Annotated in this window: 92 protein-coding genes, 1 tRNA gene and 2 rRNA genes; 28 read left to right on the plus strand and 67 right to left on the minus strand. The window is 66.1% G+C overall.

Annotated elements, in window-relative coordinates; translation table 11 throughout:
• Window positions 1–294: 294 nt before the first annotated feature.
• The 22 genes from pyk to QM618_RS00130 form a co-directional block, all read right to left on the minus strand.
• A complete protein-coding gene (gene pyk, locus QM618_RS00025) occupies window positions 295–1,713 on the minus strand; it encodes a pyruvate kinase (protein ID WP_428092978.1) in 1,419 nt (472 codons plus the stop codon).
• A 41-nt stretch (window positions 1,714–1,754) separates the two neighbouring features.
• Window positions 1,755–3,224, minus strand: a complete 1,470-nt coding sequence (locus QM618_RS00030; protein WP_428092981.1) for a glutamate synthase subunit beta — start codon at window positions 3,222–3,224, stop codon at window positions 1,755–1,757.
• Entirely contained in the window at window positions 3,217–7,752 is a 4,536-nt protein-coding gene (gene gltB / locus QM618_RS00035; RefSeq protein WP_428092984.1) for a glutamate synthase large subunit, read from the minus strand. The genes QM618_RS00030 and gltB overlap by 8 nt, the downstream gene beginning before the upstream one ends.
• Window positions 7,753–7,893: 141 nt before the next feature.
• Entirely contained in the window at window positions 7,894–8,832 is a 939-nt protein-coding gene (lgt, locus tag QM618_RS00040; protein WP_428092987.1) for a prolipoprotein diacylglyceryl transferase, read from the minus strand.
• Window positions 8,829–9,620 carry a tryptophan synthase subunit alpha gene (gene trpA / locus QM618_RS00045; protein WP_428093266.1) on the minus strand — a complete coding sequence of 264 codons (792 nt, stop codon included), beginning with the start codon at window positions 9,618–9,620 and terminating at the stop codon, window positions 8,829–8,831. Before trpA ends, lgt begins: the two co-directional genes overlap by 4 nt.
• Before the next feature lie 5 nt (window positions 9,621–9,625).
• Window positions 9,626–10,831: a tryptophan synthase subunit beta gene (gene trpB / locus QM618_RS00050; RefSeq protein WP_428092990.1), complete on the minus strand. Its 1,206-nt coding sequence runs from the start codon at window positions 10,829–10,831 to the stop codon at window positions 9,626–9,628.
• On the minus strand, window positions 10,828–11,637 hold the full coding sequence (gene trpC, locus QM618_RS00055) for an indole-3-glycerol phosphate synthase TrpC (RefSeq protein WP_428093269.1): 810 nt from the start codon (window positions 11,635–11,637) through the stop codon (window positions 10,828–10,830). The genes trpB and trpC overlap by 4 nt, the downstream gene beginning before the upstream one ends.
• Window positions 11,638–11,703: 66 nt before the next feature.
• Window positions 11,704–12,132: a DUF2752 domain-containing protein gene (locus tag QM618_RS00060; RefSeq protein ID WP_428092994.1), complete on the minus strand. Its 429-nt coding sequence runs from the start codon at window positions 12,130–12,132 to the stop codon at window positions 11,704–11,706.
• Between the two features lies 1 nt (window position 12,133).
• A complete protein-coding gene (locus QM618_RS00065; protein WP_428092998.1) occupies window positions 12,134–12,478 on the minus strand; it encodes a hypothetical protein in 345 nt (114 codons plus the stop codon).
• 47 nt (window positions 12,479–12,525) lie between these two features.
• Window positions 12,526–12,762 carry an HGxxPAAW family protein gene (locus QM618_RS00070; RefSeq protein WP_428093001.1) on the minus strand — a complete coding sequence of 79 codons (237 nt, stop codon included), beginning with the start codon at window positions 12,760–12,762 and terminating at the stop codon, window positions 12,526–12,528.
• 43 nt (window positions 12,763–12,805) lie between these two features.
• The gene (locus QM618_RS00075; protein ID WP_428093004.1) at window positions 12,806–14,347 is read right to left on the minus strand and encodes an anthranilate synthase component I; all 1,542 of its coding nucleotides are present in this window, start codon (window positions 14,345–14,347) and stop codon (window positions 12,806–12,808) included.
• Window positions 14,344–14,700: a phosphoribosyl-AMP cyclohydrolase gene (gene hisI, locus QM618_RS00080; RefSeq protein ID WP_428093007.1), complete on the minus strand. Its 357-nt coding sequence runs from the start codon at window positions 14,698–14,700 to the stop codon at window positions 14,344–14,346. Before hisI ends, QM618_RS00075 begins: the two co-directional genes overlap by 4 nt.
• A gap of 45 nt (window positions 14,701–14,745) precedes the next feature.
• Window positions 14,746–16,521 (minus strand): ABC transporter ATP-binding protein, encoded by a 1,776-nt coding sequence (locus QM618_RS00085; RefSeq protein WP_428093010.1) that lies wholly within the window; start codon window positions 16,519–16,521, stop codon window positions 14,746–14,748.
• Window positions 16,518–18,374 carry an ABC transporter ATP-binding protein gene (locus QM618_RS00090; RefSeq protein ID WP_428093014.1) on the minus strand — a complete coding sequence of 619 codons (1,857 nt, stop codon included), beginning with the start codon at window positions 18,372–18,374 and terminating at the stop codon, window positions 16,518–16,520. Before QM618_RS00090 ends, QM618_RS00085 begins: the two co-directional genes overlap by 4 nt.
• Window positions 18,371–19,141: an imidazole glycerol phosphate synthase subunit HisF gene (gene hisF, locus QM618_RS00095; protein ID WP_428093018.1), complete on the minus strand. Its 771-nt coding sequence runs from the start codon at window positions 19,139–19,141 to the stop codon at window positions 18,371–18,373. Before hisF ends, QM618_RS00090 begins: the two co-directional genes overlap by 4 nt.
• Window positions 19,141–20,067, minus strand: a complete 927-nt coding sequence (locus QM618_RS00100) for an FKBP-type peptidyl-prolyl cis-trans isomerase (RefSeq protein ID WP_428093022.1) — start codon at window positions 20,065–20,067, stop codon at window positions 19,141–19,143. Before QM618_RS00100 ends, hisF begins: the two co-directional genes overlap by 1 nt.
• A gap of 48 nt (window positions 20,068–20,115) precedes the next feature.
• Window positions 20,116–21,525: a Pup--protein ligase gene (gene pafA, locus QM618_RS00105; protein ID WP_428093025.1), complete on the minus strand. Its 1,410-nt coding sequence runs from the start codon at window positions 21,523–21,525 to the stop codon at window positions 20,116–20,118.
• A gap of 17 nt (window positions 21,526–21,542) precedes the next feature.
• A complete protein-coding gene (locus tag QM618_RS00110; RefSeq protein WP_428093028.1) occupies window positions 21,543–21,725 on the minus strand; it encodes a ubiquitin-like protein Pup in 183 nt (60 codons plus the stop codon).
• A gap of 9 nt (window positions 21,726–21,734) precedes the next feature.
• Window positions 21,735–23,243: a depupylase/deamidase Dop gene (dop, locus tag QM618_RS00115; RefSeq protein ID WP_428093032.1), complete on the minus strand. Its 1,509-nt coding sequence runs from the start codon at window positions 23,241–23,243 to the stop codon at window positions 21,735–21,737.
• Window positions 23,243–24,652 carry a proteasome ATPase gene (gene arc / locus QM618_RS00120; RefSeq protein ID WP_428093035.1) on the minus strand — a complete coding sequence of 470 codons (1,410 nt, stop codon included), beginning with the start codon at window positions 24,650–24,652 and terminating at the stop codon, window positions 23,243–23,245. Before arc ends, dop begins: the two co-directional genes overlap by 1 nt.
• The gene (locus tag QM618_RS00125) at window positions 24,649–25,644 is read right to left on the minus strand and encodes a tRNA (adenine-N1)-methyltransferase (protein ID WP_428093038.1); all 996 of its coding nucleotides are present in this window, start codon (window positions 25,642–25,644) and stop codon (window positions 24,649–24,651) included. Before QM618_RS00125 ends, arc begins: the two co-directional genes overlap by 4 nt.
• Before the next feature lie 41 nt (window positions 25,645–25,685).
• Window positions 25,686–26,798 (minus strand): site-2 protease family protein, encoded by a 1,113-nt coding sequence (locus QM618_RS00130; protein WP_428093041.1) that lies wholly within the window; start codon window positions 26,796–26,798, stop codon window positions 25,686–25,688.
• A gap of 57 nt (window positions 26,799–26,855) precedes the next feature.
• On the opposite strand from QM618_RS00130, the gene QM618_RS00135 reads away from it, so the two are divergent.
• Genes QM618_RS00135 through QM618_RS00155 form a run of 5 tightly spaced genes read left to right on the plus strand, consistent with a single transcriptional unit; the run spans window position 26,856 to window position 30,449 of the window.
• Window positions 26,856–27,689 carry a RecB family exonuclease gene (locus QM618_RS00135; RefSeq protein WP_428093044.1) on the plus strand — a complete coding sequence of 278 codons (834 nt, stop codon included), beginning with the start codon at window positions 26,856–26,858 and terminating at the stop codon, window positions 27,687–27,689.
• 32 nt (window positions 27,690–27,721) lie between these two features.
• Window positions 27,722–27,976, plus strand: a complete 255-nt coding sequence (locus QM618_RS00140) for a type II toxin-antitoxin system Phd/YefM family antitoxin (RefSeq protein WP_428093047.1) — start codon at window positions 27,722–27,724, stop codon at window positions 27,974–27,976.
• The gene (locus QM618_RS00145) at window positions 27,973–28,365 is read left to right on the plus strand and encodes a type II toxin-antitoxin system VapC family toxin (RefSeq protein ID WP_428093050.1); all 393 of its coding nucleotides are present in this window, start codon (window positions 27,973–27,975) and stop codon (window positions 28,363–28,365) included. Before QM618_RS00140 ends, QM618_RS00145 begins: the two co-directional genes overlap by 4 nt.
• 39 nt (window positions 28,366–28,404) lie before the next feature.
• Window positions 28,405–29,496, plus strand: coding sequence for a Gfo/Idh/MocA family protein (locus QM618_RS00150; protein WP_428093055.1), 1,092 nt, complete (start codon window positions 28,405–28,407; stop codon window positions 29,494–29,496).
• On the plus strand, window positions 29,493–30,449 hold the full coding sequence (locus QM618_RS00155; RefSeq protein ID WP_428093058.1) for an aldo/keto reductase: 957 nt from the start codon (window positions 29,493–29,495) through the stop codon (window positions 30,447–30,449). The genes QM618_RS00150 and QM618_RS00155 overlap by 4 nt, the downstream gene beginning before the upstream one ends.
• An 18-nt stretch (window positions 30,450–30,467) precedes the next feature.
• On the opposite strand, the gene QM618_RS00160 is transcribed toward QM618_RS00155, so the two are convergent.
• Entirely contained in the window at window positions 30,468–31,142 is a 675-nt protein-coding gene (locus tag QM618_RS00160) for an HAD family hydrolase (protein WP_428093061.1), read from the minus strand.
• Between the two features lie 24 nt (window positions 31,143–31,166).
• On the opposite strand from QM618_RS00160, the gene QM618_RS00165 reads away from it, so the two are divergent.
• Entirely contained in the window at window positions 31,167–31,946 is a 780-nt protein-coding gene (locus tag QM618_RS00165) for an alpha/beta fold hydrolase (protein WP_428093065.1), read from the plus strand.
• A gap of 24 nt (window positions 31,947–31,970) precedes the next feature.
• Complete coding sequence (locus tag QM618_RS00170) at window positions 31,971–32,828, plus strand: proteasome assembly chaperone family protein (RefSeq protein ID WP_428093068.1); 858 nt, start codon at window positions 31,971–31,973, stop codon at window positions 32,826–32,828.
• A gap of 199 nt (window positions 32,829–33,027) precedes the next feature.
• Here the strand turns inward: QM618_RS00170 and QM618_RS00175 are convergent, their stop codons facing one another.
• Window positions 33,028–33,888, minus strand: a complete 861-nt coding sequence (locus tag QM618_RS00175) for an undecaprenyl-diphosphate phosphatase (protein WP_428093071.1) — start codon at window positions 33,886–33,888, stop codon at window positions 33,028–33,030.
• Window positions 33,889–33,954: 66 nt separating this feature from the next.
• On the opposite strand from QM618_RS00175, the gene QM618_RS00180 reads away from it, so the two are divergent.
• Window positions 33,955–34,917 carry an aldo/keto reductase gene (locus QM618_RS00180; RefSeq protein ID WP_428093074.1) on the plus strand — a complete coding sequence of 321 codons (963 nt, stop codon included), beginning with the start codon at window positions 33,955–33,957 and terminating at the stop codon, window positions 34,915–34,917.
• Window positions 34,918–34,969: 52 nt separating this feature from the next.
• Here QM618_RS00180 and QM618_RS00185 read toward each other — a convergent pair whose 3' ends face one another.
• Window positions 34,970–35,284: a primosomal protein gene (locus QM618_RS00185; RefSeq protein ID WP_428093077.1), complete on the minus strand. Its 315-nt coding sequence runs from the start codon at window positions 35,282–35,284 to the stop codon at window positions 34,970–34,972.
• Window positions 35,285–35,326: 42 nt separating this feature from the next.
• Here QM618_RS00185 and QM618_RS00190 point away from each other — a divergent pair, with 42 nt between their 5' ends.
• Window positions 35,327–35,581, plus strand: coding sequence for a DUF5703 family protein (locus QM618_RS00190; protein ID WP_428093080.1), 255 nt, complete (start codon window positions 35,327–35,329; stop codon window positions 35,579–35,581).
• 13 nt (window positions 35,582–35,594) lie between these two features.
• Here the strand turns inward: QM618_RS00190 and QM618_RS00195 are convergent, their stop codons facing one another.
• From QM618_RS00195 to QM618_RS00205, 3 genes are all read right to left on the minus strand, one after another.
• Window positions 35,595–36,893 carry a M20/M25/M40 family metallo-hydrolase gene (locus tag QM618_RS00195; RefSeq protein WP_428093084.1) on the minus strand — a complete coding sequence of 433 codons (1,299 nt, stop codon included), beginning with the start codon at window positions 36,891–36,893 and terminating at the stop codon, window positions 35,595–35,597.
• A 22-nt stretch (window positions 36,894–36,915) separates the two neighbouring features.
• The gene (locus tag QM618_RS00200; RefSeq protein WP_428093088.1) at window positions 36,916–38,319 is read right to left on the minus strand and encodes an ArnT family glycosyltransferase; all 1,404 of its coding nucleotides are present in this window, start codon (window positions 38,317–38,319) and stop codon (window positions 36,916–36,918) included.
• 82 nt (window positions 38,320–38,401) lie between these two features.
• Window positions 38,402–38,485, minus strand: a tRNA-Leu gene (locus tag QM618_RS00205).
• Between the two features lie 380 nt (window positions 38,486–38,865).
• Between QM618_RS00205 and QM618_RS00210 the strand changes: the two genes are divergently transcribed.
• Complete coding sequence (locus QM618_RS00210; protein ID WP_428093091.1) at window positions 38,866–39,642, plus strand: hypothetical protein; 777 nt, start codon at window positions 38,866–38,868, stop codon at window positions 39,640–39,642.
• Window positions 39,643–39,658: 16 nt separating this feature from the next.
• Entirely contained in the window at window positions 39,659–41,878 is a 2,220-nt protein-coding gene (locus tag QM618_RS00215; protein WP_428093094.1) for a sodium-translocating pyrophosphatase, read from the plus strand.
• A 167-nt stretch (window positions 41,879–42,045) separates the two neighbouring features.
• On the opposite strand, the gene QM618_RS00220 is transcribed toward QM618_RS00215, so the two are convergent.
• From QM618_RS00220 to QM618_RS00230, 3 genes are all read right to left on the minus strand, one after another.
• Complete coding sequence (locus QM618_RS00220) at window positions 42,046–42,192, minus strand: GPGG-motif small membrane protein (RefSeq protein ID WP_428093097.1); 147 nt, start codon at window positions 42,190–42,192, stop codon at window positions 42,046–42,048.
• Window positions 42,193–42,256: 64 nt separating this feature from the next.
• Window positions 42,257–43,144: a non-homologous end-joining DNA ligase gene (gene ligD / locus QM618_RS00225; RefSeq protein ID WP_428093100.1), complete on the minus strand. Its 888-nt coding sequence runs from the start codon at window positions 43,142–43,144 to the stop codon at window positions 42,257–42,259.
• Window positions 43,145–43,170: 26 nt separating this feature from the next.
• Entirely contained in the window at window positions 43,171–46,485 is a 3,315-nt protein-coding gene (locus tag QM618_RS00230) for an error-prone DNA polymerase (protein ID WP_428093103.1), read from the minus strand.
• Window positions 46,486–46,627: 142 nt separating this feature from the next.
• Between QM618_RS00230 and QM618_RS00235 the strand changes: the two genes are divergently transcribed.
• On the plus strand, window positions 46,628–46,783 hold the full coding sequence (locus QM618_RS00235; RefSeq protein WP_428093106.1) for a hypothetical protein: 156 nt from the start codon (window positions 46,628–46,630) through the stop codon (window positions 46,781–46,783).
• A gap of 94 nt (window positions 46,784–46,877) precedes the next feature.
• A complete protein-coding gene (locus QM618_RS00240) occupies window positions 46,878–47,264 on the plus strand; it encodes a hypothetical protein (RefSeq protein ID WP_428093109.1) in 387 nt (128 codons plus the stop codon).
• A 183-nt stretch (window positions 47,265–47,447) separates the two neighbouring features.
• Here the strand turns inward: QM618_RS00240 and QM618_RS00245 are convergent, their stop codons facing one another.
• The 5 genes from QM618_RS00245 to QM618_RS00265 are packed head-to-tail and all read right to left on the minus strand — an operon-like array spanning window position 47,448 to window position 50,737.
• Entirely contained in the window at window positions 47,448–47,690 is a 243-nt protein-coding gene (locus QM618_RS00245; protein WP_428093112.1) for a FitA-like ribbon-helix-helix domain-containing protein, read from the minus strand.
• Window positions 47,691–47,696: 6 nt separating this feature from the next.
• Window positions 47,697–48,104, minus strand: coding sequence for a PIN domain-containing protein (locus tag QM618_RS00250; RefSeq protein ID WP_428093115.1), 408 nt, complete (start codon window positions 48,102–48,104; stop codon window positions 47,697–47,699).
• The gene (locus QM618_RS00255) at window positions 48,076–48,354 is read right to left on the minus strand and encodes an AbrB/MazE/SpoVT family DNA-binding domain-containing protein (RefSeq protein ID WP_428093118.1); all 279 of its coding nucleotides are present in this window, start codon (window positions 48,352–48,354) and stop codon (window positions 48,076–48,078) included. Before QM618_RS00255 ends, QM618_RS00250 begins: the two co-directional genes overlap by 29 nt.
• Window positions 48,355–48,386: 32 nt before the next feature.
• Window positions 48,387–50,054 (minus strand): DNA polymerase Y family protein, encoded by a 1,668-nt coding sequence (locus tag QM618_RS00260; RefSeq protein WP_428093121.1) that lies wholly within the window; start codon window positions 50,052–50,054, stop codon window positions 48,387–48,389.
• On the minus strand, window positions 50,051–50,737 hold the full coding sequence (locus QM618_RS00265) for a hypothetical protein (RefSeq protein WP_428093124.1): 687 nt from the start codon (window positions 50,735–50,737) through the stop codon (window positions 50,051–50,053). The genes QM618_RS00260 and QM618_RS00265 overlap by 4 nt, the downstream gene beginning before the upstream one ends.
• Before the next feature lie 333 nt (window positions 50,738–51,070).
• Between QM618_RS00265 and QM618_RS00270 the strand changes: the two genes are divergently transcribed.
• Both QM618_RS00270 and QM618_RS00275 read left to right on the plus strand, forming a co-directional pair.
• Window positions 51,071–53,761 (plus strand): alpha-amylase family glycosyl hydrolase, encoded by a 2,691-nt coding sequence (locus QM618_RS00270; protein WP_428093127.1) that lies wholly within the window; start codon window positions 51,071–51,073, stop codon window positions 53,759–53,761.
• Between the two features lie 22 nt (window positions 53,762–53,783).
• Window positions 53,784–54,575: a class I SAM-dependent methyltransferase gene (locus QM618_RS00275; protein ID WP_428093130.1), complete on the plus strand. Its 792-nt coding sequence runs from the start codon at window positions 53,784–53,786 to the stop codon at window positions 54,573–54,575.
• Between the two features lie 12 nt (window positions 54,576–54,587).
• Here the strand turns inward: QM618_RS00275 and QM618_RS00280 are convergent, their stop codons facing one another.
• From QM618_RS00280 to glgA, 5 genes are read right to left on the minus strand one after another with little or no spacing between them, the layout of a single operon-like run.
• The gene (locus QM618_RS00280) at window positions 54,588–55,373 is read right to left on the minus strand and encodes a TrmH family RNA methyltransferase (RefSeq protein WP_428093133.1); all 786 of its coding nucleotides are present in this window, start codon (window positions 55,371–55,373) and stop codon (window positions 54,588–54,590) included.
• Window positions 55,370–56,452: an SPFH domain-containing protein gene (locus tag QM618_RS00285; protein ID WP_428093137.1), complete on the minus strand. Its 1,083-nt coding sequence runs from the start codon at window positions 56,450–56,452 to the stop codon at window positions 55,370–55,372. Before QM618_RS00285 ends, QM618_RS00280 begins: the two co-directional genes overlap by 4 nt.
• 3 nt (window positions 56,453–56,455) lie before the next feature.
• Complete coding sequence (locus QM618_RS00290) at window positions 56,456–56,908, minus strand: NfeD family protein (protein WP_428093140.1); 453 nt, start codon at window positions 56,906–56,908, stop codon at window positions 56,456–56,458.
• A 21-nt stretch (window positions 56,909–56,929) separates the two neighbouring features.
• Entirely contained in the window at window positions 56,930–57,715 is a 786-nt protein-coding gene (locus QM618_RS00295) for an ABC transporter ATP-binding protein (protein ID WP_428093144.1), read from the minus strand.
• Window positions 57,716–57,724: 9 nt separating this feature from the next.
• Window positions 57,725–58,927, minus strand: a complete 1,203-nt coding sequence (gene glgA, locus QM618_RS00300) for a glycogen synthase (RefSeq protein ID WP_428093147.1) — start codon at window positions 58,925–58,927, stop codon at window positions 57,725–57,727.
• Between the two features lie 72 nt (window positions 58,928–58,999).
• Here glgA and QM618_RS00305 point away from each other — a divergent pair, with 72 nt between their 5' ends.
• A complete protein-coding gene (locus QM618_RS00305; RefSeq protein WP_428093150.1) occupies window positions 59,000–60,241 on the plus strand; it encodes a glucose-1-phosphate adenylyltransferase in 1,242 nt (413 codons plus the stop codon).
• Window positions 60,238–60,867 (plus strand): phosphoserine phosphatase SerB, encoded by a 630-nt coding sequence (gene serB, locus QM618_RS00310; protein ID WP_428093153.1) that lies wholly within the window; start codon window positions 60,238–60,240, stop codon window positions 60,865–60,867. The genes QM618_RS00305 and serB overlap by 4 nt, the downstream gene beginning before the upstream one ends.
• On the opposite strand, the gene QM618_RS00315 is transcribed toward serB, so the two are convergent.
• The 4 genes from QM618_RS00315 to fabG all read right to left on the minus strand — a co-directional run bounded on the left by QM618_RS00315 (window position 60,856) and on the right by fabG (window position 63,384).
• Window positions 60,856–61,344, minus strand: coding sequence for a hypothetical protein (locus QM618_RS00315; RefSeq protein WP_428093156.1), 489 nt, complete (start codon window positions 61,342–61,344; stop codon window positions 60,856–60,858). The genes serB and QM618_RS00315 overlap by 12 nt on opposite strands.
• Window positions 61,331–61,840: a SixA phosphatase family protein gene (locus QM618_RS00320; RefSeq protein WP_428093159.1), complete on the minus strand. Its 510-nt coding sequence runs from the start codon at window positions 61,838–61,840 to the stop codon at window positions 61,331–61,333. The genes QM618_RS00315 and QM618_RS00320 overlap by 14 nt, the downstream gene beginning before the upstream one ends.
• Window positions 61,841–61,845: 5 nt before the next feature.
• Window positions 61,846–62,613 carry an enoyl-ACP reductase FabI gene (gene fabI, locus QM618_RS00325; RefSeq protein WP_428093163.1) on the minus strand — a complete coding sequence of 256 codons (768 nt, stop codon included), beginning with the start codon at window positions 62,611–62,613 and terminating at the stop codon, window positions 61,846–61,848.
• A gap of 66 nt (window positions 62,614–62,679) precedes the next feature.
• On the minus strand, window positions 62,680–63,384 hold the full coding sequence (gene fabG / locus QM618_RS00330; protein ID WP_428093166.1) for a 3-oxoacyl-ACP reductase FabG: 705 nt from the start codon (window positions 63,382–63,384) through the stop codon (window positions 62,680–62,682).
• A 170-nt stretch (window positions 63,385–63,554) separates the two neighbouring features.
• Here fabG and QM618_RS00335 point away from each other — a divergent pair, with 170 nt between their 5' ends.
• Window positions 63,555–64,493: a hypothetical protein gene (locus QM618_RS00335; RefSeq protein ID WP_428093169.1), complete on the plus strand. Its 939-nt coding sequence runs from the start codon at window positions 63,555–63,557 to the stop codon at window positions 64,491–64,493.
• Window positions 64,494–64,521: 28 nt separating this feature from the next.
• Window positions 64,522–65,304: an SURF1 family protein gene (locus QM618_RS00340; protein ID WP_428093172.1), complete on the plus strand. Its 783-nt coding sequence runs from the start codon at window positions 64,522–64,524 to the stop codon at window positions 65,302–65,304.
• A gap of 17 nt (window positions 65,305–65,321) precedes the next feature.
• Here QM618_RS00340 and QM618_RS00345 read toward each other — a convergent pair whose 3' ends face one another.
• Window positions 65,322–66,920 carry an ABC-F family ATP-binding cassette domain-containing protein gene (locus QM618_RS00345; protein WP_428093176.1) on the minus strand — a complete coding sequence of 533 codons (1,599 nt, stop codon included), beginning with the start codon at window positions 66,918–66,920 and terminating at the stop codon, window positions 65,322–65,324.
• 130 nt (window positions 66,921–67,050) lie between these two features.
• Here QM618_RS00345 and QM618_RS00350 point away from each other — a divergent pair, with 130 nt between their 5' ends.
• Genes QM618_RS00350 through ypfJ form a run of 4 tightly spaced genes read left to right on the plus strand, consistent with a single transcriptional unit; the run spans window position 67,051 to window position 70,006 of the window.
• Window positions 67,051–67,698 (plus strand): biotin transporter BioY, encoded by a 648-nt coding sequence (locus QM618_RS00350; RefSeq protein WP_428093180.1) that lies wholly within the window; start codon window positions 67,051–67,053, stop codon window positions 67,696–67,698.
• 9 nt (window positions 67,699–67,707) lie between these two features.
• A complete protein-coding gene (locus QM618_RS00355) occupies window positions 67,708–68,412 on the plus strand; it encodes an energy-coupling factor ABC transporter ATP-binding protein (protein ID WP_428093183.1) in 705 nt (234 codons plus the stop codon).
• The gene (locus QM618_RS00360) at window positions 68,409–69,110 is read left to right on the plus strand and encodes an energy-coupling factor transporter transmembrane component T family protein (protein WP_428093186.1); all 702 of its coding nucleotides are present in this window, start codon (window positions 68,409–68,411) and stop codon (window positions 69,108–69,110) included. The genes QM618_RS00355 and QM618_RS00360 overlap by 4 nt, the downstream gene beginning before the upstream one ends.
• Entirely contained in the window at window positions 69,107–70,006 is a 900-nt protein-coding gene (gene ypfJ, locus QM618_RS00365) for a KPN_02809 family neutral zinc metallopeptidase (RefSeq protein ID WP_428093189.1), read from the plus strand. The genes QM618_RS00360 and ypfJ overlap by 4 nt, the downstream gene beginning before the upstream one ends.
• A 189-nt stretch (window positions 70,007–70,195) precedes the next feature.
• Here ypfJ and QM618_RS00370 read toward each other — a convergent pair whose 3' ends face one another.
• The gene (locus QM618_RS00370) at window positions 70,196–70,594 is read right to left on the minus strand and encodes an arsenate reductase ArsC (RefSeq protein WP_428093192.1); all 399 of its coding nucleotides are present in this window, start codon (window positions 70,592–70,594) and stop codon (window positions 70,196–70,198) included.
• A 227-nt stretch (window positions 70,595–70,821) separates the two neighbouring features.
• Between QM618_RS00370 and QM618_RS00375 the strand changes: the two genes are divergently transcribed.
• The gene (locus QM618_RS00375) at window positions 70,822–71,169 is read left to right on the plus strand and encodes an ArsR/SmtB family transcription factor (RefSeq protein ID WP_428093195.1); all 348 of its coding nucleotides are present in this window, start codon (window positions 70,822–70,824) and stop codon (window positions 71,167–71,169) included.
• Here the strand turns inward: QM618_RS00375 and QM618_RS00380 are convergent.
• From QM618_RS00380 to QM618_RS00415, 8 genes are read right to left on the minus strand one after another with little or no spacing between them, the layout of a single operon-like run.
• Complete coding sequence (locus tag QM618_RS00380) at window positions 71,159–71,488, minus strand: metal-sulfur cluster assembly factor (protein ID WP_428093198.1); 330 nt, start codon at window positions 71,486–71,488, stop codon at window positions 71,159–71,161. The genes QM618_RS00375 and QM618_RS00380 overlap by 11 nt on opposite strands.
• The gene (gene sufU / locus QM618_RS00385; RefSeq protein WP_428093201.1) at window positions 71,481–71,957 is read right to left on the minus strand and encodes a Fe-S cluster assembly sulfur transfer protein SufU; all 477 of its coding nucleotides are present in this window, start codon (window positions 71,955–71,957) and stop codon (window positions 71,481–71,483) included. The genes QM618_RS00380 and sufU overlap by 8 nt, the downstream gene beginning before the upstream one ends.
• Window positions 71,954–73,219, minus strand: coding sequence for a SufS family cysteine desulfurase (locus QM618_RS00390; RefSeq protein WP_428093204.1), 1,266 nt, complete (start codon window positions 73,217–73,219; stop codon window positions 71,954–71,956). Before QM618_RS00390 ends, sufU begins: the two co-directional genes overlap by 4 nt.
• 9 nt (window positions 73,220–73,228) lie before the next feature.
• Complete coding sequence (gene sufC, locus QM618_RS00395; RefSeq protein WP_428093207.1) at window positions 73,229–73,987, minus strand: Fe-S cluster assembly ATPase SufC; 759 nt, start codon at window positions 73,985–73,987, stop codon at window positions 73,229–73,231.
• Window positions 73,984–74,340, minus strand: coding sequence for a Rieske (2Fe-2S) protein (locus QM618_RS00400; protein WP_428093210.1), 357 nt, complete (start codon window positions 74,338–74,340; stop codon window positions 73,984–73,986). The genes sufC and QM618_RS00400 overlap by 4 nt, the downstream gene beginning before the upstream one ends.
• Window positions 74,333–75,523: a Fe-S cluster assembly protein SufD gene (gene sufD / locus QM618_RS00405; protein ID WP_428093213.1), complete on the minus strand. Its 1,191-nt coding sequence runs from the start codon at window positions 75,521–75,523 to the stop codon at window positions 74,333–74,335. Before sufD ends, QM618_RS00400 begins: the two co-directional genes overlap by 8 nt.
• Entirely contained in the window at window positions 75,520–76,953 is a 1,434-nt protein-coding gene (sufB, locus tag QM618_RS00410; protein ID WP_428093216.1) for a Fe-S cluster assembly protein SufB, read from the minus strand. Before sufB ends, sufD begins: the two co-directional genes overlap by 4 nt.
• A gap of 2 nt (window positions 76,954–76,955) precedes the next feature.
• Window positions 76,956–77,624 carry a helix-turn-helix transcriptional regulator gene (locus QM618_RS00415; protein WP_428093219.1) on the minus strand — a complete coding sequence of 223 codons (669 nt, stop codon included), beginning with the start codon at window positions 77,622–77,624 and terminating at the stop codon, window positions 76,956–76,958.
• 250 nt (window positions 77,625–77,874) lie between these two features.
• Here QM618_RS00415 and QM618_RS00420 point away from each other — a divergent pair, with 250 nt between their 5' ends.
• From QM618_RS00420 to QM618_RS00435, 4 genes are read left to right on the plus strand one after another with little or no spacing between them, the layout of a single operon-like run.
• Window positions 77,875–78,123 carry a type II toxin-antitoxin system Phd/YefM family antitoxin gene (locus QM618_RS00420; protein WP_428093222.1) on the plus strand — a complete coding sequence of 83 codons (249 nt, stop codon included), beginning with the start codon at window positions 77,875–77,877 and terminating at the stop codon, window positions 78,121–78,123.
• Window positions 78,120–78,509 (plus strand): type II toxin-antitoxin system VapC family toxin, encoded by a 390-nt coding sequence (locus tag QM618_RS00425; protein WP_428093225.1) that lies wholly within the window; start codon window positions 78,120–78,122, stop codon window positions 78,507–78,509. The genes QM618_RS00420 and QM618_RS00425 overlap by 4 nt, the downstream gene beginning before the upstream one ends.
• Window positions 78,510–78,535: 26 nt before the next feature.
• Window positions 78,536–79,456, plus strand: a complete 921-nt coding sequence (locus QM618_RS00430; protein ID WP_428093228.1) for a COX15/CtaA family protein — start codon at window positions 78,536–78,538, stop codon at window positions 79,454–79,456.
• A 52-nt stretch (window positions 79,457–79,508) separates the two neighbouring features.
• Window positions 79,509–80,120, plus strand: a complete 612-nt coding sequence (locus tag QM618_RS00435; protein ID WP_428093231.1) for a YbhB/YbcL family Raf kinase inhibitor-like protein — start codon at window positions 79,509–79,511, stop codon at window positions 80,118–80,120.
• A 3-nt stretch (window positions 80,121–80,123) separates the two neighbouring features.
• Here QM618_RS00435 and QM618_RS00440 read toward each other — a convergent pair whose 3' ends face one another.
• The 12 genes from QM618_RS00440 to QM618_RS00495 form a co-directional block, all read right to left on the minus strand.
• Window positions 80,124–80,969, minus strand: coding sequence for an NUDIX domain-containing protein (locus QM618_RS00440; protein ID WP_428093234.1), 846 nt, complete (start codon window positions 80,967–80,969; stop codon window positions 80,124–80,126).
• A 2-nt stretch (window positions 80,970–80,971) separates the two neighbouring features.
• Window positions 80,972–82,675, minus strand: coding sequence for a CTP synthase (locus QM618_RS00445; protein ID WP_428093237.1), 1,704 nt, complete (start codon window positions 82,673–82,675; stop codon window positions 80,972–80,974).
• Between the two features lie 80 nt (window positions 82,676–82,755).
• Window positions 82,756–83,589 (minus strand): copper transporter, encoded by an 834-nt coding sequence (locus QM618_RS00450; protein WP_428093240.1) that lies wholly within the window; start codon window positions 83,587–83,589, stop codon window positions 82,756–82,758.
• Entirely contained in the window at window positions 83,586–84,794 is a 1,209-nt protein-coding gene (gene steA, locus QM618_RS00455; RefSeq protein WP_428093243.1) for a putative cytokinetic ring protein SteA, read from the minus strand. The genes QM618_RS00450 and steA overlap by 4 nt, the downstream gene beginning before the upstream one ends.
• A gap of 5 nt (window positions 84,795–84,799) precedes the next feature.
• Window positions 84,800–86,482, minus strand: a complete 1,683-nt coding sequence (gene recN / locus QM618_RS00460; RefSeq protein ID WP_428093246.1) for a DNA repair protein RecN — start codon at window positions 86,480–86,482, stop codon at window positions 84,800–84,802.
• A 2-nt stretch (window positions 86,483–86,484) separates the two neighbouring features.
• Window positions 86,485–87,333, minus strand: a complete 849-nt coding sequence (locus tag QM618_RS00465; protein WP_428093249.1) for an NAD kinase — start codon at window positions 87,331–87,333, stop codon at window positions 86,485–86,487.
• Window positions 87,330–88,148 (minus strand): TlyA family RNA methyltransferase, encoded by an 819-nt coding sequence (locus QM618_RS00470; protein WP_428093252.1) that lies wholly within the window; start codon window positions 88,146–88,148, stop codon window positions 87,330–87,332. Before QM618_RS00470 ends, QM618_RS00465 begins: the two co-directional genes overlap by 4 nt.
• 13 nt (window positions 88,149–88,161) lie before the next feature.
• A complete protein-coding gene (locus tag QM618_RS00475) occupies window positions 88,162–88,332 on the minus strand; it encodes a hypothetical protein (RefSeq protein WP_428093256.1) in 171 nt (56 codons plus the stop codon).
• 1 nt (window position 88,333) lies between these two features.
• Window positions 88,334–89,338, minus strand: a complete 1,005-nt coding sequence (locus QM618_RS00480; RefSeq protein ID WP_428093260.1) for an HAD-IIA family hydrolase — start codon at window positions 89,336–89,338, stop codon at window positions 88,334–88,336.
• Window positions 89,335–90,087: a hypothetical protein gene (locus QM618_RS00485; protein WP_428093263.1), complete on the minus strand. Its 753-nt coding sequence runs from the start codon at window positions 90,085–90,087 to the stop codon at window positions 89,335–89,337. The genes QM618_RS00480 and QM618_RS00485 overlap by 4 nt, the downstream gene beginning before the upstream one ends.
• Window positions 90,088–90,336: 249 nt before the next feature.
• Window positions 90,337–90,453 (minus strand): 5S ribosomal RNA (gene rrf / locus QM618_RS00490).
• Between the two features lie 81 nt (window positions 90,454–90,534).
• Window positions 90,535–91,482, minus strand: a 23S ribosomal RNA gene (locus tag QM618_RS00495); the annotation flags it as partial.

Below are 91,482 nucleotides of genomic sequence, written 5' to 3' on the forward strand. Positions count from 1 at the left end.
GTCAGACCGCCCTCGACGACCGCGAGCACCATGACCTCGTTCTTGACCCGTTGACCCATGCGACACAGTCAAGGGGTGAACGATGTCTTGAGACATGGGTGAACGATGTCCTGAAATCAGACACCACTCGGGGCACTGTCGCGGCCCTGCGACTTCGCGCAGGGTGACCATTGCTTCGCGCAGGGTGACCGTTGCTTCGCGCAGGGTGACCATTGCTACGCGCACGGTGAGATGGCCGCACAAGCCAAGGGAGCGTCGGGCATGCCCGACGCTCCCTCACCTTGAGTGCGAAAACTAGCCGCGAACTTGGCCCACCTTGTGCACAAAGAACGAGTTGGTGGTGCCGGGAACGCCAACGGGGGTACCGGAGACGACAACGACGTAGTCGCCGTCCACCGCACGGCCGGAATCCTTGAGGTACGAGTCGACGAGGTTCACCATGTCGTCCGTCGAGTCAACGTGGTCCACGAGCTCTGCCGTGACGCCCCACGACAGCGCGAGGCGCTTCTGGGTGTGGGGGTCAGGCGTGAACGCGAGCATCGGGGTCTCGGGGCGCAAGCGCGCCATGCGCAGCGCGGAGTCACCGGACTGCGTGAACGTCACGATGTACTTGACATCCAGAACGTCTGCGACGTCTGCGGCCGCGTGCGTGATGGCGCCTCCGCGCGTCTTGGGAGTGGTGAGGAACGGCGCGATGCGCGTGAACCCCTTCTCCTCAGTGTTCTTGATGATGCGAGCCATCGTCTCCACCGTGACGAACGGGAAGTCGCCAACACTCGTCTCACCGGAGAGCATGACCGCGTCGGTGCCATCGAGGATCGCGTTGGCGCAGTCGGAGGTCTCGGCGCGCGTAGGCACCGGCGAGTGAGTCATCGACTCGAGTACCTGGGTGGCGACGATCACGGGCTTCGCGTTGGCACGGCACAGCTCGATGGCGCGCTTCTGAACGAGCGGCACCTCCTCAAGCGGCAGCTCCACACCGAGGTCGCCGCGGGCCACCATGACGCCATCGAATGCGTCGACAATCTCCTCGAGGTTGTCAACGGCCTGCGGCTTCTCCACCTTGGCGATGACGGGGACCGTGCGGCCCTCCTCGGTCATGATGCGAGCGACATCCTCGTAGTCCTGCGCGGAACGCACGAACGAGAGCGCAATGAAGTCGGCACCGATGCCAAGGCCCCAGCGCAGGTCATCCTGATCCTTCTCGGACAGTGCGGGCACCGACACAGCAACGCCGGGCAGGTTGATGCCTTTGTTGTTGGAGACAGGCCCAGGAACGACAACCTTGGTGACAACGTCGGTCTCCGTGACCTCGGTGACCTCGAGGCGCACCTTGCCGTCGTCAATGAGGAGGGTGTCGCCGGGCTTGCAGTCACCGGGAAGGCCCTTGAAGGTGGTGCCACAGATGTCCTTGGTGCCAACGACGTCACGCGTGGTGATCGTGAAGACATCGCCGATGGCAAGCTCGTGCGGCCCGTTCTCGAAGCGCTCCAGGCGGATCTTGGGGCCTTGCAGGTCCACGAGTACCGCAACATTGCGGCCAGCCTCTTCGGCTGCCTGGCGCACGTTCGCGTACACCTGCGCGTGCTCCTCAGCGCTGCCGTGGCTGCGGTTGATACGGGCCACATCCATGCCCGCCGCGACAAGCTTGCGCATGTTCTCCAGCGAAGCGGTGGCAGGTCCAATGGTGCAGACAATCTTTGCGTTACGCATGTTCTCCAACTTAGTCGTTGTATGGCACGGAGGTGTAGGACTTATGCGCGCAGTGCCACTGTTCGCGCGGTGATAGGGGCCGGCAGCTCGGTGCCGCCGGTCAAGTACTCGTCGATAGCGGCTGCGGCCGCACGTCCCTCCGCGATTGCCCACACCACGAGCGACTGGCCGCGGCCGGCGTCACCCGCGACGAACACGCCGTCCTGGGCGGTGGCGAAGCGGGCGTCGCGCGCGAAGGACTGCCGTTCGGTCACCGTGACGCCTAGCTGCTGGGCGATGAGTTCGCCCTCGGGGCCGGTGAATCCCATGGACAGCAGCACGAGATCCGCGGGGATCTCGCGCTCGGTGCCCGGAGCGGGACCACGCATGCCGTTGGGCATCACCTCTGTGGTCGCGATGCGCAACGCGGTGACGTGGTGGTCTTCGTTGCCGACGAACTCCACGGTGGAGGCAAGGAACTGGCGCTCTCCGCCCTCCTCGTGCGAGGAGGAGACTTCAAACAACAGGGGGTGCGTAGGCCACGGCTGGTTCTTTCCGTCACGTGACTCCGGCGGCTTCACGCCGATCGCCAAAGTGGTCACTGACTTCGCTCCCTGGCGAAGCGCGGTGCCAAGGCAGTCAGAGCCCGTGTCGCCGCCGCCGATGATGATGACGCGCTTGCCTTCCGCGGTGATTTGGTTGGGAACCGCGGTGCCCTCGGCCTCGTAGTTGCCCTGGGTGAGGTACGGCATCGCAAAGTGGATGCCCTTCAGGTACCGGCCGGGGATGGGAAGGTCACGCGGAACGGCAGCTCCAGTGGCAACCAGCACGGCGTCGTAGCGCGCACGCAAGTGATCCCATGGGATGTCGCGGCCGATGTCCACACCGGTGCGGAACACCGTGCCCTCGGCCTCCATCTGGCGCACGCGACGGTCGATGTGGTGCTTCTCCATCTTGAAGCTGGGCACGCCGTACCGCAGCAGGCCACCCACCTTGTCCGAGCGCTCGTATACGGCGACGGTGTGCCCGGCCCTTGTCAGCTGCTGTGCGGCCGCGAGCCCCGCGGGGCCGGAGCCAACAACCGCGATGGTCTTTCCCGTGTGGCGTTGCGCGATCTTGGGGGTGACAAGGCCCTTCTCAAACGCCTTGTCGATGATCGACACCTCGACGTTCTTGATGGTGACAGCCGGCTGGTTGATGCCGAGCACACACGACGTCTCGCACGGCGCCGGGCAGATGCGGCCGGTGAATTCAGGGAAGTTGTTTGTGGCGTGCAGGCGGTCGATCGCGTCTTCCCACTGATCACGCCACGTGAGGTCGTTCCACTCGGGGATGAGGTTGCCAAGAGGGCAGCCCTGGTGGCAGAACGGGATGCCGCAGTCCATGCAGCGACCAGCCTGACGCTTGAGCACCGTCTCGTCCTTCGACAAGTGGTCCTTGACGTCCTGCCAGTCCATGAGGCGCACGGGAACGGGGCGGTTCGTGGGCAGTTCACGCTCACGAGTCGTCAGGAAGCCGCGGGGATCAGCCACCAGTCACCTCCAAGAATTCGGCCCAGGCACCTGGGGCAGAGAGGTCGCCACCGGTCTCTTCAAGCTCGGCGAGCGCCTCGCGCACACGCGCATATTGAGCGGGAAGCAGCCTCGTGAAACGGGCCGACGCTGCGGGCCAGTCCGCGAGCAGGTCCCGTGCCATCGGGGACGCGGTTTCGGCATGGTGGCGCTCTATGAGCGAGCGCACGATGACGTCGTCCTCGGGGTCGAGCGGTCCAAGAGTGAGTTCACCGCTCGCGACAGCATCGGCGTTTACCCTCGTTTCGCGAAGGTCAAGCACGTACGCCGTGCCACCTGACATGCCCGCGCCGATGTTGCGGCCGGTACGGCCCAGGATCACGGCCGTGCCACCTGTCATGTATTCGAGCGCGTGGTCACCGACTCCCTCGACCACTGCGGTGGCGCCGGAGTTGCGGACGCAGAACCGCTCTCCCACTTGGCCGCGCAAGAACAGTTCGCCGCTCGTGGCGCCGTACGCAATGACGTTGCCCGCGATGACGTCTTGCGAGTCGTCGAGCATTGCCGCACGGTCCGGACGAACGATCACACGACCGCCGCTGAGGCCCTTGCCCGCGTAGTCGTTGACGTCGCCATAGAGACGCAGCGTGACGCCCTTGGGCAGGAACGCACCGAACGATTGGCCGGCCGTTCCGGTGAGGTTCACCGTGATCGTGTCATCGGCGAGGCCAGCGCCTTGATAGCGCTTGGTGACCTCGTAGCCGAGCATGGTTCCGACGGTGCGGTTCACGTTGCGTACCGCGGTCTCGATCACGACAGGGTTGCCATCCTCGAGCGCTTCCGCCGCGGCGGCGATCAGCTCGTTGTCGAGCGCGTCGTCGAGGCCGTGGTCTTGCGTGGTGGCGTTGCGAAGTGCGGAGCCCGGTGCGGGGGTCGCGAGCACGGGCGCGAGGTCAAGGCCTTGTGCCTTCCAGTGCGCGATCGCCTTGCGCGTGCGCAGCACCTCAACATGCCCAACAGCCTCTTCGATGGAGCGGAAGCCAAGCTGGGCCAGCAGCTCGCGAACCTGTTGTGCGAGGAAAAGGAAGAACGTCTCCACAAACTCGGGCTTGCCGCTGAAACGGCTGCGCAACTCTGGGTTCTGAGTAGCGACACCGACAGGGCACGTGTCCAAGTGGCACACGCGCATCATGATGCACCCGCTGACGACGAGCGGAGCCGTGGCGAAGCCAAACTCCTCCGCGCCGAGCAGCGCCGCAATCACCACGTCGCGGCCCGTCTTGAGCTGGCCGTCAACCTGCACCACCACACGATCGCGAAGTCCGTTCGCGATCAGCGTCTGCTGGGTGTCGGCGAGGCCGATCTCCCACGGGGCGCCCGCGTGCTTGAGCGAGTTCAGCGGCGAGGCGCCCGTGCCGCCATCGTGGCCGGAGACCAGCACAACGTCGGACTTGCACTTGACCACGCCCGCGGCGATGGTGCCAATGCCCACCTCGGAGACGAGCTTGGTGTGGATGCGTGCCTCGGGGTTGGCGTTCTTGAGGTCGTGGATGAGCTGCTTGAGGTCCTCGATCGAGTAGATGTCGTGGTGAGGAGGCGGTGAGATCAGCCCAACGCCGGGCGTGGAGTGACGCGTGGCGGCCACCCACGGGTAGACCTTGGCGCCAGGGAGCTGTCCACCTTCGCCTGGCTTAGCGCCCTGTGCAAGCTTGATCTGCAGATCGTCGGCGTTCACCAGGTACTCGCTCGTCACGCCAAAGCGACCGGAAGCGACCTGCTTGATGGCGCTGCGACGCTCGGGGTCGTGGAGGCGCTCTGGCGCCTCACCGCCCTCGCCCGTGTTGGACTTGGCCCCAAGCCGGTTCATCGCAATCGCGAGGGTTTCGTGCGCCTCCTGAGAGATGGAGCCGTATGACATCGCACCCGTGGAGAACCGCTTGACGATATCGCGGACGTGCTCCACTTCCTCGATGGGTACGGGCCTGCGCTCGGAGTTGAACTCGAGGAGTCCGCGTAGCGTCATGAGGCTGCGGGCCTGGTCGTCGATGAGGTCGGTGTACTCCTTGAAGACCTCGAACTGCCGGGTTCGCGTTGCGTGCTGCAGTTTGAAGACCGTCTCGGGGTTGAACAGGTGAAGTTCGCCGTCGCGGCGCCACTGGTACTCACCACCGGTGGCGAGGCGCTGGTGTGGCGGACGCTCTCCGCTCAGCGGGTACGCCTCGCGGTGGCGCGCGGCCACCTCCTCGGCAATGACGTCGAGCCCAACGCCGTCCACCTGGCTCGGTGTGCCAGCGAAGTGCTTGTCGACCATCTTGCGGTTGAGGCCGATCGCCTCGAACACCTGCGCCCCACGGTACGAGGCGATCGTGGAGATGCCCATCTTGGACATGACCTTGAGCATGCCCTTGCCGAGCGCCTTGATGAGGTTCTTGACGGCCTTCTCAGGCGAAGTGTCCCCCAAGTAGCCCGTCTTCGCGAGCACCTCAACGGTCTCCATCGCGAGATACGGGTTCACCGCAGCCGCGCCGTAGCCAATCAGCAGCGAGATGTGGTGCACCTCGCGCACGTCGCCTGCCTCAACCACCAAGGAGACCTTGGTGCGAGAGTGGTTGCGCACCAGGTGGTGGTGCACGGAACTCAGCATGAGCAGCGACGGAATGGGAGCGTGCTCTTGATCCGAGTCGCGGTCGGAAAGGATGAGGAAGCTGACGCCCTCCTCGATCGCGGCGTCCACCTCGCGGAAAATCTCGGTGAGCCTGCGCTCGAGCCCCGCACCGCCCTCGTGGACGCGGTAGCGGCCCTTGATGGTGCGCGAGGAGAAGATGCCCTTGAGTCGCGGGTCCGCGTCAACGTGGATGATCTTCGCGAGTTCGTCGTTGTCGATAACCGGAAAGTCGAGCACGAGCTTGCGCGCGTGGGTGGGGTCAGATTCCAGCAGATTAGGCTCCGGGCCAATCGCGCCCGCGATGGACGTGACAAGCTCTTCGCGGATGGCGTCGAGCGGCGGGTTGGTCACTTGCGCGAACATCTGGGTGAAGTAGTCAAAAAGCAGCCGTGGCCGTGCCGACAGCACCGCAACGGGAGTGTCGGATCCCATCGCGCCAAGCGGTTCCGCACCCGTCTTGGCCATGGGGGCGAGCAGCACCTTGAGCTCTTCCTCCGTGTATCCGAAGGTGCGCTGGCGGCGGTTGACGGAGTGCGAGGAGTGCACGATGTGCTCGCGGTCCGGGAGTTCGGCGAGGCGAACGGTGTGCTCCGCCACCCACTGCGCGTACGGGTTCTCCGCGGCGAGGCGCGTCTTGATCTCTTCGTCCTCGATGATGCGGCCTGCCGCGGTGTCCACGAGCAGCATGCGTCCGGGCTGGAGCCGCCCCTTGCGCACCACGGTGGCCGGGTCGATGTCGAGCACGCCGGCCTCGGAACCGAGCACTACAAGGCCGTCCTGGGTCACCCAGAAGCGGCCAGGGCGCAGGCCATTGCGGTCGAGCACGGAACCGATGACGGTGCCGTCGGTGAAGGTCAGCGACGCGGGACCGTCCCACGGCTCCATGAGGCTGCCGTGGTACTCGTAGAACGCTCGCCGTGCCGGGTCCATCTCGTCGTTCTTCTGCCACGCCTCAGGAATCATCATGAGGATCGCGTGCGGAAGAGAGCGGCCACCCAAGTGCAGCAACTCGAGTACCTCGTCGAACGACGCGGTGTCGGATGCGGAGGGCGTGCACACGGGCATGAGTTCCGGCAGGGCGCCAAGCAACTCGGAGCGCAGCGTGCCCTCGCGAGCGGCCATCCAGTTGCGGTTGCCGCGCACGGTGTTGATCTCGCCGTTGTGCGCGATGAGGCGCAAGGGCTGCGCGAGCGGCCACGACGGGAACGTGTTCGTGGAGAAGCGCGAGTGCACAAGGGCCAGCTCGGACGCAAAGAGCTCGTCCTGGAGGTCGAGGAACACCTCGTCCAACTGGTACGTGGTGAGCATGCCCTTGTAGCTCAGGGTACGCGCAGACAAGGAGGCAAAGAACGGGCCACCTGCGTTCTCGGAGCGCTTGCGCACGCGATACACGCGGCGGTCTAGCGCGATTCCCGTGGCGTCGCCTGCGGAGACGAATACCTGGCGGAACGTTGGCATGGCGGCACGGGCCGACGGCCCAAGCGGCTCCGGATTCACCGGAACATCGCGCCACCCAAGGACCGTGACGCCCTCCGACGCGGCCGCTCCTTCAAAGATCGCCACCTGCTCCGCCTCGCGGCCTACTTCGAGGAACGCGATACCAACGGCGTAAGCGCCCGCTGCGGGAAGCTCGAAGTCGACGACGGATCGCAAGAACGCGTCGGGAACCTGGGTCAGGATGCCAGCGCCGTCGCCGGTCTCCGTCTCGGCGCCAACCGCGCCGCGGTGTTCGAGGTTCTTGAGCGCCGTCAGGCCAGCGTCGACGATGTCGCGCCCCGCGGAACCGCGCAAGGTAGCCACAAACGCCACGCCGCACGAGTCATGCTCGTACGCGGGGTTATAGAGGCCACCTGCGTTGAGGTGATCGCGAAGCTCCGCGGCCATTACACCGTCCTTCTTCGCCGCGGGCGCGCGCCAACGGCAGTTCGAGGTTTCGGGGCGCCGTCGACCCGTCGTTCACACGGGTACCCAGCGTACCGCCTGGCGTTCCGGGACAAGAATCCCCAAAGGTCCTGGCGACAGGAATTACCCGTCTGCGCCGTCCCGTGCGGGGGCGTCTGCGCTGGACTCGGAGGGATCACCACCGGCGTCGTCTGTGGAGGGGTCACCTCCGTTGGCCGGGGCCGCCGCAAGTTCGTTGCGTGGCACATGCACGGACAGCCGCCGCTGCCGTGCCCCCAGCCAGAAGAAGATGATAGTCGACGCCACCAGTACCACCAACGACACAAGCGTGTTCACGCGGAAGATGCCAATGTGGTTGGCGTCGTCGATGCGCACCATCTCGATCCATAGGCGTCCGGACGTGTAGACCATGACGTACAGCCAGAACACCCTCCCGCCGCGAAGATCGAGTCGCTTGTCGAGGTAGACGATGAGCGCGGCGCCCACGAGGTTCCACACCAGTTCGTAGAGGAACGTGGGGTGGAACGTGGTGTACGCCTCGTACCCATCGGGGCGGTACTGCGGGTCAACGACAAGTCCCCACGGCAGCTCAGTTGGCCCACCGAAGAGCTCTTGGTTGAAGTAGTTGCCCAACCGCCCAATCGCCTGCGCCACGAGCACAGCAGGCGCGGCCGCGTCCATGAAGGTCACGAAGCTCACGCCGTGGCGCTTACACCCAATCCACGCACCAAGAGCTCCCAGCGCTACGGCTCCCCAAATGCCGAGGCCACCGTTCCAGATAGCGAACGCCGCCCATGGATCTCCGCCCTCGCCAAAATACGCTTGCGGAGAGGTGATGAGGTGGTAGATCCGCCCGCCGACGATGCCAAACGGCACGGCCCAGAACGCCACCGATCCCACGACGTCGGCATTGCCGCCCCGCTCCACCCAGCGCTTGGTGGTGTACCAAATGGCGAAGAAGATGCCCGCGAGGATGCACAGGGCGTACATGTGGATGGTGAGCGGCCCAAGCGAAAAGCTCTGCAGGCCCGACGGCGGGGCCGGGATGAACGTGTGGGTCACCTTGCGCTCCTCACGCCTTGGGCGAGTTCGCTCACCTTCGCGCGCAGGGCGGCGAGAGCGACGTCTTCGTTCTCGTGGTCGAGCAACGTCCGCACAAGTGCGGAGCCAACGATGACGCCGTCGGCGTAGGCACCAACCGTTGCCGCGTGCTCGCCGGTGGTCACACCGATGCCAACGCAGACATGGGTAGCGCCACTGGCCCGCGAGTCGCGCACCAGCCGCTCCGCTTGGGTGCCGATCTGCGCGCGCTCCCCCGTGACACCCATGACGGCCGTGGCGTACAAGAATCCCGTTGTGGCGGCCACCGTGTAGTGGATGCGCTCTTGAGTGGAGCTAGGGGCCACGAGGAAGGTGGTCTCGAGCCCATGCGCCGTCGCGGCCGCGAGCCACTCATCGGCATTGTCTGGGGTGAGGTCGGGGAGGATCACTCCCGCTCCCCCAGCCTCTGCGAGCTCCGCGGCGAAACGGTCGATTCCGTACTGCAGGATTGGGTTGTAGTAGGACATCACTACCGCAGGTGCCCCGGCCTCGACCGCCGCACGGACACCCGCGAACACATCCTTCACGCGCACACCACGCTGCAGCGCGGCCTCCGCGGCGGCCTGCACGGTGGGCCCGTCCATGCTCGGGTCCGAGTACGGGAGCCCCACCTCCACGCCATCCACGCCCGCCTCGACCATCGCGGCGATCGCGCGGCACGAGGCGTCCACCGACGGGTAGCCAACGGGTAGGTACCCAATGAGTGCGGCACGATTCTGGGCCGTGGCGGCGTCGATCGCCTCGATCATGCTCTTCACGCGTCACCGTCCAAGAGCCCAAACCAGCGCGCGGCCTGCTCCACGTCCTTGTCTCCGCGACCGGAGAGGCTCACCAGGATGGTCGCGTCCGGGCCCAACTCCTTGCCCAGCTTGATGGCGCCAGCGAGCGCGTGCGCGGACTCGATAGCAGGCAGGATGCCTTCCGTACGGCTCAGCACCGAGAACGCCTCCATCGCCTCGGCGTCCGTCACCGGCCAGTACTCGGCGCGGCCGATCGCCGCGAGCCACGAGTGTTCCGGGCCAACGCCAGGGTAGTCAAGGCCCGCGCTGATCGAGTGGGACTCGGTGATCTGTCCGTCCTCGTTCTGCAGGATGTAGGACCGCGAGCCGTGCAGCACGCCCGGGCGCCCGCCCGTGATCGTCGCCGCGTGCCTGCCAGTCTCCACGCCGTCGCCAGCGGCCTCACAGCCGATGAGCCGCACGCCGTCGTCGTCAAGGAAGGCGTCGAAGATGCCAATCGCATTGGAGCCGCCACCGACGCACGCAACCACAGCGTCGGGCAGGCCGCCCAGAGCGAGCGTCTGCTCGCGAGCCTCGACCCCAATGACGCGCTGAAAATCGCGCACCATCGCGGGGAAAGGGTGCGGGCCGGCAGCGGTACCGAAGATGTAGTTGGTGGTGTCGACGTTGGCCACCCAGTCGCGGAATGCCTCGTTGATCGCGTCTTTGAGGGTGCGCGATCCGGACGTCACGGGAATGACCTCGGCGCCCAGCAGGCGCATCCGCGCCACGTTGAGGGCTTGGCGCTGCGTGTCCTCTTCACCCATGTAGATCACGCACTCGAGATCCATCAGGGCGGCGGCGGTGGCGGTAGCGACACCGTGCTGTCCCGCTCCCGTCTCCGCGATGACCCGCTGCTTGCCCACCCGCTTGGTGAGAAGCGCTTGGCCAAGGACGTTGTTGATCTTGTGGGAACCGGTGTGATTCAAGTCCTCACGCTTGAGCAGGATGCGCGCCCCGCCAGCGTGGCGAGCGAATCGCGGCACCTCGGTGACGATCGACGGGCGGCCGGTGTAGTCACGAGCGAGGCGATCGAGCTCCGCCTGGAAACTGGGGTCGATGCGGGCCTTCTCGTAGGCATCCGTCAGTTCATCGAGGGCCGCGATGAGCGCCTCAGGGACAAATCGGCCGCCAAAATCTCCGAAGAACGGCCCTGGGGCCGCCTGGAGCGAGTCCGTCACGGACGCACCGAACGCAACGCGGGGTGGGCGCCGGCGGCGACCATCTCGGCAACGGCCTGTCGCGGGTTGTCATCCTTGACGAGCGCCTCACCAACGAGCACGGCGTCGGCGCCCATGCGGGCGTACTCGACGACGTCGTGACTGTCGCGAATGCCTGACTCTGCCACGCGGAGGATGCCGTCCGGAATGGTGGGCGCCACGCGCTGGAACGTGTGACGGTCCACCTCAAGCGTCTTGAGGTTGCGCGCGTTCACGCCGATGACGCGGGCGCCAGCGTCGGCCGCGCGCAGCGCCTCTTCGGTGTCGTGAACCTCCACGAGGGCGCACATTCCAAGGGAATGCACCCTCTCGACGAGGCTCTCGAGAGCCATCTGCTTGAGTGCCGCGACGATGAGCAGCACCATGTCAGCACCGTGCGCCCGCGCCTCCCACACCTGATACGGCGTGACGATGAAGTCCTTGCGGAGGATTGGGATATCCACCTTGGCGCGCACGGCATCGAGGTCGCTCAGTGAGCCCTCAAAGCGGCGCTCCTCGGTAAGCACAGAAATGACCGATGCTCCACCGGCTTCGTACTCGGTGGCCAGCGAGGCGGGGTCGGCAATCTCGGCGAGCTCGCCCTTCGACGGGCTGGAGCGCTTCACCTCTGCGATGACGGCAACTTCGTCGCGAGCAAGGATCTGGCGAGCGTCAATGGCGCTGGGCAGGCGAGACGCGCGCTCCTTGAGCGCTTCCATAGATGTCAACTGCTCGCGACGCGCCAAGTCCTCGCGGACTCCCGCAACGATCGTGTCGAGCACGCTGATCCCCACCTCTGCCATGGCCCCATCGTAGCGCCGCCTGGCGACCCTCCCGACCGCAGGTAACCGCGCTCAGGGGGCGAGGTAAGTGGCGAAGGGCCCAATATTGCGCAGAAGCCAAAAGCCAGCCACAAGGCCAACGAGCGCCCAGTACACAGCTGGGTGAAAGCGCGGGGCCCGCCAATTGAGGCCCACGGTGTTGCCGCCCCACCACACGAGCGCTACGAGCGTCACGGGGATGATCACCACAATGGCGAGGGCGTTGAGCGAGAGAGCCCCTGCCACGTCGCCGTGGAGGAGTTGGTGCACGGCGCGAAGGCCGCCGCACCCGGGGCAATAGATGCCGGTGCCGGCGTAGAGCAGGCAGACGGGGAAGGCCCCCGTCTCAAAAGGGTTGCGCACATACGTGTACGCGGTAGCTGACGCGAGCGCGACCGCCGAAGCGACCGGCCCCACCCAGCGGGTGGAGGTGGTCGCGGAAGCGGTCGCGCTCGCGGTCAACTCAGCTGCTGAACGACGCCGTGTACGCGCCACTCGAGAAGCCCCAGATCATGCCGATCGTGCCGAGCACGGTACCGATGATGCCGAGGATGAAGCCGACGTTGCCGAGGTTGCCGTTGGTGGCAAGGCCAGCGGCGGCAGCCTTCTTGGAGTTGTTGCCGAGGATGATGGCCGGGATACCGGCGAGCAGGCCACAGCACAGGATCGAGACGATTCCCAGCACAAGAGCCCACACACCGAGGCTGTTCTTGCTGGTGTTTCCCTGCGGCCCGTACGCACCTGGCGGCGGCGGCGGAACCGGCGGCACACCTGGCGGCGGGGGCGGCGGAGGAGTTACTTCTGACATTGAGGAGTCCCCTTTCGAAGCCGACACCCGGGACGGTGCCGGTGGGGTTACCTTAGCGGCTGGCCGTGGCCAAGCGCGCGCAGTGTGGCCCCTGCGGCCAAAGAAAGCACCGCAATGGCGATGCCAACCCAGATGGCCCACATGGCGCCAACCATCATGCCGATGCCGCCCACGAGGAACGCGATCACGATTCCGGAGTTCAGCACCCACGCAGCAAGCGTCATGCCGTGGTTGGGCGCGGCCGCGTCTGGGAGGTCCTGCGGCTCCAGGTGAACGCTTGACATGGGGACTCCTTGGGCGTGGTTGGGGTAAGTGCCTGCGGCGATTCTAGCGTGCGGCGACGCGCTCGAGGCGGGAGGCAACACGCACCGCGCGCACCATTGCGGCCGCCTTGTCGCGCGTCTCTTGAGCCTCGCGCTCGGCAACGCTGTCGGCGACGATGCCCGCGCCGGACTGGATGTGGGCAACTCCCTCGCGAATGAGCGCCGTGCGAATCGTGATCGCAAAGTCCATGTTGCCCGCGAAGTCGAAGTATCCGGCCGCACCGCCGTAGAACGCGCGCCGCACCGGCTCGATCTCGTCGATGAGGGCAATCGCGCGGGCCTTAGGCGCGCCAGAGAGCGTTCCCGCGGGGAACGTCGCCGTGAACGCGTCGACGGCCGTGAACTGCGGCTCGATGCGCCCCACGACCGTGGAGCAGATGTGCATGATGTGGCTATAACGGTTGACCGCCATGAACTCCGTGACCTCGACGGACGTGGGCTCGCACACCTTGACGAGGTCATTGCGGGCGAGGTCCACGAGCATGATGTGCTCGGCGATCTCTTTGGGATCTTCGATGAGTTCCGCAGCAAGAGCTTTGTCCTCTTCAGCGGACGCGCCTCGTGGCCTCGAGCCAGCAATCGGATACGTGCGCATCTGGCCTTGCTGAAGCGCGACGAGAGACTCTGGGCTGGCCCCAACAATCGCAAACTCGCGGCCCTCGCGATCTTCAATCTGGAAGTAATACATGTACGGGCTCGGGTTGATCGTGCGAGCCACCCGGTAGACGTCGAGAGGGTCGCCCTGGAACGGAACATCGAAGCGCTGTGAAGGCACCATCTGGAAGACCTCGCCGTCGCGAATTGCCTCCTTGGCAAACGCGACGGCCTCCTCGAACTCCCCCTCCGCACTGCGTGGGTGAACGGGAACGTCCTCGCCCTCTGTGAGAACGGAGACGGCTCCCGCGTCCGCGGACGCGAGCGCAAGTTCCATCGCGTCGACGCGCGCCACCGCATCGTCATACGCGGCGTCGATTCCCGTCGCCTGTGCGTCGGCGTTCACCGCGTTCGCGATGAGCCACACGCTGCCGTCGTGATGATCGATGGCCGCAACGTCCGTTGCCAAGGCGAGCACAGCGTCGGGCACATCGATGTCTTTGGGAGCCTTCTTGGGAAGCGTGGGCTCCCATTGGCGAATGATGTCCCAGCCGATGACGCCGACCATGCCGCCCGTGAGCGGCGGGAGGCCCTCGATGGGCTCGGAGCGGAGCTCCGCGAGTACACGCCGGATCGCGTCGAGCGGGGCGCCGTCGGCGAGCCCAACGGGAACCTCTCCCGCCCACTGCGCATCGTCCCCGTCAACGGTCAACGTGGCGCTCGATCGCACGCCAACAAAGGACCACCGCGATCGCGAGCCGTCGGGCTCTGCGGACTCCAGAATGAATGTCCCTGGCCTACCTCCCGCGAGGGCGCGATAGACGGCAACAGGGGTGAGAGAGTCGGCGAGCACGCGCCGCACAACGGGCACCACGCGCCGCGACGCGCCGATCCCCACGAACTCCTCGCGCGAGGGCCACGTCTGGCCCCACTCCACCGTCACCGCGGTCACTGGATCTCTCCCCGCACCGCGCCAAGGTCGCCGCCGGCCTCGAAGCACGTGCGAGTGCCCGTATGGCACGCGGGGCCCGTCTGGTCCACCTTGAGCAGCAGAGCGTCACCGTCGCAATCGAGGCTCACGGACACCACCCGTTGGGCATTTCCTGACGTGTCACCCTTGCGCCACAGCTCTTGGCGGGAGCGGCTCCAGTACACCGCGCGCCCAGACGTAAGGGTCTGCTCAAGCGCGTCATCGTTCATCCACGCCACCATCAGCACCTCGCCGGTGTCATGCTGCTGGGCCACGGCCACGACGAGGCCATCGGCGTTGCGCTTGAGCTTGGCTGCGATGTCTTGGGCGAGCATGGCGATTATCTTTCCACGCCCAAGCCTCGCGGCCCGACGCTGGTGTCAGTCGCGGGTCTGGCTCACCCACGCGGCGTACAGGTCTGCGTAGATTCCGCCGTTGTTCACGAGCTCCTTGTGCGGCCCAACCTCGACGAGTTCACCCTGCTCCATGACGCCAATCAGGTCGGCGCGCTCCGCCGTCGAGAGGCGGTGAGCGATCACGACTGCGGTGCGTCCTTGCATGAGCCCCTCGAGTGCCCTCGAAATGCGCACCTCGGTGGCGGGGTCAACCGCACTGGTTGCCTCGTCGAGGATGAGGAGGTCGGGGTCGCGCAAGTACGCCCGCGCGATCGAGACCAGTTGCCGCTCCCCCGCACTCAGCAGCTCGCCGCGGGGGCCAACATGGGTGTCGAGGCCGTCGGGCAGGGTCGCCACCCACGACTCGAGCCCGAGCGACTCAAACGCGGCCAAGGCGCGGCGAGAGAGGTCCTCTTCCGCAGCGTCGGGCAGTGCGTACGCGAGGTTGGTGCGAATGGTGCCGTCGAAGAGGAAGCCCTCCTGGGGCACCACCGCTACCGAGCGGCGCAGCGACGACATCGGCACGTCCTTGAGGTCAACGCCACCAACGCGGATGACGCCCTCGTTGGGGTCGATGAAGCGCGACATGAGGCGCGCAAGCGTGGTCTTTCCCGAACCCGTCTGGCCCACAAGGGCGATGCGCTTCCCCGACGGCACCGTTAGGTCGATGCCCTTGAGCACCTCGGGACCGCCTGGGTAGGTGAGGCGCACGCCTTCGATCGACAGCTCGCCGTGGCCGTGCGGGATGGGGGTACCGTCCGCGCCGGGATCTGCGATGGTGACCTCGGAGTCGACGAGTTCGAGCACGCGGCGCCACCCGACCATCGCACGCTGCAACTCAGCGAGCATCTCGATGATCCACATGAGCGGGCCGGAGAAGGTGTAGACGAGGAACGGGAACGCCACGACCGTACCGATGGACATCTCGCCGTTGAGCGCGAGCGCCGTTCCACCGATGAGCGCGAGGCCCGTGGCGATCGATTGCGCGAGCACCCCCGACGAGCTGTTGGCTGCCGAGAGCATCGAGGCGTGCCTGTCCGCCTTGAGAATGTGATCGATCTGCTCGCCAAGGCGGCCTCGCATGCGCTGCTGCACGCCGTACGAGCGAATCGTGGCGATACCAACGAGCTGCTCAGAGGTTGCGGCAAGCAGGTCAGCCATCATCGTGCGAACCCGCTGGTACGCCTTGCGCACGCGCGGCTGCACCCACAGCAAAGACATCACCGCGGGGATGAACGCGATCAGCACAAGCAGAGCGAGCTTCCACGAGTAGGCAACCATCACCACGAAGACGATCGCGGACTCAAGTGCGGCGATGAGCATCGCAGCGCCCGTCCACTGCATGAGGTCACGCATCGTGTCGACGTCACCGGTGACGCGAGAGACGTAGCGCCCACGCGCCTCTTCGTTCTGGGTGAGGACGGAGAGCTCGTGAACCTTGCCGAACGCGTCCACACGAAGCGTCGCGAGACCGGCCTCCGCGGCGCCCACCATGCGCGACCGCACGCGCCACGCGACCGTTGCGGAGATGAGCAGCACCACCACACCAGCGAGCGCGTACTGCACCACCACGCCGGTGTCGATGCCACCGGGGGCCAGCAAGCCCTTGTCGGTAATGCGCTGCGTGAGGAACGGCACCGCCGCCTGGCCGGCCGCCGCCACCGCGGCGAGCGCGAGCGTGACCCCAAGTCCCTTGCGGAACTCTGGGCTCACCTCGAAGCCGCGGCGCAGGGTGTCCTTGAGACGAGGCTGATCGCTCATCCGATGTACCCCGCTTCCTCTTGTGCCTGACGTTTGGTGTCTTCTTCGTACGCGAGCACGAGCTCGCGATAGCCCGGGTCCCGCTTGAGAAGGTCCGCGTGCTTGCCCGCGTCGATCACGCGGCCCCTGTCGACGTGGACCACGTGGTCCGCGAGCAGGATGGACGCGAGCCGATACGCAATGATCAGCACCGTTGGGCCATGCCCGTCCTTGCTGAGCCCCGTGAGAATTTCGCGCTCGACGCGCGGGTCAACGGCGCTCGTCGCGTCGTCGAGCACGAGCACGCGCGGCTCACGCACAAGGGCGCGCGCGAGAGCGAGGCGCTGGCGCTGACCGCCGGAGAGGTTCATGCCGCGCTCGTGAAGTTCCGCGTCGAGCCCGCCAACACGTTCGATGACGTCCGTGACATTGGCGCGGCGCAGCGAATCCCAGATCTGGTCATCGGAGAACTCTTCGCCAAGGGTGACGTTGTCGCGCACAGTTCCCGCAAACACGAATGCCGTCTGCGGCGCGAGCGCCACGTGCGAGCCCAATTCTGAGATCGTGGACAGGTCCACGTCATCGAGCGTGATCTCACCCGTCACGGGCCGCGCAAGGCGCGATGCCGCGAGCGCCACGGTGGACTTGCCCGAGCCAGTGGCACCAACGAGTGCCGTCACCGTGCCCGGCTCCAAGTGCAGCGAGACATCGTGAAGGATGACCGCGAGGTTGCCCTCGCCGTCGTCCGCGCCGATGTCTGTGCCATCGAAGGTCATGGTTCCCGCGCCGTCGCGAGAGACCGCGACGTGGCCGGGCTCGTCCACCTCGGTGGCCGCTTGCGCGATCTCGCCAACGCGGCGGAACGCCACGAGCGCCGACGGCATCTGGCCGAGCACCCAGCCAAGGCCCCTGATGGGGACCGAGAGCAAAGTCACGAGGTACACAGCAGAGACCACGTCACCGATCGTCACCGCACCGGCCTGCGCGCGGTACGCGCCAACCACCATGAGCGCAACAGAGCCGAGCGGCACCATCACATCCATCATTGGCTCAAACCAGGCTGAGGTGCGGCCCGTGCGCGTGTCGGCGTCCCGCAGGCCGCGCGCCACAGCAGTGAAACGCTCTTGCTCGATCTGCTCGGCACCAAGCGCCTTAACCACGGTGCCGCCCTCGAAGCTCTCGTGGGCGATCGTGGAGACTTCTGAGCGCAGGCTCTGGCCAAGGTCCCAGCGGGGAGTGATGACGCGCTCGTACGCGTAGTTGATGAGGAGGATCACGGGGATGACGGCGAGCGCGGTGATCGCAAGCCACGGGTCCATCGCGAACAGCGCGTACCCCGCCGCGAACATCATCACCACCGAACCCGCAGCAAACGCGAACGGGTGAAGCGTGTTCGTTGCGGTCTCGGAGTCCGACGACATCGCGGACAGCATGCGACCCGGCTGGTTGGCACGGTGCCAGCCAAGCGGCAGCGACGCGAGAGCGTCGGCAACGACGCGACGGTGGCGCGCTCCAACGCCCGCAACCGCATTGCCCTGGAACGCGCGCCGCAAGTACACGAGCAGCGCGTTGAGGATGCCGATGAAAAGGAACACGCTGCCAGCAAGGAAGATCGCCGTTTGGGGGTCCTGCGTGTACTCACCCCAGACGCCCTGGATCGGCTCGCCGCCAACGCCTGGAATGACCACCTCGTCGGTGATCTTTCCCAGCAAGCGGCCGAACACCACGGTGACGATGGAGAAGATCGCCGAGAAGCTGATCGCGAGCCCAAAGCGCAACGGCTCCGTACGAAGGGCGTGACGCAGCAGCTGCCACGCCTTGTGCAAGAAGCTGCCGGAGAGCTCGTAGTCAGCGGCGCTGGATTCGCGGCTCATCGCACATCGATTCCGGCAGCACGCATGTGCTCCTTGACCTCCGCGATGGTGAGGGTGCCAAAGTGGAACACGCTCGCGGCAAGCACCGCATCGGCACCCGCGTGCGCAGCCGCAACAAAGTCCTCCACCCGCCCGGCACCGCCAGACGCAATCAGTGGAACCTTCACCACGTCGCGCACCTCCTTGATCATCGTCACGTCAAAACCGCCGGTAGTTCCGTCGGCGTCCATCGAGTTGAGCAGGATCTCCCCTGCCCCAAGTTCTTCGCCGCGCCGCGCCCACTCGATCGCATCGATCCCTGTGCCGCGACGCCCGCCATGGGTGGTGACCTCATACCCACTGGCCGTCTCCACTCCGCCCGCACAGCGTCGGGCATCGACGGACAGCACCAGCACCTGGTTGCCAAAGCGTTGCGAAATCTCCGCGAGCAGCTCCGGCCGTGCGATCGCCGCGGTGTTCACCGACACCTTGTCGGCACCCGCGCGCAACAGCCGGTCTACGTCATCAGCGGAGCGCACGCCCCCACCAACGGTGAGCGGCACAAAGACCTGCTCGGCGGTGCGGCTCACCACGTCCAGCATGGTGTCACGGCCCGACGCCGAGGCTGAGACATCGAGGAACGTCACCTCGTCCGCGCCTTCCGTTCCGTAGCGCGCGGCAAGTTCCACGGGATCGCCGGCATCGCGGAGGTTGGCAAAGTTGACGCCCTTGACCACACGGCCCGCGTCTACATCGAGGCAGGGGATCACCCTGATAGCAACGCCCATCACTCCACCGGCGTCCAGATGTCGAGGATGTCGACGACGAACACGAGGGTGCCCTCGTCCGGGTACCCGTACGCGGGAGGCGCAACCACGAGAACCTGCGAACCCACCGTCTGATCCAATAGCGCGTCGTCAAGGGCGGGAACGAGCTGACCCGTGCCGATCTGAGTGGAGAACGGCGCCGTGTCCGTTGGCCACGACGAGGCAAACTCCGTGCCGTTCTTCCAGCGCACCGCCTTGTAGTTGAGCAGCAAGTAGGCGCCCTCGGAGATCTGCGGACCGTCGCCAAGAATGGTCGTCTCTGACTGCACCGTTGTGGGCGCGTCGAGCTTCTCCGGAATCGTGACCGTAGGCTCACCCGTGTCCTCGTTGACCGCCACCGTTGGCAGGTCGTCGCGCTGCGGCATTTCGGCGCCTACGGCGCGATCGGACAGCACATCCACGACCATCGCGACGTTGGGGACGCTCGGCTGACCCTTGGTGGGCGTCTGCGGCGTCAGTTCGCCGTTATCTTCGGTTGCGGGAGCCACCGCCAGCACGCGGGTGCCCACGTTGGAGTCGATGAGCAGGTCATAGAGGTCGTCGCCGAGCACCTCGCGCGCGAGCACGAAGGATCGCGGCAGGCCGTCGAAGGTGTTGATGAGCTCGCTGCCGTCTGCAAGCGAGACCCCGTACACGTCGAGCAGCAGCGGCTGGTTGTCGACGAGGGCCGCGCCCTCTCCATCCCAGATCACCGTTCCCTGCGGCTCGGTGAAGGTTTCACCTTCCGGCAGTGTGATGCTGGGCGCGAGGGCGTCGGACGTGCCGATCTCGATATCGTCGATGCTCGCGGCGGCAGGACCGCCGCTCGTGGCCTCGTTTCCGGCCTCAGAACACCCCGCCAGGGTGAGCGCAACCGCGGCGACTAGCGCTAAGGCACGGCGGCGCATGAGGGTCCTCCAAGGGTGTTGGTACGCGAACTTTCCAGTATATGGAGATCAGGGCGCTGCAAGCGAATCGATGAACTCATCGACCCTGGCATCCGCGCTACGGAAGGGGTCTTTCAGCAACACCGTACGCGATTCTTCGCCGGTCACTTTCAGATGCACCCAGTCCACCGTGTAATCGCGCCCCGCTTGTGACGCAGCACTCACAAACGCACCGCGCAGGTGCGCTCTCGTTGAGGTGGGCGCGGTAGTCATCGCACGCTCGATGCGTTCGTCGTCGATCACGCGCGTGACGAGGCCCTGGGCCTGCAGGCGATAGAACAGCCCGTGCTCCGGCGAGACGTCGTGAAAGGCCAGCTCGAGCCGTGCCAACCGCGGATCATCAAGGCGGCACCCGAGTCGCTCCTGATACCTCGTGATGATCTTGAGTTTGATGGCCCAGTCCAGCTCGGCATCGATGAGGGAGAAATCTTGGGTGCGTACCGCGTCAATGCCGCGCTGCCACAGGTCAAGGATGTGTTCTACCTCGTCGGTGACGGTGACGATCCCGCCGACGTGGCTCTTCACCACGTCGAGGTATGCCTGCTGAACCTCCACCGCTGTCAGGTGCCGGCCGTCGGCCAGTTCCACCGTTGCCTTACCCGTGAGGTCGTGAGCGACGTCGCGAATAGCCTGCATCTCGCGGGCGAGAGCCAGCCCTGGCATCACCACGCGCGCCTCCATGAGGCGCAGGATCAGGTCCGTCGAGCCCATCTTCAGCAACGCGGTGGGCTCGGCCATTGTCGAGTCGCCAACGATGACGTGCATGCGCCGGTAGAGCTCCGCGTTGGCATGGGGCTCGTCTCGCGTGTTGATCATGGGACGAGACCGCGTGGTCGCGGAACTCATGCCCTCCCACATGTGGTCAGCACGCGGCGAGAAACTGAAGTGCGCGCCCTGCGGCGTGCGCGTGATGCAACCAGCTCCGGTGACGATCTGACGAGTTACCAGGAACGGCAAGAGGTCGCTCGCGAAGGCCTTAAAGTCGGCGCGGCGCCGCACCAGGTAGTTCTCGTGGCACCCATACGAGTTGCCCGCGGAGTCGGTGTTGTTCTTGTACAAGTGAATGGTGCCCTCGACGCCTGCGGCGCGCAGCCGCTCCTCGCCGCCCGCCACGAGGCCCTGCACAATGCGCTCCCCCGCTTTATCGAGCGCGATCAGGTCCGCGAGATTGTCTGCCTCCGCGGTGGCGTATTCGGGGTGGGCGCCAACGTCGATGTACAGTCGCGATCCGTTGGTCAGGAACACGTTGGAGGAACGCCCCCACTGCACCACGGAGTGGAAGAGGTGACCCGCGACCTCTTCGGGCGTGATGGGCCGCGTGGTCTGCGTATCGAGGTGCAGGCCAAACTCGGTTTCGAGGCCAAAGATGCGGCGAGCGGGGTCAACCTCTAGCGGCGGCGGAACGTCGGGGCTAATCATGTGGACGGCTCACCGGCTTACTGGCCGCCCTTTTGCACAAAGGAGCGTACAAACTGCTCGGCGTTGACCTGCAGGTTGCCGTCGATCTCGTCGAGCAGCGCGTCAAGAGCGTCCGTGCTCGCCGCGGGGGCCGCGGGAGGCGGGGCATCGTCGGGAACGTCGTCGTCGAAGGAGTCTTGGTTGACGCTTTGCTGAGGCATACGGTCACTCTACCCGCGCACCAAGGCGTCAATGAGGGGGTGCGTGCCCGACGCTGGCTCGTCCAGGTGCACCACTTCCAGTTGGCCGTGGTCGGCATCCCGGTCAAGCACGATGGTTGACCACCCTGCGGCATCAACGATGTCTGGGCGCGCGGCGATGATGGCTCCCCTGAGACGGGCCCTGGTGTCCGCTGGCGCCTGCGTCATGGCGCGCGCCACCTCGTCGTCGGTCGCGAGCCTGTCCACCTGGCCCGCGGCCGCAAGGCGAGCGGAAAGGCCCGTGCCCAGCTGACTCCACACGATGTCGCTGGCCGCGATACGGGGGTCGTCCCACGGCGCGTCCTTGCCGTCAGCTCCGTACTTGGTGCGCATGCGGCCAAGGAGTTGGAGCTTGGCTACCCACTCCACCTCGCGCGCCGTTTCAAAGATGTCGCGCCCCAAGCGCTCGAGGAGCGAATCCCACCGCGCCACCACCTGCGCATCCACCGCATCCGCGACGTAGTCGCGCGCTATCTCAAGCAGCGCCCGCTGAAGCTGCAGCGCGGTCGCAACCGTGCCGTCGGCCAACTGCAATGTCTCCCTCAGCGCAAGGTCACGCGACACGCGCTGCACGTCGCCAACGGGCTCGGCGAGCACGAGCGCGTCAAGCCGCTCGTCACCCGCCTCGATAGCGGCCAGTACCAGCGATGTTGTGCCGAGCTTCATGAAGGTGGCGACGTCGAAGGTGGTCGCATCGCCGATGATGATGTGGAGGCGCCGCCAGTGCTTGCGGTCCGCGTGGGGCTCGTCACGGGAGTTGACGATGGGGCGCCTCAGCGTGGTTTCGAGACCAACCTCGGCCTCCATGTAGTCCGCACGCTGGGAGATCTGGAAGCCCGCGACTTCGCCGCGCATGCCCACGCCAACGCGGCCGGCGCCCGTGTAGACCTGGCGCGTCACGAGGTGCGGCGTGAGGCGGCGCGCAAGAATCTCAAAGTCCACGTCCCGGCGAATCAGGAAGTTCTCGTGGGTGCCGTAACTGGCGCCCTTGCCGTCCACGTTGTTCTTGAACAGGCTCACCTGCGTGCCCTCTGCCGCCGCGTACGCCGCGGCCGCCTCAAGCGCGATCGCATCCCCCGCGCGGTCCCACACCACCGCATCGCGCGCGTTGGTGACCTCGGGGCCGCTGTACTCGGGGTGCGCGTGGTCGACATAAAAGCGCGACCCATTCGTGAGTACCGCGTTGAGATGGGCAGGGTCTTCCCAACTGCCGCGGCGGCGGCGCAACGTCACGGCACCGTGTTCGGCGTTGAACTCATGCGCGTCCGTGAGCAGCTCCGGGATCACGTGCGTGCGTGGAATGCGCTGGCCGCGCTGGTCCATAAGCGGGTCCTCGCCGCCGTAGTCCCACCGCGTGGTCCGCTCCCCCGCCCACGCGCGGCAGCCGCTCACGAGCAGCGACGACAGCAGGATGGGATTGGCGCGCGGATCCGCAGGATCAGTAATGCCGTACTCGGTCTCGAGGCCGACAATCCGCATCAGTTGCCGCCCAGGTTCTTCGCCGCCACCGCGCGCGCCTCCGCAAGCTCCTGATCCGCAGCCCATTCGAGGTGCTCCGACGTGATGCCGCGCGGCCCGCCCGCGACGGTGGTCTTGATCGCGGCGGTCTTGGCACGGTCAACGACGTTGCGCACGAGCGCGCCGGAGACGAAGTGCTTGGCGTCAGGGTGGGAGAAGATGCGGGTCACTGCGGCGTCGATCATCGCCCGGACCGTCGCGTCCTTGTCCTCGCCGTGCACCTGGAACTCACGGTCGTTGAGCGGCAGATCCGGGGTGAGGTAGATCGCGAAGATGTCGGCGGCGCCCTCAGGGTCCGGCCGCTGCACCTCGATCTTCACGTCGAGGCGGCCAGGGCGCAGGATTGCGGGGTCGATCATGTCTTCGCGGTTCGAGGCGCCGATCACGATGACGTTGCCGAGTGCCTCCACACCGTCAAGTTCCGTGAGCAGCTGCGGAACGATCGTGGTCTCCATGTCTGAGGACACACCTGAACCGCGAGCGCGGAACAGCGCCTCCATCTCGTCGAAGAAGACCACCACGGGGGCGCCGCTGTGCGCCTTCGCGCGGGCGCGCTCAAAGATGGTGCGGATGTATCGCTCCGTCTCGCCAACGTACTTGTTGAGCAGTTCCGGGCCCTTGACGGACAGGAAGTACGAGCGATCAGCACCGGCGGCCTCGGCGAGCGAGTGTGCCACGGCCTTTGCGATCAGCGTCTTTCCGCAGCCAGGGGGGCCATACAGCAGCAACCCGCGCGGGGGACGCAGGTTGTGTTCCTTGTACAACTCCGGGTGGCTGAGCGGCAGCTCTATCGCGTCACGGATGCGCTCGATCTGCGGGGTGAGGCCACCGATGGACTTGTAGTCCACGTCCGGCACCTCTTCAAGCAGCAGCGCCTCCACACCAGTGCGCTCCACCCGCTCGCTCGCGAGGCCCGTTCGCGGATCGATGATCACGGTGTCGCCCTCGTGAAGCTTCGCGTGCGCGTTGCCGCCGATGAGCTCCACAACCCGCTCGTCCTCGCCTCGCGCCACCACCAGCACGCGAGTGTCGTCGATGACCTCGCGCACGATGGCGGCTTGGCCAACGCGGTCGGGATCCGCAACGTCAACGATGACGCTCATGGCGTTGAGCAGCACCTCGTCGCCAACCTGCGGCCGCTTCTCAAGCGTGGGGAGCACCGCGACGCGCATGCGGCGCCCGTTTGCCACGACGTCCGCGTGCTTGCCGGCCCACGCCACGAAGGTCGCGAAGGTCTGCGGAGGGGCCGACGCTTCGGCGAGCTTCTCCTTCATCTCACCCAGTTGGTCGCGCGCCAGGGTGAGGAGGCGCTGGAGCTCCGAGTTGCGCGCCTCCAGCGACGCGACCCTGCTGTCGTTCTCCACGCTCATGCCTGCTCTCCGTCCTCTTCCATCACGTCCCTCTGCTCACTAACATCCCGCCGCACCTTGCGTATCTTCCGCTCGCTGATTGCCCGCTCGCCAAGGTCCTCTGGCGTCCACTCTTCGTCGGTTGGGTAGGCGCCCTTGGCGGGCCGACGGTGGCGCAAGGGGGCCTCTACGCCTGGGGCCATTCTCCTCGCCGTGATGAGGAAACCGGTGTGGCCCTGCATGCGGTGGTCTGGGCGCACCGCCAGGCCCTCGAGGTGCCAGGTGCGAAGCATCGTCTCCCACGCGCGCGGCTCGGTGAACTCACCGTGCTCTCGCAGGCCCTCGGCGACCCTCGACAACTGAGTGGTAGTCGCGACGTAGGCGAGGAAGACGCCGCCCGCGGCCAGAGCGTCGGCCGCCGCGTCGATGTTCTCCCACGGGGCGAGCATGTCGAGCACAATGCGATCGACGCTGTGCAAACCCAGCTCTGCCACACGATCCGCGAAGTCGCCGATCTGCAGTGTCCAGGCGGGGTGCGCGCCACCAAAGTGGTGCTCGACGTTGGCGCGCGCGATGTCCGCGAAGTCTTCGCGGCGCTCGATTGACACGAGGCGCCCACCGTCGCCAACCGCGCGCAGCAGCGACATCGTGAGCGCCCCGGAGCCCACGCCTGCCTCGACGACGGTTGCCCCGGGAAAGATGTCCGCCATCTGGATAATCTGCCCGGCGTCCTTGGGGTAGATCACTGCTGCCCCGCGCGGCATTGACATCACGAAGTCGTTCAGAAGCGGACGGAAGGCCTGGTAGACGGTCCCGTTCGTCGACGTGACCACGGAGCCATCGGGTTGGCCGATGAGGTCGTCGTGCTTGAGAGAGCCACGGTGCGTGTGAAAAGTCTCTCCCGCCTTAAGCAAGACGGTGTGATAGCGACCCTTGGCGTCCGTGAGCTGGACGCGGTCACCGTCACGCAACGGTCCGCGGCGCGCGTCGGCGCCCGTGGGGCTTGTGGTCATAGCGCTCAAGTCTATTGCGAGCACGTGGGGCCACTTCGCGGCTACTGGAGCGCGTCGACCACGTCCTGCAACTCCACCACACCCACCACCGTGCCTTCGTCGGCGACGACCCAGGACTCCGTCTTGCCGTACCACTCGCGAAGGGAAGCGATGAGCTCGTCTCCTTCCAGCGTCGGGGCTACTACGGCACCCCGAAGAATGGGGACGCTCACGGAAATCAAGCCCTCGTGGGGCCGCTGCTCCTCTGGCACCCGATTCATGGTGCGAACGCTCGCAAGCGCCGCCGGCTGGCCGTCCGCGGACAGCACCACCGCGTCGAGGGCACCGGCGTGGCGTGCACTATCCAGTGCCTCGGCGACCGAAACCGTGTAGGAAACCCCTACGGAGCGACGCATAAGCGCTCCGATGCTTGCAGTTTGACGTCGCTCCACCGTGCCCACCGCTCTGATGGCGGCGCTCGCCGAGGGCCAAATGACTGTGAAGATGAGGAACGCGAAGGCCACATTGATGAGCGAAATGCGCTCGCCTTGCGTGAGCGGATAGCCGATCATCGCGACCACCACCACAATGGCGATGGCGCGGCCGAACCAGCCAGCGACGCGAGTGGCCTTGAGTCGATCCCCCGTGCCCGCCCACACGGCCGCTTGCAAGACCTTGCCGCCGTCCATAGGAATACCAGGCAGGACGTTGAAGACGGCGAGGAGAACGTTCGCAAACGCGAGCCAACGTATCACCGCCTCGACAAGGCCGGACGTGACGCCGGTTTGCAGGACTCCCCACGAAGCGAGCGCGATTCCACTGTTCGCGAGCGGGCCAGCAAGGGCCGTGACACCCACCACCTTGGGGGTGATGGCGCGCGCATCGAAACTCGTGACGCCTCCCCACAGCGTGAGCATGATGGTTTCGACCTTGCGACCAAAGCTCCAGGCCGCGATCGCGTGTGCAAGTTCGTGGATGAACACCGACACGAAGAGCAGCACCGCGAGCAGCATTCCTAACGAGAACGCGTGCGGCGTGATCTGGCCGTCCGCAGACGACGAGTAGATGAACGCAAGGATCACGAGCATGAGCAGCGTCGAGGGCTGCACGACGATCTGGGCGCCCTTGATCGAGCCCAGCCTTATCCCCCGCACCTGGGGCCGGGCGCTCGTCATGTGGATAACCGTAACCGCTGGCGGGTCCGTGTCGGCCCAGGCTCCTATGGTTGCCCCATGAGCGAACGCGCCCCTGCCCTGTCCCCCTCGCGGGCCGGCGACTTCACGCAATGCCCGCTGCTGTACCGGTATCGCGCGATCGACCGGTTGCCAGAGCCGCCGTCGGCCGCGGCAACGCTCGGCACCTTGGTGCACGCGGTGCTCGAGGATCTCTTTGCACTCCCCGCCGAGCGGCGTACGGAGGCGGCCGCCGTCGAGATGCTCGTGCCCCGGTGGGATCGGATGGTTGAGGAGCGCCCTGAGTACGGTTCCCTGCACCCGTCCGACGCTGCGGAGGCTCAGTGGTTGGGCGACGCGAGGGAACGCTTGCGTACGTACTTTGAGCTGGAGAACCCCTCACGGATTGAGCCCGATGGGCGCGAGCTGCTTGTCGAGACGCAGCTTGAAGACGGACCGTTGCTGCGCGGGATCATCGACCGGCTCGATGTCGCTGCCGACGGATCCATCCGCATCGTGGACTACAAGTCCGGGCGCTCGCCTGCACCTGGGTATGGGCAGAAGGAGCGCTTCCAGATGCGCTTCTATTCGCTTGTCGTGGAGCGGTTGCGTGACCGGCGGCCTGCGCTTGCGCGGTTACTGTTCCTGCGTGATGGGGTCCACGTGGACCTGAGGCCGTCAGACGAGGACATGGCCGCCGTGGAGCACGAGATCCGCGAGGTGTGGCGGTCCATCACCACCGCCGCCGAGCGCGGCCAGTTCCGGCCAAAGAAGTCCAAGCTGTGCGGGTGGTGCTCGTTCCAGGCGCTGTGTCCCGAGTTTGGAGGCACTGTGCCGCCGCTCGATCCGGACAAGGTCGAGGCGGGTGTTGGGGTGCGTCCTCGCGGAATGTAGACATTCGTAGACAATTTTCCTACCGTTGAAGGATGAGGAGCATCAGCGTGGGGGAACTTCGACAGAACCCAACCGAGGCGCTCGCGGCCGTTGAGGCCGGCGAGTCTGTGGTTGTGACGCGGCATCGGCGGCCCATCGCGAAACTGGTGCCGGTTGACCGAACTCCGCTGACGCTCATCCCCGCCCGCAACCCGAATGGCCCGCGCCTCTCCGATCGCCCCAACATGCCGCGCCGCACGTACGAGGAGACCGAGGCTCTCTTGGCGGAGATGAAGGAAGACCGGTGACCCGCTACTACCTCGACACATCGGTGGCTGTACATGCACTGGACGGGCATCCGCGAGCAACTGAATGGTTCGATCAAGCGATCGGCGAATCCGACGTTGTCTCTTCTCGCTTGCTGCAGACCGAACTGACGCGTTTTCTGCGGCGAGTGGCTCTCCCGATCAACATGCGGGATGCGCTCCTCGACAAGGTCACGATGGCGGTACTCGACGAAGCCACGATGTCGAGCGCCGAAGCGAATACCGAACACGCAAAGACACTGGACGCGATTCACCTTGCGACCGCGGTCGCGTTGGGCAGCGACACGGTCATTGTCAGTCATGACGCAAACGTGCTGCGTCTCGCCGCAGAGTTGGGACTCCGGACGCTGGATCCGGTCACGCAGTCCTAGCGCGCGGGCCACGGCACCGCTTCGTGACAGAGTGGCCTCATGAGTGCAACGACGCCCCTCAGCTACCTCATCGTCGGCTACGGCTGGCGCGCCCCCTTCTTCCTTAAGCCCGCACGCGAGTTCCCTGGCACCTTCCGCGTTGCCGGAGTTGTCGCCAGGCGCGAGGAAGCGCGCGCGGACGCGACCTCCCGCTGGGGTGTGCCAACCTTCGCCACTCTTGACGAGGCCCTCGCCGCAGAGAAGCCGGACTTCGTGATTGTCTCGGTGAGCTGGGATGCCGCCCCGGACTTTGTCCGTGACCTCGTCGCGCGCGGCATTCCCACGCTGTGCGAAACGCCGCCCGCCCCAACCCAAGCGGAACTGGAACGTCTGTGGTCGGACGTGGGAGCGTCGGGCCTTGTGCAGGTTGCCGAGCAGTACCCGCTGTATCCGGGGCACCTCGCGCGCAAGGCGGTCATTGACTCGGGCGCGATCGGCGTGGTCAACGAGGCCGAAGTCTCGAGCACGCACATGTATCACGCGATGGGGATCATCCGGCAGATGCTTGGCGTGGGCTTCGAGGGCGCGGAGATTCGCGCTATCGCGGACACTCACGACCTCGCAACTCCCATGACGCACGCGGGCTGGGCGGAAGATGCGACGCCGTCGCCGGCGAAGACGGTTCGCGCCCTCATCCGCTTCGAGGGCGGCAAGGTCGCCACCTATGACTTCACCGACAACCAGTGGTGGAACCCGCTGCGACAAGACCGCATTGCTCTGCGCGGCTCACTCGGCGAGATCGTGGACCTTCGCGTCACCCAACTCACCGCGCCGCGCACATTCATCACATCGCACCTGGTACGGCGGCATACCGGGATAGAGCTCAACCTCGAAGGCAATGACCTTGACCACATTTCTTGGGGCTCGCACGTGGTGTACGACAACGCCTGGCAAGGAGCGCGGTTCTCCGACGACGAGGTTGCGGTGTCCACGCTCCTTGGCAAGGTGGGCGCCTGGGCACGGTCCGACGCTCCCCCGCCTTACGCTCTCGCGGAAGGTTCGCAAGACTGGGCGTTGGCACTCGGGGTGGAGGCTGCGGCCGAGTCGGGCGAAACTGTCACCATTTCCCGCCAACCCTGGAGCAACGCATGAGCGCACCCTCCGCCTTTGATCGCCGCCCCCTTGGCGCGACCAGCCTCGAGGTCACGGCCGTGTGCATCGGCGGCGGCCCGCTCGGCTCGATGCCAGGCGCGTTTGACTACGAGACCCCCAGCGCGCGGGGAGTTGCTACCGCTGTTGCCGCTCTCACCAGTGACTTTGGCTTCTTGGACACCTCCGCGGCGTACAACAACGGTGAGTCCGAGCGCCGCATCGGCGAGGCCCTGCGCGAAGTGGGTGGGCTTCCTTCGTCCATCGTGCTCGCCACCAAGGTTGACCCGGACTTCGAGACGGGACAGTTTGACGGAGCCGCGGTGCGGCGGTCTCTTGAGGGCTCGCTCGAGCGTCTAGGGGTCGACCGCGTGGATCTGTTGCATTTCCACGATCCTGAGCGCATCTCGTTCGCGGACGCGATGGCGCCGGATGGCGCGGTGGCGGAACTAGCGCGCATCCGCGATGAGGGCCTCGCCAGGCACCTTGGGGTTGCGGGCGGCCCCGCCTCGCTCATGGCTCGGTATCTGTACACCGGGGTGTTCGAAGTCCTGCTCACCCACAACCGCTGGACGCTCGCGGATCGCAGCGCGGACGCGGTCATCAGCCAAGCGCACGAGGCCGGGTACGGCGTGATCAACGGAGCGCCGTTTGGCGGTGGCGTGCTCGCGCGTGGCTGGGAGGCAGTCCAGAAGTATTGCTATGGACCGGCGAGCGCTGAAACCGAGCGCGCAATCAAGGCCGTGGAGTTGATTTGTGGCGAGGCGGGCGTTCCGTTGGGCGCCGCCGCTCTGCAGTTCTCCACCCGCGATGAGCGCATCGACTCGACCATCGTGGGCGTGTCCCGGCCAGAGCGGCTCGCCGAGATCGAGGCGTGGGCCTCGTGGGACATCCCCGGCGACGTGTGGGAGGCCCTTGAGGCAGCGTCGGGCAGGGACGCGGGGCTGGACAACTAAGCGAGACCCGGCGGCGGCCTAGGCGAGCTGGTCGATGACCTTGCCCGCCGCTATCTCCCGAATGTCCGCGACCGTGAGCCCCTCGAGCGACGCGACACGACTGAGTCCTGCCTGCGGCTCCACGGGAATGAGTCGCTGCACCCCCACCGTGCGCGCGGCTGAAGCGAGCGCGGACGCCACACCCGAGATGGAATCCTCGAACGCGACGCACTCGTGGATGTCAACGCCGAGGCGCGAGGCGGCAAGCAGGAAGGCCTCGGGATCTGGCTTTCCCTTCGCGACCTCGTCGCCTGTCACAACCACGGCGAACGCCTCCGGCACCCTGGCAAGCAACGCGTCGGCGAGCTGCTTGTACGACATCGTCACGAGTGCGCACGGAATCCCGGCGGCGAGCACGTCATTGAGCAGGTCGAACGCGTCCTGCTGCCACGGAGCCCGCTCGCGCACCTGCATCGTGACGCGGCCAATGAGGTGGTCGATGATGTCGTGGCTCTCCATGAGCACGCCGCGTTCGCGCAGGATGCCGGCCGAATACTCGAGCGAATTCCCCACCAGCGACAGCCCGTCCTGATGGGTCCATGGCACGCCAAACTTCGTGCACAACTCCGTCTCAGCGGCGATCCAGTACGGCTCCGAATCGATGAGTGTGCCATCCATGTCCCACAGCACCGCGGCAGGAAGGTTCGCGCCCATACTCAGCAAGTCTAGGCTGGCAGAGTGGCAGATACAGACCTCGTGGTGCACCACCACGGCACTCCCGGCGCACCGCGCGTCATCCTCTTGCACGGCCTCACGGACGCGGGTTCCAACTGGCCCGACCTCTTCGAGCACTGGGGTTCTCAGTGGGACATCTGGGCGGTAGACCTGCGCGGTCACGGAGATTCCCCGCGCTTCACCGCGGATCAGTTGCTGCGCGCCCCTGAGGTCATGCGCGAGGACGTCGCGCGCATCCTCGACGCCCAGTCGGCTCCCGTGGTGCTTGTTGGCCATTCGCTAGGAGGCCTCCTCGCGCTGTGGGGGGCTTTGGATAGGCCCGACGCTGTGCGCGCCTTGGTGGTCGAAGACCCCGCCCAGCCGGCGAAGGGACGCACTCCCAATCCCGAGTTCGTGAGGCCAAACGAGGAGTTCCTCGACGAAATGGCGGACCCGGATCGGTACGCGGCCAAGATGAAGGCGATGCGCCAAGAGACGCCCTGGACCGACGCCGAGATCGAGGCCTGGGGGCCCGCCAAACTACAGGTTGACCGCAACTACGTGCGCGAGGGCCTGTTCTTCGATGACGACGAGTGGGAGTCGCGGTTCGCCGCGTTGACCATGCCGACACTCGTGGTGATCCCACCGACGACACCGATGGCACCGGATATGGCACTGGTTCCCAACCCGCTCGTCGAGGTTGCGGTGATTCCTGAGTCTGGCCATTGCGTTCGCCGTGACCAGCCCGCTCGCTACTTCGCCGCGGTGGACACATTTCTTACGCGGGTGACGCGCGAGCGGTGACGGGTGCCGGTCTAGGCTGGCCTGATGGAGTTTGACCCGGACAACGTGCCTATCCCGGCGGACGAGACGCTCGTTATTGCCGCGTTCGAGGGCTGGAACGACGCAGGTAACGCGGCCTCTGCCGCGGTTGACCACCTCATTCGGGTGTTGCGCGCCAAGGAGCACGCGACGCTTGATCCCGAGGATTACCACGATTTCCAGGTCAATCGCCCCATCGCGTCTCGCGACGAGCACGGCGAGCGAGTCATCAGCTGGCCCGGAACCGTCATTTACACGGCCACCTGGAAGGGCGACAAGACCCGCAAGATCATCCTGATCCGGGGCATCGAACCGTCCATGCGCTGGCGACAGTTCAGCGCCGAGGTGCTGGACTACGTGCGCAAGCTCGGCGGCACCACGCTGCTCACCCTGGGTGCCCTCCTGGTGGATTCTCCCCACACGCGCCCGCTACCGGTGTACCTGACCTCCGAGGACGCGGGTGCTCGCGAGCGGCTGGACCTTGAGCGCTCCGACTACGACGGCCCCACCGGAATTGTTGGAGTCATTGGCCACGACGCGCAGCACCGCGGCCTCACTACGTACTCGCTGTGGGTGGGCATCCCCCACTACATCGCGCACCCGCCAAGCCCCATGGGCACCGTGCAGTTGCTGGGCCAGGTGGAACTGCTCGTGCGCGAGGAGCTCGAGTACGCGGGGCTCGCTGACGACGCTGAGGCGTGGGAGAACGGCGCCGACGAACTCATGGAAGAGGACGAGGAGATCGCCGCCCACGTGGCGCAACTCGAGTCCATGGTGGACGAGGCCGCTCTTCCTGAAGCGTCCGGCGACGCGATCGCCGCGGAGTTCGAGAAGTACCTGCGCCGCCGAGACTTCGGCAAGTAGACCACCCCCGCCCCGATCGCCCCTCCACACAACGCGATCGCCTCTCCACACAACGCGATCGCCTCTCCACACAAAACGTGACCTCGGCATGCCCGCAGAGAGTCCTCCGTGCTCAGACTCACCTGTCCCACGTGGGTCGTGTGTGGAGAGGATTTCGGCGTGTGTGGAGAGGTGATCGGCGTGTGTGGAGAGGTGATCGTTACGTGGCGGAGATGGTGCCCGTCACTAGCAGGGCAACGATCACGCCCGCGAACACCATGCGGTAGATCACGAACGGCATGAACGAGCGATGTGTGATGAGGCGCAGGAACCACACGATCACGCCGAACCCCACAAAGAACGCCACCACGGCCGCGATGAGCGTGGCCGTGAGCCCGGGCGCCCCTGGCTCTTGGAGCGAGTCCCACTCCGTCACAAGCTCAAAGACACCGGATCCCAACACGGCAGGAATCGCGAGCAGGAACGAGTAGCGAGCGGCCGCCTCACGGGTGAGCCCCAAGAACAGTCCACCGGAGATGGTGCCACCGGAGCGGGAAACACCAGGGATGAGCGCCATCGCCTGCCAAAATCCGAGCGCCGTCGCATCCTTAGCATTCAGTTCGGCGAGTTCTCGCTTCTTGGCGCCGACGCGGTCCGCCCAAGCAAGTACCAGGCCAAACACCACAAGCACCGCGGCTGTTAGGTACAGATTTCGGAACGCCGTCTCGATCACGTCCTTGAGCAGCACCCCAAGCACCACCACCGGAACGGAGCCGAGGATCACAAACCACCCCAACCGAGCGTCAGCGTTACGCGCGCCAAACCTGGCCCTAGCGTCGGGCCCATCGCGACCAACGAGCGCGCGCCACCACGACGACACGATGCGCACAATGTCTCGCCAGAAATACAGCAACACAGCTGCCTCTGTACCGATCTGAATGATCGCCGTGAACGCCGCGCCGGGGTCTGCGCCGTGCGGCAACAGTGCGCCAACCACACGAATGTGCGCAGACGACGAGATTGGCAGGAACTCTGTGAGCCCCTGAACCAGTCCAAGGACTACTGCCTCCCACCACTCCATGCGAGCAAGGCTAATGCCCGCGAGTCGCTCCCATGGCACCCCACGCCACCCGGTAGCGTCGCGTCCATGCAGGTGCGGCGCGTCGGTTCAACAGGCCTCGAGGTCTCGCACCTGGCGCTCGGCACGATGACATGGAGCCGCGACACGGACGCCGACGAGGCGGGCGAGCAACTGGATCTGTTCCTCGATGCCGGCGGCACTCTCATTGACACCGCTGCTTCGTATGCCGACGGCGGGGCTGAGTCCCTGCTCGGCGAACTGTTGGGCGCGTCGATAGCGCGCAAGGACGTGCAGATCGTGACCAAGGCAGGCATCCGCCGCACGGCGCAGGGCGGGGTGATCGACTCCTCGCGCGACACCTTGCTGGACACCTTGGACGCGTCACTGGAGCGGCTCGGCACCGACCACGTGGACCTGTTCCTCGTGCACGTCTTCGATCCCCAGACCCCACTAGAGGAGACGCTGCACGCGCTAGAGATCGCGGTTAACTCGGGTCGCACTCGGTACATAGGGGTCTCCAACTTCCCCGCGTGGGCAACGGCCGCGATCGCCGCCATGGCAACGGGACGCCCGGCACTCGCCGCCACAGAGGTTGAATACTCCCTGCTACAGCGCGGCATTGAGCGCGAGGTTGTGCCCGCAACGGACGCTCTTGGGCTGGGAATCCTTGCTTGGTCGCCGCTTGGCCGCGGAGTGCTCACCGCGAAGTATCGCGGCGCGATCCCTGCAGATTCGAGGGCCGCGAGCGATCACCTCGCCGGCTTCGTGGAGCCGTACCTGACAGACCGCGCGGGCGTGGTCGTGGACGCCGTAGCAACGGCGGCCGACGGCCTCGGTTTGAGTGCGCTCGAGGTGGCCCTTGGGTGGGTGCTCGCTCAAGAGCATGTGGCAAGCGCGATCGTCGGCGCCCGCACAGCTGCGCAACTCACCGCATCCCTCGCGGCAGCGGACAGCGAACTCCCCCACGCGATCGTCGAGGCACTCACCGAGGTCACTCAGCCTCACGTGGGCTACCCGGAGCGCCGCTAGTGCGCCGGCGCGCGGCCCGCCCTCAGGGTGGACTCGCGCGCGTGCAACGGAGTTACGACCTGAGGTCGAACTCCTCAAGGTCGTCATCCAACTCGTCGTCATCCTCGACGGCATGCGGATCGAGCTCTTGCGAGGCCTCCTCGAACTCCTCTTCCGTGAGCTCGTCGTCCTCGTCGAGGATCATTGGCAGCCCCTCAGCGAACTCCACGTCAAGGGCGTCCTCGTACCGCTCGAAGGCGTCCGCTAGCGCCTCATATGCGTCGTCCACCATCGCGTCTTCTGGGGACCGCCGGTTCTCGATCGCATCAAGGTGCGTCTCCAACGCCGCTGTCAGAAGCAGCAACGCCTCGCGTGCATTTGCGCTCATATCTATGACGGTACCTGCCACTACGCTGAAATGGGAGGGTTGATGGGAAACTCACTGCAGCCAAAAGGCCACGTCGTCTCCCCGGTGAGGGAGCGTCGGGCATCGTCGACGCGTTACGACTGGCGCGTCGTGGACATACCTGCGAGCGTTTCACGCGCGGACGCGAGGGCCATGCTCACCGAGCATGCCGAGTTTGGCGCGTGGGAGTTGGCGCGCAGCGTCATCTTCGTTGGGGGTGCCCGACGCGTGTGGTTGCGTAGGCGCACGATGCGCGTGGTGCGCACCGACGCGGCTTAGGGCGCGGCGGCTCTCAGCAGTCTTTGAGGAACGCCTCGAGTACACGGGTGCCGAAGGTGAGCGACTCCACGGGCACGCGCTCGTCGATGCCGTGGAACAGCTTGGAGAACTCGAGTTCCTGCGGGAGGCGAAGCGGCGCGAAGCCGTAGCCCGTGATGCCAATGCCAGCGAGGTGCTTGTTGTCCGTGCCGCCCATGAGGGAGTACGGAAGCACTACGGCCTCTGGATCGTCCAGCTGAATGGCCGCGATCATGCGGTCTACCAGGGTGGATTCGAAGGGCGCCTCGATGTAAGGCTCGGTAATGTACTGCTCCACCTTGACGTTGGTGCCCGCGAGTTCCTCGATCTTGCGAAGCACGAGCTCTTCTTGGCCCGCGAGGAAGCGCGTGTCGACGAAGCCGGTGGCGGTGTCCGGGATCACGTTGGTCTTGTAGCCCGCGTCCATCATCGTGGGGTTCGACGTGTTGCGGATAGATGCGTCCACCATTGCGCCGATCGATCCCAACTGGCCGATGATCGCTTGCAGGGTCGCCGGGTCCGTCGCGTAGTCAATCCCCAGAATTTCTGCCGTTCCGCGAAGAAGCCGCTCCACCGTCGGGCTGATCTCGATGGGCCACTGGTGCGTGCCGATGCGAGCAAGAGCGCCCGCCAGGTGCGTCACCGCATTGTCGTCGTGTACGAGCGAGCCGTGGCCCTGGCGGCCCGTGCCAACCAGGCGCAGCCACTGAATGCCCTTCTCGGCGGTCTGAATCAAGTACACACGCTTGTTCTGCACCTGGATGGAGAATCCACCCACCTCAGAAATCGCCTCCGACGCACCGTGGAAATCGTCCGGATGGTTCTGCGCCATCCACTTGGCGCCGCGCGCGCCGCCGTGCTCCTCGTCGGCGAAGAAGGCCAAGACAATGTCCCGCGCGGGCTTCTTGCCCTGCTTAATGAGGCGACCTGCGGCCGCGAGGTACATCGCGTCGATGCCCTTCATGTCTACGGCGCCGCGGCCCCAGATCATGCCGTCCTTGATCTCCGCGCCAAAGGGGTCAACCGACCAGTCCTCCTTGAATGCGGGCACCACATCGAGATGGCCGTGCACCACAAGCGGCGGGCGAGTGCGGTCCTCGCCCTCCCACAGTGCGGTGAGGCTCGCGCGCCCAGGCTCGCTTTCCCTGATGACGGGGTTCAGTCCCAGGTTGGACAGATAGGTGGCGACGTACTCGGCGACCTCACGCTCACCGGGGCCTTCGACGTCCCCATAGTTGGAGGAATCGATGCGGATGAGGTCTTGGGCAAGCTCGATGACGTCGGATTCAGACATGCCGCCAGGCTACCCGCGGTGCCTACATCGCCATGAACCCATTCGAGATGACGATGCCGAGCACCACGAGCCCGCCAAGCGCGAAGAAGTACACAATGCGGCGGTACCCGGCCTTCCACGCGGCAACGCACATACACGCGATCGCCCCTGGTATCAGTGCCAATCCGTAGCGCCCAGTGACATTGGGGAAGTACTGCGGGACGGCCGTGTTGAGGTACGCCTGCACCTGCACGATCGTGGGATAGATGAAGACTCCGGCGAGCACCATCCAGCCGAGCGAGCGGCGTGCGGGTTCCTTGGCGCACGCGACGATGACGGAGAAAACCGCGCCAATGATGATGATGTTGAGAAGCCGCGTCCAGGACACCATGAGCGCCACGTCAAGCGGCGGCTGCAGGTAGTACTCCGAGGCGAGATTGATGCCGCTGAAGGCGGTCTCGAGCCATTCGGAGCCTGGTAAACCCTCAACGTCCCTGGTATTCAGGCCAACGAGCGGATTGGTCCAGTACGGGTCTCCCCTACCGCCCTGGAAGAGCTGCCACAGGCCGTAAGGCACGAGCACAGCGCCTGCGATCGCGATCGGCACCACCAGATCCGCGCGGTGGAAGCGACGCACGCGCAGGTCCCGGACCAATCTGAAGAGGATCAGGAGCGCAATGGCGATGAACGGCACCGCGGTGATGGTCTTGGTGAGTCCCGCGAGTCCTGTGAGAACTGCGGGCAGCACCCAGCCGCGGTAGTCCTCGACGAAGATCTTGGCGGCAAGCCACACGGCGGCGGCGCCGAACAGCGCGGCGGCCGCGTCTGGGTTGACCGTGGTGACGGCATGGAGCTCTCGCGGGAAGGCGGGGAGCAACAGTGGCGCGATCACCGCCGCCGCGGGGTCAAGGCGCCAGCGGCGCAGCGCCACGTACAACATGAACATGCCGCCGGCGAGGAAGCCGACACCCATGAGACGCGCGGCCGTCACAAAGTCGACGCCTGGGAAGATCGCGTCCACTGCACGCGCAGGCAGTCCCACCACCGCGTAGTACAGCGGTGGGTGCGCAAAGTTGTAGTTCTGGCCGTCGTAGGGGAACGCCCACGCACCCTCGCCGGAGCCGCACTCTGGAAGTTCGTAGCCCTCTTGGCCCACGCACGCCCAGTGGTCAAGGATGGGCTGCGCAATGGCTGATCCGGCACGCGGCAACTGGAAATGCGCCACCTGCCAGGCATAATCCGCGTGAGTTGGCTCGTCGATGCGGCTCAGCGCCTTGCCGGGCCCAACCACGACGGGAATCACCACGGCCGCGGCCACAATCACGTAGAAGACGGCGATGACGATGCGCGAGCAAGGGGTGTCGTGGAACTTGGCGATCCACTCCTCGAGGCCATGAATCCACCTGGACGGCGCGAACCTGCTTGGTTCGGCAGTGGAGACGGACACGGGCTCTCCTTGGAGAAGTGCGCCCGGCGGCGACGCGGTGTTGATCCGACGTGCGCGTCGCGGCGATATGCCGCGTGCGTCGTGTCCGGAGGGGGACTTGAACCCCCACGCCCGCTAAGGGCACTAGCACCTCAAGCTAGCGCGTCTGCCATTCCGCCACCCGGACGAGGTGAACCAGGGCTGGGAGGCCCTAGCGCGAAGAAAAGGGTAGCACGGGCGAGGGTGCCCTCAGAGCCAGCCCGGACACCGTCTCCTCCCGAATGCCCCTCCACACACGGCGAATGCCCTTCCACACAAAACTCCTCTCCTCTCGCGGCCACTCACAGAAACACCTGGTAGACGACGTGCCACTTTCGAGTCACGCCCTCGTTGTGTGGAGGGGCATCCGGGTTGTGTGGAGGGGCATACGCGCGGGTTGCCTCAACAGGCCCGACGCTGCGGCTCCCAAAGCGCGGGACCCAAGTCCCCCGTTGGGCAGCTTGGGCATTACTAGCGTCTCTAGAGGTCCCCCTGACCCGCGACATCGATGTCGACCCGGAGCATCCCATGCCAACGCATCTGTACCTTTCGCTGATCCCGGAGGCCCTCATCGCCTCCATGCTCGAGCCCGAGGATTTTGGGCTCTACTACGCCATTGGCTCCGCCAAGCGATCGCGTGGGCAGGCAGTTTTCTTCTCCCTTGACCGCGACAAGCTGCCGCCCGCGTCCTTCCCCCTCGCCGAGATCGACGCGAAGTGCGTTCCGCACCCTGACGGCCGGCCAAAGACCTCGGTCTACGCCTCCATTTATCGCGTCCTAGAGCGCGTTCCCCGCGAGGCACTCAAGGCGCTGCACTTGGCCACCGACGACGGCCGCGTGCTCACGATCGAGGCGAGCGAGTTCGTTGCGGACGGCGAGGATCGCACCCACCTTTACCAGGAGTTCTGCCCCGTGGGGCCGCGCGTGGTCTCGCGCCTGAACCCAGCGGAGTTCGCGACCTTCATCACCGACGCCACCCAGCCCATTCACGTGCCGCGCATCGTGTTCGCGGAGCTCACCCTTGGAAATCTCAAGAACGATCCGGATCACCAGGACATCGACAACCTGCCGTACCCCAACATCGGGCACCTGAGAGATTGCCTTCGCGAGCTCAACGCGGGCGGCTCCCCCACCAAAACGGTGCTGCGTCAGATGACCGGCGAGGTGCTGTTCCGCACCATCCGCAACGGCTTCTTCGTGGGCGATACCTCCGGAATCTCCGCCTTCTACCTGCCCACCCGCGACGAGCTCGAGCGCGAGCACCTCGCCTGGTGGCGCTCCGCCCAGTCGACTTTCGGCCACTAAGAAAGGTCCTCACACCATGCCAGCTTGGTTCTGGATAGTTCCTGTTGCGTCGCTCATGTCGCTGGGAGCCGCCTACTACTTCTTCCGCCAGATGATGAAGGAGTCAGAGGGCACCGAGACGATGACGCGCATCGCCGCTCACGTGCGCGCGGGCGCCATCGCCTACCTCAAGCAGCAGTACAAGGTGGTGGGCATCGTGCTCGCCTCGCTCACGCTCGTGTTCGTAGTGCTCGCCTATGTACTGCACATGCAGAACCCGTGGGTGCCGTTCGCGTTCCTCACCGGCGGCATCTTCTCCGGCCTCGCGGGCTTCATCGGCATGCGGACCGCGACGTACGCCTCCGCGCGTACAGCGAACGCGGCGCGCGAGTCCCTTAACCGCGGCCTCACGGTGGCCTTCCGCTCCGGCGCTGTTATGGGTCTCACGGTCGTGGGCCTTGGCCTGTTCGACATCGCCGTGTGGTTCCTCGTGCTCACACGCGTCTACGGCATCGAGGACGGCCACAAGATCGTCATCATCACGACCACCATGCTGACGTTCGGCATGGGCGCGGCGGTGCAATCGCTGTTCGCTCGCGTTGGCGGCGGCATCTTCACCAAAGCGGCCGACGTTGGGGCTGACTTGGTAGGCAAGGTTGAGGCTGGCATTCCCGAGGACGACCCCCGCAACCCCGCGACCATTGCTGACAACGTCGGCGACAACGTTGGCGACGTTGCCGGCATGGGCGCCGACCTCTACGAGTCGTATGTGGGCGTGATCCTGGCCTCCGCCGCCCTGGGAGCGGCCGCATACCTTGCGGACGGCGCGTCCGTGCAGCTCAGCGCTGTCGTCGCGCCCATGGTGATCGGCGCGCTCGGCACGCTCCTGTCCATCATCGGCGTGTTCTTGGTGCGAACGGAGGAGGGTGCGTCTCCCAAGCAGTTGCTCGCATCGCTCGGCCGCGGCGTGAACGGCGCGGCCATCATGATCGCGCTCGCCTCGCTTGGCGTGCTGCACCTCATGCACCTTCCGAACGTCTGGGGAACCTGGCTAGCCCTGCTCGCCGGCCTGCTGACCGGCATCGTCATCGGACGAGCCGCGGAGTACTACACGTCGCAGGGCTACTCACCCACCAAGCGCATCGCGGAGTCCTCAAAGACCGGCCCTGCCACGGTCATCATCTCCGGCGTTGGCGAAGGAATGCTCTCCGTGGCGATTCCCGTTGGCGCCGTGGTTACCGGCACGGCGCTCGCCTACTTCTTCGGCTCCGGCTTTGGCTTCACTACGGAAACCATGGGAGCCGGCCTCTACGGCATCGGTATCGCGGCCGTCGGCATGCTCTCCACGCTCGGCATCACGCTCGCCACCGACGCGTATGGCCCCATCGCGGACAACGCGGGAGGCAACGCAGAGATGAGCGGCCTGCCGCCCGAGGTGCGTCAGCGCACCGACCTCCTCGACGCGATCGGCAACACCACCGCCGCAACGGGAAAGGGATTCGCGATCGGATCCGCGGCCCTGACCGGCATCGCTCTGCTCGCCTCGTACATCGAAGAGGTCAAGATCGCGATCTCCCACGTACTGGAGCGCGGCAATACCTACACGTTCCCCGATGGCTCAACCATGGCGGCGGACGCTACGGATGCCCTGCGCGACCTCTCGCTCATGGACATGATGGAGCGCTTCCAAGTGGTGCTCATCAACCCCAAGGTGGTGGCCGGCATGTTCGTGGGCGCGATGCTCGCATTCGTGTTCAGTGGGGTCACCATGAAGGCCGTTGGCCGCGCCGCAGGCCAGATGGTGGACGAGGTGCGCCGCCAGTTCCGCGAGATCCCCGGCATCATGGCCGGCACGGCGGAGCCCGACTACGCGCGGTGCGTGTCCATCTCCACCAAGGCCGCTCAGCGCGAGATGATGCTCCCCTCGATCCTCGCCATCGCCACGCCCATCGTGATGGGCTTCGTCTTCGGCGTGCCCGGCGTGCTTGGGCTCCTCGCCGGCGGTGCCGTCGCGGGATTCTCGCTGTCGATGTTCATGGCGAACTCCGGTGGCGCGTGGGACAACGCCAAGAAGTACATCGAGGAGGGACACCACGGCGGCAAGGGCTCCGACGCCCACAAGGCCGCGGTCATCGGCGACACGGTGGGTGACCCCTTCAAGGACACCTCGGGCCCGTCGCTCAACATCCTCGTCAAGCTCATGTCGATGGAGGCAATCGTGGTGGCCGGGGTCACCGTGGCCATCCACCTTCTCTAGTTGGCAGGTTTCGTGAATGCCCGACGCTGGGGTTGCGTTGGGCCTGCCCCCTTGCGTCCCGCGCTCCTCCTCTTGGCGCTGGTGTAGACGCAAGAACGTCCCTGGGGAACGTGATCATTCACGTTCCCCAGGGACGCACGAGCCTTTGATCCCTTCTCAGGGAGCGGTCAACTCAAGATGCTGACACCACCGGGGCCCACGAGCAGTCCGAGGACGATGAGGACAACTCCCCACAGCACGTCTTTTTGAACGATGCGCACGATTCCGGCGATAACGAGAATCACGGCCGCGATGAACAAGATGGTGGTCCACATGATGGTTCCTTTGCTCTAGCTGGTCTTGCTTCTGTCGGTAGGGCCAACTCACGTGTTTTCCGAGTTATTCCACGCCCATGAGACTCGCTAGGGGGCACGGGCGCCGTTTCAGCAGGTAAATAGCCTCTTTTGGATTTTTCTGAACGAGCCCGTTTTCAAGTTCTTTCCAGGTCTGAGGGCATGCAACCGTTGGCTCTAGCCGCCCGCGTAGCGAGTAGGGAGTGACCGTGGTTTTCGCGGCCCTGTTCTGACTCCAGTCGATAAGGATGTGCCCGCTTCGTACCGCTTTGCGGATATTGGTCACGACGAGGTCCGGCCGCTCCTCCTCTAGCGTTTGGGCGAGCGCGTGACCGTAGTCCGTGATCGCATCCGAGTCCCGTTTGCCTTCCAACTTGCCGTAAATGTGTACGCCCTTTGAGCCGCTCGGCACCGGGATCGTGTCGATGCCGTCCTTCGCGAGGCGCTCTCGCAGAATCTGCGCGAGCTCGATGATCTGCTCGCTCGTGGATCCTTCTCCCGGGTCCAGGTCAAAGACGATGCGGTCCGGATTCCGCTTGGCCCCTCGCGGCCCAAAGCGCCATTGGGGCACGTGAAACTCGAGCGCGTTGTGCTGCACGTAGAACGCGAGCACGGCGGGCGAGTCGATAAGCGGATAGGCGTTGGTGTGGTCGTCGTGCTCGATCGTGTGCGTGTGAATCCAGTCCGGGGCGTCGTTGTCGATGTCCTTGTGGAAGAACACCTTCCCTGGCTTGTTCGCGGTGCCGACGCCGTCCATCCAGCGTTTTCGGGTCACCGGCCGGTCCTTGGCGAGCGGGATAAGGGCCGACGCTATGGCCAGGTAGTAGTCGAGCACGCCTTGCTTAGTGAGGCCGGTGGACGGGTACATGACCTTGTCGGGGTGCGTGAAGCGCACCTCGTGGCCCTCTACGGTGACCGTTTCCGGGGTTGCCATCTCCCCATCGTGCGCTCGTCTTGGCGCTAGCGGAAGTCGCGGCTCTTTGAAGGCACCTTGAGGCTCAGCGGCGCGATGTGCTCCGCCACCAGGTTGGTGGCGCCGTCCGCGCGCTCGATCATGCCCCTGATCACGAGCGCCGGAGACTTCCTGGCCACCGCCTGATATCGCTTCCACACGGTCTGTGAGCAGATGATGTTGAGGAAACCCGTCTCGTCCTCGAGGGACAGGAAGGTCACGCCCTTCGCGGTGCCCGGGCGCTGGCGATGCGTCACCACGCCCGCCACGCGCACCCGACGCTCCGCCTCGTGGGCGATCACGTCGCCAACACGGAGAACGCCGTTCGCGTCGAGCCCCTCGCGCACAAACACCGTGGGGTACACATCCGCCGAAACCCCCGACGCCCACACATCAGCCACAGCCATCTCCACATCCGTCATTCCTGGTAGTTGCGGTGCTTCCACACCGGTGATCACGCCGGGCAGGGTGTCCGGCCCCTCTTGCGACAGCACGCCCGACGCCCACAGGGCTTCTCGCCTCGTCACACCTAGGCTCTCGAGGGCTCCGGCGGTGGCGAGGGCCTCCCATTGGGCGGTGCTGAGTTTGACTCTCCGCGCCATGTCGAGGAGCGAGGCGAACTCGCCTTTGGCACGCGCGTCGACAATCTCTTGCGCCTTCTCAGCGCCGATCCCGCGGACAGAGGCCAGCCCCATCCGCACGGCCAGCGTGGGGTCAACGTGAGTGAGCGCCGCCATGTCGGCGCGTACCTCCCCCGGGAGCTGGAACGGCTCATCGAGCCGTTCCACCACCGCCAAAGCCTGCGACCGCGAGACGCACGGGCGCAGGATGACCTGGCCGTGGCGTCGGGCATCCGCGGCGAGCGACTGGGGCGAGTAGAAGCCCATGGGCTGAGCGGCGAGCAACCCGGCGTAGAAGGCGGCGGGTTTGTGAACCTTGAGCCAACTCGAGGCGTAGACGAGGTAGGCGAAGCTGAAGGAGTGCGACTCGGGGAAGCCGAAGTCGCTGAAGGCCTTGAGCTTGTCGAAGATCTGGTGGGCGACGTCCGCGGTGATGCCGCGCTCGTTGGCACCAACCATGAAGCGCGCGCGCAGGGCCTCCATGCGCTCGGGGCTGCGTTTGGAACCCATCGCCCTTCTGAGCTGGTCCGCTAGTGCGCCGTCAAAGCCTGCGCAGTCCATCGCCATCTGCATGAGCTGCTCCTGGAACAGCGGCACTCCCATGGTCTTGCCCAGGGACTGCTCGAGGAGCGGGTGCAGGTATTCGATCTTCTCTCGGCCGCGCGCGCGGTTGATGTAGGGGTGCACAGAGCCGCCCTGGATGGGGCCGGGGCGGATGAGTGCCACCTCAACGACGATGTCGTAGAACTTTCGCGGCCTAAGCCGCGGCAGCGTGGCCATCTGCGCGCGGGACTCCACCTGGAAGACGCCAACGGTGTCGGCGGCGCACAGCAGGTCGTAGACCGCGGGGTCCTCTTGAGGGAGGTCGTGGAGGCCGAACTCCCTGCCCTCCGTTTCCCTGATGTACCGGAACGCATATTTCAGTGCGGAGAGCATGCCGAGGCCGAGGAGATCGAACTTCACGAGCCCTGCGTCCGCGCAGTCGTCCTTGTCCCACTGCAGCACGGTGCGGCCGGGCATTCGCGCCCACTCCACGGGGCACACGTCGATGACGGGGCGGTCGCACAGCACCATGCCACCGGGGTGGATCCCCAAGTGTCGCGGGAGGCGCATCAGGCGATCTGCCAGGTCCAATACCGGCTCGGGGATGTGGTCAAGGTCGTTGACGGGGGTGGGGTCCGGCCACATCGCGTCCCGCTGTTGGGCCGCCCACTGCTCTTGCATCTCTACCGGCACCCTCAGCGCACTCCAGCGGTCGATGGACGTTGACCACGCGTCCTGCTGCCCGACGCCGTAGCCAAGCGCCCTTGCCGCATCCCTTACCGCGGAGCGGGGTCGGTACTGGATGACATTGGCGACCATGGCCGCGTTGATTCGGCCGTGGCGGGCGAAGACATGCTGGATGACCTCCTCGCGGCGGTCGGACTCGATGTCGACGTCGATGTCAGGGGGGCCGTCTCTTTCCGGGGCGAGGAAGCGCTCGAAGAGCAGCCCGTGGGTGACGGCGTCCACAGCGGTGACTCCCAAGGCGTAGCAGACCGCCGAGTTGGCGGCGCTGCCTCTTCCTTGGCAGAGGATGTCTGACTTGCGGCAGAACGCGACGATGTCGTGGACGATGAGGAAGTAGCCGGGGAAGTCCAGGGCCTCGATGACGGCGAGCTCGTGCTCGATCTGCTTCCAGGCACCCTTGACCCGCTCACGATCGGGGGGACCGTAGCGCTCTCTTGCCCCCCTATAGGTCAGCTCCCTGAGCCAGGTCGCCTCCGTGTGACCCTCCGGAACCGGGTATGGAGGGAGCTTTGGCGCCACGAGCGAGAGGTCGAAGGCACACTCGGCACCAAGGCGTGCCGCGGTGGTGACCGCCTGCGGGTGGCGGCGGTGGCGGTACATCATCTCCCCCGCGCTTCTGAGGTGCTGGCCGGGGCTGCCGGGCAGCCAGCCGTCCATGTCGTCGAGGCTCGAGCGAGACCGGATTGCGGACAACGCGCCTGCTAGATCGGCATCTCTGGGGCTGGCGTAGTGGGCAGCCGTGGTGGCCACGAGCGGGAGTTGGAGGTCGAATGCCAGGTCGGCAAGGGCGTCGGACACTTCCGAATCAAAAGGTGAGCCGGTGTCCGTGATCTCCACGGCGACGTTGTCGCGCCCAAACAGGGCCACGAGCTTGTCGAGTTCGGAGCGAGCGGCGACCATCCCGTCGACCGTGACGGGCGGGCCGCCGAGCACTCCACCCCCAAGAGCGCGACGGACGGCGCCCTTTCGGCACCCCGTGAGGACGAGGAACTCGCCGCCGCCCGCCTCCGCGAGTGACTCAAGCGTGTAGTGCGAGCGGCCCTTCTCGCCGGTGGCGAGGTGCGCCAGACCGATCGCGCGGCTGAGACGCGCGTAGCCGGTGGCACCTCGTGCGAGAACTACGAGGTGCTGCGCGCGCGGGTCTGGAGCCTCGGTGGGGGCGTCGAGAACGTGCCTTCCCCGCGAATCCTGGAGCGCGAGGCTCAGTTCCGAACCAAACACTGTTGGGAGGCCGATGGAGCGTGCCGCCTGGGCGAAGCGGACCACCCCGTAGAGGCCATCGTGGTCGGTGATGGCGAGCGCGCTGAGCCCCAAACGCCCCGCTTCGGCGGCCATCTCCTCCGGCTGGCTGGCGCCGTCGAGGAAGCTGAAGGCGGTGTGCGCGTGCAGCTCGGCGTAGTCGATGACCTCCATCTAGGCCACCACCGCGAGCCGCATCCGTTCGAACATATGTTCGATTATGGCACCTGTCGGTGACGCGCGCGACGGATACAGGAGATTGCACCAGCGGCGCCCGGGCAGGCGCGTCGAGGACGAAGCGACCTGGGGTGAACGCATGAACGACACCACCTGGCCCGACCACATCGAAGCCTTGGAGCAGGACGCCGAGTTCATAGCAATCCTCGGACGCTGCCTTGACGTGCAGGCCCAACTCGAAGACTGCGTCGCCACCGGCACGCCCTTGCCGGCCGTTCCGTTACCCCCGCTGTGACCACGCTGCCAGGTGGCTGCAATGGGACGCTCACGCCGATGGCCAGAAGTAGAGCTCAGCACTGCCAGCCGTCGGCACACCATAGTGTTTGCTCATGGAGGAGTTATCCGCGCGGCTGGCTGATCAGAGAATTCGCAACCGAGTCATCGAATGCCTGGAATATCTCGCAGAGGGCGACGACGGTATCCGCGCGACGGGTGACGTCGAGTACTTCGAGTCGTTCTTCGACTGGGTCGCGGACAACCGCCCGTGGGACTGGCGAGCCAATTCTGCCTACACCCCAGCGGAAGTGAACGCTGTGGACCGTGTGCATTCAGCGTTGCTCGCAGCGGTCGAAGAGACTCGCGCGATGGACACCGCGGAGACGATCGCTAGCGGTTGGCCTCAAAGAATCGCGCCTATTGCGCGATCGGCCCTCGACCTCCTCGTCCAGCGTGGTCGGTTCGATGAGGACCAGGAAGAGTCTGCGCCGTCCCGGTAGCTCCCCAGAGCGACTCCGCCCGGGCTCTTCCCGCCGAAGGTGGCAGGCAAAGACCCACACGGTGGAGGTGCTCCCGGGCACGTATTTGCCGGAGGGCGGAGCGGACCACACCTTGCTGGCGCACCTGACCTCCACTAGCTACGGGTGTACTAGCGAGTTGCTCCCTTGTCAGGCGTTGACCCGTCAGTCGAATTCGACAGGCTGTGTGTGCTCGCGGGGCGGGATGTCGAGTTCCACCCCTCCCAAGGCGCGAATCTCCGCCATGGCATCGAACAACCGTCGACCAGGGCTGGCGAGCGGTTCGGCGACGGCTCGCTCAAGGATGTCTTTGACCTCGGACTCGAGGGAACGTCCGTGTCGAACTGCTTGAGCCGTTAGCGCAGCAATGAGTTCGTCAGGCATATCGTCGATGGTCAATTCATCCATGCCAAGTCACGCTTCCAGAAGCTGGGTGCCGTCGAGTTGCTGCGCCAGCTTCTTGTCGAACGTAAGCAACGGTGCCGCGTCATTCGTGATCGCATTGGACGCGAGGTATGCATCGGCGAGCGAGAGTTTGGCGTGCGAGCGATAAGCGTCAATTGCTTGACCCCAGATGGTCCTGTCGATCACTACCTGTCCTAACGCGAGCACCGCCGTGAGGCAGTCCGCCACGAGCCCGCGCGAGAGGCCTAGTGACCGTTCCAACACGAAGCCAACCTCAGTGAGCGCTACGTCGGCGACGTAAAGCGGATCGCCTCCGTTCAAGAGTCTCTCGACCGCAGCCGACTGGTCAGGAACGTCGTTCAGGAGCCAGCGCAGCAGCACGCTCGCATCAAGGCTTGGCACGGCCGCGCTCGTCATATCGCTCGTCGACGTGGGCGACCCATCCCTCATTCGCAGTGGGCACGGTGCCCCACGTGCCATGGGCCTCGGCCTCTGCGCGAGCACGCTGGCGCAGCGACTCGATGTCCGGCGGTGCGTCGATCACGAGCGTGGTGCCTTCGATGCGAATGCCCAGTTTCTGACCTTCGTGGAGTCCTAGCGCACGCCTCGCCGCGACCGGCAGCGTTATCTGACCCTTAGATGTGATCGTTGCGTACATTGCACTCATGTAAGGAGTCTAGAAGGAGTAAGGAATCCTGACTAGTCATACATCGCCTCCAGCACCCACTCCCCGCCCCTGAACGCCACGAGCACGGCTCGATCACCGAGCGACACCTGCAGATACGCGCCCCGCGACGCGTCCGCGCTCCACCACCGCTGCGCGATGGGCCACGGCCCCGCCCACGAGTCCACGGGCCTAGGCCGTTCCCACACCGGCCCCTTCACCTGACCAACATGGCCCGACGCTGGGTGCCGGTTTGCCGCCCGCGCTCGCTCGTCGGTGGGTTCCGCCTCGAGGCGCACCCACGTTGGCGGCGCGCTGATCGCAAGGCGGCGGTCCACGGTCACGGAGGTGCCGCCGGCGTCGAGCACCTGGACCGGCTTAGGAATGGACAGCACGGTCGCGGGCGCCGGATCGGGAATCCCGCCCGGCCACGGGTGCGCGAGCGGTCGCGACTCGGCCGCCTCCTGCCCCCACGGCAGTGCCAGTACCCGCTCTCGCGGAGATCTGCCGCCTTGCTCGCGAACGGCGAGCACGCCGTCGGGCCCAAGAAGTCCCTGAACGCGTTCTAGGGCGCGTTGCGCACGCGAGTCCGCACCGGAGATGCCACCCCACAGATAGGACTGCTCGGATCCCAAAGGCACCACGTCCTCCGCGACCACCCCGAGCGAGGTGAGCCCGGAGCGCTCTGGGCCCTCCGAGGTTCCGCTCAGCCAGCCCTCGAGTTGCCAGCGGACGCGGTCGGCCATGTGGTTGGCGAAGGCTCCTGCGCGCGCCCCCACGTCTGTTCGCCACACCCGCTCCAGGTGCTGACCCCGCTCGGTAGCAGCGACGATGCGCACCTTTCCGCAGCGCATGCCTGCCGCGAGCAGGGCCTCGTCGAGCCGCTCGGCGAGCAGGCGGGCTACGGGGACGAGCTGCTGCGAGTTCTCTGCCGGCTCCTCAAACGCGTACTCGACCGCGATGTCCTCCTCGGCGCGGCGCAGCACGGGAGGCGCTACGTCCTCGCCGAGGCCGATGCGATGCGCCCACGCGCCCACCGGCCCAAAGCGGGCGAGGACATCGGGGAACGGCAGCGCGGTGAACGCGCCAATGGTGTCGATGCCGAGCCGCGACAGCACGGAGACCAGGTCTTCCACCGCCTCGCGCTTGGTACGCTCCATGGCCCCGAGCGTGAGCGTGTCGATGGGATGCGGGGCCAGAAACGTCGCCGACTCCCCCGCCGGGATGAGCGCCGCCGCCCTAGCGGCGAGCACCGCCGCGAGCAGGCCGTCGGCCGCCCCAACGGAACTCTCGCACCCGGCGAGCTCGGCGACCGCGCTCACGAGCGCCTCGGCGAGCGCCTCCTCGGAGCCGTGGAAGCGCGCCGCCCCGTCCGAGGGGATCATCAGCATGCCCGGCCGCGAGATCTCGACGCCCGCGACTACGTCTTCAGCAGCGGCCGCGACGGCCTCGAAGGCGCGGGCGTCGCGCGCCTCGTCGTACGGGAGGATCGTGATGTCCGGACACGCGCGCTGCGCGAGTCGCTTGCGGTGGCCGCGCCTCACCCCCGCAGCCCGCGCGGAGGCAGACACCGCGACCATGCCGCGCCCGTAGAGCACGGCCGCTGGAGCGCTGGGGCTCAGACCGGCCTCCGCGGCGGCCGCGACCACGGGCCAGTCGGGCACCCACAGCACGGCTCGGCGGGTGGTGGCGACGATGGTCACGCGACCCCCTCGAGGCTCGCCTGCCCGACGCTGGCTCGGGCTCTCAGCATGACGTCGGCCTCGAGTGTGAGGGCAACGCGACGGGCCGGACCTTCGGCCCGGGAGGTCACCTCCACGATCATGTCCCGTGCACGCAGACGACCATCGCCAGCGCCGAGTCCGCTCCACGTGGAGCGGAGCACGGTCAGCCCGACATGTGCCCCGTCCCACGGCCCGGCGCTGATGAGCGCAGCTCCACGCTCTCTCGCGCGCGCGGCAAGCCGCCGCCGGTCGGCATCGGTAAGGGCCAAGCGTGGCCCCATCACCACCACGTCCATGCCGTCCACGCACGCGCCCGCGACCGCGGGAGCCTGCGATCCCGGATGCGGGACCAACGCCAACCGAGAAAGCTCAATCCCCCGCCGCGCGGCCGCAACAACCCCCACATTGGGCATGCCGATCATCGCTGCCCACGACCCCTCGCGCGAGGCCTCGGAAACCAAGGCAAGCACCAGGGACGTTGATCCCTGCACCGAGACCACCTGGCCGCGACGGAGGCCCGCGGGCAGAGCGTCGGACAGTGCGGGGGCGAGCGGAAGCGTAGGCGCGTCCCAGCACTCCCTACTAGTACCAACCCGCGTCTGCACCGCAGCGAGCGCCGCCCTGGCCTTCTCGAGACGCGCGGACTGAAGAGTGGCGTCCATGCGCCCTCCCATCATTCGAACATATGTTCGATTATGGCACTCGCCACTGACATGCGCGAGTCCCGATCGTCTGAACCACTCAGCGACAGTTTCTTCCCCTGCGAGGGTCAAAACCGGCGCTGAGTGGTTCAGACGATTCCCTACGACCGAGTCAAGGCGGCAGCGAAACGGACCGCGGCCGGTGCTACCCTGATAGCCGGAATGTAAGCGCGTACATTCACCTGCGACGACGGAGGAACGGTGGCACACGAGGCGGCGGCAACATCAGCGCCAACACCAGAAGCGACGCCCAACGCGGCGCCACACAAGCGACGCACAGCCGCACTAATCGCGGTGGTTGTGATCGCCCTCGGAGCAGTGGGCATCACGGCGGGCATCCTCACCAACGCCAACCAAGGCCCCCACGCCATCGCCCCCGTCCGCGCGGAGGGCACCACCAACCAGTCCTTCTACTTCGTGATGACGGATCGCTTCAACGACGGCGACCCCTCCAACAACGACGGCGGGCTGGGAAGCGACCCGCAAGTAAGCGGCTACGACAACACCAACTCCGCCTTCTACCAGGGCGGAGACCTGAAGGGCATCGAGGACAAGCTCGACTACATCCAGGGCCTAGGCGTCAACGCCATCTGGGTGGCTCCCCCATTCACGAACAAGGCCGTGCAGCCGGAAGACTCCAGCGCCGGCTACCACGGCTACTGGATCACCGATTTCACGAGCATCGACCCTCACCTGGGCGGCAACGACGCCATGACGGACCTCATCACAGCAGCCCACGATCGCGGCCTCAAGGTCTACTTCGACATCATCACCAACCACACAGCAGACGTCATCGGCTACCAGGGCGGCGACCGCCTCCCCTACGTCAGCACCGACGAGGCCCCGTACAAGGACAGTGACGGCAACGTCTTCAGTCCCAGCGACGTGGCAGGGTCCGACGGCTTCCCCACCTTGAGCGCGGACACCTCCTTCCCCTACACCCCAGTTCTGGCCGACGGCGAGGAGAGCGCCAAGTCCCCCGAGTGGCTCAACGACGTGACGATGTACCACAACCGCGGAAACAGCACGTTTACCGGGGAAGACGCCCTGTTTGGCGACTTCGTTGGCCTCGACGACCTCTTCACCGAGGACCCCCGCGTGGTCCAGGGCATGACGGATATCTACACCACCTGGATCAAGGACTTCGATGTTGACGGCTTCCGCATTGACACCATGCGCCACGTCAACGATGAGTTCTGGCAGAGCTTTGGCCCGGACGTGCTGCAGGCCGCGAAGGACGCCGGCAAGGACGACTTCTTCATGTTCGGCGAGGTCTTCGACACGTCGCGCGCGAAGACCAGCCACTTCACCACCACCGCGGATCAGCAGGCGGTTCTCGACTTCCCCTTCCAAGACGCCGCCCGCAACTTCGCCTCGCGCGGCGGCTCAGCAGAGGACCTAGCCGCCTTCTACGCCGATGACGACTGGTACACCGACGCCGATTCGTCGGCCTACGAACTGCCCACCTTCCTGGGCAACCACGACATGGGCCGGTTTGGCGGCTTCCTCCAGGCCGACAACGCAAACGCGAGCCAAGAAGAACTCCTCCAGCAGTTCCAGCTCGCCAACTCGCTCATGTACCTCACTCGCGGCAACCCCATCACGTACTACGGCGACGAGCAGGGCCTCACGGGTGACGGCGGCGACCGCGCCGCGCGCCAAGTGATGTTCGGCACCACCATCCCCGAGTACACGGACGACGTCCTTATCGGCTCCACCGCGACCCTCGCCGAGCCCGTTTTCGACACCGAACAGCCCCTCTACCAGCAGATTTCCGCGCTCAATGCCCTGCGCAACGACCACCCAACCCTTGCGACCGGCGCCCAGATCACTCGCTACAGCGACGGCAACGTCTTCGCCTTCAGCCGCTTCAATCGCGACGAGCGCCGCGAGTACGTGGTGGTACTCAACAGTTCCGCCGAGGAGCATGAGGCCACCATTCCCACCTGGGGTGGCACCTTCTCCCTCATCTACGGCGACACCGCCACCGAGGTCACGGCTGGCGACGACAACAGCATCCAGATCACAGTTCCCTCGTACGGCGCGGTGGTCTTCCGGGCCGACGCTGCCCTCCCTGGCACCGACGCCCCCCAGGTGCAGCTCACCACGGCGGCGGCACCAGCCGATGACCAGGGTCGCCTGGAAGTGACTGCGGACGTCACCGCTGAGAACTACGCGGAGGTCAGCTTTTGGCGCCAAGCTGTCGCCGAAGACGGCACGGCCGGCGAGTGGACGTACATCGGCACCGACGACAACGCTCCCTATCGGGTCTTTGACGACGTCAGCGATCTCGCCCCCGGAACGTCAGTGACATACCAAGCCGTAGCGTCGGACGGGAAGGGCCACGACAGCACAAGTGAAACTCTCGAGGCCGAGGTGCCCGCGCCGTCGGTCACCTTGGTGAGCCCCGCCCCAGGCGAACTCTTGGGAGAGGCGCCCGTGGTCGCTGCGACTGTGCTGCCGGCGCGCGAGGGAACAGAGGTGACCATTCAGCGCCGCGTTCAGGGCGGCGACTGGGAGGACGTTGGCACCGACAACACCGCCCCCGTGTACTCCGTGACCGATGACCTCACGACGGCGGAGGCCGGCAAAGACGTCGAGTACAGGGCGTTGGCCACACAGGCTGGCGTGACGAGCGAGTCGGCGATCTTCGCGGGCAAGTCCGGCGCGATGGCGCAGCCGGACGAGGTGGCGCTGCCCGGAACCGTGAACTCCGTCATGGGCTGCGGCGAGGACTGGGCTCCTTGGTGCGACGAGGCCCAGATGACGTTCGACGAGGAGAGCGCCACGTGGTCCATCACCGTGGATTTGCCGGCGGGAGACTACGAGTTCAAGATCGCCCTCAACCGCACGTGGGACGAGAACTACGGCGACGGCGGCGTGAAGGACGGCCCAAACATTCCGCTCTCACTCACCAAAGACTCCACGGTCACGTTCACCTACGACAACGCGACGCACCTGGTAACCGTGACAGGAGCCGGCTGAGAAGTGTGACAGGGTTGGGCGGGTGACCACCTATACCCACGGCCATCACGAGTCCGTGTTGCGCTCGCACCGCAACCGAACCGTCGAGAACTCCGCCCCGCACCTGCTGCCGCTGCTCAAGAACACCGATCGCCTCCTCGACGTTGGCGCCGGTCCCGGAACCATCACCGTGGACTTCGCCAGCAGGGTGGCCCACGTCACCGCCACGGAGATTGGCGAGGACGAGGTCTCGCTTGCGCGGGCTACGGCCGCGGAACACGGCGCAACGAACATCGACTTCGCGGTGGCGGACGTTCATCGCCTCCAGTTCGCGGACGACTCCTTTGACGTGACCCACGCCCACCAGGTGCTGCAGCACGTTGGAGATCCCGTGCAGGCGCTTCGCGAAATGGCGCGCGTCACGCGCCCTGGTGGCATCGTCGCCGTGCGCGACAGCGACTACTCGGCGTTCACGTGGTGGCCGCAGGTGCCTGAACTTGATCGCTGGCTTGAGCTGTACGTCGCGGTGGCACGTGCAAACGGCGCTGAGCCCGACGCTGGGCGCCGGTTGCTCTCGTGGGCTCACGCCGCGGGGCTTACCGACGTCAGCGCCACCTCGAGTACGTGGTGCTACGCCACTGAGGCGGAGCGCGAGTGGTGGGGCGGCCTATGGTCGGAGCGCATTCTCAACTCGGCGATCGCGGAGCAACTGCTGGGCTCTGGACTCGCGACGCAAGCGGATCTACTCGAGATCAGCGAGGGCTGGAAGCGCTGGGCCGCGGACGGCGACGGCTGGTTCTCCGTGCTGCACGGCGAACTCATCTGTTACGTGTAACGGCCGACGTACCTAGCGCTCGCGCAACTCCCACATCGCCACAGCCGACGCCGCGGCCACGTTGAGCGAGTCCACTCCCCCACGCATGGGGATGACGACGGTGGCGTCCGTGTGCGCGAGGGCTTGGCTGGTGAGGCCGTCGCCTTCCGTGCCGAGCACGAGCGCCACGCGTTCGTGGCCCGACGCTGCGAAGACATCGAGCGGAACGGCGCCTTCGGTGAGGGCCAGGCCAGCAACGACAAAGCCGAGCGCTCGCAACTCATCGAGCGCTCCCGGCCACGCTCGCACTCGCGTCCACGGCACCTGGAACACCGTTCCCATCGAGACCTTCACCGAGCGGCGATACAGCGGGTCCGCACATTCGGGAGAGACCACCACAGCGTCGGCCCCCATGCCGGCCGCCGAACGGAAGATCGCGCCCACGTTGGTGTGATCGATGATTCCCTCCAGAACCACCACGAGCCGTGCATCGGCGACGAGGGAGCCCAAGGTGGGAAGCGTCGGGCGGTGCATGGCAGCAAGCGCTCCCCTGTGAACCTCGAACCCGGTGATCTGCTCAAGCTCATCCTCGGAGCGAAGAAGCACCGGTGTGCCGACAGGAATCAAGTGCTCGATCGACGCGAGCCGGCGCGGCGAACAGAGCACCGAGCGTGGCACATGCCCGGCGGCGAGAGCGCGCTCGATGACCTTAGCGCCCTCGGCCATGTACAGCCCGCGCTCCGCCTCGAACGAGCGCCGCAGCGCACCGTCAGTGAGCCCGCGGTAGTCCGCGAGCAACTCCTCGTCAGTCAGGCTCACGGAGGCGGGGCTTGACCCTTTTCGGCTTCGGGGCTGAAGGGCTTGCCGGAGCTGGTGCCGTGGGACTCTGCGTCCGCCGTGACGCCCTCCGCCATACGGCGCGCCTCCTCGAGAGCGGCACGCGGGTCCTCAAGAGCCGAGGTAATGCGCGTGCTGCGCTTCTTGGTGGCATCGCGCTTGAGCGGCTCGTCGTCCGCTTCGTAGCCAAAGCCCGCGGCAACGGCCTTGAGCGCTCCCGTGAACTCGGTGGGCACAAACCACACCTTGTTGGAGTCCGTCTTGGCGATCTCGGGCAGCACCTGCAGGTACTGGTACGCGAGCAGCTTGGAGTCCGCATCGCCCTCGTGGATGGCGTCGAACACCTGCAGAATGGCCTTCGCCTCACCCTCGGCGCGCAGAATCTTGGACTGCGCGTCACCCTCGGCACGAAGGATGGCCGACTGCTTCTCACCCTCAGCGGTGAGGATTGCCGACTGCTTGATGCCCTCCGCGTTGAGGATCGCGGCGCGGCGGTCGCGCTCGGCGCGCATCTGCTTCTCCATCGAGTCCTTGATGGACATGGGCGGCTCAATCGCCTTGAGCTCCACGCGGTTCACGCGGATGCCCCACTTGCCGGTGGCGTCATCGAGCACGCCGCGCAGCTGACCGTTGATCTGGTCGCGGCTCGTGAGCGTCTGCTCCAGGTCCATGGTTCCCACGATGTTGCGGAGCGTGGTGGTGGTGAGCTGTTCCACACCGGTGATGTAGTTCGCGATCTCGTAGACCGCAGCCTTGGGGTCCGTCACCTGGAAGTAGATGACGGAATCGATGTCCACCACGAGGTTGTCGCTCGTGATCACCGACTGCGGTGGGAACGAGTACACGAGCTCACGCAGGTCCACCTTGTGGCGCACCTTGTCGAAGAAGGGCACCAGGAAGTGAAGCCCCGCGTCCATGGTGCGGCTGTACCGACCAAGGCGCTCCACGATGAACGCCTGCGTCTGCCGCACCACCACGATCGCCTTGGCGATCGCAACGATCACGAAGATCGCAAAGAACAGCACAACGACGATCCACAGCACGTTTGCGATGTCGTCCATGACCTACCCCTCCTCGGTATCGATGACGGCGTCATCCGCCGCCGGCGCCACAATTGCCATGGCGCCCTTGATTTCTAGAACAGTTGCATACGCGTCTTCGGCTACAGCGCCCTCGAGGGTCCTGGCCGTCCACACCTCGCCATTGAGCTTCACCCGGCCCGTGCGTGTCGTGACCTCGTCAAGCGCGATTGCGGTGCGGCCAACGAGGGCCGCGGTGCCCGTGGAGATGGCGCCCGTGCGGAAGTGCTTCATGAGCGACGGCCGCAGCACGAACAGCAGTAGCGCGGACACCACGGCGAAGATCACGATGGACAGCCATAGGTCGGCGCCAAACAATGCCGCGAGACCGCCCGCAAGCGCGCCCCCCGCGAGCATGGCGAAGGTGAGATCGAGCGTGAAGATCTCCAGGATCCCCAGCAGCATCGCCCCTACGAACCACCACAGTGATGGATTCATGACTGCCTCCTTATCTCAAACCTAGCCAGAGCGTCGGGCCGTGAAGCGCCCGCCCTCTGACGACAACTCAACCGGCATCGCGTAGGTCTCCGTGAGGTTTTCCGCGGTCAGCGTCTCCCCCAACGGCCCCGCCGCGACAACCTCGCCGCCGCGCATCAACAGCACGTGAGTGAACCCTACCGGGATCTCCTCCACGTGGTGGGTTACCAGGATGATTGCGGGCGACCGGCGATCCCCTGCAAGTTCGGTGAGCGCGGCGAGCAACTCCTCGCGGCCACCAAGATCAAGGCCCGCGGCCGGCTCGTCAAGCAGCAGCAGTTCGGGATCCGCCATGAGCGCTCGCGCGATCTGCACGCGCTTCCGTTCGCCCTCGCTCAGTGTCCAGAACTCGCGATCGGCGAAGTCGGCCATGCCAAAGGCAAGCAGCAACGCCGCGGCGCGCTCCTCATCCGGCTCCTCGTACTCCTCGCGCCAGCGGCCGGTGATGCCGTGCGCGGCGGTCATCACGACGTCACGCACCTTCTCTTCCGGGGGGATGCGATCCGCGAGCGCAGCGCTCGACAACCCCACGCGAATCCGCAGTTCCTGCGTGTCGGCCTCGCCAAGCACCTCCCCGAGTACGCGTGCAACGCCATCGGTGGGATGCAGACGCGCACCGGCGATAGAGACCAAAGACGTCTTCCCGGCGCCGTTGGGCCCAAGGACCACCCACCGGTCCTCGCCATTCACGTGAAGGTCGATGCCGCGCAGGATCTCGTTGCCGTCCCTGCTGAGCGTCACCCCTTCGAACGCCAGCACCTCAGTCATACCGCGAGCCTATCGAAGAATGGACTGGTACAGGCCCAACGTCCGGTCGCCGATGGCGGTCCATGAGAAGTGCTCGGCGGCACGCTCGCGCCCCGCACGTCCCATGCCCGACGCTCGCTCACCATCGAGCGCCACTGTCGCCAGAGCGTTGGCGAGGTCGGCAATAAACGCATCGGGGTTGAGGGGCGTTCCGGTGCCGTCCGTGAGCTGCTCGAGAGGCACAAGCAGACCGGTTTCACCATGCACCACGACCTCAGGGATGCCTCCCGTTGCGGAGGCGACAACGGGAAGCCCCACCGCCATGGCCTCGAGGTTGACGATGCCGAGGGGCTCGTAGATCGACGGGCACACGAACACCGTGCAGGCGTCGAGCACCGCAATGAGTTCCGGGCGGGGCAGCATCTTCTCGATCCAGATGACGCCATCGCGCGTCTCTTGCAGTGCGGCCACTGCAGATGACACCTCTTGCGCGATCTCCTTGGTGTCGGGAGCGCCAGCGCACAACACCACTTGAATCTCGGGCGGCAGTTGCTCCACGGCCCTCAGGAAGTACGGCAGTCCCTTCTGCCTGGTAATCCGGCCAACGAAAACCACGGCAGGACGAGAACGATCGATTCCCCACTCGGCGACCACAGCGTCGGCCCGTGCCCGCTCCTCATCACTTGACGGCGCCGCCCAACCCGCCACATCGATCCCGTTGTGGATGACGTGCACGCGATCGGGGTCAACCGCGGGGTAGGCGCGCAGCACGTCGGTGCGCATGCCTGCGCTCACGGCGATGATCGCGTCAGCAGCCTCGTAGGCCGTCTTCTCGATCCAGCTCGAGACGCGGTAGCCGCCTCCAAGCTGCTCTGCCTTCCATGGGCGCAGCGGCTCAAGCGAGTGGGCGCTCAGCACATGCGGAACTCCGTGGAGCGTCTTCGCGAGGTGCCCCGCCATGTTCGCGTACCAGGTGTGCGAGTGCACGAGGTCGGTGCCAACGCAGTCGCGAGCCATCGGCAGGTTGTGCGCTAGGACGTCGAGCGACGCCTCGCCAACTCCGCCTCCGAGCGCGTCGTAACCGGTGACCCCAGGCTCATCTCGCGGCCCATCGAAGGCCCGTACGCGTACGTCGACGTGCTCGCGAAGCACCCCCGCGAGCTCCGTCACGTGAACGCCGGCGCCGCCATAGATGTGCGGCGGATACTCCCTGGTCAGCAAGTCAATGCGCATGTCTCCCACGCTAGTGGTTTCTTCCTCGGCGCGGGCCCGCCGCTGGTCCCGCTTGCCGCCTATGCTGGGCGTATGGCCGCGCCCAAAGTCCTCGCAATCGTCCTCGCAGGGGGTGAGGGCAAGCGACTGATGCCCCTCACCGCCGCTCGCGCTAAGCCCGCAGTGCCGTTCGGCGGCACTTACCGCCTCGTGGACTTCGCGCTGAGCAACGTGATCAACTCGCGCTACCTGCACGTGGTAGTGCTGACGCAGTACAAGTCGCACTCGCTTGACCGCCATATCGCGCGCACGTGGCGCATGTCGCCCCTGCTCGGCAACTATGTTGCGCCGGTGCCAGCGCAACAGCGCCGCGGCCCCCACTGGTACCTCGGCAGCGCGGACGCGATCTACCAGTGCGCGAACATCCTCGAGGATGAGCGGCCCGACATTGTCGTCATCGTTGGTGCCGACCACGTGTACCGAATGGACTTCTCCCAGATGGTGGACGCGCACGTGGCCTCTGGCGCCAAGTTCTCCATCGCCGGGATTCGTCAGCCCATCGCGCTTGCCCCTGAGATGGGCGTGATCGACATCGATCCCGACGACCCCAGCCGCGTGCGCGCGTTCCTCGAGAAGCCCAAGGACCCCCAGGGACTATCAGACAGCCCCGGCGAGGTGCTCGCCTCGATGGGTAACTACGTGGCCGACGCCGATGCCCTCATGGAGGCGCTCGCCAAGGACGCGGATCGCGTCGGCTCCAAGCACGACATGGGCGGCGACATCGTCCCCTACTTCGTGGAGCGCGGCGAGTGCGGGTTCTACGACTTCCGCCACAACGACGTCCCCGGCTCCACCGATCGCGACCGCAACTACTGGCGCGACGTGGGAACGCTCGACTCGTATTACGAGGCCCATCAGGACCTCATCGCGGTGGCGCCCGTCTTCAACGTGTACAACCACCAGTGGCCCATGCACCAGGGCCTCATCACGGCCCCGCCTGCCAAGTTCATCCACTCGGAAGAGGGCCGGCTTGGTCACGCAGCGGATTCGATAGTCTCCCCTGGCGTGATCGTTTCCGGCGCCACTGTCACTGGCTCGGTGCTCTCCCCTGGGGTGAGGCTCCACTCGTGGTCAACCGTGAGCGACTCTGTGCTCCTCGATAACGTCGTGGTCAACCGTCATGCGCAAGTGCACCGCGCCATCGTGGATAAGAACGTGGTGGTTGAAGAGGGCGCGCGCATCGGCATCGATCGCGAGTGGGACCTGCAGCGCGGGTTCACGGTCACGGATTCCGGAATCACGGTCGTCGCCAAGGGGACCGTGGTCAGTTCATGACGCGTTTGCTTGTCCTCGACGTCGATTCCACCCTGATCACTGCCGAGGTCATTGAACTCGTCGCGGCTCACGCAGGCACCCAAGCGGAAGTGGCCCGCATCACCGAGGCCGCGATGCGCGGCGAGTTGGACTTCGGTGAATCCCTCAAGGAGCGCGTCGCCACGCTCAAGGGTCTGCGTGTCAGTGTTCTTGACGACGTGCTCGCCCAGGTTGAGCTCACTCCCGGCGCCGCAGAGCTCGTGTCGGCCGCGCAGGGTGCCGGCTGGGAGGTTGCGCTCGTCTCCGGCGGTTTCGCGGAGATCGTGGCCCCGCTGGCAGCCCGGCTAGGCATCACGCGCTTCCGCGCCAATCGGTTTGACGTGTCCGAGGGCATGCTCACCGGCCGCACAGATGGCCCAGTCATCGATCGGGCGGCTAAGGCCGAGGCCCTGCGCGCCTTCGCGGCGGAGCTCGGGATCGCGGTTGAGGACACGGTCGCCATTGGCGACGGCGCGAACGACCTCGACATGATGGCCGCCGCGGGCCTAGGAATCGCGTTCAACGCCAAGCCCGTGGTCCAAGCGCAAGCAGACATCGCCATCAATGAGCCGCGCCTCGATGCCGCCCTGCCGCACCTAGGACTCTAGCCAACCGTCTTCGCGCGCGATGAGCAGCGCCTGCGTAAGCAGTGCGGCCGCTTCCGCATCGAGAGCGAGGTCGCGCATAGCCTCCATGAGGTCACGCGTTTCGCGTTGCCAGCGGCCCCTCATCTCCGCAGGCGTGGTCTCACCACCCTCGCGCAAGGCTTGGGCTATCCCCAGCGCGGCCTTGGCATTGCCCGACGCTGTTGGCGCCTGCCGTACCCACGTCCCGCTATCGACGTTGTAGGCCTCCCCATAGAGCCCCGCCTGGGAATCCCACAGGTGTTCACGATGCATGCGGTACTGCATGTCCGCGGGAGCAAAGTCCCCGGTAGACACAAGGAAAGGCACCACCTCACCGATCGCGTCTACCCACACCTCTCCCGGGTGACCCGGGTAGTACAAGACCCCAGAGTCATGCCGCGGACCCCAGCGCAGCATCCACCAGCGACGCTCTTGCGTCTGCTGATCAGAAGTGGGCATGGGACGCGCACACTGCCGTGAGCACGGCCTTGTTCTGGCCCAGTTCGCGGAGCGGTCCCTCAAAGTCGAGCAGAGCCGCGGTTCCCGTTGGTAGCCCGTGGGCGATGCGCTGCAGCGCCTTCGTGTCCGAGCCGGGGCCGGCGAGCCATGCCGCCGCGGCGGAAATCGTCGGCTCGTGGCCAACGACGGCCACCGTGCCTTCCGTGTCGAGCGCCGTCAGGAGTCCAACGACACCACCCACGTGGGTTTCGTAAAGCGACTCCTCGGTGTGCGCCTCGGCGCCATCGAAGGTGGGCTCCATGAGCTTCCACGTCTGCTGGGTGCGTACCGCGCTCGAGACGAGCGCTACCGCAATCTCAACCCCAGCGTCGGCCAGTGCCTGGGCGAGGGCTTGCGCTGAACTGCGCCCCTCGAGGGTGAGCGCGCGGTCGTGGTCGTCGAGTGCTGGCCGTGGTGCCTCTGCCTTCGCGTGACGAACGAGTACAAGGCGAGTCATGACACTCAGGCGCCCATCGCGTGGACGCCGCCGTCCACGTGGATCATCTCGCCCGTTGTGGCGGGGAACCAGTCACTGAGAAGCGCGGTCACGGCACGGGCCGCGGGCTCGGTGTTCGCCGAATCCCACCCAAGCGGGGCGCGCTCATCCCAATGGCCCTCCATTTGGTCAAAGCCCGGGATGTGCTTGGCTGCCGTCGTGAGCAGCGGACCAGCGGAGACCACGTTGCACCGGATGCCCTGTGGGCCCAGGTCGCGGGCGAGGTAGCGGTTGACCGACTCAAACGCGGCCTTAGCGACACCCATCCAGTCGTACACGGGCCACGCGTAGCGAGCGTCGAACGTGAGGCCAACCAGCGAGCCGCCGTTGGTCATGAGAGGAAGCGCGGCACCTGCGAGCGCCTTGAGCGAATACGCAGAGGTGTGAATCGCGACGGCGACGTCATCCCACTCGCCAGACATGAAGTTGCCGCCCATGACGGACTGCGGCGCAAAACCGATCGAGTGCACCACGCCGTCGAGGTGGGGAACGTGCTCCTTGACGGCGTCCGCGAGGCCCGCGAGCTGCTCGGGGTTGGTAACGTCCAGTTCGATGGCCTGCGCCTCCACGGGGAGTCTGCGGCCCATCGCTTGCGTCACCTTCAGGGTGCGCGCCATTCCGGTCAGCACCACCGTTGCGCCTTCCTCTTGGCACAGGCGCGCGACATCGAATGCGATCGAGCCCTCGGTGAGCACACCGGTCACCAGAATGTTCTTGCCTTCAAGAATTCCCATGGTCTCCTCCTCTTGAGTGAGCGTAGCGCCGCTGCGGTGTGATGCGAGTCAGCGCGGGAACGAGTGTTAGTGGCCCATGCCGAGGCCACCGTCAACGGGCAGCACGGCCCCGCTGATGTAGCCGGCGGCGTCGGAGGCGAGGAACACGGCGGCGTTCGCCACCTCATCCGTTGAGCCGAATCGACGGGCAGGGATGTTCGCCTTGTACTGGGCCACGAGGTCTTCGCCCAGTTCAGCTGTCATCGCCGTCTCAATGAAGCCAGGCGCGATGACGTTCGCCGTGATGCCGCGCGATCCCACCTCTCGCGTGATGGAACGCGCCATGCCCACCAGTGCAGACTTCGACGCCGAGTAGTTCACCTGCCCAGGATTGCCCAGCAGTCCAACGACCGAGCCGACCAGCACAATGCGGCCGTACTTCTCGCGCATCATCGACTGCACCGCGCGCCGCACAGTGCGGAATGTGCCGGTCAGGTTGACGTCGATGACCGCCTCGAAGTCCTCATCGCTCATGCGCATGAGAAGGCCGTCGCGCGTGATGCCTGCGTTCGCGATGAGCACGCGCACGCGACCGTGCTTGGCCTCGAGCTCGTCGAACGCCGCATTGACGGCGTCCGTGTCGGAGATGTCCGCGATCGCCCCGTCCACGCCCTCTGGGAGGTCTCCGCCGCGGTAGATCGTGGAGACGGTGTCCCCCGCCGCAACGAACGCTTCCGCGATCGCCCGTCCTATCCCCCGATTGGCTCCTGTGACGACCACGTGTCTTGTCATGCCCGCAACGCTAGCCGAGCCCAACCACACGCGACGAATCAGCGCGCAACAGAGCGTTATCGAAGCGATACGATTTTTGGGGCCACAGGACCGCAATCCCCTGCCAGAATGTTGGTACTGTGCCGTGAACAGTTCGGCAGATGCGCAATGGCGCGAACAAGGGAGTATGCATGACCACCGAGGACGTTGTGTCATCCACGAGGAACCACCGAACCCCAGCTCGCAAGGTCGCCTACGGGCTTCTCGCGGGCGTTGCGGCGCTCACGCTCGCAGGTTGCTCCTCAGGCGAGACCTTCATCGACGGCTGGTGGGACAACGGCGACCCCGTGCTCGTGCCCACTAAGGCCTCCCTCTTCGACGACCAGGGCGTCCCGCTATGCGACACGCCCACCGCGTTTGGCACGCTCGAGACCCGCGCCCGCTCGTTCTCTGAGCTCGGAGGCGTGGTCAACTCCTTCCTGTGGGAGGTGACGAACCCCGAGACGGACCCGTCCACCGCGTCCACCAAGAAGGAGCGCAACAAGCTCGAGGTGCTGCAGGACAGCCCCGGCGCGATGTACCAGCTCACGTTCCCCACCTTCGACAAGGAACACGGCATCTCCAGCCCGGAGGACATGCGCAAGGTCAAGGACGAGCTCAAAGCTCACCTCCCCGACCTCCTCACCGAGGGTCCCGTCACGTCCTACGTCAAGGTTGACGACCAGTGGATCGACGGCCCGCAGGGCCACTTCTCCGTGCGGCGTGCGGACGATGCCGAGGGCTACATCAAGGACAACGGCATCAACACCACCTTCAACGGCATCCAGAACACGTACTGGATTGCCCAGAAGGACGATGACGGCAGCGAGTGGCTATTGGTCCGCAACAAGGAGACCGGTGCCGCAACGCTCATGCGCGCAGGAGCCGAAGACGTCCTGCTTGACGAGTCAACCGAGTCCTTCACGCGCTACTTCGTGGAGAACGAGTCCACCGGCTCCAACCCTGACGCCACGATCACTCTTGTGAACGACCAGTGCCGCCCCGTCGGTGGCGACAACGTGTCGCGCTTCTGGGTCTACGAGTACGAGCTGCTCGACGGCACGGAGCAGGGCCCCAACGTCATCGAGTAGGCGGCCAACTCCCCGTTAGCATTCTGGGGTGCCTTCTTCCTCGCGCGTCCACCGCGCGCTCACGGTTGTTGGCATTGGCCTGTTCGCCATTGCCGTGAGCGTCACGGCGGTGTTCCTTGGCCAGTGGCAGTATCACCGGCACGAGGCGCGCGCAGCGGAGATCGACTACTTCGAGGCCGGGCAGGCGGCTGCCCCTGCTCCCCTTAACGACGTGGTGCCCGACGGCGTGGCTGAGTTCCCTCAGAGCGCTCGCTGGCGCGTCGCAACAGTCTCGGGCACGTTCGATACCGAGAGCCTCACGTGGTTGCGCAACAGGCCGGTGAACAGCTCGCCCGCGTCTCACGCGCTCGCGTGGTTCGTGACTGACGACGGCCGCGCGTTGCTCGTGGACGCTGGGTGGGTAGAGCCTGAAGCGACCGGCCGCCCGTCGCTCCCCACGGAGCACCTCGATCTCACGGTGACGATGCGGCCCACGGAGGACGACAACGGCACGCCCGGCACCCGCATCACACCGGCCCAGATGCCGGCGGCGCCGGGAGCGGTAGTCCCCGGCTACGGAGTCCTCGCGGAGGCCTGCTTGGACCCGTGCGGGGCGCTACCAGGACTGTCGATCACCCCCCTGCCGCCGCTGAGCCTCGGCCCCCACCTCGCCTACACCGTGCAGTGGTACATGCTCGCCGTTGCGGCTCCCATCGTGGCGATCGTGTGGAGCCGCCGCGAACTCAAGGGAGACAAGGCGCCGTCGGCGCCAACCAAGCCCAAGCGTCGGGCAGTGGAGCCCACCGACGAGGAGATCGAGGACGCGCTCTGAGCCCTTCCTGGCGGAGCCTAGGCGAGCGTTACCAAATCCAAGTAGGACGGGTTCCAGAGGTCCTCTACGGCGTCAGGGAGCAGCAAAACCCGCTCGGGCTCTAGAGCTTCCACGGCGCCCTCATCATGTGTCACCAGGACCACGGCGCCCTCGTAGGTGCGCAACGCGCGCAGGATCTCCTCGCGGCTCGCGGGGTCGAGGTTGTTGGTTGGCTCGTCGAGGAGCAGCACGTTCGCCTGGCTCACCACGAGCGTGGCGAGAGCGAGCCGGGTCTTCTCGCCGCCACTGAGGACGCGAGCGGGCTTGTAGGCGTCGTCACCCGCGAAGAGGAAGGACCCAAGCACCGATCGCACGGCGGTGTCGTCGAGGTCCGGCGCGGCGTGACGAAGGTTCTCGAGTACCGTCGCGTCAAGATCGAGGGTGTCGTGCTCCTGCGCGTAATAGCCCAGCTTGAGGCCGTGGCCCGGCTCCACCTGGCCGGTGTCGGGGTTCTCGACGCCCCCAAGCAACCGCAGGAGCGTGGTCTTGCCCGCGCCGTTGAGGCCAAGCACCACTACGCGAGAGCCGCGGTCGATCGCGAGGTCAACGTCCGTGAACACCTCAAGGGACCCGTAGGACTTTGACAGTTCGCTCGCTCGCAGCGGCGTCTTCCCACACGACGCTGGGGTGGGGAAGCGCAAGTGCGCCACCTTATCCTTCACTCGCTCCTGCTCAACGCCCGCGAGCATCTTTTCCGCTCGCTTCATCATGTTCTGCGCGGCGACGGCCTTGGTGGCCTTGGCGCGCATCTTCTCCGCTTGGGCGTTGAGTGCTGCGGCCTTCTTCTCCGCGTTATCACGCTCACGGCGGCGGCGGCGCTCGTCCGTCTCGCGCTGCTTGAGGTACAGGTCCCAGCCCATCGCGTATTGGTCTATCTCGCCGCGGTTCGCATCCAAGTGGAACACCTTGTTCACGACGGCGCGCACAAGGTCGACGTCGTGGGAGATGAGTATGAGGCCGCCCGAGTAGGCCTGCAGGAACTGGCGAAGCCACACGATCGAGTCCGCATCGAGGTGGTTGGTGGGCTCATCGAGCAAGAGCGTCTGCGCATCGCTGAAGAGAATGCGAGCAAGTTCCACGCGACGGCGCTGGCCGCCGGAGAGCGTGCCGATGGGCTGGTGCAGCACGCGCTCCTCGAGACCAAGATTGGCGGCAATACGTGAGGCGTCGGCCTCCGCAGCGTACCCACCGGCCGCACGGAAGCGCTCCTCGAGCCGCGGGTAGCGGTCCATGGCCTTATCCCTGACGGCGTCGTCTTCGCTCGCCATGTCCTGCTCAGCCTGACGCATTTTGGTGGCCAGCGTGGCGAGGTCACGCACCTCGAGGATGCGCTCCATCGCTAGCTGATCGAGGTCACCCGTGCGCGGATCTTGAGGCAGGTAGCCGATGTCGCCCTTGCGGGACACGTGGCCCGAGGTGGGCTGGCCCTCCCCAGCCAAGACCTTGGTGAGGGTGGTCTTGCCGGCACCGTTGCGGCCCACGAGTCCAACGCGGTCGCCTGGCGCAATCTGAAAGGACGCAGGGCTCAGCAGCACGCGCGCTCCGATGCGCAACTCAACGTCCTTCGCCGAGATCACCTGTTCTCCTTGCCGCGCCGCGCGCGATTTTGTCGATGTCCCACAACGTTTCGGTCGTTTCGAGGCCGCTAGGCATCGGTTCTTTGTGGGGACGGTAATGTTTCGCCATCCATTATCCCAGGAGGTTTACGTGGACTTGCGCCGTCACCTGACCGGTCAGAACATCGCCCTTGTCACCGTCTTTGCGGGCTTCATCGCCGCGTCGACCTTGTGGGGCGGCGTCGAGTTCGCCGCGGGCGTGCCGTTCACGCTGCAGACTTTCGCGGTGCTCCTCGCGGGTGCCGTGCTTGGGCCATGGCGGGGCGCGGCCGCCGTTCTCATCTACCTCCTCCTCGGAACCGCGGGCCTTCCCATCTTCGCGGGCCACACCACCGGTGCGGTCGCGTGGCCAAGCGCTACCGCCGGCTTCCTCATCGGCTTCCTGCCTGCCGCGTTCGTCACGGGATGGATCGTGCGCGGGCTGCGGCGCCGCTCCGCGCTGACCTTCTCTGGAGCTTTCGGTGCGGCAGTCATGGGCGGGCTCGTCGTCCTCTATCCGATCGGCTGGGGCTACGTCGCGTGGAAGGCTGGTTTGGACTTCACCGCCACCGTCATCGGGGCAGCCCCGTTTGCGGTGTTCGACCTCATCAAGTGCGTCTTCGTTGGGCTCGTCGCCACCGCCGTGCATCGCGCCTACCCATGGATTCTGCCCGCCAAGCCGCAAAGCAAGGTGACGTCGGTCACGGACGCAGCCCCAGCGTCGGGCAGCGAGGCGAACGAGGCGCTCGCAACCGCCTAACCTTTACTTATGATCGAGTTCAAGGACGCGGCCGTGACCGCGCCCGACTCGGGCGTCCCCATCCTTGATCCCACCACCCTCACGCTTACCGAGGACCGGATCAGCATCATTGGGGCGAACGGGTCTGGAAAGTCGACGCTCGCTCGGCTCATCAACGGCCTGGTGATTCCCGTGAGCGGCACTGTCGCGGTGGATGGCCTCGACACGGTGAAGCACGGCGCGCAGGTACGGCGCAAGGTGGGTTACCTGTTCACGGACCCGTCCGCGCAGCTCATCATGCCAACGGCGATCGAAGACGTGACCCTGTCATTGCGACGGATCATCGACGACCGCCGGGAGCGAAACGCTGCCGCGATGGCGGCGCTCGAGGAGATCGGCCTTGGCGACAAGGCGGACGTGTCCGTCAACGCGCTGTCCGGTGGCCAGCGGCAGTTGCTCGCGCTCGCGGGCGTGCTCGCCGTGACGCCGTCGATCATCGTGGCCGACGAGCCGACGACGCTGCTGGACCTACGCTGGAGGGCACACGTTGGCGCGCTGCTGCGCGCGCTCCCTGTGCAGCTCATAGAGGTGACGCACGATCTTGACGCGGCCTCGCGCGCGGACCGCACCCTTCTCGTTGACCGCGGCGCCGTGGTCTTTGACGGCGACCCACGCGAGGCGATCGCGATGTACCGTGACCTGATGTTCGGCCGCGTCAAGGACACCGACGAGTGATCTCACTCCTGGGCATCTATCGCCCACGCAATACCCCGCTGCACAAATCGTCGGTGGGGTTCAAGTTGATGCTGCTGCTGGCGGCGACAGTCACCGTCATCATGGTCGACGACCCCGTCACCGCGTGCGGGATCGCGGCCGCGTGCCTGCTGCTCCTGCTCAGCACGGCTCCCCCGCCCAAGCCGACCCTGCGAGGGTTGCTCCTGATCGCGATCATGGCTGGCCTCACCGTGGTGTTCCAGGTGTGGCGCGGCGAATACGCGAAGGCGATCGACACCGCGGCGGACATCATCGCGATCTCGGCGCTCGCACTTGCCATCACGTGCTCCACGCCCATGGAAGAGGTGCTTGACGCGATCTCGCGGCTCGCGCGTCCCATCAGGCGCATCCTGCCCCCGGAGACTCTTGGGCTCATGTTCGCGATGACACTGCGCGCGATCCCCGAGGCGGCCCGGCTGCTGATTGAGGCGCGCACGGCGGCCCGTGCGCGCGGGCTGGATCGCAGCCCGCGCGCCGTGCTGATTCCCGCGGCCACCAGGTCCGTTGGCTTCGCGCTGCAACTTGGCCAGGCGCTTCACGCGCGCGGGATTGCCGAGGAGGCACCCCCTGAACGGCGGGCGCCCGTGGCCGAGCCCAAGGCGAAGCATGAGCCCGGCACCAGCCGTAGGAGCCGTCGCCGGGATAGCCTGGGCTCGTGACGTTCAACGAGGGATCCAGGATTGATGCCAGCCGCGTTCAGCGCAGACGTGGCGGCGCGGGAGGCGGCGTTGCGATTGGCGGCGGCGTTGGCGGCATCATCATCGTGTTGCTGTTCCTTGCGTTCCAGTTGTTTGGCGGCGGCGACGCGACGAGTTCGCTCGATGGGCTTACCAACAACACCCAAGACGAGACCACCGACGGCGACTTCGCGGCCAGCTGCTCAACCGGGGCTGACGCGAACGCGTCTGCGGACTGCCGCGTAGCGGGCACCATTCAGTCCCTCGACGACTATTGGGCCGACGCCATGCCCTCGCTTGGCGCCCAACTCGCTCTGCCTGGCGTGGTGATCTTCGACGCGTCAACCCAGTCCGGTTGCGGCATGGCATCCGCGTCCACCGGGCCGTTCTACTGCCCGACGGACCAGACGATCTACCTCGACGTGGCGTTCTTCGACGAGCTCGAGAACACCTACGGCGCGAGCGGCGGCCCGCTCGCCCAGATGTACGTTGTTGCGCACGAATACGGACACCACATCGAGAACCAACTTGGGGTCTTCGACGTGGCGAATCGTGGAGACACCGGCGCGGACTCAGACTCGGTCAAGGTGGAGCTCATGGCTGACTGCCTCGCGGGCGTGTGGGCCGGGCACGCGGCCACCACCGAAGACGCCGACGGGGTGACGCTCATCAAACCGCTCACCGAGCAGGACGTCAACGACGCACTGTCCGCGGCCGCCGCCGTTGGCGACGACCGTATCCAGCAGCAGTCCACCGGGTCGGTCAACGAGTCTGCGTTCACCCACGGTTCCGCCGAGCAGCGCATGGAGGCGTTCAAGGCCGGCTACACCAAGGGCACCGCCACCGCGTGCGACACGTTCGGCGTGATCGGCAACTAGGCCGCACCCCCACCATCACCTCTCCACACACGGCGAATACCTCTCCACACATCGCGATCACCTCTCCACACAAAGAGTGACCCGGCACGCGTCAATCTCGTGTCGTCGTGCGGGGGGATCCATCCACGATGGCCCACCTGTGTGGAGAGGTATTCGCCGTGTGTGGAGGGGTGACCGTGCGTTTTGGGGCTAAACCGCGAGCGAGTCGATGAGGGCCCGCACCCGGGCCTCGATCGCATCGCGGATGGGGCGCACCGCCTCGAGCGGCAGCCCCGCGGGGTCGTCAAGCACCCAGTCCTCGTAGCGCTTTCCGGGAACGTACGGGCACGCGTCGCCGCAGCCCATTGTGATCACCACGTCCGCGACCTCAACGTCATCACGCGAGAGGCGGCTCGGTATCGCTAAGGAGATGTCGATACCACGCTCGGCCATGGCGGCTACGGCGACGGGATTGACCGCGCCCCCTGGTGCCGAGCCTGCGGATGTCACCGCAACGCGGTCCCCCGCGAGCGTGCGCAGGAATCCCGCTGCCATTTGAGAGCGCCCAGCGTTGTGGACGCACACGAACAAGACTGTTGGTTTGGTCACGGCATCATTCTCTCGGAGGTGGGCTGGCTGCCGCCCCGCGCGCAGGCGACAGCCAGTGGATCAGCAGCAGCCCTGGTCGCCGCTGTGCTCTGGGCAGTTCGGCGGGCAGGCTACCGGCTCACAGCACTCGTGCATGATGATCCCCTTTCTGCATCGACAAGCGTCAATGCTTGATCATCGTGTCGCAATACATCGACATCTGTCAATATATGCGCGATACTTAGCGCATGACGACCCTGGAAGTGCTCGGCCGATCCGCCTGCTGCACCCCTGTGACGGCTGACGCAATGTCACGCGCCGACGCGCAAGCGGTGGCCCATGCGCTCAAAGCTCTCGCGGAGCCGGCGCGCGTGCAGATCATCTCCCTCGTGGCTGCTAGCAGCGACGCGGAGGCATGCGTATGCGACCTCCAAGATGCTTTGGGATTGTCCCAAGGCACCGTCTCGCATCACCTCAAGGTATTGGTGGATGCCGGTTTCCTGCAGAGGTCGAAGCGCGGCACGTGGGCGTATTACCGGCTCATACCTGGCGCCCTGGAGTCAGTGGCAGCGGCGCTGACCGCCCCTAGACGTTGAAGCCGAGCGCGCGAAGCTGCTCGCGGCCGTCGTCCGTGATCTTGTCTGGACCCCACGGCGGCATCCACACCCAGTTGATGCGGAAGCCGTCCACAAGACCCGACAGGGCCGCGGACGCTTGGTCCTCGATCACGTCGGTGAGCGGGCACGCGGCGGAGGTAAGCGTCATGTCGATCACGGCGTGGCGGTTGGCGTCCAACTGAATGCCGTACACAAGGCCCAGGTCGACGACGTTGATCCCCAGTTCGGGGTCGATGACGTCGCGCAGGGCCTCCTCGACGTCCGCCGCGTTCGATGGGGCTGATGCGGTGTCAGTCATCGCTGTCTCCCTTGCTTGAAGCCTGTGCCTTCACGAGCGCGTCCCGCAGGGCCATCCAGCCAAGCAGCGCACACTTGATACGGGCAGGATACTTGCCCACTCCGACGAACGCGGTAGCGTCGCCCAGCAGGTCTTCGCGGTGCTCGTCTAGCGGCACCCCACGATTGTTCATGAGCGCTCGAAAGGCCTCGTAGGTGACCTCCGCGTTCTCGAGCGACTCCCCTTCGACGAGTTCGCTCAGCACAGAGACGGAGGCCTGCGAGATCGAGCACCCGCTTCCCTCCCAGCTCACGGACGCCACGGTGTCGCCGTCCACACCAACGCGCAAGCGCACCTCGTCGCCACAGGTGGTGTTGACCTGGTGGGACTCGCCAACGTGGGGCAGATCAAGCGTGACGAGGCCGCGCCCGTGTGCCTCTCGCGCGTGATCCATGATCACTTGCTGATACATCGACTCAAGATCACTCATACCGTCACTCCAAAGAAACTCGGCACGGTGGCAAGCACCTCAAGGAAGGCGCGCACGTCGTCTTCGCTGGTATACACATGGCCCGACGCTCTGGTTGAGCCGGTAAGCCCGAGTCGCCTATGCAGGGGTTGGGCACAGTGGTGGCCCACGCGCACGGCGATGCCGCGGTCGTCGAGCACCTGGCCAACATCGTGCGGGTGGACGCCGTCCACGGCCACTGCAGCGATGCCGAGCACCCCAAGCGGCGCACTCACCGGGCCGATAAGCCGCACTCCGGGAATCTCGGAAACTCCCTCGCGGAGGATCGCCGCGAGGTGCGCCTCATGCGCGGCGACCGCGTCCATGCCAAGTCCGCCAAGGTAGCGTGCCGCAGCGGCCATCCCCACCGCCTGGGCAACGGGCTGCGTGCCGGGCTCAAAGCGCTGTGGTGCGTCAAGCCAGGTGGTCTCTTCCATCGTCACGATCTTGATGGCGCTACCGCCGTAGATCGACGGCGGCAGCGCATCGAGGAGGTCCTTGCGACCCCACAGCGCGCCAACGCCCGTGGGACCCAGCATCTTGTGCGCGGAGAACGCGGCGAAGTCCACGCCGAGGTTCGCGACGGACACCGGCAGGTGCGGCACCGACTGGCACGCGTCCAGCACGGTAATGGCGCCAACGGAGCGGGCGCGCGCAACGATGGCGGCCACGTCCGTGACCACGCCGGTGACGTTGGAGACGTGCGTGAACGCGACGATGCGCGTGCGCTCCGTGATGACGCTTTCCAACTCCTCGTAACGAAGCGTGCCGTCGTCGCCCAGGCCAATCCACCGCAGCGTCGCGCCAGTGCGCGCGGCCAGCTGCTGCCACGGGATGAGATTGGCGTGGTGTTCCGCCTCGGTGACGACGATCTCGTCACCCTCGCCCAAGGCGAACCTGCGAGCCTCAAGCCCTCCAAGGCCGTCGGACGCCGCGGCGAAGCCGTTCGCTACCAAGTTAAGCGCTTGAGTGGCGCCAGGGGTCCACACGAGCTCGTCCGCAGGCGCCCCAATGAAGGCGGCAACCTCGGAGCGCGCAGTCTCGAAAGCGTCGGTCGCTTCCTCCGCGAGCAGGTGTGCGCCGCGGGCTACCGCGCCATTGTGGAACTGGTAGAAGTCCGCCTCGGCGTTGAGGACCGCGTGCGGCTTCTGGCTCGTGGCACCGGAATCCAGGTACACCAACGGCTTCCCGTTCCGCACCGTGCGGGTGAGGAGCGGGAAGTCGCGGCGTACGTCAGGAAACATGCGGCAGAACTACTCTGCGGCCGCCAGGTAGCGGTCGTAGCCCTCGGCCTCGAGACGCTCGGCGAGCTCGGGGCCGCCCTCTTCGGCAACGCGGCCGTTGACGAACACGTGCACGAAGTCAGGGGTGATGTAGTTGAGGATGCGCGTGTAGTGAGTGATGAGCATGACGCCAAGGCCCGTGTTGTCCTTGACGCGGTTCACGCCCTCAGACACGATGCGCAGCGCGTCCACGTCGAGACCGGAGTCGGTCTCATCAAGGATCGCGATCTTGGGCTGCAGGAGTTCCATCTGGAGGATCTCGTGGCGCTTCTTCTCGCCCCCGGAGAAGCCCTCGTTGACGTTGCGCTCCGCGAATGCGGGGTCCATGCGCAGGTTGTCCATCGCGGTGCGGACGTCCTTGACCCACGTGCGCAGCTTGGGGGCTTCGCCGTCGATCGCCGTCTTCGCGGTGCGCAGGAAGTTGCTCACGGACACGCCGGGAACCTCAACGGGGTACTGCATCGCGAGGAAGAGGCCGGCCTTGGCGCGCTCGTCCACGGTCATCTCGAGCACGTCCTCGCCGTCAAGCGTGACGGAACCAGACGTGATCTCGTACTTGGGGTGGCCGGCGAGCGAGTACGCGAGCGTGGACTTACCGGAGCCGTTGGGGCCCATGATGGCGTGCGTCTCGCCGGAACGGATGGTCAGGTCAACACCGCGGAGGATCTCCTTGGTGCCTTCAGGGGTCTCGACGCTGACGTGCAGGTCGCGAATCTCGAGGGTGCTCATACTGTCTCCTTGACGGGGCTCTTGGGGGCGTCCACGTCGACGAGCACACGCTCGCCGTCCACGCGGACGGGGTAGGTCTTGACGGGGGTGATCGCGGGGAGCTCGTCCGGCTCGCCGGTGCGCACGTCGAAGCGGCTGCCGTGTGCCCAGCACTCGACGAAGCAGCCTTGGACGTCGCCTTCGGAAAGCGAGACCTCGCCGTGGGTGCACAGGTCGTCGATGGCGTAGAAGTCGCCGTCATCGGTGCGCACGATGGCAATGGGGATGTCGCTGCCCGACGCTACGGTCAGTTCGGCGAGCATCGCCGAGCCTGGCTCGAGGTCAGTTGTGAGGCACGCGAGCTGCTCAGACATCGGCAAGCTCTTCCTCAACGTGCTCCAGCTCAAGGTCAATCTCGCGCATGAGGCCGGCTTCCACTGCAGGCACGCCGATCTCCTGGATGAGGTCGGCGAAGAAGCCACGCACAACGAGTTTCCGGGCCTGCTCCTCGCTGATGCCGCGAGAGCGCAGGTAGAACATCTGCTCGTCGTCGAAGCGACCCGTGGCGGACGCGTGGCCCGCGCCCTCGATCTGGCCGGTCTCGATCTCGAGGTTGGGCACGGAGTCGGCACGGGCGCCGTCGGTGAGCACGAGGTTGCGGTTGAGCTCGTAGGTGTCGGTGCCCTCTGCTTCCGCACGGATCAGCACGTCGCCAATCCATACTGTGCGGGCGGTGGCGCCGGCGAGCGCGCCCTTGTAGGTCACGCGCGACGTGCACTTTGGCACGGCGTGGTCCACGAAGAGCTGGTGCTCTTGGTGCTGGCCGGAATCCGCGAAGTACAGGCCGAACAGGTCAACCGTTCCACCCTCCCCCGCGAACGCGGCGGACGTGTTGAGGCGCACCACCTTGCCGCCGAGCGTGACGACGGTGCCGCGCAAGTGCGAGTCGCGCCCAAGCCGCGCAACGACCTCGCCCACGTGGATCGCGTCTTCATCCCACTGCTGCAGCAACACGATGTTCGCCTTGGCGGCATCCGCTAGGTCGATCGACACGAACTCCGAGTACACCGCGGTGCCTCGGCGCTCCACGACGATCGTCACGTCCGCGCCCTCGCCGACCTCGAACAGCAGGTGCCCGCGCACGTCCGCACCCGTTCCGGTGAGGGTCACCGTGATCGGCTCCTCCACCTGGATACCAGGGGCGACGGTGAGCGCGATGGCGCCCGCGCTCAACGCCACGGCAACGGCCGACGCTCGATCACCGGGGGCTCGTACGGAACGGGCCTCAGCGTCGGGCTGGGAAACCTCGGTGAGCGTGACGCCCTCCGGAAGCTCAGACGTGGCCCACTCGAGGTGACCCTGGCCGCCCTCAAGCGCGAAGAGCGACTTGAGGTCGCGCACGGGAGAGAACCGCCAGTTCTCCTCACGACCCGTTGGCACCGCGAAGGTGTTGGGGTCAAAGGAGGTGGGGCGGTCGGCTCGCGAGGAGTCCGGCAGCACGCCGTGGGAATGGTCGCCCGCGAGGGTGGCTCGCGAGTGATCGGTGGTGATACTCAACCGACGGATCCTTCCATCTGCAGTTCGATAAGGCGGTTGAGCTCGAGTGCGTACTCCATAGGCAGCTCGCGCGCGATGGGCTCAACGAACCCACGCACGATCATGGCCATGGCCTCGAACTCGCTCATTCCGCGGGACATGAGGTAGAACAGCTGGTCTTCACTTACGCGCGAGACCGTGGCCTCGTGACCCATGTGGACGTCGTCCTCGCGGACGTCGACGTACGGGTAAGTGTCGGAACGGCTGATCGTGTCGACAAGCAGCGCGTCACACAGCACGTTGGACTTGGAGCCCTTGGCACCCTCGAGCACCTGCACAAGTCCGCGGTAGGACGTGCGGCCGCCGCCGCGCGCCACCGACTTGCTCACGATCGAGCTCGACGTGTTGGGGGCGGCGTGCACCATCTTGGCGCCCGCGTCTTGGTGCTGGCCCTCGCCCGCGAACGCGATCGACAGCGTCTCTCCGCGAGCATGCTCGCCAAGCATGAAGATTGCCGGGTACTTCATGGTGACCTTGGAGCCGATGTTGCCGTCGACCCATTCCATGGTGGCGCCTTCAGCGGCCGTGGCGCGCTTGGTGACGAGGTTGTAGACGTTGTTGGACCAGTTCTGAATGGTCGTGTAGCGAACGCGAGCGTTCTTCTTCACGATGATCTCCACGACGGCGCTGTGCAGCGAGTCGGACGAGTACACCGGAGCGGTGCAGCCCTCGACGTAGTGCACGTACGAGCCTTCGTCGGCGATGATCAGGGTGCGCTCAAACTGGCCCATGTTCTCCGTGTTGATACGGAAGTACGCCTGGAGCGGGATCTCGACGTGCACGCCCGGGGGAACGTAGACGAACGAGCCACCCGACCATACGGCCGTGTTAAGCGACGCGAACTTATTGTCGCCGGGCGGGATGACGGTGCCGAAGTACTCCTGGAAGAGCTCTGGGTAGTCGCGAAGGCCTGTGTCCGTGTCGACGAAGATGACGCCCTGGGCCTCAAGGTCCTCGCGGATCTGGTGGTACACCACCTCGGACTCGTACTGCGCCGCGACGCCCGCGACGAGACGCTGCTTCTCCGCCTCCGGGATGCCCAGCTTGTCGTACGTGTTCTTGATGTCCTCGGGAAGCTCTTCCCAGGACGTTGCCTGCTTCTCCGTGGAGCGCACAAAGTACTTGATGTTGTCGAAGTCAATTCCGCTGAGGTCTGCTCCCCAGTGCGGCATGGGCTTCTTGTCGAACAGCCGCAGGGACTTGAGGCGAAGCTCCAGCATCCAGTCGGGCTCGTTCTTGAGGTGCGAGATGTTGCGGACGACGGCCTCGCTGAGACCGCGCTGCGCGCTCATGCCGGCAGCGTCGGAATCGTGCCAGCCGTATTCGTAGTTGCCGATCGAGGCGATGGCCTCGTCTTGCGTCATGGGGACGCCCTGGGTGGGTGCGCTCATTGTCAGCCCTCCTTGCGGGTGGTGGCCGCCACAGGAAGTGCGGCGGCGACGGGGATTGTGGTGGTGCAGACGTGGGCGCCGCCCGCGAGGGTGGACAGGCGCTGCACGTGAACGTCAAGAATGCGGGAGAAAGTCCTGGCCTCTGCCTCACACCACTCTGGCGCGGACTGGGCGATGGACTGAACGGGGCAATGGCCCTGGCAGAGCTGCACGGTGTACCCACCTGGCCCTGGCCGAACTGACGTGGCGTAACCCCGCTTGCCCAGAGCGTCGGACAGCGCCTGGACGCGCTCCTCCATAGGTGCGTCTTTGGGGACAGCAGAACTCAACTCGGCCTCAAGCTGCGCCGACTTGGCCTCGACAAACGCCTCGAGCTCTCCGTGCTTACGCAGGAAGCCCATGGCGTCAACGGCAACCTCGGCGTAGGCGGACGCGAGCGCCTGCTGGCCCTCAGCGGTAGCGATGAAAGAGCGCGCGGGGCGTCCGCGGCCACGGACGTGCACACCGGGCGGCTCGTGATCGGTGATGTTGCCCTCGTCTTCGAGCGCGGTGAGGTGGCGGCGAATCGCCGCGGGGGTGACGTTGAGCTCGTGCGCGAGTGTCGCGGCGGTAATGGGACCGGCGGTCACGATGAGGCTGAGCACGCGATCTTTGGTGGTGTCTGCAGTCATGGTTCCTCTCCCCTCTAATTAACCAACATCTTCTTGCGGAAATACGTTCCCCGCAAGCAAGGGGAGCCTTACCTAAGGCGCGCTGGAGCAGCGCGGGCTATTGAGAGAGAGTGACGAAGCAGTCCATCTGGGCATTGGTGCCTGTAGCTCTCGGTACATATGGGTCACTTCCATGCCGCGAAGCGTCCCCGTTGTACCGACAGCACTCACAATCCAAGTACCAGGTGCTACAAGGTGCTACAATTCTGAGATGAGGTCCATTAGCCAGCGAGAGTTGCGCAATGACAGTGGGGCCGTGATGCGTGCCGTGCGGGCCGGCGAGACGCTTACGGTGACCGTGCGCGGTGTCCCCATCGCCACCCTCGCTCCCGTGGGTTCAGACCCGGGGCCACGCATCGCGCGACCCGCACGCACGATCCTCGACCCGGCCGCTGTCGAGCGCGTACGCATTGCGCAGACAACGACGGAACTCCTCGACGACCTCCGCGGCGATCGATGACCCACTGGTACCTCGATACTTCCGCGGCGCTCAAGCTGCTGGTGGAGGAGGCTGAAAGCGACGCGTTCGCGCGCTTCGTCACTGAAGAGCAGCCGGGTCTCGTCGCGTCTTTCCTCCTCGAGACCGAGTTGAGAAGGGCCGCGCAACGGCAGCCTGCGATAACCCAGGAAGCAGTGTCTGGCTTGCTCGCAGGGGTGGGGATGCTCGACGCACCACCCGGGGACTTCCGTGAAGCCGGACTCATTCCGGGTCAGAATCTGCGCTCTCTCGACGCACTCCACCTCGTCGCCGCGATCAGGGCGGGTGTAGACCAACTTCTCACCTACGACGCGCGGATGGCGGGCGCCGCGAGCGCCCTGGGTCTCACGGTGCACGCGCCGGCGTGACGTCGAGCGAACCCTAGAATTGGCGAGTGACCGACGCTGTGGAGACCCGCCGTACGCCCCTCACCAGGGGACTTAACTGGATCGCAGCCCGCGCGCGCGGCCTCACCATCGCCAACATCGTGGTGCAGGGCGCGATCATCGCCACGGGCGCGGCGGTGCGCCTCACGGACTCGGGCCTTGGCTGCTCCACGTGGCCGCAATGCGAGCCCGGCGAGTTCACGCCAGAGTTCCACGATGCCGCGAGCTATCACCCGTTCGTCGAGTTCGGCAACCGCACCATGACGGGAGTCCTCCTCATCGTGACCGCGCTGCTCGCGATCGCGATCTGGCGCGCCCGCCCAGACATGCGCTGGTGGGGTCTCGTTCCCGGCTTCGGCGTCATCGTGCAGGCGGTGCTGGGGGGCATCCTCGTGCACGCCAACCTCAACCCCTGGCTCGTAGCGCCCCACCTGTGGATCTCCGCTGCGCTCGTGTGGATCGCCGTCTACATCGCTCTGCGCTTCCGTGACGCTCCCGGCCGGGCGGGACGAGCCTTCACTCCCCTGCGGATTGCCAATCTGGCGCTGTTCCTCGTCGTCCTCTTCCTCGGCGCCCTCACTACGGGCGCTGGCCCGCACTCCGGTGACCCCGACGCCACCGAGCGCCTTGCCCTCGACCCCGCCCTCATCGCGCGCGCCCACGCAGGCGCGGTGTGGCTCTTCCTCATCACCCTGGCGGTGCTCATCTGGCTCATCCGCCGTGATCGCCGCGCCGCCGGCAAGGACGAGGTGCGCAAGGCCTGGATCGTCCTGATCGTCGCGACCCTGCTTCAGGGAGTCATCGGCTACGCCCAATACTTCACCGGGCTGCCCATTGTGCTTGTTGAGTTGCACCTCATCGGCGTCGCCGTGCTCAGCGCGGCCATGGGGGCCTTCTGGTACCTGGCACGCCCGGTAACGAACCCGTAACGGTTTCCTACCGTCGGTTAGGAGGCCCGACGCTGGGGCCAGGCTGGGTGGCATGAGACATCTTCTTCTGGCAACAGTTGCCGCGCTCGCACTCGCCGGGTGCACCACTCCCCTGAACATTCCAAGCGCCGAGCCCACGGGAACCGCAACCACAGCGCCCACTCCAACCACAGCGCCCTCCCCAACCACAGCGTCGGGCTTTGCCGTGACGAGCGCAGACTTCACGGACGGCGGCGAACTCGCCGAGTCGACCACCGCGAATGCCTTCAACGGCCAGTGCACGGGCGACAACGAGAACCCCGATCTGTCGTGGAGCGGCGCTCCCGAAGGCACGCAGTCTTACGCGATCACGATGATCGATCGCAGCGCGGCCAACTACATCCACTGGGTGCACTTCGACATCCCCGCGGACGTGACCGGGGTGGCTCGCGGCGAGAGCGACTCGCTCGCCGGCTCTGGTAGCGAGAACGATCAGTCAGAGCTTGGCTATTTTGGCCCGTGCCCACCAGGGCCAGACCACCGCTACGAGTTCACGGTCTATGCGCTCGATGCCGCGTTGGGGCTCGGAGACGGCGCAAGTTTCGTGGATCTCAAGAAGGGCATCGACGAGCACGTGCTCGCTCAAGCCACGATCAACGGAATGCGATCGGGCCCCGGCGAGTAGCCCTTAGTGCTCGCCCCTCGCGGGCGGGCGGCGCCATGGTGCATCCGCGGGCCGTAGCGTCGCGAAGTCCGCGCGGATGGCGATGTCCAAGGCGAACGCTCCCATGAGGAGGCTGGAACTGGCCACGTCGCCGCGAGTGATCGCGTTGATGATGGACGGCACGTCCACCCACGCTCCCACCATGTCGCGCTCCTCGTCGGTGCGCTCATGGCGGTCGTCCTCTTCCACGTGCGCGAGCTCGCGAGCAAGGTAGACGCGAATCCCCTCGCTGCTGCCGCCAGCCGACGTGAAGTAGTCCACGAGCACGTCCCACCGCGCGGCCGTGAGGTCGGCCTCCTCGAACAGCTCTCGCTTCGCCGCGTCGAGCGGGTCCTCGCCCCTCACATCCATGAGGCCTGCTGGCGGCTCCCACGTCTCCGTGCGCACCGGGTGACGGTACTGACGCACCAGGTAGACCTGGTCGTCCTCGTTGAGGGCCATTACAGCGACCGCGCCGGGGTGGTGCATGTAGTCGCGAGTGACCACCTCGGAGTCGCCTAGGTCCACGAGGTCGCTCGTCACGTCCCACACGCGTCCCGTGAACGAGCGTCGCGAATGCAGCACTTTGCGTCCGCCTGGCTGATCGGCGAAAGGCACGTAGGTGCGCTCGCCCGACGCTGGCTCGGGTTCTGCGGTTTCGTCGCCTTCCGGCTCCACACGCTCCTCGCCCACCACCGTCTCGACCTCGGCGACTTCCACCGGAACCACAGGCTCGGTGACGCCGGTAGGTCCTGCGATCTGCTCCGCCGCCGCAGGATGACCCATCTCCGGCTGTGCCGGCGCAGGATGACCAGATTTCTTCTTTGCCATGGCTAGGCCGTGACCGGAGCGTCCGCAGCCACGGGTGCGTCCACCGTTGCCGCCGCCTGGCGCTCAAGCGCGGCGCCGATCAGACCCGCGAACAGCGGGTGTGCCTTGGTGGGGCGAGACAGGAACTCGGGGTGCGCTTGGGTGGAGACGTAGTACGGGTGCACGTCCTTGGGAAGCTCAACGAACTCCACGAGCTGGCGGTCGGGAGACTCGCCGGAGACGACGAGCCCTGCCTCCTCGAGCTGCTGACGGTAGTTGTTGTTGACCTCGTAGCGGTGGCGGTGGCGCTCGCCAACCTCGGAGGCGCCGTACGTGGCCGCAACCACCGAACCGGGCTTGAGCACGGCCTTGTACTCGCCAAGGCGCATCGTGCCACCCATGTCGCCCTCGCCCTCGACAATCGCGAGCTGCTCCTCCATGGTCGCCACCACGGGGTGCTGCGTGTCCGCGTCGAACTCCGAGGACGAGGCGCCCTCGAGCCCAAGCACCGTGCGCGCGTACTCCATGACCATGACCTGCAGTCCAAGGCAAATGCCAAGCGTGGGCACGCCGTTCTCGCGCGCCCAGCGGGCCGCGCCAATCTTTCCGTCAACGCCGCGCACGCCAAACCCGCCGGGAATGAGCACCGCGTCCACGCCGCCGAGCGCGTCCTCGGCTCCCGCGGGAGTCTGGCACCGGTCGGAGGCGACCCAGCGAATGTTCACCTTGGCCTTGTGGTGGAAGCCTCCGGCACGGAGCGCCTCGCTCACGGACAGGTAGGCATCGGGAAGGTCCACATACTTGCCGACGAGCGCAACCTCCACCTGCTTCTTGGGCCGGTGCACGCGGTCGAGGAGTTCGTTCCACGGCCCCCACTCGACGTCGTGGAACGGGAGGTCGAGGCGGCGCACAACGTAGGCGTCGAGGCCCTCGGAGTGCAGCACCTTGGGGATGTCGTAAATGCTCGGCGCGTCCACGGCGTTCACCACGGCCTGCGTGTCCACGTCGCACATCAGGGCAACCTTGGACTTGACCGACGCCGGAACGGGACGGTCGGACCGCAGCACCAAAGCGTCGGGCTGGATACCAATCGAGCGCAGGGCCGCCACGGAGTGCTGGGTGGGCTTGGTCTTCTGCTCACCGGAGGGGCCAATGAACGGAATCAGCGAAACGTGGAGGAAGAACACGTGGTCACGGCCAACGTCATGGCGCACCTGGCGCGCGGCCTCGAGGAACGGCTGGGATTCGATGTCGCCGACCGTGCCGCCGATCTCGGTGATGATGACGTCCACGTTGGGGCCGGCCTGTGCGCGCATGCGGCGCTTGATCTCGTCGGTGATGTGCGGGATCACCTGCACGGTGTCGCCCAGGTACTCGCCGCGGCGCTCCTTGGCGATGACCTGCGAGTACACCTGGCCCGTGGTGACGTTGGAGGAAGCGCTCAGATTCACATCGAGAAAGCGCTCGTAGTGACCAATGTCGAGGTCCGTTTCCGCACCGTCATCGGTCACAAACACCTCTCCGTGCTGGAACGGGTTCATGGTGCCGGGATCCACATTGAGGTAAGGATCGAGTTTCTGCATCGTCACGCGAATGCCACGAGACCTGAGGAGGCGGCCGAGGCTAGAAGCCGTCAAGCCCTTCCCGAGGGAGGAAACGACGCCTCCGGTTACAAAGATGTGACGGGTGACGTGGTCCTGACCGGACGAATATCGAGTTCTCTCCACGGAACTCCAGTTTACCAGTCCCGGCCGACGCTGGGGGCGGCTGACGCGCCGAGCTTGCCTTTCGCTGTGGTTGCGGCGGGCTAGTTGAGGTTCGCGATGACGTCAGCAGCGTCGCTCGCGTCGTACGCGCCGGAGATGCCACCGGCGGCGTTAATGGTGGCCCCTACGACCGTCCATGCACCGTAGAACGTGGCCGCTCGCGTGACGGTGGTGGCGCTTCCCGCGCTCCCAGCGTCAGCACCAGTGAAGCCCACCACGGTGGCCACTGAGGTATCCACGAACGCGCCGGCGAGATCCGAGACGTCGCCGCCGGGGGTCACAAGCAAGAACACTTCCGCCGTTGCGGTGCGCTCCCCCGTTACCAGTTCCGCCTCGGTGAGAAGGGTCCACAGGGTATCCGCGCGCTCTTGGCCTTCAGGATCGAACGCCCCTCCCGAAGCGAGCGCCTGCGCGAGCGCCGCCGAGAGCACCTGCGACGTGGTGGCCCCCTGCGGGGGTTCGGGGAGCGCGTCGGTGATCTGATCCGCGAGCGCGTCGCGGAAGGCTCCCCTGTCCTCTGCGGTCCACTCGTCGGTGAGCGCGACGGTGGACCCCGTCACCGCGCCCGCCTGCTCGAGCCGCGCCGATGCCGCAGCGAGGTCCTCGTCAGTCGTGTCAGCGGTGCGTACGAGGGCCACGGTGCGACCTTCGAGCCGGGCACGAATGGCCACGGGGCCGGTCGCATCCGCGAAATCGTGTCCTAGCTGAGCCTCACCCTGTGCGGCCTCTGCCTCGCGCTCCGCCTCAGCGAGCTTGTCGCCGTCAGAGGAGTTCGCGAGGAATCCAGAACCAAGGACGCCCGATCCCAAGAGCAGTCCAACGGCGAGCGCGAAGACGGCAAGCGCCGCCACCAGCACCCTGCTGCGGCCGGTCACTGCGCTCCCCCAAACCATCCGGTGACGGTGTCGAACGCATCGGCAAGCCAGTCGCGGACATCGTCAACGGACAACAGCGCAACGGCGAAGGTAAGCCCGGCGAATAGCACCACCGTCCACACGAAGGCGAGTGAGTGTCGATGCCGGTAGGTCTCCGCGATCACCCGAGCGTCCGTTGTGGTGCGAGCGGTGACGAGGGACGTGAGGAACGTGCCGATGCCCTCGCCGGGTTCTGCGCTCAGCACATCCACCGCGCCCTGACGCCGCCCGGCCACGACCACCACCTGCGCTCCCGCATGGTGCGCGGCAAGAATCGCGAGATCTGCGCCGGTGAGCGCAACGTCAGACGTGTCGTACCCCACTCCCATGGCTTCGAGCCGCGATTGCGCGCCGGTGTCCGTTCGCAGCACGATGACGCGCGATGTCTTGAGCACGTTCTCGGGCGCACGGTCGATCGAACCGAGCACCACGGCCGGGCGCAAGTGGTTGGCCACGCACGCGTCCACGGCTCCGCCTTCGGCGAGCACGAGCGGACGCCTATCCGCGATGAACAGTTTGAGACGCTTGAGGTCATCCGCAGTGGTTGGCGACTCTGCGACCACGAGGACAACTCGGTCACTCACATCCACACCGAGTGCAGGCAAGCCGTTGCCTTCAAAGAACAACGGACCCTCGCGCTCAAGGCGTTCGATCGCGTGGGATCCGAACACGGCAACTTGCACCTTGAGGTGATCGAGCGCGGCCGTGTCGGCGGCAACAACGCGCTCGCGAGTGAGCGCGGTGCCGGTAGCAACAAGCGCCGCGCCGCGAAGAATCCGATCGCCTGCGAGAGTCAGTTGGCTGCCATCGCGCACCGCGAGCACAGCGGCGCCCGCGCCGTCGATGACGGTCATCCCTGCGTCGAGAAGTCGCCGCGCACCCGCCGCTGGTTGGCGTCCCGACGCGGTGCGCTGGGCGTTCACCACCGCAACAGCGCCGGTGGCCGCGAGCGCATCGGCATCCGCCTCGCGCAGGTCTTGCGCGCTGATGATGAGCACGTCGCCCTTCCGCGCCTTGGCAACAAGATCTCGAATGCTCGACCCCACGCGCGCCGGCCCCGTGGGCCCGCCCCCTGCAGGGCCCGTGAGGCCCGTGCCGTCCACCGTAGGCAACTGTTCCGTTGTGGCGTCGACGGGCGCGTCAGTTCCCTCGGGTGGTTGCGCCATGGACGTCATCGTCCCATGGCGGACGCCTCAAGAAGTTCAACAGCGTGGGCGCGCGCGGTACTCGACTCCTCTTGACCTGAGAGCAATCGGGCAATCTCCGCAATTCGGTCCTCACCAGCCACCTGATGCACCTGACTGCGCGTCACAAGGCCTTCCGTCGCCTTCTCCACCACCACGTGCGCATCAGCGAATGCGGCCACTTGCGCAAGGTGCGTGACCACGATCACCTGGTGCGTTCGCGCGAGTTCGGCGAGCCGCTGGCCTACCGCGAGCGCCGCCTTTCCACCCACGCCCGCGTCCACCTCGTCGAAGATGAACGTGTGACCTGGGGCAGCCGCCCTCGCAGCGAGCGCCACCTCGATGGCGAGCATGATCCGCGACAGTTCGCCGCCGCTCGCCGCGTCCGCGACGGCGCGAGCGGTGGCTCCTGGGTGAGCAGCGAGCGTCATGGCCACACTGTCGGCGCCCGACGGCCCCGGCTGGGTAGGTTCGACTGTCACCCCGAAGCGGGCATCGGCCATGGCGAGCTGGGACAGTTCGGCGGCCACGGCCTCGGCGAGTGCGGCGGCCGCAGCTGTTCGTCCCGCGGACACCCGAGCCGCGATCTCTGCCACGCGTGCCTCGCTCGCGTCCACATGGGCGCGGCGGGCCGCGACGGTCTCGTCCCACGCGTCATCGGCAGCCACGGCTTCGCGTGCGCGGGCCGCGTGGTCGAGCACCCCTTCGAGGTCCGTGCCGAGCCGGCGCTTCAGCCCCGCGATCGCGGAGCGTCGGGAGTGAAGTTCATCGAGGCTCGCGCCGTCGGCGTCGAGAGAGTCGAGGTACCGCGCGAGTTCTGTCGCGAGATCGGCTGCGCCGTAGCGAAGCTCCGCGATCCGTGTCGCGAGATCGGCGAGGGCCGGCTCGTGCCGCCCGGCGCCCGTCAGCGCGCGTGCGGCGGCGTCGAGAACGGCAACCGCGGTCACCTCGTCGTCGCCCGCGAGTATCCCCTGAGCCGCCCCAGCAGCAGCGCGCACCTCTGCGGAGTTCTCGAGCACCGCGATGCGCGATGAGAGGTCGTCGTCTTCGCCAGACTGGGGATCGACGGCATCGATCGCCTCGAGGTCTGCGCGCAGAGCGGCGATGTGAGCGCGCTGGATGGACGCCCCCGTCTCCATTTCCGCGAGAGCTGCCCTAGCGTCCGCCAGCGCGGACCACGCCGCCCGGTACTCCGCGAGCACCGCTAGATGTGCTGCGCCGGCAAACTCGTCGAGCGTGGCGCGTTGCTTCGCCGAGGTACGCAGCCGCACCTGATCCGCCTGCCCGTGGACCGTAACCGCGGACTCCGCAAGCTCGGCGAGGAGCGCCTGCGGCACCGTGCGGCCACCAAGCGTGGCGCGCGAGCGAGTGGTGGCGCCAACCGTGCGGGCCACCACAATGGTGCCGTCATCGTCAATGGATGCCCCAGCGTCGGCCGCCAACCCGGCCGCAGCGTCGGGCACATCCAAGACCGCCTCCGCCACCGCTTCGTCTGCCCCCGCGCGGACCGTTCCCGCGTCCGCCTTGGCACCGAGGATCAAGCCGAGTCCTGTGAGCACCATCGTCTTTCCCGCGCCGGTCTCGCCCGTGACGCACGTGAGGCCAGGCCCGAGCGACACGCGCGCAGCCTCAATGACGCCAAGGTTCTCGATGGCGAGTTCGTGCAGCACAGCTAGCCGTCCTGGACGGGACCACGCCACCCGTTGATGGGAAGCGAGAACTTCTTGACAAGGCGCTCGGTGAAAGGGGCATCGGACATGCGCGCGAGGCGCACGGGATGCGTGCCGCGGCGCACCTCCACGCGGCCGCCGCGCAACACGTCGATACTGCGCGAGCCGTCGAGGACCACTTGCGCCTCCGACTCCGAACGCTCCGTGACCTCGAGCGCGAACCACGACTTGGGACCCACCACCAGGGGCCGCGCGAAGAGCGCGTGCGCCGCGAGCGGCACAAACAGCAGCGCGTCAACGTCCGGCCACAGCACGGGGCCACCGGCGCTGAACGCGTGGGCGGTGGAGCCCGTGGCGGTGGACACGACCACGCCGTCGCACCCGAACGTGGAGACCGGACGGCCGTCCACCTCAATCGCTAGTTCTACGGTGCGCCGCAGGTTCGCGCGTTCCACGGTGGCCTCGTTGAGCGCCCACCCAGTCTCCGTGTCGCCATTGGGTTGCTTGACGATGACTTCGAGCGTGTGACGCTCCTCCACCGCATAGTCGCCTGCAACGAGCCGCTGAATCGCGTGGCGAATGTCCTCGCGCTCCGCCTCAGCGAGGAACCCCACGTGCCCAAGATTGACGCCGAGCAGCGGGATCCCAGCGCCGCGGGTGAGGCTTGCAGCGTGCAGGATCGTGCCATCGCCGCCAAGCACGACGGCGGCTTCGATGGGCTTGTCCGTCCCTGGCTCAAAGTTGCGGCACACCTCGATGCCTTCGGCCTCGAGGGCGCGTGTCACAAGGGCACCCGCGTGCGCGGCGTCGGCGCGGTGGGGATTGACCACCACGAGCATCCTGCGGCTCACAAGCGTCCCTTCGTTACGTACTCGATCGCGGACTTCAGCGCAGCGCCCGCAAGGTGGGGCCGCTGTGCGCCGTCCGCGCCACTAGCCTGCCATGCGAGCGAAGCCCAGATGAAGAATTCCACGTTCCCTGTGAGTCCGGGTAGTTGGGACTGCTCGACGCTGTGGATAACTGCACCTTCGGTGACCAGTGCCTTGGCGACGCCTGCGACGGCCTGTGCCCTGTCGTCGGGCCGTGTCACCACACCCCCGGCGCCAAGTTTGTCCTTGCCCACCTCAAACTGTGGCTTCACCATGAGCACAAGATCGCCCGACGCCACGGCTGAGCACAGCGGTCGGGTCACCAGGGTGAGGGAAATGAAGGAGAGGTCCGCCACCACGAGGTTTACGGCGCCCTCAAGGTGAGAGGCATCGAGGTCTCTGACGTTGAGACCCTCGATGGCGGTGACGCGGGGGTCGTTCGCGATCTGTGGGGCTAGTTGGCCATGGCCCACATCGATCGCAGTCACGTGCTCGGCGCCTCGCTCGAGGAGGACTTGGGTGAAGCCTCCCGTTGACGCGCCCGCGTCGAGCGCTCTCGCTCCGGCCACGGACAGTCCGTGAATGGCGCATGCGTCGAGCGCTCCGATGAGTTTGTGAGCGGCACGCGAGACGTATCCGTCGTCAATTACGTGGATTTCCGCGTCCTCTGGAACCGGCGTGGAGGCGCGCGTTGCGGTGGCGTTGCCGACCGTCACGGCGCCGGCCTCGATGAGGTGTTGCGCGTGGGTGCGCGAGCGGGCTAGACCACGCGCCACGAGCGCGCGATCAAGGCGCAAAGAGGTGGTGATGCTAGGAGTCGTCGCGCAGACGGTTGCTCAGCGCGTTCTGCACCTTGTCGAAGAAGTCCGCCTGCTCCTCAAGGTCCTCGGGGAGTTCGGTAACCGCTTCGAGGGCAGCCTTGACCTCGGCGGGGTACTCGACGTCCGCAACGGACTCACGGGTCTCGTTGATCTCGCTCATATCAGGAGGCTACCCCCAAGTGAGGAAGGGTCTCAACCAGCAACTTCTCCCCCGCGTCTGCAGCGGCCCATGCCGCGCAGCATGCGGCGCGCACGCGATCGATGTCGCTGCCGCCGTCAACGAGCAATCGGCCCTCGACGACGTGAGCCCTCGCGTCGCCAACGTGCCACCAGCTGCCGTCCTGGCGAGGCTCGGGATGAGTCTCCTCGAGCGTGCGCAAGGTGGATCCAATGAACGAGGGCCTGTGCTCCTTGGGTGCCGTGAGCGTCTCGCGGACGTCGCTCACACCGGTCAGCACCAACAGACCTGGGATGTTCGCGGCGCGAGCACCCTTGAGATCCGTATCGAGCCGATCTCCGATAACGAGGGGGCGTTCCGCGCCGGCACGTTTGGCGGCGAGCAGGAACATGCCGGGCTCGGGTTTGCCTGCGGCGGGGGGTGTGACGCCCGTTGCCGTCACCACCGCCGCGACGAGTGAGCCGTTCCCGGGCGCCATTCCGCGCTCCGTGGGAAGCGTGAGGTCCAGGTTTGTGGCGAAATAGCGAGCGCCCGCGTTGATCGCGTAGGCGGCTTCAGCGAGCTGTCGCCAACCGAGGTCAGGGTGATATCCCTGGATGACGGCGGCAGGGTGAGCGGCGGCGTCGTCGACCAGTTCAAAGCCCAGCGCGCCAACGGCCGTGCGGAGCCCCTTTCCGCCGATAACCAGCACCTTTGCACCCTGAGGCAGCGCGTCGGCGAGCATCGCGGCACCTGCCTGAGCAGCCGTCAGCACCTCGTCGGCGTCGGCCGGGATGCCGAGTTCCGTGAGGTGTGCGGCCACCTCACCTGGCTCTCGCGACGCATTGTTGGTGACAAACACCAGTCGGAGTCCGTGGTCACGCGCGGCCTGCAGAGCGGGAGGCGCCGTCGGAATCGCGTGCGGACCCTTATACGCCACACCGTCGAGGTCGACGAGGGCCACGTCGTAGGCCGTAGCCAGCGGGCCCGCGGAGCCGATGAGCGTCACTGCTGTGCCTCCGCGGCTTCTGCGGGTGGCTCGTCGTCGAACGTGTCGTACACGACGATGTCCTCCTCCGGCTCATCCGTCGCGTCCTCAATGACGGGCTCAAGGGCTTCGGCTTCCTCATCACGACCGAGGTGTCGCAGCACTGCGGCGGTCGCCTCGTCAATGCGGGCGCGAAGGCTTGCATCGCCCGTCTGCAGGCGCTTGAGGGATACGAGCGCAGCCTCGTGGTCTCCCATGTCGCTTCGGGCACCCGCCACGACGATGGCGAGCTCGATCCGTCGCTCGGCCGAAAGTGCCTTTGCCTCGGGTTCCTGGGCGAGTGCGATGGCACGTTCTGGCCTGCCGAGGCCTCGCTCACAGTCCGCCATCAACGGCAGGTGTTCGCTCGAACCATTGAGGCGGCGAACGGTGCGGAACTCCCGCAACGCCTCCGCGTAGCGTCCCGTGGCGTAAGCCGTGAGCGCTGCAGCTTCGCGGACCACGTCGACCCGGCCGCCGCGAGACGCGGCAACCGCCGCATGACGGTAGGCGAGCTCAGGATCCGTCTCAAGGAGGCTGCCGGCCATGATGAGGTGGCGGCCAACGTCCTCGGCGTTCTCCTTGCTCAAGGTGCGCAGCCGCGCGCGAACCGTGCGATCCAATTGGCCGTAGACGACCTCTTCGGGAATCTCCGGGGCCACAGGCCCCTTCTTGACCGGCTTGTCCTCGCGTGGACCGCGCTCTACTCGCTGTCCGCCCTCACGACGCACGCCATCCTTGTACGGAGCGCGACCGCCTGAGCGCCGAGGAGCGTCACCGCGGGGTGCACCATCACGACGGGGTGCACCATCACGACGAGGAGCACCCCCTCGAGAGCTTGAGCCGGAGGATCGACGTGGTTCGCCGCCGCTCTTGGCGCGGTCCTCGGTGGCCATGATGCTCCGTTCTGAAGGTGTCGCTATCTTACGCAGAAATGACGAAGGGCCGCCCATCATTGGGCGGCCCTTCGCTGAAAGAATGTCCCGCAGCGACCTACTCTCCCACACCTTCGCAAGTGCAGTACCATCGGCGCTGAGAGGCTTAGCTTCCGGGTTCGGAATGGGACCGGGCGTTTCCCTCTCGCTATGGCTGCGGAAACTCTATGGAGATATATCAGTTACCCGACCGTATCTCGGGAACCGCACAGTGGACGCGTAGCAAATCAATAAAATCTGAGGTAGGTCAAGTTATCGGCCTATTAGTACCGGTCAGCTTCAAGGGTCTTTAGTCCCCTCTTCCACATCCGGCCTATCAACCCGGTGGTCTGCCGGGGGCCTCTCGGGCCGAAGCCCATGGAAATCTCATCTTGAAACAGGCTTCCCGCTTAGATGCTTTCAGCGGTTATCCCTTCCCAACGTAGCCAACCAGCCGTGCTCCTGGCGGAACAACTGGCACACCAGAGGTTAGTCCACCCCGGTCCTCTCGTACTAGGGGCAGCCTTTCTCAAATTTCCTGCGCGCGCAGCGGATAGGGACCGAACTGTCTCACGACGTTCTAAACCCAGCTCGCGTACCGCTTTAATGGGCGAACAGCCCAACCCTTGGGACCAACTCCAGCCCCAGGATGCGACGAGCCGACATCGAGGTGCCAAACCATGCCGTCGATATGGACTCTTGGGCAGGATCAGCCTGTTATCCCCGGGGTACCTTTTATCCGTTGAGCGCTGGCGCTTCCACTTGCCACCAGCGGGTCACTAGTCCCGACTTTCGTCCCTGCTCGACCTGTCAGTCTCACAGTCAAGCTCCCTTGTACACTTGCACTCGCCACCTGATTGCCAACCAGGCTGAGGGAACCTTTGGGCGCCTCCGTTACTTTTTGGGAGGCAACCGCCCCAGTTAAACTACCCACCAGGCACTGTCCCTGATCCGGATTACGGACCGAGGTTAGATATCCAGAGTGATCAGAGTGGTATTTCAACGATGACTCCACCAATACTGGCGTATCGGCTTCAAAGTCTCCCACCTATCCTACACAAACCACACCGAATACCAATACCAAGCTATAGTAAAGGTCCCGGGGTCTTTCCGTCCTGCTGCGCGTAACGAGCATCTTTACTCGTAGTGCAATTTCGCCGAGTTCGTGGTGGAGACAGCGCCCAAATCGTTACTCCATTCGTGCAGGTCGGA

The sequence above is a fragment of the Demequina sp. genome (genome assembly GCF_049841215.1).
GTDB lineage: Bacteria > Actinomycetota > Actinomycetes > Actinomycetales > Demequinaceae > Demequina.

Coding starts and splice junctions, on each gene's coding strand:
- QM618_RS00150 (WP_428093055.1), top strand. CDS start 28,405: ATGAGTGCAACGACGCCCCTCAGCTACCTCATCGTCGGCTACGGCTGG.
- QM618_RS00065 (WP_428092998.1), bottom strand. CDS start 12,478: ATGTCAGAAGTAACTCCTCCGCCGCCCCCGCCGCCAGGTGTGCCGCCG.
- QM618_RS00375 (WP_428093195.1), top strand. CDS start 70,822: ATGACGACCCTGGAAGTGCTCGGCCGATCCGCCTGCTGCACCCCTGTG.
- trpA (WP_428093266.1), bottom strand. CDS start 9,620: ATGATCGAGGCGATCGACGCCGCCACGGCCCAGAATCGTGCCGCACTC.
- QM618_RS00220 (WP_428093097.1), bottom strand. CDS start 42,192: ATGTGGACCACCATCTTGTTCATCGCGGCCGTGATTCTCGTTATCGCC.
- QM618_RS00435 (WP_428093231.1), top strand. CDS start 79,509: ATGAGACATCTTCTTCTGGCAACAGTTGCCGCGCTCGCACTCGCCGGG.
- serB (WP_428093153.1), top strand. CDS start 60,238: ATGACGCGTTTGCTTGTCCTCGACGTCGATTCCACCCTGATCACTGCC.
- QM618_RS00240 (WP_428093109.1), top strand. CDS start 46,878: ATGGAGGAGTTATCCGCGCGGCTGGCTGATCAGAGAATTCGCAACCGA.
- QM618_RS00230 (WP_428093103.1), bottom strand. CDS start 46,485: ATGGAGGTCATCGACTACGCCGAGCTGCACGCGCACACCGCCTTCAGC.
- QM618_RS00285 (WP_428093137.1), bottom strand. CDS start 56,452: ATGGACGACATCGCAAACGTGCTGTGGATCGTCGTTGTGCTGTTCTTT.
- QM618_RS00425 (WP_428093225.1), top strand. CDS start 78,120: ATGACCCACTGGTACCTCGATACTTCCGCGGCGCTCAAGCTGCTGGTG.
- QM618_RS00250 (WP_428093115.1), bottom strand. CDS start 48,104: ATGACGAGCGCGGCCGTGCCAAGCCTTGATGCGAGCGTGCTGCTGCGC.
- QM618_RS00110 (WP_428093028.1), bottom strand. CDS start 21,725: ATGCCTCAGCAAAGCGTCAACCAAGACTCCTTCGACGACGACGTTCCC.
- QM618_RS00160 (WP_428093061.1), bottom strand. CDS start 31,142: ATGGGCGCGAACCTTCCTGCCGCGGTGCTGTGGGACATGGATGGCACA.
- QM618_RS00415 (WP_428093219.1), bottom strand. CDS start 77,624: ATGACTGCAGACACCACCAAAGATCGCGTGCTCAGCCTCATCGTGACC.
- sufB (WP_428093216.1), bottom strand. CDS start 76,953: ATGAGCGCACCCACCCAGGGCGTCCCCATGACGCAAGACGAGGCCATC.
- glgA (WP_428093147.1), bottom strand. CDS start 58,927: ATGCGCATTGACTTGCTGACCAGGGAGTATCCGCCGCACATCTATGGC.
- QM618_RS00295 (WP_428093144.1), bottom strand. CDS start 57,715: ATGACTGAGGTGCTGGCGTTCGAAGGGGTGACGCTCAGCAGGGACGGC.
- QM618_RS00215 (WP_428093094.1), top strand. CDS start 39,659: ATGCCAGCTTGGTTCTGGATAGTTCCTGTTGCGTCGCTCATGTCGCTG.
- dop (WP_428093032.1), bottom strand. CDS start 23,243: ATGCGGATTGTCGGCCTCGAGACCGAGTACGGCATTACTGATCCTGCG.
- fabG (WP_428093166.1), bottom strand. CDS start 63,384: ATGACAAGACACGTGGTCGTCACAGGAGCCAATCGGGGGATAGGACGG.
- QM618_RS00290 (WP_428093140.1), bottom strand. CDS start 56,908: ATGAATCCATCACTGTGGTGGTTCGTAGGGGCGATGCTGCTGGGGATC.
- QM618_RS00155 (WP_428093058.1), top strand. CDS start 29,493: ATGAGCGCACCCTCCGCCTTTGATCGCCGCCCCCTTGGCGCGACCAGC.
- QM618_RS00135 (WP_428093044.1), top strand. CDS start 26,856: ATGAGCGAACGCGCCCCTGCCCTGTCCCCCTCGCGGGCCGGCGACTTC.
- arc (WP_428093035.1), bottom strand. CDS start 24,652: ATGAGCGTGGAGAACGACAGCAGGGTCGCGTCGCTGGAGGCGCGCAAC.
- QM618_RS00085 (WP_428093010.1), bottom strand. CDS start 16,521: ATGAGCGATCAGCCTCGTCTCAAGGACACCCTGCGCCGCGGCTTCGAG.
- hisF (WP_428093018.1), bottom strand. CDS start 19,141: ATGGGCGTTGCTATCAGGGTGATCCCCTGCCTCGATGTAGACGCGGGC.
- QM618_RS00420 (WP_428093222.1), top strand. CDS start 77,875: ATGAGGTCCATTAGCCAGCGAGAGTTGCGCAATGACAGTGGGGCCGTG.
- sufC (WP_428093207.1), bottom strand. CDS start 73,987: ATGAGCACCCTCGAGATTCGCGACCTGCACGTCAGCGTCGAGACCCCT.
- QM618_RS00255 (WP_428093118.1), bottom strand. CDS start 48,354: ATGAGTGCAATGTACGCAACGATCACATCTAAGGGTCAGATAACGCTG.
- QM618_RS00320 (WP_428093159.1), bottom strand. CDS start 61,840: ATGACTCGCCTTGTACTCGTTCGTCACGCGAAGGCAGAGGCACCACGG.
- QM618_RS00355 (WP_428093183.1), top strand. CDS start 67,708: ATGATCGAGTTCAAGGACGCGGCCGTGACCGCGCCCGACTCGGGCGTC.
- pyk (WP_428092978.1), bottom strand. CDS start 1,713: ATGCGTAACGCAAAGATTGTCTGCACCATTGGACCTGCCACCGCTTCG.
- QM618_RS00335 (WP_428093169.1), top strand. CDS start 63,555: ATGACCACCGAGGACGTTGTGTCATCCACGAGGAACCACCGAACCCCA.
- QM618_RS00170 (WP_428093068.1), top strand. CDS start 31,971: ATGGAGTTTGACCCGGACAACGTGCCTATCCCGGCGGACGAGACGCTC.
- sufU (WP_428093201.1), bottom strand. CDS start 71,957: ATGAGTGATCTTGAGTCGATGTATCAGCAAGTGATCATGGATCACGCG.
- QM618_RS00210 (WP_428093091.1), top strand. CDS start 38,866: ATGCCAACGCATCTGTACCTTTCGCTGATCCCGGAGGCCCTCATCGCC.
- QM618_RS00140 (WP_428093047.1), top strand. CDS start 27,722: ATGAGGAGCATCAGCGTGGGGGAACTTCGACAGAACCCAACCGAGGCG.
- QM618_RS00175 (WP_428093071.1), bottom strand. CDS start 33,888: ATGGAGTGGTGGGAGGCAGTAGTCCTTGGACTGGTTCAGGGGCTCACA.
- steA (WP_428093243.1), bottom strand. CDS start 84,794: ATGGCGCAACCACCCGAGGGAACTGACGCGCCCGTCGACGCCACAACG.
- gltB (WP_428092984.1), bottom strand. CDS start 7,752: ATGGCCGCGGAGCTTCGCGATCACCTCAACGCAGGTGGCCTCTATAAC.
- QM618_RS00130 (WP_428093041.1), bottom strand. CDS start 26,798: ATGACGAGCGCCCGGCCCCAGGTGCGGGGGATAAGGCTGGGCTCGATC.
- QM618_RS00245 (WP_428093112.1), bottom strand. CDS start 47,690: ATGGATGAATTGACCATCGACGATATGCCTGACGAACTCATTGCTGCG.
- QM618_RS00190 (WP_428093080.1), top strand. CDS start 35,327: ATGGGAAACTCACTGCAGCCAAAAGGCCACGTCGTCTCCCCGGTGAGG.
- QM618_RS00440 (WP_428093234.1), bottom strand. CDS start 80,969: ATGGCAAAGAAGAAATCTGGTCATCCTGCGCCGGCACAGCCGGAGATG.
- QM618_RS00070 (WP_428093001.1), bottom strand. CDS start 12,762: ATGTCAAGCGTTCACCTGGAGCCGCAGGACCTCCCAGACGCGGCCGCG.
- fabI (WP_428093163.1), bottom strand. CDS start 62,613: ATGGGAATTCTTGAAGGCAAGAACATTCTGGTGACCGGTGTGCTCACC.
- pafA (WP_428093025.1), bottom strand. CDS start 21,525: ATGATTAGCCCCGACGTTCCGCCGCCGCTAGAGGTTGACCCCGCTCGC.
- QM618_RS00265 (WP_428093124.1), bottom strand. CDS start 50,737: ATGGACGCCACTCTTCAGTCCGCGCGTCTCGAGAAGGCCAGGGCGGCG.
- QM618_RS00090 (WP_428093014.1), bottom strand. CDS start 18,374: ATGAGCCGCGAATCCAGCGCCGCTGACTACGAGCTCTCCGGCAGCTTC.
- QM618_RS00195 (WP_428093084.1), bottom strand. CDS start 36,893: ATGTCTGAATCCGACGTCATCGAGCTTGCCCAAGACCTCATCCGCATC.
- QM618_RS00100 (WP_428093022.1), bottom strand. CDS start 20,067: ATGCGCCGCCGTGCCTTAGCGCTAGTCGCCGCGGTTGCGCTCACCCTG.
- QM618_RS00400 (WP_428093210.1), bottom strand. CDS start 74,340: ATGTCTGAGCAGCTCGCGTGCCTCACAACTGACCTCGAGCCAGGCTCG.
- QM618_RS00305 (WP_428093150.1), top strand. CDS start 59,000: ATGGCCGCGCCCAAAGTCCTCGCAATCGTCCTCGCAGGGGGTGAGGGC.
- QM618_RS00185 (WP_428093077.1), bottom strand. CDS start 35,284: ATGAGCGCAAATGCACGCGAGGCGTTGCTGCTTCTGACAGCGGCGTTG.
- QM618_RS00380 (WP_428093198.1), bottom strand. CDS start 71,488: ATGACTGACACCGCATCAGCCCCATCGAACGCGGCGGACGTCGAGGAG.
- QM618_RS00475 (WP_428093256.1), bottom strand. CDS start 88,332: ATGAGCGAGATCAACGAGACCCGTGAGTCCGTTGCGGACGTCGAGTAC.
- QM618_RS00180 (WP_428093074.1), top strand. CDS start 33,955: ATGCAGGTGCGGCGCGTCGGTTCAACAGGCCTCGAGGTCTCGCACCTG.
- QM618_RS00315 (WP_428093156.1), bottom strand. CDS start 61,344: ATGCCCACTTCTGATCAGCAGACGCAAGAGCGTCGCTGGTGGATGCTG.
- QM618_RS00125 (WP_428093038.1), bottom strand. CDS start 25,644: ATGACCACAAGCCCCACGGGCGCCGACGCGCGCCGCGGACCGTTGCGT.
- ligD (WP_428093100.1), bottom strand. CDS start 43,144: ATGGCAACCCCGGAAACGGTCACCGTAGAGGGCCACGAGGTGCGCTTC.
- hisI (WP_428093007.1), bottom strand. CDS start 14,700: ATGCTCGCCCAAGACATCGCAGCCAAGCTCAAGCGCAACGCCGATGGC.
- QM618_RS00390 (WP_428093204.1), bottom strand. CDS start 73,219: ATGTTTCCTGACGTACGCCGCGACTTCCCGCTCCTCACCCGCACGGTG.
- QM618_RS00235 (WP_428093106.1), top strand. CDS start 46,628: ATGAACGACACCACCTGGCCCGACCACATCGAAGCCTTGGAGCAGGAC.